General features: G+C 76.1%; 78 protein-coding genes and 1 pseudogene. 41 read left to right on the plus strand and 38 right to left on the minus strand.

All coding sequences use genetic code 11. From position 1 onward, the window contains the following. Positions 1-261 precede the first annotated feature (261 nt). A complete protein-coding gene (locus tag ABT238_RS20195) occupies positions 262-2,403 on the plus strand; it encodes a HelD family protein (RefSeq protein ID WP_350771841.1) in 2,142 nt (713 codons plus the stop codon). 49 nt (positions 2,404-2,452) lie between these two features. Here the strand turns inward: ABT238_RS20195 and ABT238_RS20200 are convergent, their stop codons facing one another. The 3 genes and pseudogenes from ABT238_RS20200 to ABT238_RS20210 form a co-directional block, all read right to left on the minus strand. Beyond that, a complete protein-coding gene (locus tag ABT238_RS20200) occupies positions 2,453-4,018 on the minus strand; it encodes a multicopper oxidase family protein (protein WP_350771852.1) in 1,566 nt (521 codons plus the stop codon). Between the two features lie 112 nt (positions 4,019-4,130). Beyond that, positions 4,131-4,547: a hypothetical protein gene (locus tag ABT238_RS20205; protein WP_350771864.1), complete on the minus strand. Its 417-nt coding sequence runs from the start codon at positions 4,545-4,547 to the stop codon at positions 4,131-4,133. 97 nt (positions 4,548-4,644) lie between these two features. Beyond that, positions 4,645-4,740, minus strand: a pseudogene (locus ABT238_RS20210) (DUF5990 family protein); the annotation flags it as partial. Positions 4,741-4,874: 134 nt separating this feature from the next. Here ABT238_RS20210 and ABT238_RS20215 point away from each other — a divergent pair. Beyond that, positions 4,875-5,147, plus strand: a complete 273-nt coding sequence (locus ABT238_RS20215; protein ID WP_350565607.1) for a hypothetical protein — start codon at positions 4,875-4,877, stop codon at positions 5,145-5,147. Between the two features lie 13 nt (positions 5,148-5,160). Here the strand turns inward: ABT238_RS20215 and ABT238_RS20220 are convergent, their stop codons facing one another. Together ABT238_RS20220 and ABT238_RS20225 are read right to left on the minus strand one after the other, a co-directional pair. Then, positions 5,161-5,826 carry a phosphoribosyltransferase gene (locus ABT238_RS20220; RefSeq protein WP_350565605.1) on the minus strand — a complete coding sequence of 222 codons (666 nt, stop codon included), beginning with the start codon at positions 5,824-5,826 and terminating at the stop codon, positions 5,161-5,163. A 306-nt stretch (positions 5,827-6,132) separates the two neighbouring features. After that, positions 6,133-7,098, minus strand: a complete 966-nt coding sequence (locus ABT238_RS20225; RefSeq protein WP_350771895.1) for an LLM class F420-dependent oxidoreductase — start codon at positions 7,096-7,098, stop codon at positions 6,133-6,135. Between the two features lie 265 nt (positions 7,099-7,363). Between ABT238_RS20225 and ABT238_RS20230 the strand changes: the two genes are divergently transcribed. After that, the gene (locus ABT238_RS20230) at positions 7,364-7,801 is read left to right on the plus strand and encodes an ester cyclase (protein ID WP_350565602.1); all 438 of its coding nucleotides are present in this window, start codon (positions 7,364-7,366) and stop codon (positions 7,799-7,801) included. A gap of 67 nt (positions 7,802-7,868) precedes the next feature. Here ABT238_RS20230 and ABT238_RS20235 read toward each other — a convergent pair whose 3' ends face one another. Together ABT238_RS20235 and ABT238_RS20240 are read right to left on the minus strand one after the other, a co-directional pair. Then, positions 7,869-8,288 (minus strand): DUF2690 domain-containing protein, encoded by a 420-nt coding sequence (locus tag ABT238_RS20235; RefSeq protein WP_350565600.1) that lies wholly within the window; start codon positions 8,286-8,288, stop codon positions 7,869-7,871. 128 nt (positions 8,289-8,416) lie between these two features. Next, on the minus strand, positions 8,417-9,400 hold the full coding sequence (locus ABT238_RS20240; protein WP_350771929.1) for a helix-turn-helix domain-containing protein: 984 nt from the start codon (positions 9,398-9,400) through the stop codon (positions 8,417-8,419). A gap of 188 nt (positions 9,401-9,588) precedes the next feature. Here ABT238_RS20240 and ABT238_RS20245 point away from each other — a divergent pair, with 188 nt between their 5' ends. Continuing rightward, positions 9,589-10,053, plus strand: coding sequence for a helix-turn-helix domain-containing protein (locus ABT238_RS20245; RefSeq protein ID WP_350565596.1), 465 nt, complete (start codon positions 9,589-9,591; stop codon positions 10,051-10,053). Here the strand turns inward: ABT238_RS20245 and ABT238_RS20250 are convergent. Together ABT238_RS20250 and ABT238_RS20255 are read right to left on the minus strand one after the other, a co-directional pair. Beyond that, complete coding sequence (locus ABT238_RS20250) at positions 10,034-10,162, minus strand: hypothetical protein (protein WP_350565594.1); 129 nt, start codon at positions 10,160-10,162, stop codon at positions 10,034-10,036. The genes ABT238_RS20245 and ABT238_RS20250 overlap by 20 nt on opposite strands. A 449-nt stretch (positions 10,163-10,611) precedes the next feature. Continuing rightward, positions 10,612-10,995, minus strand: coding sequence for a hypothetical protein (locus ABT238_RS20255; RefSeq protein ID WP_350771962.1), 384 nt, complete (start codon positions 10,993-10,995; stop codon positions 10,612-10,614). Positions 10,996-11,224: 229 nt separating this feature from the next. Between ABT238_RS20255 and ABT238_RS20260 the strand changes: the two genes are divergently transcribed. Beyond that, positions 11,225-12,172, plus strand: a complete 948-nt coding sequence (locus ABT238_RS20260; RefSeq protein WP_350565591.1) for a molybdopterin-dependent oxidoreductase — start codon at positions 11,225-11,227, stop codon at positions 12,170-12,172. A gap of 11 nt (positions 12,173-12,183) precedes the next feature. On the opposite strand, the gene ABT238_RS20265 is transcribed toward ABT238_RS20260, so the two are convergent. Both ABT238_RS20265 and ABT238_RS20270 read right to left on the minus strand, forming a co-directional pair. Beyond that, on the minus strand, positions 12,184-12,510 hold the full coding sequence (locus ABT238_RS20265) for a DUF6191 domain-containing protein (RefSeq protein ID WP_350771990.1): 327 nt from the start codon (positions 12,508-12,510) through the stop codon (positions 12,184-12,186). 44 nt (positions 12,511-12,554) lie between these two features. Further along, complete coding sequence (locus ABT238_RS20270; protein WP_350772004.1) at positions 12,555-15,014, minus strand: tetratricopeptide repeat protein; 2,460 nt, start codon at positions 15,012-15,014, stop codon at positions 12,555-12,557. Between the two features lie 270 nt (positions 15,015-15,284). On the opposite strand from ABT238_RS20270, the gene ABT238_RS20275 reads away from it, so the two are divergent. Next, the gene (locus ABT238_RS20275) at positions 15,285-16,868 is read left to right on the plus strand and encodes an AMP-binding protein (protein ID WP_350772019.1); all 1,584 of its coding nucleotides are present in this window, start codon (positions 15,285-15,287) and stop codon (positions 16,866-16,868) included. 40 nt (positions 16,869-16,908) lie between these two features. Here the strand turns inward: ABT238_RS20275 and ABT238_RS20280 are convergent, their stop codons facing one another. After that, a complete protein-coding gene (locus tag ABT238_RS20280; RefSeq protein WP_350772040.1) occupies positions 16,909-18,135 on the minus strand; it encodes a Dyp-type peroxidase in 1,227 nt (408 codons plus the stop codon). A gap of 88 nt (positions 18,136-18,223) precedes the next feature. Here ABT238_RS20280 and ABT238_RS20285 point away from each other — a divergent pair, with 88 nt between their 5' ends. After that, entirely contained in the window at positions 18,224-19,513 is a 1,290-nt protein-coding gene (locus ABT238_RS20285; RefSeq protein ID WP_350565582.1) for a right-handed parallel beta-helix repeat-containing protein, read from the plus strand. A gap of 49 nt (positions 19,514-19,562) precedes the next feature. Here the strand turns inward: ABT238_RS20285 and ABT238_RS20290 are convergent, their stop codons facing one another. From ABT238_RS20290 to ABT238_RS20300, 3 genes are all read right to left on the minus strand, one after another. Then, positions 19,563-20,363, minus strand: a complete 801-nt coding sequence (locus tag ABT238_RS20290) for a hypothetical protein (protein WP_350565580.1) — start codon at positions 20,361-20,363, stop codon at positions 19,563-19,565. A gap of 151 nt (positions 20,364-20,514) precedes the next feature. After that, positions 20,515-23,316: an SdrD B-like domain-containing protein gene (locus ABT238_RS20295; protein ID WP_350772069.1), complete on the minus strand. Its 2,802-nt coding sequence runs from the start codon at positions 23,314-23,316 to the stop codon at positions 20,515-20,517. Positions 23,317-23,500: 184 nt separating this feature from the next. Continuing rightward, entirely contained in the window at positions 23,501-23,695 is a 195-nt protein-coding gene (locus ABT238_RS20300) for a hypothetical protein (protein ID WP_350772079.1), read from the minus strand. 230 nt (positions 23,696-23,925) lie between these two features. On the opposite strand from ABT238_RS20300, the gene ABT238_RS20305 reads away from it, so the two are divergent. Together ABT238_RS20305 and ABT238_RS20310 are read left to right on the plus strand one after the other, a co-directional pair. Further along, positions 23,926-24,948, plus strand: a complete 1,023-nt coding sequence (locus ABT238_RS20305) for a LuxR C-terminal-related transcriptional regulator (RefSeq protein ID WP_350565575.1) — start codon at positions 23,926-23,928, stop codon at positions 24,946-24,948. 41 nt (positions 24,949-24,989) lie between these two features. Beyond that, positions 24,990-25,373 carry a VOC family protein gene (locus ABT238_RS20310; protein ID WP_350565573.1) on the plus strand — a complete coding sequence of 128 codons (384 nt, stop codon included), beginning with the start codon at positions 24,990-24,992 and terminating at the stop codon, positions 25,371-25,373. Positions 25,374-25,380: 7 nt separating this feature from the next. Here ABT238_RS20310 and ABT238_RS20315 read toward each other — a convergent pair whose 3' ends face one another. Beyond that, complete coding sequence (locus tag ABT238_RS20315) at positions 25,381-26,001, minus strand: response regulator transcription factor (RefSeq protein ID WP_350565571.1); 621 nt, start codon at positions 25,999-26,001, stop codon at positions 25,381-25,383. Between the two features lie 566 nt (positions 26,002-26,567). Between ABT238_RS20315 and ABT238_RS20320 the strand changes: the two genes are divergently transcribed. From ABT238_RS20320 to ABT238_RS20355, 8 genes are all read left to right on the plus strand, one after another. After that, positions 26,568-32,912 carry an SDR family NAD(P)-dependent oxidoreductase gene (locus ABT238_RS20320; RefSeq protein WP_350772122.1) on the plus strand — a complete coding sequence of 2,115 codons (6,345 nt, stop codon included), beginning with the start codon at positions 26,568-26,570 and terminating at the stop codon, positions 32,910-32,912. Between the two features lie 5 nt (positions 32,913-32,917). Beyond that, positions 32,918-37,576 carry a beta-ketoacyl synthase N-terminal-like domain-containing protein gene (locus ABT238_RS20325; RefSeq protein ID WP_350772139.1) on the plus strand — a complete coding sequence of 1,553 codons (4,659 nt, stop codon included), beginning with the start codon at positions 32,918-32,920 and terminating at the stop codon, positions 37,574-37,576. Further along, complete coding sequence (locus tag ABT238_RS20330; RefSeq protein WP_350772152.1) at positions 37,573-40,953, plus strand: type I polyketide synthase; 3,381 nt, start codon at positions 37,573-37,575, stop codon at positions 40,951-40,953. The genes ABT238_RS20325 and ABT238_RS20330 overlap by 4 nt, the downstream gene beginning before the upstream one ends. Beyond that, complete coding sequence (locus ABT238_RS20335; protein WP_350772165.1) at positions 40,946-44,290, plus strand: non-ribosomal peptide synthetase; 3,345 nt, start codon at positions 40,946-40,948, stop codon at positions 44,288-44,290. Before ABT238_RS20330 ends, ABT238_RS20335 begins: the two co-directional genes overlap by 8 nt. A 67-nt stretch (positions 44,291-44,357) precedes the next feature. Beyond that, positions 44,358-50,117, plus strand: coding sequence for a type I polyketide synthase (locus ABT238_RS20340; RefSeq protein ID WP_350772181.1), 5,760 nt, complete (start codon positions 44,358-44,360; stop codon positions 50,115-50,117). 32 nt (positions 50,118-50,149) lie between these two features. Then, positions 50,150-60,715, plus strand: a complete 10,566-nt coding sequence (locus ABT238_RS20345) for a non-ribosomal peptide synthetase (RefSeq protein ID WP_350772197.1) — start codon at positions 50,150-50,152, stop codon at positions 60,713-60,715. 26 nt (positions 60,716-60,741) lie between these two features. Beyond that, on the plus strand, positions 60,742-61,485 hold the full coding sequence (fabG, locus tag ABT238_RS20350; protein WP_350565558.1) for a 3-oxoacyl-ACP reductase FabG: 744 nt from the start codon (positions 60,742-60,744) through the stop codon (positions 61,483-61,485). 137 nt (positions 61,486-61,622) lie between these two features. Next, complete coding sequence (locus tag ABT238_RS20355) at positions 61,623-62,642, plus strand: hypothetical protein (RefSeq protein ID WP_350565556.1); 1,020 nt, start codon at positions 61,623-61,625, stop codon at positions 62,640-62,642. A 98-nt stretch (positions 62,643-62,740) separates the two neighbouring features. On the opposite strand, the gene ABT238_RS20360 is transcribed toward ABT238_RS20355, so the two are convergent. From ABT238_RS20360 to ABT238_RS20370, 3 genes are all read right to left on the minus strand, one after another. Beyond that, a complete protein-coding gene (locus ABT238_RS20360; RefSeq protein ID WP_350772234.1) occupies positions 62,741-63,493 on the minus strand; it encodes a hypothetical protein in 753 nt (250 codons plus the stop codon). A gap of 462 nt (positions 63,494-63,955) precedes the next feature. Then, a complete protein-coding gene (locus ABT238_RS20365) occupies positions 63,956-67,996 on the minus strand; it encodes a DEAD/DEAH box helicase (RefSeq protein ID WP_350772247.1) in 4,041 nt (1,346 codons plus the stop codon). 139 nt (positions 67,997-68,135) lie between these two features. Further along, entirely contained in the window at positions 68,136-68,810 is a 675-nt protein-coding gene (locus tag ABT238_RS20370) for a GbsR/MarR family transcriptional regulator (RefSeq protein ID WP_502891453.1), read from the minus strand. Between the two features lie 194 nt (positions 68,811-69,004). On the opposite strand from ABT238_RS20370, the gene ABT238_RS20375 reads away from it, so the two are divergent. Next, positions 69,005-70,213: a cytochrome P450 gene (locus ABT238_RS20375; RefSeq protein WP_350565548.1), complete on the plus strand. Its 1,209-nt coding sequence runs from the start codon at positions 69,005-69,007 to the stop codon at positions 70,211-70,213. A gap of 69 nt (positions 70,214-70,282) precedes the next feature. Continuing rightward, positions 70,283-71,080, plus strand: coding sequence for an NAD(P)-binding domain-containing protein (locus ABT238_RS20380; RefSeq protein ID WP_350772284.1), 798 nt, complete (start codon positions 70,283-70,285; stop codon positions 71,078-71,080). Here ABT238_RS20380 and ABT238_RS20385 read toward each other — a convergent pair. After that, a complete protein-coding gene (locus ABT238_RS20385) occupies positions 71,072-71,530 on the minus strand; it encodes a peptidase inhibitor family I36 protein (RefSeq protein ID WP_350565544.1) in 459 nt (152 codons plus the stop codon). The two genes, ABT238_RS20380 and ABT238_RS20385, sit on opposite strands and share 9 nt — an antisense overlap. 163 nt (positions 71,531-71,693) lie before the next feature. On the opposite strand from ABT238_RS20385, the gene ABT238_RS20390 reads away from it, so the two are divergent. Further along, the gene (locus tag ABT238_RS20390) at positions 71,694-72,461 is read left to right on the plus strand and encodes an HAD-IIB family hydrolase (RefSeq protein ID WP_350565543.1); all 768 of its coding nucleotides are present in this window, start codon (positions 71,694-71,696) and stop codon (positions 72,459-72,461) included. 446 nt (positions 72,462-72,907) lie between these two features. Here ABT238_RS20390 and ABT238_RS20395 read toward each other — a convergent pair whose 3' ends face one another. From ABT238_RS20395 to ABT238_RS20415, 5 genes are all read right to left on the minus strand, one after another. Further along, entirely contained in the window at positions 72,908-74,236 is a 1,329-nt protein-coding gene (locus ABT238_RS20395) for a VWA domain-containing protein (protein ID WP_350772314.1), read from the minus strand. Positions 74,237-74,276: 40 nt separating this feature from the next. After that, the gene (locus ABT238_RS20400; RefSeq protein WP_350772326.1) at positions 74,277-74,741 is read right to left on the minus strand and encodes a DUF8821 family protein; all 465 of its coding nucleotides are present in this window, start codon (positions 74,739-74,741) and stop codon (positions 74,277-74,279) included. A gap of 216 nt (positions 74,742-74,957) precedes the next feature. Next, a complete protein-coding gene (locus ABT238_RS20405) occupies positions 74,958-75,584 on the minus strand; it encodes a phosphoribosylanthranilate isomerase (RefSeq protein WP_350772342.1) in 627 nt (208 codons plus the stop codon). A 61-nt stretch (positions 75,585-75,645) separates the two neighbouring features. Beyond that, entirely contained in the window at positions 75,646-79,836 is a 4,191-nt protein-coding gene (locus tag ABT238_RS20410) for an nSTAND1 domain-containing NTPase (RefSeq protein ID WP_350772359.1), read from the minus strand. A gap of 3 nt (positions 79,837-79,839) precedes the next feature. After that, positions 79,840-80,190: a CU044_2847 family protein gene (locus ABT238_RS20415; protein ID WP_350565532.1), complete on the minus strand. Its 351-nt coding sequence runs from the start codon at positions 80,188-80,190 to the stop codon at positions 79,840-79,842. 374 nt (positions 80,191-80,564) lie between these two features. Here ABT238_RS20415 and ABT238_RS20420 point away from each other — a divergent pair, with 374 nt between their 5' ends. Next, the gene (locus ABT238_RS20420) at positions 80,565-81,458 is read left to right on the plus strand and encodes a 2OG-Fe dioxygenase family protein (RefSeq protein WP_350772387.1); all 894 of its coding nucleotides are present in this window, start codon (positions 80,565-80,567) and stop codon (positions 81,456-81,458) included. 462 nt (positions 81,459-81,920) lie between these two features. Here ABT238_RS20420 and ABT238_RS20425 read toward each other — a convergent pair whose 3' ends face one another. Next, entirely contained in the window at positions 81,921-82,367 is a 447-nt protein-coding gene (locus ABT238_RS20425) for a peptidoglycan-binding domain-containing protein (protein WP_350772396.1), read from the minus strand. 314 nt (positions 82,368-82,681) lie between these two features. Here ABT238_RS20425 and ABT238_RS20430 point away from each other — a divergent pair, with 314 nt between their 5' ends. Beyond that, positions 82,682-84,052, plus strand: a complete 1,371-nt coding sequence (locus ABT238_RS20430; protein WP_350772423.1) for a cytochrome P450 — start codon at positions 82,682-82,684, stop codon at positions 84,050-84,052. A gap of 21 nt (positions 84,053-84,073) precedes the next feature. Here the strand turns inward: ABT238_RS20430 and ABT238_RS20435 are convergent, their stop codons facing one another. Beyond that, entirely contained in the window at positions 84,074-84,427 is a 354-nt protein-coding gene (locus ABT238_RS20435) for a glycine-rich domain-containing protein (protein WP_350772433.1), read from the minus strand. Between the two features lie 164 nt (positions 84,428-84,591). On the opposite strand from ABT238_RS20435, the gene ABT238_RS20440 reads away from it, so the two are divergent. Beyond that, the gene (locus tag ABT238_RS20440; protein WP_350565525.1) at positions 84,592-84,954 is read left to right on the plus strand and encodes a hypothetical protein; all 363 of its coding nucleotides are present in this window, start codon (positions 84,592-84,594) and stop codon (positions 84,952-84,954) included. A 91-nt stretch (positions 84,955-85,045) separates the two neighbouring features. Here ABT238_RS20440 and ABT238_RS20445 read toward each other — a convergent pair whose 3' ends face one another. From ABT238_RS20445 to ABT238_RS20460, 4 genes are all read right to left on the minus strand, one after another. Further along, entirely contained in the window at positions 85,046-85,393 is a 348-nt protein-coding gene (locus ABT238_RS20445) for a zinc ribbon domain-containing protein YjdM (protein WP_350565524.1), read from the minus strand. Positions 85,394-85,434: 41 nt separating this feature from the next. Then, positions 85,435-87,153: a SulP family inorganic anion transporter gene (locus tag ABT238_RS20450; RefSeq protein WP_350565522.1), complete on the minus strand. Its 1,719-nt coding sequence runs from the start codon at positions 87,151-87,153 to the stop codon at positions 85,435-85,437. 158 nt (positions 87,154-87,311) lie between these two features. Further along, a complete protein-coding gene (locus ABT238_RS20455) occupies positions 87,312-88,676 on the minus strand; it encodes a threonine/serine exporter family protein (RefSeq protein ID WP_350565520.1) in 1,365 nt (454 codons plus the stop codon). A 514-nt stretch (positions 88,677-89,190) separates the two neighbouring features. Further along, complete coding sequence (locus tag ABT238_RS20460; protein WP_502891454.1) at positions 89,191-90,504, minus strand: amidohydrolase; 1,314 nt, start codon at positions 90,502-90,504, stop codon at positions 89,191-89,193. 70 nt (positions 90,505-90,574) lie between these two features. Here ABT238_RS20460 and ABT238_RS20465 point away from each other — a divergent pair, with 70 nt between their 5' ends. The 5 genes from ABT238_RS20465 to ABT238_RS20485 all read left to right on the plus strand — a co-directional run bounded on the left by ABT238_RS20465 (position 90,575) and on the right by ABT238_RS20485 (position 94,650). After that, the gene (locus ABT238_RS20465; RefSeq protein ID WP_350772503.1) at positions 90,575-91,066 is read left to right on the plus strand and encodes an HPP family protein; all 492 of its coding nucleotides are present in this window, start codon (positions 90,575-90,577) and stop codon (positions 91,064-91,066) included. A gap of 177 nt (positions 91,067-91,243) precedes the next feature. Continuing rightward, positions 91,244-91,861 carry an ankyrin repeat domain-containing protein gene (locus ABT238_RS20470; RefSeq protein ID WP_350772513.1) on the plus strand — a complete coding sequence of 206 codons (618 nt, stop codon included), beginning with the start codon at positions 91,244-91,246 and terminating at the stop codon, positions 91,859-91,861. After that, complete coding sequence (locus tag ABT238_RS20475; protein WP_350772523.1) at positions 91,858-93,054, plus strand: YncE family protein; 1,197 nt, start codon at positions 91,858-91,860, stop codon at positions 93,052-93,054. The genes ABT238_RS20470 and ABT238_RS20475 overlap by 4 nt, the downstream gene beginning before the upstream one ends. Positions 93,055-93,121: 67 nt before the next feature. Then, positions 93,122-93,859, plus strand: a complete 738-nt coding sequence (locus ABT238_RS20480; RefSeq protein ID WP_350565512.1) for a hypothetical protein — start codon at positions 93,122-93,124, stop codon at positions 93,857-93,859. Further along, positions 93,856-94,650: a helix-turn-helix domain-containing protein gene (locus ABT238_RS20485; RefSeq protein WP_350772537.1), complete on the plus strand. Its 795-nt coding sequence runs from the start codon at positions 93,856-93,858 to the stop codon at positions 94,648-94,650. Before ABT238_RS20480 ends, ABT238_RS20485 begins: the two co-directional genes overlap by 4 nt. Positions 94,651-94,705: 55 nt before the next feature. On the opposite strand, the gene ABT238_RS20490 is transcribed toward ABT238_RS20485, so the two are convergent. Next, complete coding sequence (locus tag ABT238_RS20490; RefSeq protein WP_350565508.1) at positions 94,706-95,293, minus strand: hypothetical protein; 588 nt, start codon at positions 95,291-95,293, stop codon at positions 94,706-94,708. Between the two features lie 384 nt (positions 95,294-95,677). Continuing rightward, entirely contained in the window at positions 95,678-97,348 is a 1,671-nt protein-coding gene (locus ABT238_RS20495; protein WP_350772558.1) for an ABC-F family ATP-binding cassette domain-containing protein, read from the minus strand. A gap of 245 nt (positions 97,349-97,593) precedes the next feature. On the opposite strand from ABT238_RS20495, the gene ABT238_RS20500 reads away from it, so the two are divergent. Then, the gene (locus ABT238_RS20500) at positions 97,594-98,229 is read left to right on the plus strand and encodes a TetR/AcrR family transcriptional regulator (protein WP_350565504.1); all 636 of its coding nucleotides are present in this window, start codon (positions 97,594-97,596) and stop codon (positions 98,227-98,229) included. Continuing rightward, positions 98,226-98,990, plus strand: a complete 765-nt coding sequence (locus ABT238_RS20505) for a glucose 1-dehydrogenase (protein ID WP_350565503.1) — start codon at positions 98,226-98,228, stop codon at positions 98,988-98,990. Before ABT238_RS20500 ends, ABT238_RS20505 begins: the two co-directional genes overlap by 4 nt. Before the next feature lie 60 nt (positions 98,991-99,050). Here the strand turns inward: ABT238_RS20505 and ABT238_RS20510 are convergent, their stop codons facing one another. Then, positions 99,051-100,316, minus strand: coding sequence for a cytochrome P450 family protein (locus ABT238_RS20510; protein ID WP_350772588.1), 1,266 nt, complete (start codon positions 100,314-100,316; stop codon positions 99,051-99,053). A 356-nt stretch (positions 100,317-100,672) separates the two neighbouring features. On the opposite strand from ABT238_RS20510, the gene abc-f reads away from it, so the two are divergent. The 3 genes from abc-f (at position 100,673) to ABT238_RS20525 (ending at position 105,328) form a co-directional block, all read left to right on the plus strand. Continuing rightward, positions 100,673-102,307 carry a ribosomal protection-like ABC-F family protein gene (gene abc-f / locus ABT238_RS20515; RefSeq protein WP_350772607.1) on the plus strand — a complete coding sequence of 545 codons (1,635 nt, stop codon included), beginning with the start codon at positions 100,673-100,675 and terminating at the stop codon, positions 102,305-102,307. Between the two features lie 202 nt (positions 102,308-102,509). Further along, complete coding sequence (locus tag ABT238_RS20520; protein ID WP_350772626.1) at positions 102,510-104,768, plus strand: MMPL family transporter; 2,259 nt, start codon at positions 102,510-102,512, stop codon at positions 104,766-104,768. Between the two features lie 20 nt (positions 104,769-104,788). Further along, positions 104,789-105,328, plus strand: a complete 540-nt coding sequence (locus ABT238_RS20525) for a GNAT family N-acetyltransferase (protein WP_350772640.1) — start codon at positions 104,789-104,791, stop codon at positions 105,326-105,328. On the opposite strand, the gene ABT238_RS20530 is transcribed toward ABT238_RS20525, so the two are convergent. Continuing rightward, positions 105,312-105,971: a TetR/AcrR family transcriptional regulator gene (locus ABT238_RS20530; protein WP_350572340.1), complete on the minus strand. Its 660-nt coding sequence runs from the start codon at positions 105,969-105,971 to the stop codon at positions 105,312-105,314. The two genes, ABT238_RS20525 and ABT238_RS20530, sit on opposite strands and share 17 nt — an antisense overlap. A 121-nt stretch (positions 105,972-106,092) precedes the next feature. On the opposite strand from ABT238_RS20530, the gene ABT238_RS20535 reads away from it, so the two are divergent. From ABT238_RS20535 to ABT238_RS20560, 6 genes are all read left to right on the plus strand, one after another. After that, positions 106,093-107,103, plus strand: coding sequence for a glycoside hydrolase family 113 protein (locus tag ABT238_RS20535; RefSeq protein ID WP_350772678.1), 1,011 nt, complete (start codon positions 106,093-106,095; stop codon positions 107,101-107,103). An 80-nt stretch (positions 107,104-107,183) separates the two neighbouring features. Continuing rightward, positions 107,184-107,318 (plus strand): hypothetical protein, encoded by a 135-nt coding sequence (locus ABT238_RS20540; protein ID WP_350572338.1) that lies wholly within the window; start codon positions 107,184-107,186, stop codon positions 107,316-107,318. A 65-nt stretch (positions 107,319-107,383) separates the two neighbouring features. Continuing rightward, positions 107,384-108,487: a carboxylate-amine ligase gene (locus tag ABT238_RS20545; RefSeq protein ID WP_350572337.1), complete on the plus strand. Its 1,104-nt coding sequence runs from the start codon at positions 107,384-107,386 to the stop codon at positions 108,485-108,487. A 223-nt stretch (positions 108,488-108,710) separates the two neighbouring features. Then, positions 108,711-109,466, plus strand: a complete 756-nt coding sequence (locus ABT238_RS20550; protein WP_350772705.1) for a class I SAM-dependent methyltransferase — start codon at positions 108,711-108,713, stop codon at positions 109,464-109,466. After that, a complete protein-coding gene (locus ABT238_RS20555; protein ID WP_350572335.1) occupies positions 109,463-110,056 on the plus strand; it encodes a DedA family protein in 594 nt (197 codons plus the stop codon). The genes ABT238_RS20550 and ABT238_RS20555 overlap by 4 nt, the downstream gene beginning before the upstream one ends. Before the next feature lie 156 nt (positions 110,057-110,212). Beyond that, positions 110,213-111,499 carry a phytase gene (locus ABT238_RS20560; protein WP_350772738.1) on the plus strand — a complete coding sequence of 429 codons (1,287 nt, stop codon included), beginning with the start codon at positions 110,213-110,215 and terminating at the stop codon, positions 111,497-111,499. 58 nt (positions 111,500-111,557) lie between these two features. On the opposite strand, the gene ABT238_RS20565 is transcribed toward ABT238_RS20560, so the two are convergent. Together ABT238_RS20565 and ABT238_RS20570 are read right to left on the minus strand one after the other, a co-directional pair. Continuing rightward, positions 111,558-111,770, minus strand: coding sequence for a hypothetical protein (locus ABT238_RS20565; RefSeq protein ID WP_350772749.1), 213 nt, complete (start codon positions 111,768-111,770; stop codon positions 111,558-111,560). A 64-nt stretch (positions 111,771-111,834) separates the two neighbouring features. Continuing rightward, a complete protein-coding gene (locus tag ABT238_RS20570; RefSeq protein ID WP_350572332.1) occupies positions 111,835-112,113 on the minus strand; it encodes a hypothetical protein in 279 nt (92 codons plus the stop codon). A 95-nt stretch (positions 112,114-112,208) separates the two neighbouring features. Here ABT238_RS20570 and ABT238_RS20575 point away from each other — a divergent pair, with 95 nt between their 5' ends. Continuing rightward, positions 112,209-113,243 carry a YihY/virulence factor BrkB family protein gene (locus tag ABT238_RS20575; RefSeq protein ID WP_350772764.1) on the plus strand — a complete coding sequence of 345 codons (1,035 nt, stop codon included), beginning with the start codon at positions 112,209-112,211 and terminating at the stop codon, positions 113,241-113,243. Between the two features lie 9 nt (positions 113,244-113,252). Here ABT238_RS20575 and ABT238_RS20580 read toward each other — a convergent pair whose 3' ends face one another. Continuing rightward, complete coding sequence (locus tag ABT238_RS20580) at positions 113,253-114,338, minus strand: mechanosensitive ion channel family protein (protein ID WP_350572330.1); 1,086 nt, start codon at positions 114,336-114,338, stop codon at positions 113,253-113,255. Between the two features lie 191 nt (positions 114,339-114,529). Between ABT238_RS20580 and ABT238_RS20585 the strand changes: the two genes are divergently transcribed. After that, positions 114,530-114,898, plus strand: a complete 369-nt coding sequence (locus ABT238_RS20585; RefSeq protein WP_350572329.1) for a PRC-barrel domain-containing protein — start codon at positions 114,530-114,532, stop codon at positions 114,896-114,898. The last annotated feature ends 48 nt before the right edge of the window (positions 114,899-114,946 follow it).

Below are 114,946 nucleotides of genomic sequence, written 5' to 3' on the forward strand. Positions count from 1 at the left end.
TGCGGGCGCATCACCGCGCCGGAGACGGAGATCGCGGCGCGGAACAGTCCCCGGGCCGACGGGGTGGCGAGCAGGGTCTGGACGGCGCCGCCGCCGCGCGGCCCGGTGCCCGGCCGGCCGCGTTCCGGGGCGGGCGGTCCTGCGCGGCGGACCAGGAGGCAACGGCGGATCAGGACACACCTCGGGGCCGGAGGTCAACGTTTACTTTCCCCGCCCGACCTCGCATAGTGGCAGGCCGAAACCGAGAGGGGAGCACTTCCTGTGCCGCAGGCCGAGGAGAACGTGGTACGCCAGGTCGAACTGGAGCGGGCGGAGGTGGCCGCCGTCGTCGCCCTGTTCGACGACCGGCTCGCCGACACCCGGGCGCAGCTCGCCGTGACGCTCGCGACGCGGGCGGAGGGCGCCACCGAGGCGTACGAGCGGCAGTCGGCGGCCGAACGGCTCGCCCGGGAGGTGCGGCGTCTCGAAGGCGCCGAGGGCGGCCTGGTGTTCGGGCGGATCGACCTGGCGGACGGGACGGCGCTGCGGATCGGCCGCCTGGGCCTGCAGCGCGCGGAGGAGGAGCTGCCGGCCCTGGTCGACTGGCGGGCGGACGCGGCGCGCGCGTTCTACGAGGCGACGCCGGTGCACTCGATGGGCCTGCGCCGCCGCCGCCACCTGCGGCTGACCGGGCGCACGGTCACCGGGATCAGCGACGAGCTGCTCGACGGCTCCGAGCCCACCGCCGAGGACGTGGTCGGCGACGGTCCGCTGGCCGCGGCGCTCCAGGAGCGGCGCACCGGGCGGATGGGCAGCGCGGTGGCCACGCTGCAGACGGAGCAGGACGCGATCGTCCGCTCGCCGCACCGCGGGGTCACCGTCGTCCAGGGCGGTCCCGGCACCGGCAAGACGGTGGTCGCGCTGCACCGCGCCGCCTACGTGCTCTACGCCTTCCCGAAGGCCGCCGAGCAGGGCGTCCTGGTGCTGGGGCCGAACGCCCGGTTCCTGGACTACATCGCGCAGGTGCTGCCCTCGCTCGGCGAGAACGACGTCGTGCTGGCGACCTGCGCCGAACTGGCCGTCGGCGCCGAGGCGTCCGGCGCCGCGGAGGCGGTCGCCGAACGGCCCCGGGTGGCCCGGCTCAAGGGCGACGCCGCGTTCGCCGACGCGCTGGCCGCGGTGGTGCGCGGGCGTCAGGCGCCGGACGGGGAGCTGGCGGTGCGCGTCGGGCAGGAGGACGTCCGGCTCGGCACGGCGGAGGTCGCCCGGGTCCGGGAGGCCGCCCGTGCCGGGGGCCTCGCCCACCACCGGGCCCGCCGGCTGTTCAAGGAGCTGCTGGTGGACGCCGTGACCGCCGAGCTGGCCCGGGGCGCCGCCGAGACGCTGGCGCGGATCGACGCCGAGGTCGCCGAGCTGACCGGCGTCGACCTCGACCGGGTCGCGGCGAGGGACCTGCGCAACCTGGGTCTGGAGCCCGGACCGGCCGACGAGGGCCCCGGGTTCGACGTGGACGCGATGCGGGCCGAGCTGCTCGACGACGCCCACATCGAGCGCGCCGTCGAGGAGCTGTGGCCGCGGCTGACGCCCGGTGCGGTGGTGGAGGCCCTGCTGGGCGATCGCGCGGCGCTGGCCGCTCACCTGCCGGCGTTCACGGCCGAGGAGCGCGCGCTGCTGCTGCGCGCCCTGGGCGCGCCGTGGACCGACGCCGACCTGCCGCTGCTCGACGAGGCGGCGAGCCTGCTCGACGGCCCGCCGAAGCGGTCCTTCGGCCACGTCGTGGTGGACGAGGCGCAGGAGTTCACCGCGCTCCAGTGGCGGATGGTGCTGCGGCGCTGCCCCGGCCGGTCGATGACGCTGGTCGGCGACTTCGCCCAGGCCGGTCCGGCGACCACCGCGCGCGGCTGGCACGAGGCGCTGGCCCCGCACCTCGGCGGCCGCTTCGACCTGCGCACGCTGACCGTCAGCTACCGCACCACCGAGGAGATCCTGGCCACCACCCGCGAACTGCTGGCCAGGATCGACCCGGACCAGCCGCCGGTGAGCTCGATCCGGCACGGCGAGCCGCCGCGCACCCTGGAGGCGACGCCCGCCGCGCTCGCCGGTGTCCTGGGCGCGGAGCTGCGCGCGCAGGCGGCCGCGCACCCGGGCGAGCTGATCGGTGTGGTCGGCCCGGACGCCTCGGTCGGCGCGCTGACGGAGGCGCTGGCGACGGTGGCGGCGGAGGCCGGAGCGGCGGAGCTCGTCCGGGTGGTGCCGGCCTCCGAGGCCCGGGGCCTGGAGTTCGACGCCGCCCTCGTCGTCGACCCCGGCGGGATCGCCGGCGCCCGCCCCGGCGGTGAGCGCGACCTGTACGTCGCGCTCACCCGGGCCACCAAGCGGCTGTGCACGATCGCCGTGCGGGAGGACGTCGCGCGGGAGGCCTGAGGCCCCTCCCCGGGGCGGGGGCCGCTCGCCCTCCGCCCCGGGGCCGGCTTCAGGCCCGGTAGGCGAGCAGGCCCATCATCCCGGCCTCGCCGTGGTAGGCGTTGTGGCAGTGCGTCATCCACCGCCCGGGGTTGTCGGCGTCGAAGTCGCAGGTCACCGTGCGGCCGGGCAGCACGATCACGGTGTCCTTGCGCGGCCCCTGCTCGCCGACCTGGAAGGTGTGGCCGTGTAGGTGCATCGGGTGCCACATCTCCGTGCGGTTGACGAACTCCAGGCGCACCCTTTCGCCGCCGCCGACCAGGAACGCGCGGGCGGCCGGGTCGGCCATGTCGAAGGGGCGGCCGTCGAGCGCCCAGTCGTAGCGGGCCATGCCGCCGGTCAGCTCGATCCGGTGGGTGCGGTCGGGCCTGCGGGACGGCAGCCGGACCTCGTCGGCGGCGCGCAGGGCGTCGGCGGCGAGGATCCGGCCGTTCAGCTCGGCGGGGCGGACGCTCTCGGCGGGCGCCTCGCCCGCGCCGGTGCGGACCAGGGCGCGGCCGGCGGCGTTCTTGCCCTCGGCGAGCGCGGTCAGCGGGAAGACGCCGTCCTGGAGGGTGACCAGGGCGTCGTAGCGCTCGCCCATGCCGACGAGCAGGGCGTCCACCTCCTCGTGCCGCACCGGGTAGCCGTCGGTGTGGGTGACGGTCAGCCGGTGCCCGCCCAGGGCGAGGCGGTAGGCGGTGTCGCCGCCCGCGTTGACGATCCGCAGCCGCACGCGCCGGCCCGGGCCGGAGCGGTACACCTCGGGGTCGGCGGCGATCCGGCCGTTCACCAGGTGGTGCGGGTAGCGGACGTCGCCGGCGTCGCCGCCCAGCAGCTCGCTGGTGGCGCCCATGAGCATGAACGACGGGCCCGGGCCGGAGGCGCCGTTCGTCCCGCCCGTGCCGCTCATGTCGTGGCCGCTCATCCCGCTCATGTCGTGGCCGCCGCCGCTGTCGCCGCCCATGCCCTTGCGGAGTTCGGCGAACGCCTGGTCGGGGGTGCCGGTGACGCCGTCCAGCCAGTCGTCCAGGACGACCACCCACTCCTCGTCGTACCCCAGGGGCTCCTGCGGGTCCTCGACGATCAGCGGTGCGTACAGGCCCCGGTCGAGCTGGACGCCGACGTGCGGGTGGAACCAGTAGGTGCCCGGCCGGTCGGTGACGAAGCGGTAGGTGAAGCTCGCGCCGGCCGCGACCGGCCGCATGGTGACCGGCGGGACCCCGTCCATGTCGTTGCGCAGCGCCAGGCCGTGCCAGTGCAGGGAGGTCGGGACGGGCAGGTGGTTGTTCAGCGTGGCGACCAGGGTGTCGCCGGCCGCGGTGCGGACGGCGGTGCCGGGCAGGGCTCCGAAGGTCCAGGTCGGGGCGGTGGTGCCGCCGCCCAGGTCGACGGTGTCGGCCGTCGCGGTGACGGTCACCGGGCGCTCCCGGCCGGTGCCGCGCCGCTTGGCCTCCGCCTCGGCGACGGGGCTGCCGGCGGGGTCGACGAGCGGCGGTGCGCCGGCCGCGTCCGAGCAGGCGGCGAGCAGGCCGGCGCCGGCGGCGCCCAGGCCCGCGAGCAGCAGGGAACGGCGGTTGACGGTGAATTCGGGCATCGAGGTCTCTCGGATGAGTGCGCGTCGGCACCGGCCTGGTCGGCCGTGCCGGTGGACAGGGCTGTCCGGCGGCGGGGGGCGGGAGGTGCCGCTCCCGGCCGCCGTGGGGCGCCTATCTGCGCGAGACCGAGAGGAGGTCGAGGTCGGGCGGCGGTGCGCCCGGCCAGGGGATGCCGCGCGCCGTCACCGGGCGGTGCGGCGCGGGGCCGGCCGGGGCCTCGGTGGCGAGGCGGGCCTGCGGCGGGGCGTCGAGCAGGACGCCGCGCGCGGGCGCCGTCGAGGAGCAGACCCGGTGTTCGGCGCAGGCCTGGGCCGGACGCTCGGCGACGGTCGCCGCCCGGTGGCCGGCCGCGCCGGGGTGGTGGGCGGTGGCCGCCGTGGCCATGGCGGCGTGCGGGGCCGGGTCGAGGCCGGCCGGCAGGCTGTGGTGGCCGATCAGCCCGAGGGCGGTCAGCAGGAGGAGGACGAGTGCCGCTCCCGCCGCACGGCGACGCGGGTCGCGCGAGGCAGGGGCGGCGGCCGGACACATGGCGGCCACTATACCGGGGGGCGGTATGTGGTCCGGGTAAGCCCGGACCACAGCTCCCCGACGCGGCGGGGCCGTTGGCGTCCTCGGCCGACCAGACCACCTGCGGCGGCCGGACGGCCGCGCAGAGCGGGTGCCCCCTGGCGTCGGTGAGCCCGAGCCGGCTCTCCGTCGCGGCCGGGCGCGGCGCCGGCACCCCGCTCGCCCGCGCGACGCCGGACCGTACGCCTCCGGCACCCGCCCGATCGACCGAATTTCCGCCGAAGGACCCCCACGAACTACTACACGCCTGTAGAGTCGGCTCCGACGGCCCGCACAGGAGGAGGAGCGATGACGGACCAGCCCCGGCAGCACACCGCGGTGGCCCGCCCGACCGCCGCGTCCGGATGGCAGCCGCCGGCGCACGAGGTGGAGCCGGCCTACCAGCCGGTCCAGATCAACCGGCCGGACGGCAGCTGGTCGGTCGGCCGGATCAACGCCTGGTGGCGCCCGGCCGGCGCCGAGGCGTGGTGCCGCGTCCGGGCGATGGGGCGCGGCGAGGCCCCGGCCTGGATGCCGTTCGACCCCGAGCGCCTGCTGCTGCTCCCGGCCGGCGGTATCTGACCGGACCTCGGGCTCAAGGGCCCGGGCGGCACGCCGGCTGCCGGCGCAGCAGGACGGCCACCTCGCGGTCGGTGACGTCCCGGAAGTCGTCGTACCAGGGGCCCGCCGCGTGCAGGTAGGTGGCCTCGCGCAGACAGAGCAGGACGTCGACGATCCGGCGCAGTGCCGCCGCCGAGCGCGCGTCGCACACCGGTGTGGCCAGCACCAGCCGCCGCGGCCCCCGGTCGCGCAGTGCGTGCACGGCGGCCGGGGTGACCGGCCCGAACACCACGCCGTCGGTGACCAGCAGCACCGTCCGGCCGTCCACCGGCAGGGGTGGCCTGCGGTCCCGGTACAGCTTCTCCAGCCGGTGCAGCTCCACCCGCTGGTGGGTGACCTCGGCCGCGAGGTCCTCCTCCGCGAGCCCGAGTCCGCGCATCGCCCGCCGGTTCAGCACCGGCGGGCTCTCGTCGGCGAGCGCGCCGAGCGGGGTGCCGTTGCCGGGCGCGTTGAGCGGGCGGGCCACCACGACGTCCAGCGGGGCCGCCAGCTCGCGCGCCACCTCGGCCGCGACCGCGACGCCGCCCGGGGCCAGTCCGACGACCACCGGTTCCTCCCCCGTGCGGGCGCGCAGGTAGTCGCGAGCCCGCCGGGCCAGCCTGTGCCCGGCGTCGCGGCGGTTGGTGAACAGCGCGGTCACGTGCTCCTCCTCGTCCGCGGGCAGCGGCCGGCCCCGGTCGCCGCCGTTGCCGTTGCCGTTGCCGTTGCGCGCCTACCCCGGGGCGCCGTCGGCACACACCGTGGTCGCGGCCGGTGCGACCGATTCCACGGATCGGGAGAAGCGCCTGGTCGGCGGGCGGTTTCGGGCGACGGACGGCGGTGATCGTCGGTGACCACTGCGGGGGTCCGCCGGTCCGCTCCCGCCGGACGGCGAGCGCGACGGCGGCGGCCGCGGCCAGGAGGGACCGGCGGTCGGGGCCCGCCCGGCGTCCGGCCACGGCCGCCGTCACAGCTCGCGGAGGGCCGGGAGCAGCGCGGTTTCGGCCCAGTCCAGGAACGGCCGCTGCGACTGTCCGCCGACCTGCACCAGGGCGACCTCGGTGAACCCCGCCTCCACGTAGGGGCGCACGGCGTCCACGAAGGTCTCGACGTCGTCGCCGCACGGGATCGCGGCGGCCACGTCCTCGGGCCGCACGAACCGGCTCGCGGCCGCGAAGGAGGCCGGTCCGGGGAGTTCGGAGTTGACCTTCCAGCCGCCGCCGAACCAGCGGAACTCGGCGTGCGCGCGGGCCACCGCGGCGTCGCGGTCCCGGTCGTGGCAGACCGGCAACTGGCCCACCCGCGGTTTGCCCGCGCCGCCGTGCCGGTCGAAGGCCTCGACCAGCTCGCGCTCGGGCTCGACGGCGATCACCAGGTCGGCCAGCTCGCCCGCGATCCGGCAGGACTGCGGCCCGGACACCGCGATGCCGATGGGCGGCGGCCGGTCGGGCACGTCCCACAGCCGGGCGGACTCCACCTGGAAGTGCCGGCCGCGGTGGTTGACGTAGCCGCCCGCGAACAGCTCGCGGATGATCTCCACCGCCTCCACCAGCATCGCCTGGCGGACGTCGGCGGGCGGCCAGGCCGCGGTGGCGATGTGCTCGTTGAGGTTCTCCCCGGAGCCGAGGCCCAGCCGGAACCTGCCCTGCGAGAGCAGCTGGACCGTCGCCGCCTTCTGCGCCACCACCGCCGGGTGGTAACGCATCGTCGGGCAGGTGACGTAGGTCATCAGCGGGATCCGGTCGGTCGCCTGCGCGGCGGCGCCGAGGACGCTCCAGACGTACGGCGAGTGGCCCTGCTCGTCGAGCCAGGGGAAGGAGTGGTCGGAGGCGACCGAGAAGTCGAAGCCGGCCTCCTCCGCCCGCACCAGGTCCGTCACCAGCTCGCGCGGTCCGCGCTGCTCGCCCATCATCGTGTAGCCGATCTGCACCATGCTGCGGCGCGTGCCCCGGTCCGGCGCAGCGAAACGCCGCGCCGCGAGGGCTTCACACACTGGTGAGCAGGTGCGGCGACAGCGTCTTGATCACGGTGTTGGTCCAGCGCGGCGGCCGCTGACCCACACCGCCGGCCGGGTCCCTCGACGGGCGCGCTCGCGTCCACCCCGGCCGGGGGCGGCCCGGCGGATCGGCGGGGCGCGGTGTCACAGATCGCGGGCGGCATCCGTCTTCCGCACGGAGGTCCGAACCGAGGAGGAACCCGTGTCCACGTCCCCTTCCCTGGCCAACGTCGCCACGCTGCGCAGGCTGCACGACGCCGTCAACTCCGGCGATCCGGAGCTGATCGCGGCGACGATCGACGAGGTCGCCGCCCCCGGCCTGGAGATCCGCACGCCGCTGCCGCTCGACAGCACGGGAGCGCAGGCGCTGAAGCAGGTCTTCACCACGCTGCTGCGGGCCTTCCCCGACCTGCGCGTCACCGTCGAGGACGTGATCGCGGAGGAGGACAAGGTGGTCAGCCGCAACACCGTCACCGGGACCCACCTCGGCGACTACCTGGGCCGCCCGGCGACGGGCCGTGCGGTGAGGTACGACGAGATCTTCGTCTTCCGCTTCACCGCCGACGGCCGCATCGCCGAGACCTGGGGCGTCGTCGACCTGCTCAGCCAGCTGCGGCAGCTCGGTTTCGCCCCGGCCTGACGGGCGCCGGGAAGCCGCACCGGGGGCGCGTGGACCTCCGGCGCGGCTCCCGTTCAGCGGACGGCGGTCACCGCCAGCCGGTGCAGCCGCTCTCGGTACAGGCACGCGCCGCCACCGTGCCGTCCACCATGGTGGTGTAGGCGGAGGAGTCCGGCCAGCCCACCCGCTCGTCCTGGCGCTCGCCCTTCGCGTTCTCCACCCAGAAGTGCCACCCCAGCGGCGCGGGCTCGATCTTCGCCCAGTTGGCCGCGCAGGCCGGGCTGTAGCGAAGCTGCAGGTACACGGTGCCGATCCAGGCGTCGGCGACCGTCCGCGCGTCCGCGTCGCAGCCCATCGCCTTCGGGTCCTTGCCGGTGCAGCTCGCGCCGTAGCAGCCCGCCTGCACGGCTGCCGGGGCCGCCGCGGCGACGCCGGTTCCCGTGACGCCGGTCAGCGCGCCGGCGAGCAGCAGGCCGGCCGCCGCGAGTGTCTTCCTGCGGTGCCTCATCACTCCACCCTTCGTCGGGTCCTGGTGGGGCGGTGCTCGCCCCGGCACCTGTTGTAGGGCGGCGGATTGTTGACCGCGCGGTCGGCGGGCGGGCCCGCACAAAGCGCGGCCAACGTGGTCAACGCGGCCTACGCCCGCCACCGGGTAAGGCACTTGGTCTCGCCGGTCCCGAAGGCGTCCTGGCCCGCCATCTGCACGCGGGCCCGGGCCGTCACGCAGCCGTGGCCGGTGAGCAGCACATCGGCGAAGGCGGAGTCCACGTGTCCCATCCGCCAGGTCGTCACGGTGTTGTCGATGGCCCGTTCGCCCTCGACGGTGACGATGGCGGCGGCGGTGTCGCCCGGATCCGGATTGAGGCCCGGGGTGGGAAAGAACCGGGGCCAGGCGCCGGCGCAGTGCGACGAATACATGAGCGAGACCGTGCCGAGCACGGTGCCGACCGGCAGGACGCTGCCGTGCAGGCGGGCCTCCGCGCGCAGGGTGACCGGGGCGGAGTCCAGGATGACGGCGTCGGCGGTGCAGCCGGCCAGCTTGGGGTTGGTGCCGTCCTCGATCTCGACCGGTGGGGTGGTCGGCGCGGCCGGTACCGGCCGCAGCAGCCAGCCGGTCGTGCCGGCGCCGAGTACGAGGGCGAGGGCGAGGAGCAGCGCGGCGAGCGCCGTCGCCCGGCGGCCGGGCAGCCGGCGGAAGCGGCGCCTCGGGCTCGCGCCGTCCGGCTCCGACGGCTCCGACGGTTCCGGGTGTTCCGGGTGTTCCGGATGCTCCGGTTCCGCCGACGGGGCGGCGTCCGGTTCCGGCGCCGCGTCAGCGTCAGCGGGGGCCGTCCTGGTGCCGGCGGCGGCCAGCTGCTGGTGCAGGTGCCACCGGGCCTCCCACGCGCCGCGGTCCGCGCCGCACGCCTCGACGAACGCCAGGGTCACGGCCAGCGTGGGCAGGCGTTCGCCACGGGCCGCGTCGGAGACGACGGTGTGCGAGTAGTGCGCGCGGGCGGCGATCCACCGGTAGGACGGACTTCCCGCCTCCCGCCGCAGCGCACGGAGCGCGTGGGCGAACGCCTCGACGGGCCCGGCGTCCGGGTCCAGCGGCCGTTCCGGTCGTCCAGGCCTTCCCATGACGGTTCGCCCCCTTCGGGATTGTCCGGACCGCCGTGGCGTCGCGCCCTGCCACCGCTCCCGCGTGATTGTCCGGGACCCGACGGCATTGCCGGACAACTTCCTGACCAGAGTAGATAGTTGTGCACCCCCTGTCCGCCCCGCCGGCGGCCCGGGTCCGGGTGCGGGACGAGATTTCGGAGGGCGTGATGGGTCGTCACGAGAAACCACTGGATCCGGCGGCCGGCCCCGTCGAAGGCTTCGCCGCCGAGCTGCGGGCCCTGCGCCGGTCGGCCGGCTCCCCCGTCTACCGGGCGATGGCCGCGCGGGTGCACACTTCGGCGAGCGCCCTGTCCGCCGCCGCCTCGGGCGCCCGGCTGCCCACCCTGCCGGTCACCCTCGCCTACGTCCGCGCCTGCGGCGGCGACGAGCGGGAGTGGACCGCACGCTGGCACGCCACGGCCCGGGTGCTCACCCCGGCCCCGGTGCCGGCCCCTGGACGGCCGCCGTTGCCGCCACCGCCCCCACCGGCGCCCTTGCCGGCCCGGAGGCACTGGGCCGCCTGGGCGCTCGCCGCGGGCGCCCTGGGCACCGCGGCCGCGCTCGGCCGCGGCAGCCGGCGGCAGGTGTCACGGCCGGCGCCCGGCGGCGCCGTTACCGCGGCTCGCCGGTGAAGCCGCCGTGGAAGGTGTACGCGGACCTCGGCCGGCGGGCCGCGATCCGGAGCAGGACCCACCGGCCCTGGCTGGTCTTCACGCAGATGCTCTGGTCTGCCCGCAGCACGTCGAAGTCGACCTTGCCCTCGACGAGCCGGGTCCTCGTCGAGCAGTTCGGGACGTCCGCGTCGTCGATGATGCCGAGACCCTGAGCAGGTTGTCGTCGCCCACCGTGATGTCCGCGATGCCCGTCAGGTACCGGTCGTGGTCGTGGACCGCGGGATCCGGAGTCGCCGGGGCCGGGGAGCCCCTGCGGTACGGCTCGGCCCGGACGGGGTACGGGACGCCGCCGGGGCCGCGAGGGCGAGCGCGGCCAGCGGGCAGAGCGCGAACTGGACGACCGGCCGCTGGTACCGGCCGGTCGCCGCGGTCGCCGGGCCTTCCGGGTCCGGCGGACCGCCGGTCCCGCCCGCGCTGCCCGGACCGTCCGGCACCGCTTCCCTCCCGCTCCGGCTGGCCGTCCTCCCTTGAGTGTGGCGAACCGACGGAACCCGGCCACCTGCTCCGGGCGACGAGTCAGCGAAGTCTTCGCGGCGCCGGGGTGACGGGGCGGCCGTGGAAGGCGACGGTGAGGCGGGGGCGGCCGAGGGCCTCCACGCCGGTGGCGGCGAGGGCGGCCCAGCTGGTGCGGCCCGTCGGGGTGGGGGCGTCCTCCGGAAGGTGCCAGCCCGGCGGGAGCGGTTCACCGGCCCGGAGGGCGGCGAGGAGGGGGACGACGCCGTCGGCGGGCCGCGTGTACGGGTCGGCGGACGGTGGCGTGCGGCGGGTCAGCGCGACGGCGGCGAGCAGGACGGCCTCCACCTCGTCGCGGGGAAGCGGCCGGACCACCCGGACCATGCCGTGCCGGTCGATCTCCACCCGCGCGGTGAGGAGCATCCGCACCAGCGCCGTCTCGGCCACCCGCCACGGCCCGCCGCCAGGTAGGCCAGCTCATGGATCGTCAACGCACGGACCCGCAGGTCCCGTCCGTCATCCACGCCGCACCACTCCCCCGCGCACCCGCCCCCGGCCGGTCTTCGCCAGGCTACCGGGGCCGACGGGTGGACACGGATCGTTCGGGGCCGGAATCCTTCCTCTGGTCCCCCGCGGTCCGCCCATCCCGCCCCACCCCACGACGAACGGAGCCCGCGTGCAGGCAACGCCCGCCGATCCGAGCACCCCCGACGGCTTCCTCACCCCCGTCGAGCGGCTCTTCGTCCGCAACCACCTCGGGCCGCCGCCCGAACTCGACGCCTCCTCCTGGACGTTGACCGTCGAGGGCCTGGTGGAGCGACCGCTCTGGCTGGACCTGTCGGCGCTGCGCGGGCTGGCCCGGACGAGCCTGACCGCCTTCCACGAGTGCTTCGGCAGCCCCGCGCGGCCCGACGTCCCGACCCGCGCGGTGGCCAACCTGGAGTGGTCCGGCGTCGCGCTCGCGGACGTCCTGGACCTCGCGGTCCCGCGCCCGCAGGCCCGGCACGTCTGGTTCGAGGGCGCCGACCGCGGCGCCTTCGCGGGCGAGAGCGGGCTGGCGTACCTCAAGGACCTCCCGCTGGAACAGGCCCGGGAGGACGTGCTGCTGGCCGACACCGTCAACGGCGAACCGTTGCCCGTCCGGCACGGCTTCCCGCTGCGCGCGGTGGCGCCCCGGATGTTCGCCACCAGCTCGGTGAAGTGGCTCACCCGCGTGGTGCTCGCCGACCACCGGCCCGAGCACCTGTTCACCACCCGCCTGTACACCCGCGTCCCCCCGGGCGGCGGCGCGCCGCGTCCGGTCCGGGAGGTCGACGTCAACAGCAAGCTGCTCGCCCCGCACGACGGCGGGCAACTCCGCGCCGGGGCGTACGAGGTGACGGGCCGGGCGTGGAGTTTCGATCCGGTCGTCGCGGTGGAGGTCGCCGTGGACGACACCGGCTGGCGGCCGGCGCTCCTGCGGCCGCGCGGCCCGCACCCCGTCTGGCAGCGGTTCACCCTGCCCTGCCGGCTCTCCCCCGGCCCGCACCGCGTCCGCTGCCGCGCCACCGACGCCCGGGGGCGCGTCCAGCCCCCGTCCGGCGCCCGCAACGCCGTCCACACGGTCGAGGTGCTGGCCCTCTGAGCCCGGGGCGGCTAGCGGTGCCGCTCGATGACGGCGGTGCCGAGGTCCAGGTCGAGACGTGTGCCGGGCGGGGCGCCGGTGTGGTCGTCGTCGCGCAGGGCGAGTTGGGTCCGCCGCTGCTCGATCTGCACGCGCTTGGTCGCGTTGAGGAAGGCGTGGAACTCCTCGGTCGCGGTGGCACCGAGGCCGGGGCCGCCGCCGCTCGGCGTTCGGGCCGCCAGCCGGCGGGCCAGCCGTCCCGGCCGGCCCGACCGCACCACGACGTGCCGGGCCGCCGCCAGGGTGAAGGGCACGATCACCAGCGCGGCCATGAGGAGCAGACCCGACATCATCACCATGTCCGCCCAACGCCCGGTGCCGGCGGCTTCGTTCCCGGCCGGGATCAGGCCGGTCGCGCCGGCCCGGGGCCGGTCGTCTCCAGATCGTGGACCAGAGCGAGGCCCCGTAGGGTGACAGCCGTGTCGGGATGGTCGTCGCCGAACCGCTCGCGCTGGATTCCGAGGATCGCCTCGTACGCGGCCCTGGCCGCTTCCCGCTCTCCCAACTCGAGCAGCACCAGGGCGAGAAGACCGCGGGTGGGAAGGCCGGCCAGGTACGCGTCCCCCCACCGCTCGCGCTCAAGGGCGACAACCTCCTCCAACTCGGTCCGGGCCGCCTCCGACTCCCCCATGGTGACGAGCACCACAGCAAGGTTGTGGCGGGTGACGAGCGTCTGAGGGTGCGCCTCGCCCATCCGGACCCGTCGGATGGCGAGAACCGCCTCGTACTGCTCCCGGGCCGCCTCCAGCTCCCCCAGATCACAGAGGAGTTGGGCAATCGCGGCGCGGGTGGCGAGCGCTGCGGGATGATCCTCGTCGAGGCGGCCCCGCCGGGCGGCGAGGATCGCCTCGAACTCGGCCCGGGCCGCCTCCGACTCCCCCAGGTCCCGCAGCACCAGGGCCAGGTGGTGCCGGGTGGCGAGCGTCGCGGGATGGTCCCGGTCGAACTCCTCACCCTTGGTGGCGAGGATCGCCTCGAACTCCGCGCGGGCCGCCTCCAGCTTCCTCTGACCGTAGAGGATCCGCCCGAGTTCGTGCCGGGTGGTGAGGGTGAGGGGGTCGGAGTCGCCCAGGTGGTCCCGCCGGATCACGAGGAGGCTCTCGAACTCGACCCTGGCCGCTTCCAACTCCCCCACACCGGTCAGGACCAGAGCGAGTTCATGACGGGTGTGCAGGGTGATCGGATCGGTGTCGCCGACCCGCTCGCGCTCCACGCCGAGAACCGACTCCAGCTCCGCCCGAGCCGCCTCGAACTCCCCCAGGTCCCGCAGGACCGCAGCGAGATGGTGCCGGATGGCGACCGGAGACGGCTCGGTGTCGCCGACCCGCTCGCGCTCGAAGGCCAGGAGTTCCTCGAACTCCGCCCGGGCCTGGGTCAGGAGGCCTCCGACATGGAGGTACCGGGCCGCCAGGTCGACAGCCTCGGTGAAGTCCGAGAGGTCGGTGAGGCGCCCGGGCTCGACCCGGTGGAAGCTCTCCAGGATGTGCGGGGCGAGGAGTCCCCAGACCTCCCAGGACTCGGGGTCCTCCGGTATCCCGGTCTCGTCCGCGAGCCCCGCCTCCGTCAGGACAGCAGCCGCGATGGCACTCGCCTCGGGTGTCCGCGAGGCGTCGCGGACCAGGGGGTGCAGGCGCAGCACGGGGAGGGTGTCGGGAACAGCGTCCGGGAGATCGATCAGGCCGAGGGTGGCGAGGGCGGTGAGGTGTTGCCACAGGGCCGGGCCGTCCAGTTCGGCGAGCGGCCCGGCGTCGGTGAGGCGGTCGGGGGTGAGGAGGAGGGTGTAGGGCAGGTCGGCGTCGGCGAAGGAGGCGATCAGCTCCAGCAGGCGCCGGGCGTGGGTGTGGCCACGCTGTTCGAGCAGGTCGAGGGACATCGCCCAGGTCCGGGACAGGGCGTGCTCGGGGTCCAGGCCCTGCGGGCGCTCCTCCCACGCCCGCCGGTAGTCGGCGTAGGTGGTCGGGGTGCCGGGTGCCCGGAAGGGCGCCGGGGTGCGGGCCGCCTCGGTGAGGTAGGCGCCGGCCAGGTAGAGGGCGAGCGGCAGGCCGCCGAGGCGGGCGGCGAGGGTCTGGGCCTCGGCCTCGGTACCGGCGGTGTCCGGAGCGTGGTCGCGCAGGACGCGGGCGGCGTCGTCGAGGTGCGCGCCGGTGAGGGGTTGCAGCGGGTGCAGCCGGGCGAGCGGCCCCCAGGTGGCGGGGCTGCTCTCGCGGGTGGTGACCAGGACGGTGCCGCTGCCGGGGGCGGGGCGGATCCAGCCGGTGCCCGCGTTCAGCGCGCCCGGGCCGTCGAGCAGGGCGGGGTCGTCGGCGTTGTCGACGACCAGCAGCCACGGCGTGTCCAGGCGGGCCAGCCGGGACCAGAGGACGTCGGCGGTGTCACCGCGTTCGAGCTCCTCGGACCCCGCCCCGGCCCGGCGGGCGACTGCGCGCAGCGCGGCCTCCAGCGCGGGACCGTTGCGGGCCTCGACCCACCACACCCGGCAGCCCGCCTCGGCGCGGCGGGCGGCGAGTTCCAGCGCCAGGGCGGTCTTGCCGCAGCCGCCCATCCCGCACAGCACCAGCAGCCGGTCCCCGGCCGGCGCGGCCTCCAGCCGGGCCAGCACGTCGGCGCGCCCGCGCAGCGGGCGGCTCGCGTCCCGCCGGCCCAGGGGCGGCGCCACCGTCACCGGGACGGTCTGCTCGACGGGGTCGGACGCCCGGATGACGACGTCCGCGCGCCCGGCCTGGACGACGGTGCCGTGCACCGTGCTGTCCGTCAGCCGGTTGCGCACGCGCGTGGCGCCGTCGTCCCCGTAGTCCCCGTTCACCTGTTGCCCCCCACCGCCCCGTGCGATCCGCCGCCTTCATCTTCGCCCACGGCGGCGCCGCCGCGTGCAGCGGGTGCGGCGCCGCCTGGGTGGCGGTGGTCGACCGCTTCGATCACCGGCGCACCCGACCGCGCGCCACCCGAACGGCGGTCGTGCGAGCGGCGCGCGGGTCCCGTTGCCCCGGCGCGCGTCCGGCGGTGGCTCCAGGTTCACGCCGCGGACTGACCGGACATCCCCGGCGCGGCGGCGGGGCGGGGCTAGCCTGTGCCCATGGTTGCGAACGACACGCAAGAAGTAGCCATCGGCGACGCGGAGTTCGTCAGCGGCCCCGCGCTGATCCTCCGGTCCCTCGCTTCCGGCCCCGACCGGGAGGCCGTCGTCACCGCCGACGGCTCCCGGATCACCTCCGGCGCCTTCGCCGCCGCCACCTACCGCCTCGCCCACGAGCTGATCGCCCGGGGCGCCGCCCGCGGCACCACCGTGACCCTGCTGACCGGCAACACCGCGGAGGCGCTCGCCGCCCGGTACGCGGCCGGCCTCGCGGGCGCCCGGGTGGTGACCCTGTACGACGGCATGAGCGCGCCGGTCCTGGCCGAGATCACGGCGAGCGTCGACACGACCCTCCTGCTCGTCGACGCCGAACGGCATTCCTCGGCGGCCGAGTTGCTCCCGCTGATCGACGTACCCGCCGTCCTCGCCCTCGGCCCGGGGCCGGACTCCGGCTCCGGCACGGCCATCGGCGAGGACGTCGTCGCGGCCTCCGCCCACCGCCCCGCCGAGCCGCCGGACGTCCGGGTCGGGCCCGGGGACGACCTCGGCATCCGCCACACCGGCGGCACCACCGGCATCCCGAAGGGCATCCTCAGCCTGCACGGGCCCTACCGCCGCGCCTTCGACGCCCCGATCGGCAGCGATCCCGCCGACGGACCGCCCCGGCTGCTCGCCGCCACCCCGCTGGCCCACCTCGCCGGCATCCTCGCCGACCTGACCCTCCAGCGCGACGGCACGGTGGTCCTCCAGCGCTCCTTCGACCCCGGCGCGGTCCTGGCGGCCGTCGACCGTGAACGCATCACCGACCTCTGGGTGCTGCCGCCGCTGCTCCACCGGCTGCTCGACCACCCGGCGGTCGGCCGCACCGACCTGTCCAGCCTGCGGCAGGTCCTCTACGGCGGCAGCGCCGCCTCGCCGACCCGGATCCGCGAGGCGCTCACGGTGTTCGGGCCGGTCCTGGCCGGCATCTACGGACTGTCGGAGGCGCAGCTGATCACCGTCTTCCCCCCGCGGGAGCACGAACGGATCCGCCGGGGCGGGCCGATCCCCGTCGGACGGCCCGTACCGGGCGTCGAGGTGGCGATCCGCTCACTCGACGGCACCGACCTTCCCACCGGCGAACAGGGCGAGATCCACCTGCGCTCCGACACCGTCATGGCCGGGTACTGGAAGCGGCCCGACCTCACCGCCGCGGTGCTGCGCGACGGGTGGCTGAACACCGGCGACGTCGGCCGCTTCGACGGGGAGGGCTACCTCTACCTCTCCGACCGGACCAAGGACCTGATCATCGTGGTCGGCGGGCACGTCTACCCCTCCGAGGTGGAGGACCTCCTGCTCACCCACCCGGCGGTCTCCCGCTGCGCGGTCTTCGGGATCCGCGACGACCAGGAGGCGGAGCACGTCCACGTCGCCGTCGTCCCCGCCCCGGGGCAGCGGCCGCGGCTGGACGAACTCCGGGCCTTCGTCACCGCGCGCAAGGGCCGGATCTTCGCGCCGGAGGTGCTCCACCTCGTCGACGAGATCCCGCTGACGCCCGTCGGCAAGCCGGACAAGAAGCGCCTGCGCGCGGCCTGCTCGGTCTGAGAGCACGCCTCGGTCGGCAGGGAGCGGGGCCGGACGCGGGTCAGGCCCAGAGCTGGTCGCCGAGGGCGGTGCCCTCCGGGGCGCCGGGGAGGACGTAGGCGACGGCGGAGGCGGTGTGCTCGACGAAGGGGTTGAGCGCGTCGCGCTCGGCGAGGCGGTTCTGGACGCGGGTGAACTGGCCCGGGTCGCGCACGAAGGCGCAGAACAGCAGGCCCCGGTCGCCGGGGGCGTCGTCGTAGCTGTAGCCGCGGCGCAGCATCCGGGCGCCGCCGTCGAGGCGGGGGCCGGTGAGGCGGACGTGGGCGGTGACCGGGATGACGTAGGCGCCGTCGGGGTGCTTGGCGTAGAGGTCCGGCTCGTCGCGTTCGGCGGTGCCGGTCAGCGGGGCGCCGTCGCCGGCGCGGCGGCCCATGGCGAGGTCCTGCTGTTCGCCGGGGAGGGCGGCGAAGGCGGCGGTGTCCATCCGGATCCGCCGGTAGACCAGGACGGTGGCGTTCTCGTGCCGCCCGGGCGGGCCCCAGACCCACTGCCGGGAGGCGTCCTCGTCGGGGTTGGCGGTGCCGTCCTTGAAGCCGAACAGGTTGCGGGGCGTGGTGCCCGGGGCGGTCCTGGGCAGGAAGCCGGACTGCGCCCAGCGGGGCGTGGCGCCGGCGCTCCGGGCGGCGGTGGTGGCGAGTTCGGCGACGACGGCCAGCGTCCAGGGGTCGTCGGCGCACAGCTGGAGCAGCAGGTCGCCGCCGCCGCGGGCGGCGTCGAGGCGGTCGCCGGGGAAGGCCGGCAGTTCGGCGAACCCGGCGGGGACGGCGAGGGCGAGCCGGGCGGCGAGGGCCGGGCCGAGGCCGACCAGGGAGGTGAGCCGGGGCGGGCCGCCGTCGGCCCGCAGCCGCGGGTCGGGGGACGCGCCGGCGGCCGAGGCCAGGGTGCGGGTCCAGGCGGCGAGCAGGGCGCGCAGGGCCTCGCGGTCCGCGGCGGCGGAGGTCACCGGGAGGTCGAAGGCGAGCAGTCTGGTCGCGGGGAGCTGGGGGGACGTCAGCCCGGCCTGCCGGACGCCGTGGAACGGGATCGGCGCCTCGGGCGGCGGCGCACCGGTGGCGGCGCCGGCCCGGCCCGGCGCGCGGCCGCCGTCCGTCAGTTCGCCGACCGCCGCGCCGACGCCGGCGGCGAGCACCGCACCGGCCGCCAGCAGCGCCCTCCGCCGCCCGACGCCGGAGGCCGCGGCGCCGGCGGAGGGGTTCGAAAGCGACGGGTTTTCCGGTTCGGTGGGCATGCGCCCTATTGGAGACGATAGAACACGTGCCATGCAAATCACGTTTCCTGATCGTCAGTCACCCCGACGGGCAGCCGTCACGACCGCCGTGGCCGTCGCACTCGTCCTGGCGGCCGCCGGCTGCTCCTCCTCCGGCCCCGCCGCGGAGGACGCCAAGCACCCGGACGGGAACGTGGTCCGGGTGCCGGAGGACTTCCCGACCGTCCAGAAGGCGGTGGACGTCGCGCGCGAGGGCGACACGGTGCTGATCGGCCCCGGCACCTACCGGGAGAGCGTGCGGGTCGCCAAGCGCAACGTCGTGGTGCGCGGCACGGACCGCTCCGCGGTGGTGTTCGACGGCGGGCTGAAGCTGCCCAACGGCATCACCGTGACCGGCCCCGGCTCGGTGGTGGAGAACCTCACCGTCCACGGCTACCTGGCCAACGGCGTGCTGTTCACCGGCGTGACCGACGAGAAGCTGCAGCAGCGCGGCGCGGGCGGCTCGGCCTACGACCCGCTGGACACCGCCCGCTTCCCGCCCGTGGAGGGCTTCCGGGCGACCCGGGTGACGGCGTACAACAACGGCCTGTACGGCATCTACGCCTTCGACGCCCGCGCCGGGGTGATCGAGGAGTCCTACGCCTCCGGGCACGCCGACTCCGGGATCTACGTCGGCCAGTGCAAGCCCTGCGACACCCTGGTGCGCGGCAACACGGTGGAGCGCAACGCGGTCGGCATCGAGCTGACCAACGCCTCGGACAACCTGTCGATCCTGGGCAACCGCGCGGCGGGCAACCGGGTGGGCGTCACGGTGAACTCCAACGACCTGGAGGCGCTGGCCCCGCAGCGCGGCGCGGTGATCGCGGGCAACGTCGTCGTCGACAACAACGCCGCCGACTCGCCCCAGCAGGCGGACGGCGGCTTCGGGATCGGCATCGGGATCGGCGGCGGCACGGCGAACCGGGTGGAGCGCAACCTGGTCCGGGGCAACCGCGCGGCGGGCGTCATCGTCACCGACCCGGCGGGCCACCCCGCGAGCGGCAACCGGGTCGAGGGCAACCAGGTGGACGGCAACGGCGCCGACCTGGTGCTCGCCTCCGTCGACCCCGGCAACTGCTTCAGCGGCAACCGGCCGGGCACCCAGCACCCGGACGGGCTGGAGACCGCCGCGGCCTGCGGCACAGCCGCCCGCGGGCCGCTGCCCGCCGGCCGGGCGGCGGCGGTGCAGGCGCCGCCCGGCATGCCGTTCAGCCAGGTGCCGGCGCCGCCCGCGCAGCCGTCGCTGCCCGACCCGGCGGCGCCCGCCCGTCCGGCGACCGGCCTGCCGGGGGCGGTGGACCCGGGCGCCTACCCGCTCCCGGCGGACCCCGGCGCGGTGCCGCCCAAGCCGGCGGGCTGACGGGCCGGCGGGCGGTCCGCCGGGCCGGCCGACCGCCGGTGAACCGGTGTCAGCCGGTGAGCCAGGGGGCCTCCGGGAGCTTGGCGGTGTCGTCGCGCCCGCCGAACCCGACCGTGGCCGGTGTGCCCAGCCCGGGCATCCGCATCGTCAGCTTCCGCAGCCCGCCGTCGCCGTCCACCCAGTAGGTCAGCGGCGAGCGCTCGCCGTCGGGTGCGGACCCCTGGGCGCGGGGGCCGGCGAACCGGTCGTACTCGCGGCCGTCGAGGCGCTCGCGGCCGAGCCAGCGGGCCCCGGACTGGGCGAGCAGCAGCGGGTTGTCGGGCCGGTCGGCGCCGAGCTCGGCGATCAGCTGGAGGCCGGCGTCCAGCGGGTCCGCGGTGTAGGTGCGCGGGGACCAGCCCTGCCGGGGTACGCGCTCGGCCTGCTGCCAGGCCGGACCCTCGGTACCGGCCGGTTCGGGGGCGAGCCCCAGGCCGCCGGTGTCCCAGACCACCAGACCCCGGTCGAGCGGGCCGCTCGGCCCGGTGACCTGGTAGCGGCCGGCGCCCCGGCGGGTGCGGTAGTCCACGACGCCCTCGACGCGGACGTCGACGCCCCCGCCCTCGGCGGCGGTGAGCGTCACCGCGACCGGGCTGGCCTGGAAGAGGTTCAGCCGCGTCAGGGCCAGCCGGGAGGCCTCGTCGACGGTCACCGGACGCTCCCCGGGCTCGTCGGAGGCGGCGCGGTAGGCGACCAGTCCGCCCGCGGCGGCGGCGCACACCGCGAGGGCGACCAGGCTCCGGAGCCAGAAGGTCCGGCGGCCCGGCCCGGGGGGTGTGCTGCGGGGGGCGGCCTTCGGCTTCCGGGCCATGCGTTTGCCTTCTCTCGTCGTTCGGTCACAACACACGGGCGGGTCCGGGGACCTGAGGTCCCCGGACCCGCCCGCTCGGTACCGGCCTCTCGGCGACGGTACCCGTCCGGACCGCTGCGGGCCCGGACGGGGGTGGGCTACCGGAGGCCGGCTACCCCTGCTGGGCCCTGCGGCGGCGCGCCAGCAGCACGAACACCGCACCGAGGACGGTCAGCGTTCCCGCTCCGGCCGCCATCACCGGGATGCCCTCGTTCGCACCGGTGTTGGCCAGGTGCCCGGGGGCGGGAGCCGGCGCGGGCGGCGTCGCGGCCGGGGACGGCAGCGTCGGAGCCTGGGTCGGCGTCGGGGTGGGGGTCGGCGTCGGCGTCGGCGTCTCGGTGGGCGTCGGCGTCGGCGTGGGGGTGGGCGTGGCCGTCGGGGTCGGCGTCGGCTTCAGCCGGTTGACGGCCGTCACCTCGACTCCGGCGGCCAGGTTGTCGGCGGTCAGCGCCAGCGGGCCGAACACCGTGCTCTCCGGCGCGGAGTAGCCCTCGGGCGGGCTCACCTCCTGCCAGTAGTACGACCCGGCCACACCGCTGCCCTTGCAGATGCCGTCGGCCCCGGTGGTGCAGGGCTCGCCGACCTTCGCGTCGGGCTTGTCACCGGTGCTCTGCAGCCCGGTCGTGCCGTTGGTCTCCTTCCAGAGCTGGAACTTCGCGCCCGCCAGCGGCTTGCCGTCCTGGTCGTGCTTGACCAGGCGCAGCGCGCCCTCCTGCTGCCGGAAGCCGAAGTCGTAGGTGTGGTCGTTCTCGCCCGGCCCGCCGGTGGTCAGCGCGCGCTCGGCGTACTGCCCGCCCGCCGGGACGACACCCTTCGAGTCGATGAAGGCGTTGTCGCCGACGTCCGCGTCGGTCGGCACCCACTGGTAGAGGGGACCGCCCTTGGCGTAGTCGGCCGCGTTGTCGAGCCGGACGGTGTACTTCGTGCGCGGCTTGAGGCCGCCCGTGACGTTGGTGTCGTCGAAGTAGTACTCACCGCGATCGGTCGTCCTGGTGGTGCCGACGAGCTTCCCCGTCCCGTCGTAGAGGTTGACGGTCGCACCGGGCACCGGCTTCTGCCCCGGGCGCTGGATACCGCTGCGCTCGGGGTCGTACCAGACCCGGTTGCCGATCTGGAGCGGGGCCTGGTCGCAGAGCACCTCCAGGTCACCCATCGAGGCGCCCTTGCCGAACGGGTCGGGTCCACCGGGCGGGGTGAGCCGGAAACCGAACTTCGGGTCCTGCTTGCCGTCCCGCTGGAGGAACGACGTGCCGTACCCGAGGGCCTGGTGGTTCGGGTCGAACGCGGAGGTCGCGATGGTGCTCTCGACCTTCGAGTCGGCCATGCCCGCGAACGCCGTGTTGCGGTGTCCGCCCCAGCTGGTGTCGAAGAAGCGGGTGCCCCGGGGGGACAGTCCGCAGCCCTCGTTGGTGTCCATCACGTACTTGCCGTTCGCCGGGCAGGCCTTGTTCAGGTCACCACCCGACATGACGGCGGAGTACGGGACCCCGTCCGGCGCGCGGTCGGCGAAGCGGTCGCGGAAGGCCAGCAGCATCGAGCCGTCGGTCTCGAACGCGATCTCGCCCAGCTCGGGTTCGGGCTGGGCGAGCATGGAGGTGCCGCACGCGTTCCCGTTCTGCGAGGTCGGCCAGCTGTCGGTCCACGGGAACCAGGCCGCGCCGTCGCAGGGGCCGCCGCCGACGGTCGTCTGGCGCGGGTAGTCCAGCTTCTCGTTCAGGATCGCCGCCGAGAAGGCGCCGGTGGCGAGGTCGAACGGCAGCACGACCGCCCGCAGGTCGGACGCCTTGCCGGTCGACTGGCCCGAGCAGACACCGCCGAGGAAGCCGGTGCCGTCCTGGAGACCGAGGCCGAACGGACGCCAGTCCCCGGCCGCCGGGCAGCCCGGGTCCGGGATCGGGTAGACGGCCTTCGGCGCGGACGCCGTCGGCACGGTGGCGTTGTAGCGGTAGAGCTTGCGGTCGTTGAGGTTGACGACGAAGAGGTCCTTGCCGTCGTCCGTGACCTTGATGCCGCCGAGGCTCTCCTTGCCCGGCACCCCGATGAACCCGTCGTCGGTGCCGCCGCCGTGGGCGGTGGAACCGGCGTTCGGGACCGTGGTGAACAGCGTGGTCTGCTTCGAGGCCACGTCGGTCACGTAGATCCCGCCCGCGCCGCCGGGACCGTAGTCCGTGGAGCGCTTGGCGACCGCCGAGGAGAACACCCGCCGGTCGGCCTTGTTCCACGCGATGCCGTAGAGCGTGCCGGTCTCGGCGTTGGTGGCGATGTTGGTCGCCCGCGCGTCCTGGCCGTCCTGGCCGCGCGCGTTGTACGGGAAGGAGACCAGCGTGCGCTGGGTCCCGCCCTCACGCGAGGCCGCCTGGCAGGTCGTCACCAGCGTGGCGTTCTTCTGGCAGTAGTCACCGGGGTACCACAGGCCGGTGAGCACCGCCGCGTTCTTGCCGCCCGAGACGTCGACGAACTCCTCGTTGCTGCTGAGCTGGTTGGGCGCTCCGCCGAGACCCTCGCGCGAGGCGAAGGCCGGGTAGAGCGTGCCCGGCTTCGGGTTCACCACCTGGACGCGGTACTTGCCGCCGGTGAGCTTGGTGCCCGGCGTCAGCGTCACCGTGCCGTCCGCCGCCGTGGTGCCCTCGACCCCGGCGCCCGTGTCGTCGGTGAGGGTCACCTTGACGCCGGCCATACCGGGCTCCAGCCCCGGCGTCCAGACTCCGTCGGTGTCCACGGCGCGGATCACGTGGACCGTCACCGTCCCGTCGGCCGCCTGCGGGAACGCGGCCGGGGCGGTCAGCAGCGAGCACGCCCCGATGCCGAGGAGCAGCGCCGCGGCGCCCCCCACGGTACGGCGGCCGGGCAGGCCGGGCCGCCGCCGCTCCGGGCCGCGAGCGGCACCGGATTCCTGATCACGTGTCGTCGTCATCCCTGCTCTCATTGTCAGTTGGGCCTTCCGCCCGGACCCCGCGAGGACGTTCGCGTGTGGCTGAAAGCCGCCATGGTTAATGGGAGCTTAAAGGGACTTCACACAAGTTCGCAGGAAAACCAGGAACTTTGGCAGCAGATCAGACGTTCCGATGGACTGTGCACCCATCGTCGCTGATGGGACGTCAGCTCCCGGATGTCGGGGCGAGATCCTCGGCGAAGCCCGCGAGTGCGCGGCCGTCCCCGGTCGCGGCCGGGGCGGCGACGGGTTCGGGGAGGGCGCGTTCGTCGACCACGGCCGTTTCGCCGGACAGGCCCCGCATCCGCACACGGATCCGGACGGCGAACGGAGCGGCGCGGCCGGCGCCTCGAAGATCCACGGCCGGGACTGCGGCGGCACCCGCCGACGGCGCCGAACGGGGCCGCGCCACGGGCGCTTGTGTGACGCACCGTCAAATCTTCGGGGTGCGGCGGGAGTTCAACCGTCGCACCCTTGACCGGTCGAATCCTTGCAGTAGTCTCGCCACCCGGGCCCGGGGAATCGGTTTCCCCGCTGCTCCCTCACGCGTTCCCGCTCACGATCCGGATCTACGGCTGGGAGTTCACAGCGATGACGGCGGCAACCGGGATCAACGCTCGCTTCGCGTACCGCGTCTACCACGCGCTCCTGCGCGCCGAGGACGGCCGCGCGGATCCGGCGGAGGTCGCCCGGGGGCTCGGCGCCGGGCCGGAGGACGTCCGGGAGGCCGTGGACTGGCTTGCCGGACAGGGCCTCCTCGACCGGGATCCGGACACGCCCGTCGATCCGCCGCAGCGGGTGCTGAGACGGCTGGTCGCTGACCAGCGGGAGCGGCTGGCCGAGTTCGCCCGCGCCCAGGACCTCCTCTCCGACCTGACCGCCGGACTGCTGACCGCCTCGGCCGGCGCCGGCGGGAGCCCGGCCGTCGAGGTGGTCGAGTCGCGCGAGCAGTTGCACCGCCGGCTCGCGGAACTGCACGCCGCCGGCCGCTCCGAGGTGGCCGTGATGCTGCCGGACGCGGCCGAACCGGAGCCGCTGCAGCCGTGCCTCGACGAGGACGTGGAGCTGCTGCGGCGCGGCGTCCACTACCGGCTGGTGGCGCCCGCCTCGGCGCTGGGCAGTCCGGCCGTGGTGGAGTACGTCAACACGCTCCAGGAGGCGGGCGCCGAGATCCGCACCGCCGAGTCGCTGCCGCTGCGCATGGTCATCGTCGACCAGGAGCGGGTGGTCACCCGCTCCCAGCTGGAGGGGCCGCGCCGCAATCTGGTGATCGACGGCGGGCTGCTGGTCCAGCTGTTCACCCGGGTCTTCGAGCACAGCTGGTCGACGGCGGCGCCGTACACCCGGCTGCGGCGCGGCGGCGAGTCGGCGCCGGTGCTCTCCTCCGGTACGCACCGCCTGGTGCTGCGGATGATGGCCGCCGGGGCGACCGACAAGGCGATCGCCCGCCACCTCGGGTACTCCGACCGGACGGTGCGGCGCTTCGTCGCCGAGATCCTGCGGGTGCTGGAGACCGACAACCGGCTCACCGCCATGGTGCGGGCCACCCGGCTGGGGCTGCTGGAGCAGGAGCCCTCGCGGGCACCGGAGGCGGCGGCGCCCCGGGGCGCGTGATCCGCTGGCGTCCGGGGCGGGAATCGGGAAGGCTCGGGCCCATGGTCTCAGTAGTGCAGAACGTGGCGATCGACTGTGCGGACGCCTATGAGCTGGCCCGTTTCTGGAGCGCGGTGACCGGCCGGCCGCTGCATCCGGAGGACCGGCCGGGCGACCCCGAGGTCCAGGTCATGCTGGCGGAGGGTCCGGTCCTCTACTTCAACCAGGTGCCCGAGGCCAAAACGGTCAAGAACCGGCTCCATCTGTGCCTGCGTCCGGAGACCACCCGCGACCGGGAGGTGGAGCGGCTGCTGGGCCTCGGCGCCACGCTCGTCGCCGACCGCCGCAACCCCGACGGAACCGGCTGGGCCGTCCTCGCCGATCCCGAGGGCAACGAGTTCTGCGTGCTGCGCAGCGCGTCCGACCGGGCCGCCGGGGCGTCCTGACGGCCCCCTACAGCAGGCCGCGCTCGGAGGCGATCCGGGCGGCGTCGAAGCGGTTGCGCCCGTCGAGCTTGCGCATCGCGCCGGAGGTGAGATTGCGGACGGTGCCCGCCGCGAGGTAGAGCTCGCGGGCCACCTCCTTGACCGAGGCGCCGGTCGCGGTGAGCCGCAGGATCTCCCGTTCGCGCTCGCTGAGGACCTGCTCGGCGACGGCCGCCGGGGCGGCCGGACGCACCGCCGTGCCCACGCCCCGGCCGGCCGATCCGCCGCCGGCGGCGGCGTCCCGGATGGCGTCGACCAGGCGCGGGATCTTCGTCTGCTTGGGCACGACGCCGAGCACGCCCGCCGACACGGCGCGGTCCACCAGCGTCCGGGTGGGCCGCGCCGTCATGATGACGACCCGGCAGTCGGGCAGCCGGCGGCCCAGTTCCCGCACCAGGCGGAAGCCGCCCAGCGCGGTGCCCATCCCGAGGACCGCCACGTCCGGGCGCCGGCGCACCGCGACCGGGACGATCATCGAACTGCGGCTCACCGCGCCGACGACCTCGAAGTCCTGCACGGAGGCGAGCACTTCGGCGATCGCGTCCAGCGGCAGCAGCTGCTCGTCGGCTACCAGCACACGAATGGTCATCACTAGGTCTCCCCCGGGGTTCCCGTGCACGGAACTCGTGGTGATGAACGGAACTCATGGTGATCGTCTCGGCCGCGGGCCCAGTGTGCGACGGGCCGCGCCGTCCCGTCGACAGTCCGGGGCGTCCGGGTGCGGACATGTCCGCGCCAGGACCGCCGGGGCCGGCGGAACCGATGGGTCTACGCGTGTCATTCGGTGACCCCTCAACTTATCCCGGCTCCGGCGGCCGACCCGGCGCCCCGGGACAGGGACGTGACAAGTGTCAGTAAAAGCAGGTCAAAGCCTTGTCGCCGGTGACCGGGCAGGACCACGATGCGCACTGGTGATCGAATGCCGCGCGGGGCCCGTCCGCCCCGGCCGGCCCCCACGCACCCCTCCGTCCCCGTACCCGTCCGCCGCCCCGACAGCCGCCTGGCCGACACCTCCACCGCCCGTGCGCCGCCCGTAGGCCCCGACCCCTGCCCGCGCCGGCCGTCCCCGTCCGTCCGCGCGCCCCGACGCGCCCCCCGGCCGGGCGGCGGACCACGACCGAATCCGGCTCACCACGGATGCCCGAGGAAGAGGACATGCACACAGACCCTGTGGCCCAGGACCCGACCCAGGCCCTGGCCGTCGTCGGCATGGCGGGACGGTTCCCCGACGCCCCCGACGTCGAGAGCTTCTGGCGGCTGATGACGGAGCGGCGCGACGCCGTCCGGCCCGTGCCCGCGACCCGGTGGGACACCACCGCCCAGCTCGACCCGGAGCGCGAGATCCAGGCCGTCGGCGGGTTCCTCGACGACGTCGACCGGTTCGACGCCGCCTTCTTCGGCATCTCCCCGCGCGAGGCCGAGATGCTCGACCCGCAGCAGCGGCTGATGCTGGAGGCCGCCTGGCGCGCCCTGGAGGACGCCGGGACGCCCGCCCGGGCGCTGGCCGGCACCCGCACCGGCGTCTTCGTCGGGGCCGGCTGGCACGACTACGAGCACGTCGGACGCAAGAGCGGCAGCGGCGTCACCCAGCACACCGCGCCCGGCTACGCGCTGGACATGATCGCCGCCCGGGTCTCCTACTTCCTCGGCCTCACCGGCCCCAGCCTGGTCGTCGAGACCGGCTGCTCCTCCGCGCTGGTCGCGGCCCACCTCGCCGCCCAGGCGCTGCGCGCCGGGGAGGTCGACGCGGCGATCGTCGGCGGGGTCGCGCTGATGCTCGACCCGACCGCCTCGATCGGCCTCACCCACTTCGGCGGCCTGTCACCCGACGGCCGCTGCAAGGCCTTCGGCGCCGGCGCGAACGGCTTCGTGCGCGGCGAGGGCGTCGGCGCCCTGTACGTGAAGACGCTGGCCCGGGCGCTCGCGGACGGCGACCGGATCCACGGGGTCATCGCCGGCACGGCGGTGAACAACGACGGCGGCGGGCAGAGCGTGGTCGCACCCAGCCCGCTGGGCCAGGAGCGGCTGCTGCGCGACTCCTACCGGCGCTGGGGCATCCCGGCCGACCGGGTCGCCTACCTGGAGGCGCACGGCACCGGCACCTCGGTCGGCGACCCGATCGAGGCCGGCGCGGTCGGCAGAGTCCTCGGGCAGGCCCGCAGCGCGCAGGCGGGCCCGCTGCCGATCGGCTCGGTGAAGACCAACATCGGCCACCTGGAGGCCGCCGCCGGCATCCCCGGGCTGTTCAAGGCGCTCCTGTCGCTGCGCCACGGGGTCGTGCCGCCGAGCCTGCACTCCGCCGAGCTCAACCCGGACATCGCCTTCGACGAGCTGAACCTGACGGTGGTCCGCGAGCCGCTGGCCCTGCCGGCCGACCGGCAGGTCTTCCTCGGGGTGAGCAGCTTCGGCTGGGGCGGCACCAACGCGCACGTGGTGCTGACCGGGGCGCCGCGCGCCGACGCCCCGGCACCGTCCGCCCCGGCCACCGCCCCGGCGCCCGCCGGGGCGGACCGCGCGGTGCTGCTGCCGGTCTCCGCGCACACCGAGCAGGCGCTCGCCCAGCGCGCCCGCGAGCTGGCCGAGGTGCTGGACGCCGGCGCGGCCCCGCTCCCGGCGCTGGCCGGCACCCTGGCCTGGCGGCGCGACCACTTCCCGCTCCGGGCGGCCGTCACCGCCGCCGACGCCACCGGGGCGGCCGCGGGCCTGGAGCGGCTGGCCGCCGACCCGTCCGCCGCCGGCGCCGGGGTGCTGACCGGACGCGCCGCGCCGCGCGGCCGCACCGCCTTCGTCTTCCCCGGCCAGGGCTCCCAGTGGCACGCCATGGGCCGCGAACTCCTCGCCGCCGACCCGGTGTTCGCCGCCGTGATCGACCGCTGCGCCGAGGCCCTGGAGCCGTACACCGGCTGGGACCTGGTGGAGGTCGTCTCCGGCGCGGCCGGCGAGGAGTGGCTCACCCGGATCGACATGCTCCAGCCCGCCCTGTGGGCGGTCACACTGGGCCTGTGCGAGGTGTGGCGGGCGGCCGGCGTGGAGCCGGACGTGGTCGTCGGCCACAGCCAGGGCGAGGTCACCGCGGCCACCGCGGCGGGCATCCTCTCCTACCGGGACGGCGCGATGGTGGTCGCCCGGCGCAGCGCGATCGCCCGCCGCACCTCGGGCCGGGGCCGGATGCTGGCGGTGGACCTCTCGCTGGACGCGGCCAAGGCGGCGCTCTCCGGTTTCGAGGAGGGCGTCTCGCTCGCGGTGAACAACGGGCCGAACAGCTGCGTGCTCTCCGGGGACACCGAACTGGTGCTGGCGCTCAAGGAGTTGCTGGAGGCCGAGGGCACCTTCTGCCGGCTGGTCAACGTCGACTACGCCTCGCACAGCCCGCAGATGGACGCGCTGGAGGACGACCTGCTGGCCGCCCTGGGGACGGTGCGCCCGGGCCGGGGCGCCGTCGAGCTGATGTCGACGGTGCGGGTGGCCCCGCTGGAGGGGCCGGAGCTGGACGCCCGGTACTGGGTGGACAACCTGCGCCGTCCGGTGATGTTCGCCGACGCGATGGAGCGGCTGTTCGACACCGGGGTCACCCATGTGGTGGAGATCAGCCCGCACCCGGTGCTCACCCCGGCGCTGGAGCAGCTGGCCGCGCAGCGGCCCGTCCCGCCCCGGGTGCTGTCGACGCTGCGGCGCGACCAGGGCTCGCCGGACATGGTGCGCGAGTCGATGGCGCGGGCGTACGTGAGCGGCCTGGAGCCGTTCGGCGCGCTCCCCCGGGACGCCTGGGCGCCGGTGCCGCCGTACCCGTGGCAGCGCACCGCGCACTGGGTGGAGCCGGCCCGACGGCGCACCGCGGGCGGTGCCGGGGAGGCGCTGCGGCTGGTGCCGTCGGTGACCGAGCAGGGCGCCTGGACGGCCGCGCTGGAGCTGGCCCCGGCGGACATCCCCTGGGTGCGCGACCACCGGGTGTACGACGCGGTGGTGCTGCCCGGCACGGCGATGCTGGAGCTGGCGCTGCGCACGGCGCTGGCCCGCACCGGCGGGGCGCACCGCACGCTCGCCGACGTCGCCCTGGAGCGCCACCTGACGCTCACCGACGAGCCGGTGACGGTGGCGCTGGGCTGGCGGGACGACGTGACGGGCGGCGGCAGCTTCACCCTCTCCTCGCTGGAGCCGGGCGCGCCGGGCTGGGTGCGGCACGCCTCGGCGCGGGTGCTGGCGGAGGACACCGCGCCCGGGGTCCCGGCCTTCCCGGAGCGGCTGCTCCGTCTGGACGCCGCCCCGGGCGCCGCGTTCTACGCGGACTGCGCGGCGCGCGGGCTGAACTACGGTCCGGCGTTCCGGGGCGTGCTGGGCCTGCGCGCGGACGCCTCCCAGTGCCTGGCCGAGGTGCGGGCGGCGGACGGCCTGCTGGTCGGCGGCCACCCGCACCGGCTGCACCCGGCGGTGTGGGACGCGGCGCTCCAGGCGTCGGTCCCGCTGTTCCCCGGCGAGGAGGCGGCGGTGCCGGTCGGGGTCCGGCAGGTCCACCTGCACCAGGACCTCGCGCGCCCGGTCACCGCGCTGTGGTCGCACGCGGTGCGCCGCGGCGGCGGCGAGGAGGTCGACCTGTTCCTGTTCGACGCGCAGCGGCGGCCGCTGCTGAGCCTGCTCGGGCTGCGGATGCGGCCGCTGGCGGCCTCGGCCGACCCCGGCGCGGCGGACGCGGAGCGGATCCACCGGCTGGAGTGGCTCCCGCAGGACCGCCCGGAGGCCGCCGGGGACGCGGCGTCCGGCCGCTGGGCGGTGTGCGCGGCGGACGCGGTCGGCGGCCCGGCGGCCTGGGCGCGGGCCGGTGAGCTGGCCGAGGCGCTGGAGGCGCTCGGCGGCGCCTCGCTCGCCCAGGTGGCGGACGGCGCGGCGGCGGAGCGCGAGGAGGTGTGGGCGGAGCGGCTGGCCCCGGTCGACGGGCTGACCGGGGTGGTGTTCGTGGCGCCGCGCGCGGACGCCGGCCCGGCCGCCCAGCGCGCCGGCCTGCTCGCGCTGGCCGCGCTGGTGCGGGCCTGCGCCGCGCGCCCGCTCGTGCCGCGGCTGGCCGTGCTGACCGCCGACGCGCAACTGCCGCCCTCGGCGCCCGGGGAGGGCGATCCGGGCGCGGCCCTCTACTGGGGCTTCGGGCGGGTGCTGCGCCGTGAGCACCCGGAGCTGCGGCCGGTGCTGGTGGACGTGGACGGCGCGGACGCCGGCTGGGCGGCGCGGTGCGCCGCCGAGCTGGCCGCCGGGGACGGCGCCGACCAGGTGGTGCTGCGCGGCGGCGGGCGGCTGGTCGGCCGGCTGGTGCGCGGTGCGGCGACGGCGGACGCCCCCGCGGAGCCGGCCCGGCCGGCCTGGCGGGCGGGCCCGGCGCAGCCGTTCCGGCTCGCGCCGGACCGTCAGGGCGTCTGGGACAGCCTGGCGTTCCGCCCGCTGGAGCGGCGCGCGCCGGGCGCCGGGGAGATCGAGATCGCGGTCTCCTCGGCGGCGCTGAACTTCATCGACGTGATGAAGGTGACGGGCACCTACCCCGACCCGTCGGCCGACGCCCGGCTGCTCGGCCTGGACGGGGTCGGCGTGGTGACCAGGACCGGCGAGGGCGTCTCCCGCTTCGCCCCCGGCGACCGGGTGGTCGCCTGCGCCGGCGGCGGCGCGCTGGCCACCCACTGGACGGTGCTCGCCGACCACGCGCAGCCCGTCCCGGCGGGGCTGGGCGACGAGGACGCGGCGGCGTTCCCGGCGGTGACCGTCACCGCCTGGTACGGGCTGCGGCACCTGGCCGCGCTCGCGCCCGGCGAGACGGTGCTCGTCCACTCGGCGGCCGGCGGCCTGGGCCTGGCGGCGATCGAGGTGGCGCGGCTGCTCGGCGCCGAGGTGCTGGCGACGGCGGGCACCGAGGAGAAGCGCGCCCACCTGCGCGGGCTGGGCATCCGGCACGTCTTCGACTCCCGGGACCTCTCCTGGGCGGAACGGGTGCGCGAGGCCACCGGCGGGCGCGGGGTGGACGTCGTCCTCAACTCGCTGACCGGCGCGGCGATCCCGCTGGGTCTGGAGGTCCTGGCCGAGGGCGGGCGGTTCGTCGAGGTCGGCAAGGCCGACATCCACGGCGGGCGCACCCTGGGCCTGGAGGCGTTCCGCAAGGGCATCAGCCTCTCCTCGCTGGACCTCGCGGGCGTGATCGCCCGCCGGCCGGCGCTGTTCACCCGGCTGTTCGCCGAGGTGTGGGAGCGGGTGCGGGCGGGCGAGCTGCGGCCGCTGCCGGTGCTGCGCCGCCCGTTCGCGCAGGCCGCCGGGGCGCTGCGGGAGATGGCGCGCGGCCGGCACATCGGCAAGTTCGTGCTGTCCGACCCGGCGACGGTCGCCTCGGTGGCGCCGGAGCCGCTGCGCGACGGCCGGTTCCGCGGCGACGGCACGTACCTGATCACCGGTGGCCTGGGCGCGCTCGGCCTGTCGCTGGCGGAGTTCCTGGCCGAGCGGGGCGCGGGCCGGCTGGCGCTGGTCGGCCGGTCGGCGCCGAACGGGGACGCGGCGGCCCGGATCGCGGCACTGCGGGCGCGCGGCGTTCCGGTGGAGACCTTCGCGGCGGACGTCGCCGACCCGGCGGCGGTGCGCCGGGTGCGCGCGCAGCTGCCGCCGCTGCGCGGCGTGGTGCACGCGGCCGGCCTGCTGGACGACGCGACCGTCCTCAACCTGACGGCGGAGCGGCTGCACCGGGTGCTGGCTCCCAAGGTGGACGGCGCGGTCAACCTGGACGCGGTGACCGGGGACGACCCGCTGGACTTCTTCCTGCTGTTCTCCTCGGCGGCGGCGCTGTTCGGCAACGCCGGGCAGGCGGCCTACGCGGCGGGCAACGCCTTCCTGGACGCGCTGGCGGTGGCCCGGCGGCGGCGCGGACGCCCGGCGCTGAGCGTGCAGTGGGGGCCGTTCGACGACGTCGGCCTGGCCGCCGCGGCGGACAACCGCGGCGCCCGGCTGGCGGAGCGCGGCATGGCCGGGTTCTCCACCGCGGAGGCGTGGCGGGCCCTGGAGGGCTTCCTGGGCGGTGACGAGCCGGTGGTCGGCTACGTCCCGATCGACCTGCGGCAGTACCTGGAGGCGTACCCGGACACGGTGACGCTGGAGAGCTGGAGCGGGCTGCGCGAGCTGGCCAGGGACGGTGGCGCCGGCAGCAGCGCGGGCGCGGCCCTGCTCGCCGAGCTGCGCGCCGCGCCCGCCGAGCACTGGCCCGGGCTGCTGGAGGCCACCGTGCGGGAGCTGGCGGGCCGGGTGCTGCGGCTGGACAGCGGGACGATCGACCGGGACACGCCGTTCAAGGCGCTCGGACTGGACTCGCTGATGGGCCTGGAGCTGCGCAACCGGCTGGAGGCGGCGTTCGGGCTGCGGCTGTCGCCCACCCTGCTGTGGACGTACGGCACGCCCCGGGCGCTCTCCGCGGTGCTGGCGGAGCGGCTGCTCGGCGGGCAACCCGGCGAGGGCGCCGACACGGCGACGGACGGCGAGGGCTGAGGACGATGACCGAGCAGCGCGACACCACCGCCCCCGCGCCCACCCCGCTGACCAGGGCGCTGGACACCGTCCGCAGGCTGCGGGCGCAGCTGGACGCCGCGAGCGGCACCGGCCCGCTGGCCGTGGTCGGCATCGGCCTGCGGCTGCCGGGCGGCATCGCCGACCTGGACGGCTACTGGGCGGCGCTGGCCGGGGGCCGCGACCTGGTCGGGCCGCTGCCCGCCGGGCGGCGCGGGCCGTTCGCCGCCGAGTGGGAGCGGCTGCCGCACACCGGCGGCTTCCTGGAGGAGGTGATGGACTTCGACGCCGAATTCTTCGGCATGAGCGCCGAGGAGGCGCGCGGCACCGACCCGCAGCAGCGGCTGCTGCTGGAGGTCGCCTGGGAGGCCCTGGAGAACGCGGCGCTCCCGCCGGACCGGCTGGACGCGGCCCGCACCGGCCTGTTCGTCGGGGTCACCGGGCAGGAGTACTGGGACTGGCAGCGGGGTGCGGCGGACACCCACTGGGCGGCCGGCAACGGCCACTGCTTCACGGTCGGCCGGGTCGCGTACGCGCTGGGGCTGGCCGGCCCGGCGATCACGGTGGACACCGCCTGCTCCTCCTCGCTGGTGTCGGTGCACCTGGCGCGCCAGGCGCTGGCCCGCCGGGAGTGCGACGTGGCGCTGGCCGGCGGGGTGAACCTGGTGCTGTCGCCGCGGGCGACCCGGCTGCACCAGCTGGCGGGCACGCTCTCGCCGGACGGGCGGTGCGGCCCGTTCGACGCCCGGGCGAACGGCTTCACCCGGGGCGAGGGCTGCGGGGTGCTGGTGCTCAAGCGGCTGGAGGACGCGCGGCGCGACGGCGACCGGGTGCACGCGGTGCTGCACGGCTCGGCGGTGAACCAGACCGGCCGCTCGACCGGCTTCACGGCGCCCAACGTGCTGTCGGAGGTCGCGCTCACCGAGGCGGTGCTGGCGGACGCCGGGCTCTCCCCCGCCGACATCGGCCTGGTCGAGGCGCACGGCACGGGCACCCCGCTCGGGGACGCCGTCGAGATGGAGGCGATCGCGGCCGCGCTGGGCCGCCGCAACGCCGGGGCCGAACTGGTGGTCGGCTCGGTCAAGGGCAACCTCGGGCACCCGGAGTCGGCGGCCGGGGTGATCGCGCTGGTCAAGGCGGTGCTCTGCGTCGCGCGGCGCGCGGTGCCGCCGCTGGTCAACTTCGGCACCCTCAACCCGCTGATCGACCTGGACGGCACCGGGATCACCCTGCCGACGGCGCTGCGGCCCTGGCCGGAGCACGCCGGGCGGCACGCGGTGGTGAGCGCCTTCGGCATGGGCGGCACCAACGCCCAGGTGGTGATCGGCCCCGCCGGGGAGGAGGGCGCGGGCGCCGCCCCGGCGGAGCCGGTCGAGGGCTTCGACCTGTCCGCCCGCACACCGGAGGCGCTGCGCGCGCTGGCGTCCGCCCTGCACGACCGGCTGGCCGGCCTGCCGGAGGAGCGGTACCCGGCGTTCGCGTACACGGCGGGTGCCGGGCGGGCCCGGCACCGCCTGCGGGCCCGGATCACCGCCGGCGACCGGGCCGCCGCGCTGCGCGCCCTCCACGGGCTCGCCGAGGGCGCCCCGCCGTCCGAACCGGCGGACGACGCCCCTGCGGTACCGCCCCGGGCCGTCCTGGACCTGCCGGCCTACCCGTGGCAGCGCCGCCGCTACGCCCCCGAGGCGCCCGAGACCCCGGCAGCCGCGCCGCCCGCGCCCGCCCCCGCGCCCGCCCCCGCCCGCGCCGAGGCAGCCGCCGAAGCCCGGCCCGCCCTGTTCGCGCTGGAGTGGGCCGCCGCCGAGGACGGCCCCGGCGCCCCGCCGTCGGGCGCCCCCGGCCGGTGGCTGCTGTTCGCCGACCGCACGGGCGTCACCGGGGCGCTGGGCGCCGAACTGGTCGCCCGGCGCGGCAGCTGGGTGACCGTCACCCCCGGCGACCGGTCCCGGCGGCTGGACCCGCTGCGGTACGAACTCGACCCGCGCCGCCCGGAGGACCTCACCGCCCTGCTCAAGGAGCTGCGGGCGGCGGGCGACGAGCCGTGGGCCGGGGTCGTCCACGCCTGGGGCCTGGACGCCGCCGCCGTCCCCCGGCCGGACGGCGCCGCGCCGTTCCCGCTCGGAAAGGAGCGCGGGCAGGCCGTGCGCTCGGCGCTGCGGCTGGCCCGCGAACTGGCCGAGGAGGGCCTGCCCGGGGCGCCGCGGCTCGCCCTGCTCACCCGGGGCGCGCAGCGGGTGAGCGAGCGCGACCCGGCGCCCGACCCGGCCCAGGCGCTGCTGCGCGACCCGGCCGCGGACGGGCCCGGCGCGCCCCGCCCGCTGGTCGTCGACCTCGACCCCGACCCGGCCCGGGACGACCCCGCCCGGCTGCTGGACGTACTGCTGCGCCCGGCCGGGGAGCCCGCCGCCGCGCTGCGCGGCCCGGTCCGGTACGTCCCGGTCCGGGTGCCCCAGGACTCCGCGGACGGCACCGAACCCGGCTGGCAGCGGCGGCCGTTCGATCCTGAGCTGGACACCAACCACCGGATCCTGGCGGTCCGGCCCGGCCTGTTGGAGAGCCTGACGCCGACCCGCTGGGAGCGGACCGCGCCCGGGCCCGGCCAGGTCGAGATCGAGATCGCCGCGGCCGGGCTGAACTTCAGCGACGTGCTCAAGGCGATGGGCGCCTACCCGGGCGCCGCCGGCAGCGTCCCGCTGGGCGCCGAGTGCGCGGGCCGGGTCAGCGCGGTCGGCGCCGGCGTCGAGCGCTTCCGCGTCGGGGACCGGGTGATGGCCGTGGTGCCGTCCGCGCTGGCCGCGTACGCGACCACCGAGGCGCACCTGGTGGCGCCGCGGCCGGCGGGGCTGGACGACGAGCGGGCGGCGGCCGTTCCGATCGCCTTCCTGACCGCCGTCTACGGCCTGGACCACCTGGCCCGGCTGGGGACGGGCGAGACGGTGCTGGTCCACTCGGCGAGCGGCGGGGTGGGCCTGGCCGCGCTGGCGGTGGCCCGGCGCCGCGGGGCGCGGGTCCTCGCCACCGCCGGGACGCCGGAGAAGCGCCGCTTCCTGCGCGAACTGGGCGGCGTCGAGCGGGTGATGGACTCCCGCTCGACGGCCTTCGCCGACGAGGTCGCCGAGGCCACCGGCGGGCGCGGGGTGGACGTGGTGCTCAACTCGCTGACCGGCGAGGCGCTGCGGCGCGGGCTGGCGCTGCTGGCGCCGGGCGGGCGGTTCGTCGAGCTGGGCAAGCGCGACATCTTCGACGACAGCCCGGTCGGGCTCGGCCACCTCAAGGGGAACCGCACGCTGTTCGCGGTCGACCTCGACCACGTCTTCCACGCCCGGCCGGCGCTGCTCGCCGAGCTCTTCGCCGAGGTGGTCCGGGGCTTCGGGGACGGGGAGTTCGGTCCGCTGCCGGTCACCGCCCGGCCGTTCGGCGAGGCGCGGGAGGCGTTCGCCGCCATGGCGCAGGCCCGGCACCTCGGCAAGCTGGTGCTGCGGCCCGAGCCGGCGCCGGAGATCGCGGTGCCGCCGAGCCCGGCGGTGGTCCGGGCGGCGCGGGCCGGCTACCTGGTGACCGGCGGCACGGCGCCCGCCGCACTGGCGGCGGCCGAACGGCTGGCGGAGCTGGGCGCGCGCCGGATCGCCCTGCTCCGCGCCCCGGGAACGGACGCCTCGGCGGCGGCGGCCGGGGCGGTGGCCGGGCTGCGCGCCCGGGGCGTGGAGGTGGCACTGCCGGTCGCGGACCCGGCGCGGCCCGAGGAGACGGCCGCGCTGCTGGACACGCTGGAGGTGGCCGGGGTGGTGCACCTCGCGAGCACGCCGCAGGCCGCCGCCGAGGAGGAGGAACCCGCGGCCGCCGCGGCCGAACGGGCCGCCGAGGCCTGGCAGCTCCATCTGGCCACGGCCGGGCGGGCACTGGACTTCCTGGTGCTGTGCGACCCGGCCTCCGGGGCGGGCCGGGAGACGGTGCTCGGCGCCTGCCTGGACGCGCTCGCCGTCCACCGCCGGGCGCTCGGGCTGCCCGCGCTGAGCGTCGACGGCGCGGGCCTGGACTCGCTCGCCCGGCTGCTGGGCAGCCCGGCGGCGGTCGTCCGGGCCGCCGCGGCGCCCGGCGGGAGCACGCCCGACGCGCCGGAGGCGCCGAACGCGGAGTCCGACGGCGGACAGGCGCTGCGCCGCCGGCTGCTGGCGGTCGAGCCGGGCCGGCGCCGCCGGGCCCTGCTGGTGCGGCACTGCCGGGAGCTGGCCGCCCTGGTGCTGGACGGGCCCGGCGCGGACGCCGACGCCGTCGACAGCGCCGCGCCGCTGGCGGGCCTGGGCTTCGACTCGATGCGCACCCTGGAGCTGCGCTCGCGGCTGGAGCTGTCGCTCGGGGTGCCGCTGCCCGCCACGCTCGGCTGGCAGTACCCGACGCTGGACGCCCTGGTGCCCTTCCTCGCCGAGCGGCTGGGGATCCCGCTGGAGCACGGACCGGCCGCCCCGTCCACCCCGTCGACCCCGTCCACCCCGGCCGGGCCGCCCGTCGCCGGGCCCCCGGCCCCCGAGCGGGCCCCCGCCGACCTCGACGGGCTCTCCGAACGCGACCTGGAGGCCCTCCTCCTCGCCAAGACCGAGCAGTTCGACGCCGATGCCGATCCGACCGACCGGGGACAGGGACGATGACCACGCGCGACGACAGCACCCGGACCGACACCGACCGGACCGGCGCGGACCGGACCGACGCCGACACCGACACCGACCGGACCGCACCGTCCGAGGACCGCTCCGCGTCCGTCACGGCGATGAAGCGCGCCTATCTGACGATGGAGCGGATGCAGCAGCGGATCGACGCCTACGAGCGCGCCCGCTCCGAGCCGATCGCCGTCATCGGCGTCGGCTGCCGCTTCCCCGGCGGCGTGGGCGACCCGGAGGCGTACTGGGAACTGCTGGCCTCCGGCACCGACGCGGTAGGCGAGATCCCGCCCGACCGCTGGGACGTCGACGGCCTCTACGACGAGCGGCCCCGCACCCCCGGCCGGTACAGCAGCCGCTGGGGCGGCTTCCTGGACCGGATCGACCGCTTCGACCACGAGTTCTTCGGCATCTCCCGCCGCGAGGCCGTCGCCATGGACCCGCAGCAGCGCCTGGTGCTGGAGGTCGCCTGGGAGGCCCTGGAGGACGCCGGGCAGGCCCCGCACGCGCTGGCCGGCAGCAGCACCGGGGTGTTCATCGGCATCTGCAGCAACGACTACGCGGGGCTGCTGTTCCGCGAGCCGGCCGACATCACGGCCCACGCCGGCACCGGCGCGGCCCACAGCATCGCCAGCGGCCGGCTCTCCTACCTGCTGGACCTGCGCGGTCCGAGCGTCTCGGTGGACACCGCCTGCTCCTCCTCGCTGGTCGCCGTCCACCAGGCGTGCCAGAACCTGCGCCTGGGCGAGTGCGACCTGGCGATGGCCGGCGGGGTCAACGCGGTGGTCTCCCCCGACGCGGCGATCTCCTTCTCGCAGTTCCCGGAGATGCTCGCCGACGACGGCCGCTGCAAGACGTTCGACGCGGCGGCCAACGGCTTCGTGCGCAGCGAGGGCTGCGGCGTGGTGGTGCTCAAGCGGCTCTCCGACGCGCGGCGCGACGGCGACCGGGTGCTCGCGGTGATCCGCGGCTCGGCGGTCAACCAGGACGGGCGCAGCTCGGGGCTGACCGCGCCGAACGGCGCCGCCCAGCGCGAGGTGTTCCGCCGGGCGCTGGCCGCCGCCGGCATCGGCCCGGACCGGGTCGGCTACATCGAGACGCACGGCGCCGGCACCAAGCTGGGCGACCCCATCGAGGTGGCGTCGCTGGCCGAGGTCTACGGCCGCGAGGAGGGCCCGCCGCTCCTCCTGGGCGCGGTGAAGACCAACCTCGGCCATCTGGAGGCGGCGGCCGGGATCGCCGGGCTGATCAAGGCCGCGCTGTGCGTCGAGCGGGGGATGGTCCCGCCGAACCTGCACTTCGGCACGCTCAATCCGCACATCTCCTTCGAGGGGACCACCTTCGCCGTGCCGACCGGCCTCACCCCCTGGCCGGCCGGGGAGGGACCACGGGTGGCGGGGGTGAGCAGCTTCGGCTTCAGCGGCACCAACGCGCACCTGATCGTGGAGCAGGCGCCGCCGCGCCCGGCGGCGGAGGCGGAGCCGGACGGCGGACGCCCGCTCTCCGTGCTGGCCCTGTCGGCGAAGAGCGGCGGCGCGCTGCTCAAGCTCGCCCGCCGCTACCAGGACCGGCTGGCGGCGGCCGGCCCGCACGCCGCGCCCGACCTGTGCTTCTCCGCCGGTACCGGGCGCTCGCACTTCCCGCACCGGCTCGCCGCGGTGGGCGCCACCGCCGGGGAGCTCGCGGACCGGCTGGCGGACTTCGTGCGGGACGACCCCGGCGAGGGGCTGCTGCTGGGCCAAGCGCGGGGCGCGGCTGCCGAGCCGGTCTTCCTGTTCACCGGCCAGGGACCGCAACGCGCGGGCATGGCCCGGCAGTTGTACGAGACCCAGCCGTCCTTCCGGCGCACCCTGGAGCACTGCGACGACGTCCTGCGCGACGTGCTGCCGGCGCCGCTGCTCTCCGCGCTGTACCCGGCCTCGGCGGCGGACGCCGGGCTGATCGACACCATGGAGTTCGCGCAGCCGGGCCTGTTCGCGGTGGAGTACGCGCTGGCCGGGCTGTGGCGCTCGTGGGGCGTGGAGCCGGCCGCCGTGCTCGGTCACAGCCTCGGCGAGTACACCGCTGCCTGCTTCGCGGGCGCGATGCCGCTGGAGGACGGACTGCGGCTGGTCGCCGAGCGCGGCCGGCTGCTCCAGCGGCTCGCCGAGTCCGGCGCGATGGCCGCGATCCCGGCCCCGGTGGAGCAGGTCGCCGCCGAACTCGCCCGTCACGACCCGGCCCTGGCCGCGGTGGCCGCCGTGAACGGCCCGGCGAACACCACCGTCTCCGGGGTGCGGGAGGTGGTCGACGAGGTCTGCGCGGCGTTCACCGCGCGCGGCGCCGAGGTGCGCCGGCTGCGGATCTCCACCTCCTCGCACTCCCCGCTGGTCGAGCCGGTGCTGGAGCCGCTGCGGACGGCCCTGGAGAAGGTCGCCTTCGGCGCGCCGGAGCTGCCGCTGGTGTCCAACCTGACCGGCGGGCTCTGGCCGTGGGACCGGCCGCTGGACAGCGCCTACTGGCTGGGCCACGCCCGGCAGCCGGTGCTCTTTGCCGACGGGGTGCGGGCGCTGTACGAGCTGGGCTACCGCACCTTCCTGGAGGTGGGCCCGGCGCCGACGCTGCTGGGCCTGGTCCGCGAGGTGCTGACCGGTGACGACGTGCTGATGCTGCCGAGCCTGCGGCCGAAGTACGACGACTGGGAGATCCTGCTGGGCAGCCTCGGCCGGCTGTACGTCGAGGGGGCCGAGGTGGACTGGGCCGGGTTCGACCGCGACCGGCCGCGCGCCCGCACCGCGCTGCCGCACTACCCGTTCGCCGCCACCCGCTGCTGGCACGATCCGGGCGGCGACGGCGCCACCACGCCCGCCGCGCGCCGGACCCCGGCCCGACCCGCCGGGCCCGGGCGCACCGCCGGGCCGACGGGGCGGCCGAGGCCCGCCCGGGTGCCCGGCGCGCCCGGCAGGGCCGCCGCGAGCGCGCTGCCCACCGCCGCGGAACTGCTGGGCGCCCCCGCCGACCAGCGGGTCGCCGCCCTGGTGGCCGGGCTCACAGCCGGGGTGCGCACCGCGCTGGGCTCGCGCGCGGCCACCGTGGACGCCGACGCGCCGCTGTCCGGCCTCGGGCTGGACTCGCTGATGGCCGTGGAACTGCGCAACGAGATCCAGGGCCGGCTGGGTGTCAAGGTCACGGTGGCCGACTTCCTCAAGGGCGCGACCGTGCGCGGCCTGGCCGAACAGGTGGTCGGCGAGCTGGCCGCCGACTCGCGGCCGGAGCGGGGCGAGGACACCGCGCCGATCCGCCGGGTCGCCCGCGCGGCGGACCGCGACGCCGAACTGCTCGCCCTGCTGGACCAGGTGACCGGGGAGACGGAGCGGTCCGATGGCTGAGCTCGAACAGCGCCTGGCCGCCCTGACCCCGGAGCAGCGGGCCCGCCTTGAGGAGCTGCTCGCCGAGAAGCGGTCCACGGCCGCCGAGGACGTCTTCCCGCTCTCGGTCTTCCAGCAGGGCATGTGGTTCCTGGAGCAGCTGCGCCCCGGCAACCCGGCGTACGTGGTGCCGGGCGCGGTGCGGGTGCGCGGCCCGGTGGACGCCGGGCTGCTGCGCGCGGCCTTCGCCGAGGTGGTCCGCCGGCACGAGGCGCTGCGCACCGCCTTCGGGCTGCGCGGGGGCCGCCCGGTCCAGGTGGTGCGGGCATTCGTGGCACCGGAGCTGCCCGAGGTCGACCTGCGGGGCGCCGGGCTGACGGCGGCCGGGCTGGAGGAGCGGATCACCGCCGAGGCGACCGGCGATCCCTTCGACCTGGCGGCCGGACCGCCGGTGCGCCTGACGCTGCTGCGCACCGCCGAGGACGAGTCGGTGCTCGTCCTGGCGCTGCACCACCTGGTCTCCGACCGCTGGTCGTTCTGGGTGCTGCTGTCCGAACTCGCCGCCCTGTACGCCGCGTTCGCCGAGGGCCGGCCCTCGCCGCTGCCCGAACCCCCGGTGCAGTACGCCGACTTCGCCCTCTGGCAGCGCGAGCGGCGGGAACAGGGGCGCTGGGACGTCCCGCTGGCGTACTGGCGGGAGCGGCTGGCCGGGGCGCCGCCCGCCCTGGAGCTGCCGACCGACCGGCCGAGGCCCGCCGTGCAGGGCTTTCGCGGCGGCGCCCTGCCGTTCGAGCTGCCCGAGCCGCTGATGCGCGAGCTGGCCGCCCTCGCCCACCGGCGCGGCGCGACCACCTACATGGCGCTGCTGGCCGTCTTCACCGTGCTGCTCGCCCGGTACGGCCGGCAGCGGGACGTGGTGGTGGGCGTGCCCACGGCCGTCCGCGACCGGCCCGAACTGGAGCCGCTGATCGGCTACTTCGTCAACACCCTGCCGATCCGCACCGAGCTGGACGGCGAGCCCTCGTTCACCGAGGTGCTGGCGCGGGTGCGCAGCGCCTGCCTGGGCGCCTACGAGCACCAGGAGGTGCCGTTCGAGCTGGTGGTCGGCGCGCTGAACACGGCCCGCGACCTCAGCCGCCCGCCGGTGTACCAGGTGAGCTTCGCCTACGGCCGGGAGGCGGTGCCGGACCTCACCCTGGGCGGCGCGCGGCTGGAGCCGGTGGCGGTGCGCAGCGGTGGCGCCCGTTTCGACCTGGAGCTGCAGGCCTTCGACCGCGACGGCGGGCTGAGCGGCTGGTTCGAGTACGACCGCGATCTGTTCGACGAGTCCACCGTCGCCCGCCTCGCCGGCCACTTCCGCCGGCTGGCCGAGCAGGCGGTGGCGGACCCGGAGCGCCCGGTGGACGCGCTGGAGCTGCTGACGGAGGGCGAACGGCGGCGCGTCGTCGAGGAGTTCAACGCCACCGCGCGCCGGTGGCCGGCCGGGGCGGGCTGGATCCACCAGGCCTTCGAGGAGCGGGCGCGGCTGACCCCGCGGGCGCCGGCGCTGCGCTTCGAGGGGCGCTCCGTCGGCTACCGGGAGCTGGACCGGCGGGCCAACCGGCTGGCGCACCGGCTGCGCGGGCTCGGGGTGGGCCGGGACGTCGTGGTGGGCGTGGGCCTGGAGCGCTCGCCCGAGCTGGTGGTGGCGCTGCTGGCGGTGCTCAAGGCGGGCGGCGCCTACCTGCCGCTGGACCCGGAGCTGCCGCCCGCCCGGCTGGAGCACATGGTGCGCGACGCCCGGGTGCCGGTGCTGCTCACCCGTCGCGCGCTGCTCGGGCGCCTGCCGGTGGTGGCCGCCGAGGCGCTGTGCGTGGAGGAGTTCGAGGCCGCGCCGGGCGGGGAGCCCGACACCGCCCCGGACGTCGAGGTCGGCGGCGAGGACCTCGCCTACGTCATCTACACCTCCGGTTCCACCGGTGCGCCCAAGGGCGTGATGAACGTGCACGCGGCGATCCGCAACCGGCTGCTGTGGATGCAGGACGCCTACCGGCTGGACGCCGAGGACCGGGTGCTGCAGAAGACGCCGTTCTCCTTCGACGTGTCGGTGTGGGAGTTCTTCTGGCCGCTGGCCACCGGCGCCACCCTCGTCCTGGCCCGCCCCGGGGGCCACCGGGACCCGGGCTACCTGGCCCGGACGATCCGGGAGGAGCGGGTGACGACGGTGCACTTCGTGCCGTCCATGCTCCAGGCCTTCCTGCGGGAGGAGGTGGAGGAGTGCACCAGCCTGCGCCGGGTGGTGTGCAGCGGCGAGGCGCTGCCGCGCGACCTCCAGGACCGTTTCCTGGCCCGCTGCGGCGCCCGGCTGTACAACCTCTACGGCCCCACCGAGGCGGCCGTCGACGTCACCCACTGGACCTGCCGCCCGGAGGCCGATCCGCGCCGCCCGGTGCCGATCGGCCGGCCGATCGCCAACACCCGGATCCACGTACTGGACGGGGCGCTGCAACCGGTGCCGGTCGGGGTGCCCGGGGAGCTGCACATCGGCGGCCGGGGCCTGGCGCGCGGCTATCTGAACCGGCCGGAGCTGACGGCCGAGCGCTTCGTGCCGGACCCGTTCGACCCGGACCCGGCGGCGCGGCTGTACCGGACCGGGGACCTCGCGCGGTACCGGGAGGACGGCGCGCTGGAGTTCCTGGGCCGGCTGGACCACCAGGTGAAGCTGCGCGGCCAGCGGATCGAGCCCGGTGAGATCGAGGCCGCGCTGACCGCGCACCCCGCGGTGCGCGAGGCGGTGGTGACGGCCCGCGAGCGCCGGGCCGGGGACGTGCGGCTGGTCGCCCATTTGACGGCGGCCGAGGGCGCCGGGGTGCCCGGGCCCGCCGAGCTGGCCGCGCACCTGCGCGAGCGGCTGCCCGCCTCGATGGTGCCGGCCGCGTTCGCGGTGCTGGACGCCCTGCCGCTCACGCCGAGCGGCAAGGTGGACCGCGCCGCGCTGCCCGAGCCGGACGGCGGCCGGCCCGCGGCGGGGGCGCCGTTCACCGCGCCCGGGGCCGGCCTGGAGGACACCCTCGCCGGGCTCTGGCGCACGGTGCTGGGGGTCGAGCGGGTCGGCGCCCACGACAACTTCTTCGACCTCGGCGGGCACTCGCTGCTGTTGGCCGAGCTGCGCTCGCTGCTCGCCGCGCGGACCGGGCATCAGGTCTCGATGGTCGAGCTGTTCCAGCACCCGACGGTGGCCTCGCTGGCCGCCCGTCTGAGCCGGTCCGAGGGGGAGCCGTCGGCGGCCCCGGGGCCGGAGGCGCGCGAACGCGCGGAGCACCGGCGCCGGGCCGGTGCCCGGCGGCACCAGGCGGCCGCGCGCCGCGCCCGGTCCTGAGGCAGCGACGGGCCCGCGTCAGCGACGGGCCCGAGGTAGCGACATGAGAGGGCGACAGGAGACCCCGATGCCGGAGATGTCCGAAGAACTCGACCAGATCGCCATCGTCGGGATGGCCGGCCGCTTCCCCGGCGCCCCCGACGTCGACACCTTCTGGAGGAACCTGGAGGAGGGCCGGGAGTCGGTCTCCGTCCTCTCCGAGGAGCAGCTGCGGGCGTCCGGGGTGGATCCCGCGGTGTCCGGCCGGGACGGCTACGTGCGGGCCAAGGGCGTGCTGGAGGGCGCGGACCGCTTCGACGCGGCGTTCTTCGGCTACAGCCCGCGCGAGGCCGAGATCATGGACCCCCAGCACCGGGTGTTCCTGGAGTGCGCCTGGGAGGCCCTGGAGTCCGCCGGGTGCGTGCCGGAGGCGTTCGCGGGCCGGATCGGGGTGTTCGCCGGCGCCGGCATGAACACCTACCTGCTGCACAACGTGACGGCCAACCGGCGGGTCTACGACGCGGCGGGGCCGTACCAGACGCTGCTCGCCTCCGACAAGGACTTCCTGGCCACCCGGGTCGCCTACAAGCTCGGCCTGACCGGCCCGGCGCTGACCGTGCAGACCGCCTGCTCGACCTCGCTGGCCGCCGTCCACCTGGCCTGCCAGAGCCTGCTCGACGGCGAGTGCGACCTCGCGCTGGCCGGCGGGGTGTCGATCGGCTCGCCCCTCGCGCAGGGCTACGCCTACGAGCCGGGCGGCATCCTCTCCCCCGACGGACACTGCCGGCCGTTCGACGCGGCGGCGGCCGGGACGGTGCCCGGCAACGGCGCCGGCGTCGTGGTGCTGCGCCGGCTGGCCGACGCCCGCCGCGACGGCGACACCGTGGACGCCGTGGTGCTCGGCTCGGCGGTCAACAACGACGGCTCGCTGAAGGCCGGGTACACCGCGCCGAGCGTCGACGGCCAGGCCGCGGTGGTCGCCGAGGCGCTGGCGGTGGCCGGGGTGGACGCCGGCTCCATCGGCTACCTGGAGGCCCACGGCACCGGCACCGCGCTCGGCGACCCGATCGAACTCGCCGCGCTCACCCGCGCCTTCCGGGAGACCACCGGGGCCACCGGCTTCTGCGCGATCGGCTCGGTGAAGGGCAACATCGGCCATCTGGACGCCGCCGCCGGGGTCGCGGCGCTGATCAAGACGGTGCTGGCGCTGCGCCGCGAGGCGATCCCGCCGACGCCGCACTTCACCAAGCCCCACCCCGAACTCGACCTGGAGACGGGCCCGTTCTTCGTCAACGACCGGCTGCGGCCGTGGCCCCGGGGCGGCTCGCCGCGCCGGGCGGGGGTCAGCTCCTTCGGCATCGGCGGCACCAATGTGCACCTGGTGCTGGAGGAGGGACCGCCGCCCGAGCCGCTGCCACCGGCGGCGACCGACGGGGACACCCCGGTCCTGCTGCCGCTGTCCGGGCGGACGGGCGAGGCCGTCGCCGAGAGCGCCCGGCGGCTGGCCGACCACCTGGAGGCCCACCCCGCAACGGAGTTGGCCGACCTCGCGCACACCCTGGCGCACCGCCGGCGCGCCTTCGCCCGGCGCCGCGCGGTGGTCGGCCGCGACCGCGCCGAGGTGCTCGCCGCGCTGCGCGCCGTGAGCGCCGCCGGCACCGCCGAGGCCGCCGAGCGGGCCCGGACCGCCTTCCTGTTCCCCGGCCAGGGCACCCAGTACACCGGCATGGCCCGCGGCCTGTACCGCCGCGAGCCGGTGTTCACCGCCGAACTCGACCGCGGCGCCGAGCTGTTCGCCGCCGAGCTGGGCGAGGACCTGCGCGCCCTGCTGTTCCCCGGCCCGGCCGGCGCCGAGGCCGCCGAGGAGCGGCTGACCCGCACCGAGTTCGCCCAGCCGGCCCTGTTCCTGGTCGAGTACGCGCTGGCCCGGCAGTGGGAGGCGCTCGGCGTGCGGCCCGGCGCCATGGCCGGGCACAGCGTCGGCGAGTACGTCGCGGCCTGCCTGGCGGGCGTGTTCCCCCTGGAGGACGCGGTGCGCCTGGTGGCGGCCCGGGGCCGACTGGTCCAGGCGATGCCCGCCGGGTCGATGCTCACCGTCTTCCTGGCCGAGCGGGACCTCGCGCCCTGGCTCGGCGAGGCCCCGGAGCTCGCCGTGGCGGCGGTCAACTCCAGCGAGCTGAGCGTGGTCTCCGGCCCGACCGGGGCGGTGGACGGCCTGGAGCGGCGGCTCAAGGCGGCGGGCCTCCCCTGCCGCCGGCTGCACACCTCGCACGCCTTCCACTCCGCCGCCGTGGACGGCGCCGTCGGCCCGCTGGTGGAGGCGGTCCGCGGGGTGCGGCTGAGCCCGCCGCGGATCCCGTTCTGCTCCGGCGTCACCGGCAGCTGGATCACCGACGAGGAGGCGACCGACCCGGAGTACTGGGGCCGCCACCTGCGCGCGCCCGTCCGGTTCGCCGACGCGGCCGCCCTGCTGCTGGCCGACCCGTCCTGGGTGCTGCTGGAGGTCGGCCCCGGGCACACCCTCGGCGACTTCGTCCGCCGCCACCACGCCTGGCGGGAGGGCCGCACGGTGGTCGGCTCGCTGCGCCACCCGCACGAGCGGGCGGACGACCGGGTCCGGCTGGCGCAGGCCGTGGGGGCGCTGTGGAGCGCCGGGGCGCCCGTCGACCCGGCCGCCCTCGGGCCCGCCGCCGGGCGGGTGCTGCGGCTGCCCGGCCAGGCCTTCCAGCGCGAGCGCTTCTGGGTCGACCCCGACCCGGGCGCCACCGCCGCCGGGCCCGGGCGCCCGGCCGGCCCGGTGCCGGTCGAGGACTGGTTCCGCACGCCCGGCTGGCGGCGCCTGGCACCGGCCGCCGGCCGGCCGGGCCCCGACGGCGCGGCGCTGTGGGTGGTGCTCGGCGCGGACACCGGCCTCGGCGCCGCCCTCGCCGACCGGCTCGCCGGGCAGGGCGCCTCCGTCGTGCGGGTCGCCGCCGACGACGGCCCCGCGCGCACCGACGGGCTGCGCGTCCCCGGCCCGCGGGCCCTCGGCGAGCGCTCCTGGGCGCTGGAGCCGGCCGACCGCGCCCAGCTCGCCGGCCTGCTCGGCGCCCTGGACCTCCAGGACACGGCCGCCCTGCGGCTGGTGCACGCGTTCACCCTGGCCGAGGAGCCGTCCGGCGCCCCCGCGCCGGACGAAGCCCGGCTGGCGGCGGCCCGCCGGCTCGGCCTGGACAGCCTGAGCGCCCTCGCCCAGGCCCTCGGGGACACCCGCCCCGCCGTCCCGGTCACCGTCGACGTGCTGTGCCGGGGCGTGCACGCCGTCACCGGCGACGAGCCGCTGCGCCCCGAGCAGGCCCTGCTGGCCGGCCCCTGCACCGTGCTTCCGCAGGAGCTGCCGGACGTCACCTGCCGCCTGCTGGACGTCACCGGCACCGACCCGCAGGCCCCGGCCGGGGAGTCGGTGCGCGCCGTGCACGCGCTGCTGCTGCGCGGGCCCGGCGAGCGCGACCTCGCGCTGCGCGGCCGGCACTGGTGGGTCCGCGACTTCGACGCCCTGCCGCTGCCCGCCGAGGACGCGCCGACGGACGGCCCGGTGGGCCCGCGCGACGGCGGCGTCTACCTGGTCACCGGCGGTCTCGGCGGCGTCGGCCTGGCCCTCGCCGAGCAGCTGGCGCAGGGAGCCGAGGCCCCCGCCCTCGGCCTGCTCGCCCGCTCCGACTTCCCCGCCGAGGAGGACTGGCCCGGCTGGCTCGCCGCGCACGGCGAGCACGACCCGACCGGCGTCCGGATCCGCCGGCTGATCCGGCTGCGCGAGCGCGGCGCCCGGATCGCGGTGCTGCGCGCCGACGTCACCGACGAGCCGCGACTGGCCGCCCGGATCGCCGAACTGCGCGCGCGGTTCGGCCCGTTGAACGGCGTCGTGCACGCCGCCGGGGCGCCGTCGGCCGGGATGCTGGCGCGCCGCACCCCGGCGGAGGCGGACGGCGTGCTGGCGGCGAAGACCCTGGGCACCCTGCTGCTGGAGCGGCTCACCGCGCACGATCCGCTGGACTTCCTCCTGCTCTGCTCCTCGGTCAGCGCCGTGCTCGGCGGGCCCGGCCAGAGCGACTACGCCGCCGCCAACGCCTTCCTGGACGCCTTCGCCCAGGAGCGGCGCCGGCGGGGCCGGCCGGTCACCTCGCTCGGCTGGGGCACCTGGGAGGGCGTCGGCATGGCCGCCGGGCTCACCGCCCGGCCCGGCGCCGCCGAGGGGGGCGGGCACCCGCTGCTGCGGCCGGTCCGCTCCGAGGGCACCACCCGCGTCTGGGCGACCGAGCTGTCCACCGCGGACAGCTGGATCGTCGACGACCACCGGCTGATGGGCCACGGCCTGGTGCCGGGCACCGCCTATCTGGAACTCGTCCGCGCCGCGCTGGCCGGGCAGGCGGGCGAGCGCGAGATCGAGCTGCACGACGTGCTGTTCATGACGCCGGTGATCGTCCCGGACGGGCAGCGCCGCACGGTGTACACCACGATCGAGGAACGCGACGGCCGGCCGCACTTCACGGTCCGCAGCCGCCCCGCCGAGGACGCGCCGTGGCGCGAGCACGCCGTCGGCTCGGCCTCGTTCCACGAGCGCGGCCCGGACACCGTGCGCGACCTCGCCGAGGTGGAGGCCCGCTGCGAGGTGACCGAGGTCCTGGAGACCGAGGAGGAGATCCGCCGCCGGCTCGGGGTGGAGCGCTTCGAGGAGGGCGGCGGGCCGCTGCGGTTCTGGTTCGGCCCGCGCTGGCAGGTGCTCAGGACCATCCGCACCGGCGGCCGGCGGATGCTCGCCACCCTCCGGCTGGACGACGCCTTCCTCGCCGACCTGGACGCCTACCCGCTGCACCCGGCGCTGCTCGACATGGCCGGCGGGGTCTTCCGGCTGCACGCCGAGGACCCGTACTACCTGCCGCTCACCTACCGGAGCCTGCGGATCCACCACCCGCTGACCGGCACCGTGCACGTGGCGGTGGAGATCGGGCACCCCGCCGGGTCGAGCGGCGAGACGCTCAGCTGCGACCTCGAACTCCTCGGCCCCGACGGCCGGCTGCTGGTCCGGGTGAGCGACTTCACGGTCAAGCGGATCAACGACGTCGACGCGCTGCTGGAACAGATCGGGCGGACCGTCGCGGAGGCCGAGTCGGCGGGCGGCGGCACCGGTGCGGGCGCGGCGCCCGCCGCCACCGGCGCCCTGGCGGCGCTCGTCCGGGGCTTCGGCGAGGCGGACGGCCGGGCCGCCTTCGCCCGGGTGCTGGCGCAGCCCGAACTTCCCGCCCATCTGGTGGTCACCCCGCAGGACTTCGGTGCGCAGCGCCGGCTGGCCCGCTCGATCACCCCCGCCCTGCTGGCCCGGGAGCTGGACCGGCCGGCGCCGGCCGGCGGCAGCCACCCGCGCCCCGCGCTGGCGACCCCGTTCGTGGCGCCGGCCACCGAGCAGGAGGAGGCCGTCGCGGCGCTGTGGCGGGAGGTGCTGGGCGTCGAGGAGGTGGGCGTCGACGACGACTTCTTCGCGCTGGGCGGTCACTCGCTGGCCGCCGTGCGGCTCAACACCCGGATCCAGGGCCGTTTCGGCACCGAACTCGACCTGCGCGACTTCTTCCACTCCCCGACCGTCGCGCACACCGTCCGGCTGCTGGCCGGGGCCGGCGGCGGCGACACCGGGGAGGCCATCGAGGCGCTGAGCCGGGACGCGTCCGCCGAACTCCACGGCCCCGACGACCTCGGCGCCCTGTCCGATCTCGTCGGCCCGGACGACCTCGACGGCCTGTCCGACGCCGAGGTGGAGGCCCGGCTCCGGGCCCTGCTCGCCGAGGAGTCCACCGACCGGGGTGACCAGGAATGAGCGCCCGCGACACAGCCGAGGACGGACCCGCGATGACCACCCCCGACCCCGCCGCCCTGTCCGCCGCCGAGAGGCGCGCCCTGCTCGCCGAACGGCTGCGCCGCAGGCAGGCCGCCGGCCGGCCCCGCCGGCACCGGTTCCCGGCCTCCTTCCCGCAGCAGCGGATGTGGTTCCTGGACCAGTTGACGCCCGGTGACACCGCCTACAACGTCTGCGGCGCCACCCGGATCCACGGCCCGCTCGACCTGGAGCTGTGGCGCCGCGCCGTCTCCGCCATCGCCCGGCGCCACGAGGCGCTGCGCACCACCTTCCGCGAGGTGGACGGCGAACCGGTGCAGGTGGTCACCGAGGGCACCGAGCCGGAGTTCGCCGTCACCGCCTGCGAGCACCTGGCCGGCCCGGACGGCGAGGCGGGCGTACGGGCGCTGGCCCGCGAGGAGTTCGCCCGCCCCTTCGACCTGGCCACCGGCCCGCTGGTGCGGATGCGCTTCCTGCGGCTGGCCGCCGACGAGCACGTCCTGCTGCTGACCATCCACCACATCGCGGGCGACCTCTGGTCCACCTCGGTCTTCCTGGACGAGCTGGTGGCGCTCTACGGCGGCTACGCCACCGGCACCGACGCCGTGCTGCCCGAGCTGCCGATCCAGTACGCCGACTACGCGGTCTGGCAGCGCAAGCGGCTGGAGGGCGACGGCGCGGCGGCCGACCTCGCGTACTGGACGCGGACGCTCGCCGGGGCCCCGGCCGCCCTGGAGCTGCCCGCCGACCGGCCCCGGCCCGCCGTACGGACCACCCGGGGCGGTTCGCGCCCCTTCGCACTCCCCGCCGAACTGATGGAGCACGTCCGGGAGTTCAGCCGCGCCGAGGGCGTCACCCCGTTCATGACGCTGCTCGCGGCCTTCCAGGTGCTGCTGCACCGCTACACCCGGGAGGAGGACGTGGTGGTCGGCGTGCCGGTCGCCAACCGGGGCCGCCCCGAGGTCGAGCGGCTGATCGGCTACTTCGCCAACATGCTGGCGCTGCGCACCGACCTGTCCGGCGCGCCGTCCTTCCGGGAGCTGCTGGCCCGGGTGCGGCCGGTCTGCCTGGGCGCCTTCGCCCACCAGGAGCTGCCGTTCGAGCGGCTGGTGGAGGAGCTGCACCCGCGGCGCGACCTCTCCCGCACCCCGGTGTTCCAGGTCTCCTTCGTCTTCCAGAACATCGCGATGCCCTCCTTCGACGTGGCGGGGCTGCGGCTGGAGCCGATGGAGGTGGAGAGCGGCACCGCCCGCTTCGACCTGGAACTCCAGGTCTTCGACCGTCCCGAGGGCCTGAGCGGCCGCTTCGAGTACAACACCGACCTGTTCGACGCGGCCACCGTCGACCAGCTCGCCGGCCATCTGCGGCTGCTGGTGGAGCGGCTGCTCGCCGAGCCGGACCGCCCGGTCGGCGAGCTGCCGCTGCTCTCGGCCGAGGAGCAGCGGCGGCTGCGCGGGCAGGGGAACGACACCCGCCGCCCGTGGCCCGACCCGGGACTGGTCCACCACCGCTTCGCCGAGCAGGCCGCCCGCACCCCCGGCGCGGAGGCGGTGCGCTACGGCGCCGAGGCGCTGACCTACGCCGAACTGGACGGCCGCGCCGAACGGTTGGCCCGCCGGCTGCGGCGCCGCGGCGTCGGCCGGGACGTCCTGGTCGGCGTCTGCACCGAGCGCTCGGTCGACCTGGTGGTGGCGCTGCTGGCGGTGCTGAAGGCGGGCGGCGCGTTCGTCCCGCTGGACCCGCACTTCCCGCCGGAGCGGATCGCCTTCATGCTGGCCGACTCCGGGCTGCCGGTGCTGCTCACCCAGCGGGCGGTGGCCGGGCGGCTGCCGGCGTCCGGCGCGGAGGTGATCTGCCTGGACGAGCCGGACGCGGAGCCCGCCGCCGGACCGGCCGAGCCCGGACCGGCCGGCGGCCCCGGCGCGCCGGTGGACCCGGCGGACCTCGCGTACGTCATCTACACCTCGGGCTCGACCGGACGGCCGAAGGGCGTGCAGGTCCCGCACCGGGCGCTGGCCAACTTCCTGCGGGCGATGGGCGAGCGGCCGGGCCTGCGGGCGGACGACACCCTGCTGGCGGTCACCACGCACTCCTTCGACATCTCGCTGCTGGAGCTGCTGCTGCCGCTGGTGACGGGCGCCCGGGTGGTGGTCGCCGAGCGCGCCGCGGCGGCCGACGGCGAGCGGCTGGCACGGCTGCTGACCGCCTGCGGGGCGAGCGTCATGCAGGCCACCCCGTCCACCTGGCGGATGCTGCTGGACGCGGGCTGGCGCGGCGCGCCGGGCCTGCGGGCGCTGGCCGGCGGCGAGGCGCTGCCCGCCGGGCTGGCGCGGCGGCTGCGGGCGGGCGGCGTGGAGCTGTGGAACATGTACGGGCCGACCGAGACCACCATCTGGTCGGCGGTGGCCGAGGTGGGCGACGGCCCGATCTCGATCGGCGCGCCGATCGCCAACACCGAGCTGCACGTGCTCGACGAGCGGGGCCGGCTGGTACCGGCCGGGGTGCCCGGGGAGCTGGTGATCGGCGGCGCCGGGCTGGCCCGCGGCTACCTGGGCCGGCCGGAGCTGACGGCCGAGCGGTTCGTCCCGCACCCGTTCGACCCGGACCCGGCGGCCCGCCTCTACCGCACCGGGGACCTGGTGCGCCGGCGCCGGGACGGCGGCATCGAGTTCCTGGGGCGCCTGGACCACCAGGTGAAGCTGCGCGGCTTCCGGATCGAGCCGGGCGAGATCGAGAGCGAGCTGGCCGCCCGCCCGGAGGTCGGCCACGCGGTGGTGACGGTCCGCGAGGACGTCCCCGGTGACCAGCGGCTGGTGGCCTACGTGGTGCCGGCGGCCGAGGGCGGCGCGGGCCCGGCGCAGGAGTGGCCGGACCAGGTCGACGAGTGGCGCCGGATCTGGGACAGCGCCTACGACGGGCCGGACGACGGGCCCGGCGCTCCGGGGGCGGCGCCGGTCCCCGGCGAGGACCTGCGCGGCTGGAACAGCAGCTACACCGGGGAGCCGATCCCGGCCGCCGAGATGCGCGCCTGGGCCGACCGCACCGCCGAGCGGATCCTGGAGCTGCGCCCGCGCTCGGTCCTGGAGATCGGCTGCGGCACCGGCCTGATCCTCCGGCGGGTCGCCCCGCACACGAAGCGGTACTGGGGCACCGACATCTCCGAGGTCGCCCTCGACGGCCTGCGCACGGTGGTCGACGCCGCCGCCGGCGCCCTCGGCGAGGTCGCCCTGCACGCCTGCCCGGCCGACCGGCCGGAGCTCCTGCCCGAGCAGCTGTTCGACGTCGTCGTGCTCAACTCGGTGGTCCAGTACTTCCCCGACGAGCGCTACCTGCTGCGGGTCGTCGAGGGCGCGCTGGCCCGGCTGGCCCCGGGCGGCTCGCTGTTCCTCGGCGACATCCGCAGCCTGCCGCTGCTGACGGCGTTCCACCTCTCGGTCCAGCAGGCGCACGCCGAACCGGGGCTGCCCGCCGCCCAGCTGCTCGCCCGGGCGCGCCGCCGGGCGGAGGAGGACGAGGAACTGGTCCTCGACCCCGCCCTGTTCACCGCCCTGCCACGGCGCTTCCCGGCGATCGGCGAGGTCCGGGTGCTGCCCAAACGGGCCTCCGGCGCCGACGAGCTGACCCGCTTCCGCTACGACGTCCTGCTCACCACCGGCCGCCCCGCCGCCGCACCGGCCGGGGCCGCGTGGCTGGACTGGACGGCCGAGGGCCTGACCGTGGACGCCCTGCGCGAGCGGCTGACCACCGGGCGGCCCGACCTGCTGGCCGTCCGCGCGGTGCCCAACGCCCGGGTCCGGGAACTCGCCGACGCGCTCGGGCGGCCGGAGGAGAGCGGCCCGCCGCCCGCCGCCCGCCCCGGGGCGGTGGACCCCGAGGAGCTGTGGGCCCTCGCCGCCGCCACCGGCTACCGGATCGACCTCGACTGGTCCGGCCACGGCCCCGACGGCGCGCTCACCCTGGTGGCCCGCCGCCGCGGCGCCGACGGCACGCCCGTCCTCGGCCTGCCGCGCCCCGCCGAGCCGCCGCGACAGGAGCCGGACTGGGGCCGCCTGGTCAGCGGCACCCGCCGCCGGCTGGCCCGCCGCCTCGTCCCGGTGCTGCGCGCCGCGCTGGCCGAACGCCTGCCCGGCTACATGGTGCCCTCCGCCTACGTGCTGCTCGACGCCCTGCCGCTGACCCCCAACGGCAAGACCGACCGCGCCGCGCTGCCCGCCCCCGACGGCGGGCGCCGCGACCTCGCCTCGGCCTACCTCGCCCCGCGCGACGAGCGCGAGGAGGCGCTCTGCGCGCTGTTCGCCAAGGTGCTCGGGGTGCCCGCGGTCGGCGTCCACGACAGCTTCTTCGACCTGGGCGGCCACTCCCTGCTCGCCACCCGGCTGGTGTCCCGGATCCGGGCGGCGCTGGGCGCCGAGGTGCAGGTCCGGGCGCTGTTCGAGACCCCGACGGTGGCCGGCCTCGCCGAGCGGCTGGCCGGCCGGGGGCCCGACGGCGCCGGGGCCGCGCCGCCGCGCCCCGCCCTCGGGCCGGAGCCACGGCCCGCCGAACTGCCGCTCTCCTTCGCCCAGCGCCGGCTCTGGTTCCTGGACCGGCTGCACGGCCCCTCCGCCACCGACAACATCCCGATGGCCGTGCGCCTGGACGGCCCGCTGGACGCCGAGGCGCTGCGCGCCGCGCTCGCCGACGTCGTGCGGCGGCACGAGGCGCTGCGCACCGTCTTCCCCGACACCGCCGGCGTCCCGCGCCAGCACGTGCTGCGCCCCGACGCCGGGCGCACCGCGCTGACCGTCACCGAGGTGCCCGAGGCCGACGCCGCGCCCGCCGTCGAGGCCGCCGCCCGCCACCGCTTCGACCTGGCCGGCGAACCGCCGGTGCGCGCCGAGCTGCTGGTGCACGGCCCGCGGCGGCACACCCTGGTCCTGGTGGTGCACCACATCGCCGCCGACGGCTGGTCCGTCGCCCTGCTCGGGCGCGACCTGGCCACCGCCTACACCGCCCGCGCGCAGGGCCGCCCGCCGCGCTGGGCACCGCTGCCGGTCCAGTACGCCGACTACACCCTGTGGCAGCGGCGGCTGCTCGGCGACCAGGACGACCCGGACAGCTCCTGGACCCGCGAACTCGCCCACTGGCGCCAGGCGCTGGACGGCCTGCCGGAACGGATCGCGCTGCCCACCGACCGGCCGCACCCGGCCGCGGCGTCCCGGCGCGGCGGCACCGTCGCCCTGCGGTGGGACGCCGGGCTGCACGCCGCCGTCGCCGGCCTCGCCCGGCGGCACGACGCCAGCGAGTTCATGGTCGTCCAGGCCGCGCTGGCCGCGCTGCTGCACCGGCTGGGCGCCGGGGACGACATCCCGGTCGGGGCGACCGTCGCCGGGCGCACCGACACCGCCACCGAGGAGCTGGTCGGCTTCTTCGTCAACACCCTGGTGCTGCGGGTCTCCACCGCCGGCCGGCCGACCTTCCGGCAGCTGCTGGCGCGGGTCCGCGAGCGCGCCCTGGACGCGTACGCCCACCAGGAGGTCCCGTTCGAGTTCCTGGTGGACGCGCTGCGCCCGGCCCGCTCCACCGCCCACCACCCGCTGTTCCAGGTGATGCTCGCCTGGCAGAACGTCCCGGACGCGGTGCTCGGCCTGCCGGGCCTGACCGAGGAGGTCGTGCCGGCGCACACCGGCGGCGCCCGGATGGACCTGGTGTTCTCGCTGACCGGCCGGCGCACCCCCGGTGACGGCGCGCCGGCCGGGGTGGACGGCGTCGTCGAGTACAACGCCGACGTCTTCGACGCGGCCACCGTGGAGCAGCTGGCCGCGCGGCTGGGCCGGCTGCTGGAGGCCGGCTGCGCCGCGCCGGACCGCCCCGTCGGCGAGGTCGACCTGCTGGCGCCCGAGGAGCGGCACCGGCTGCTGACCGTCTGGAACGCCCCGGCCCCGGCACCGCCGGCCGCCACCCTGCCGCAGCTGTTCGAGGCCCAGGCGGCCCGCACCCCCGACCGGCCCGCCGTGCTGGACGCCGCGCGGGAGCTGACGTACGCGCGGCTGGAGGAGGAGGCGAACCGGCTGGCCCGGCTGCTGATCGACCGAGGGGCGGGCCCCGAACGCCCGGTGGCGGTGGCGCTGGCCCGCACCGCCGCCTCGGTGGTGGCGATGCTGGCCGTGCTGAAGGCGGGCGCCGTCCACCTGCCCGTCGACCCGGACTACCCGGCGCAGCGGATCGGCCTGCTGCTCCGGGACGCCCGGCCGGTGCTGCTGCTGACCGACGCGGAGTCGGCCGGCGCGCTGCCGCCGACCGGCGTGCCGGTGCTGCGCCTGGACGACCCCGGCGTCGCGGCCGAGCTCGCCGCCCGCCCCGCCACCGCGCCGACGGACGCCGACCGCACCGGGCCGCTGACCCCGGCGAACGCGGCGTACGTCATCTACACCTCGGGGTCCACCGGTACGCCCAAGGGCGTGGTGGTCACCCACCGCGGCATCCCCGGCCTGGTCGCCGCGCAGGCCGGGGCCTTCGGCCTGGACGGCGACAGCCGGGTGCTGCAGTTCGCCTCGCCGGGCTTCGACGCCTCGGTGGCCGAGCGCTGCGACGCGCTGCTGACCGGGGCCGCGCTGGTCGTCGTCCCCAAGGAGGAGCTGCTCCCGGGCGAGCCGCTGGCCCGCACCTGCGAGCGGTTCGGGGTGACCAATGTGACGCTGCCGCCCAGCGTGCTGGCCGCCGTGCCGGAGGGCGGGCTGCCCGCCGGCCTGTCCCTGGTGGTCGCGGGCGAGGCCTGCCCGGCGGCGCTGGTCGACCGCTGGTCGGCCGGACGGCGGATGGTCAACGCCTACGGGCCGACCGAGACCACGGTGTGCGCCACCCTGACCGGGCCGCTGTCGCCCGGCGGCGGCGCCCCGCCGATCGGCCGGCCGGTCCCGGGCGCGCGGGTGTACGTGCTGGACGAGGGCCTGCGGCCGGTGCCGCCCGGGGTGCCGGGCGAGCTGTACGTGGCGGGAGCCGGGCTGGCCCGGGGCTACCTGGGACGCCCGGCCCTGACGGCGCGCCGCTTCCCGGCGGACCCGTTCGGCCCGCCCGGTGCGCGCATGTACCGCACCGGGGACCGGGTGCGGTGGCGCCCGGACGGGCAGCTGGAGTTCCTCGGCCGCACCGACCACCAGGTGAAGGTCCGGGGCTTCCGGATCGAGCTGGGCGAGGTCGAGTCGGCGCTGGCCGCGCTGCCGGAGGTGGCGCAGGCGGTGGCGGCGGTCCGGGAGGACCGGCCGGGCCGGCGGGCGCTGGCCGGCTACGTGGTCCCCCGGCCGGGGGCGGCGCCGGACCCGGCGGCGCTGCGGGCCGCGCTGGCCGCGCAGCTGCCGCCGTACCTGGTCCCGGCCGCGGTGGTGGTGCTGGGCGAGCTGCCGCTCACCGCCCACGGCAAGGTGGACCGGGAGCGGCTGCCCGCGCCCGAGTTCGCCGCAGCGGTGGGCTCCGGGCGCCCGCGCACCCCGGCCGAGGAGGCGCTGTGCGCGATCTACGCCGAGGTGCTGGGGCTGGCGGAGGTCGGCACCGGGGACGGCTTCTTCGACCTGGGCGGCGACAGCATCCAGGCGATCCAGGTGGTCTCCCAGGCCCGGGCGGCCGGGCTGGTGATCGGCGCGCGCGACGTCCTCGCCCACCAGTCGGTGGCCGCGCTCGCGGCCGTCGCCGTGCGCGCCGGGTCCGCGGCGGGCGCCGGGTCCCCGGGAACCGGCGAGATCGCGCCCACCCCGATCACCGAGTGGCTGCGCGAACTGGACCTTCCGGACGGCGAGTTCGGTCGGTTCGCCCAGGAGGCGGCGGTCGCCGTCCCGCCGGCCGGGGAGCTGGACCTGCCGCGGCTGGCCGCCGTGCTGCAGGCCCTGGTCGACCACCACGACGTGCTGCGCTCCCGGCCGGCCGTCCGGGCGGACGGGCGCTGGGTGCTGCACGCCGCTCCGGCCGGCGCGGTGCGGGCCGCCGACCACCTGCGGCGGGTGGACGCCGCCGGCCTGGACGCGGACGGGCTGCGGGCGCTGACCGCCGCCGAGGCCGCCGCCGCCCGGCGCCGCCTGGACCCGTGGGCCGGGGTGGTGCTCCAGGCGGTCTGGCTGGACGCCGGGCCGCGCGCGGCCGGACGGCTGCTGCTGGTGCTGCACCACCTGGTGGTGGACGGGGTGTCCTGGCGGATCCTGCTGCCCGACCTGCGGGCCGCCGGTGAGGCGGTGCTCGCGGACCGGCCGGTGCCGCTCGCCCCGGTGGGCACCTCCGTACGGCACTGGGCCGAGCTGCTGACCGAGGAGGCCACCGACCCCCGCCGGCTCGCCGAACTCCCCGCCTGGCAGCAACTGTTGAACGGCACACCACCGCTGCTCCCGCACGGCCCCGAGCCCGACCCGGTCGGGGGAACCGGCCGGCTGCTCCTCACCCTGCCGCCCGGGGCCACCGCCCCGCTGCTCGCCACCGCCCCCGCCGCCTTCCACACCGGCGTGCAGGACGTGCTGCTCGCCGCCTTCGGCATCGCCCTGGAGGAGTGGCGCCGCCGCCGCGCCCCGCACCGGGCGCCGGCCGGCGGGGTGCTGGTCGCCGTGGAGAACCACGGCCGCCAGGAGGAACTCGCCGAGGGGATCGACCTGTCCCGCACCGTGGGCTGGTTCACCGCCGTCCAGCCGGTGCGTCTGGCGGCCGGCCCGCTGGACTGGCCGCAGGTCAAGGCCGCCGGACCGGAGCTGGCCGCCGCCGTGGTCCGGATCAGGGAGCAGCTGGCCGCCCTGCCCGGGGACGGCCTGGGCCACGGCCTGCTGCGCCGGCTCAACCCGCGGACCGCCCCGGCGCTGGCCGAACTGCCCGCCCCGCAGGTGGCGTTCAACTACCTGGGACGCTTCGCCGACGCCGGCCCGGACACCCCCTGGGCGCCGGTCGCGGCCGACGCGGCGCTCGCCCTCGGCGACGCCGACGCCCCGGCCGGACCGCGCACCCACCCGGTGGAGCTCGACGCCGTCACCTACGACGGCCCCGACGGCCCGCGACTGGCGGCCGGCTGGACGTGGGCGCGCGGGCAACTGGACGAGGCCGCGGTGCGCGAGCTGGCCGAGACGTGGTTCGCCGCCCTGCGGGCCGTCGCCGTCTGCGCCGCCCTGCCCGGCGCCGGCGGTCCCCCGCCCGTCCGCCACCCGGCCCGCCCCGCTCGCCGTGCCCGCCCCGCGCGTCCCGGCGGCGCCGTGCCGCGGGCCGACCGCAGCGCGGGCGTGCCGCTCTCCTTCTCCCAGCTGGACATCATGCACCAGCCGGTCGACCCGGAGGCCGCCCACCACAACGTCATCACCGCGACGGTGCTGACCGGCCCGCTCGACCCCGAGGCGCTGCGGGAGAGCCTGGACGCGGTCGTGCGCCGCCACGAGGCCCTGCGGACCCGGATCGTCGAGGACGGCCCCGGCTCCTGGCGCCAGCTGGCCGACCCGGCCGGCCGCTGGCCGCTGGCCACCGTGGACCTGCGCGGCGAGCCCGCGGCCACCCGGCAGCAGGCGCTGCGCCGGCTGGTCGAGGCCGAGGTGGACCGCCCGTTCCGGCTCGCCGAGGGCCCGCTGGTGCGGGGCACCCTGGTCGCCACCGGCCCGGACGCCTGGGTGCTGGTGCTGGTGCTGCACCACATCGTGGTCGACCTGTGGTCCTACGCGCTGCTCGGCCGCGAGCTGCGCGAGCTGTACGCCGCCCGGGTGCTGGGCCGCGAGCCCCGGCTGCCCGAACCGGCGGTCCAGTACCAGGACTGGGCGGCCTGGCAGCGGCGCCGGCTGGCCGACGGCGAGCTCGCCCCGCACATCGCCCACTGGGAGCGGCTGCTGGCGGACCTCCCGGCACTGCCCCGGTTCGAGGCGCCCGAGCACCAGAAGACCGGCGCCGTCGAGGGCTTCACCAGCGGCTTCGTCCTGGCACCGGAGGTCACCGCCGCACTGAAGGAGGCCGCGCACCGCGAGGGCGTGACCCTGTTCATGCTGCTGCTGTCCGCCTTCCACCTGCTGCTGCAGAGCTACGCGGACGGCGGCGCCGACCTCGCGGTGGGCTTCCCGCTGGCCGGGCGGGAGCACCCGCAGACCGAGCAGCTGATCGGCTTCTTCATCAACCCGGTGGTGGTCCGCCCCCGCCCCGCCGACGGCGCCACCGTCCGCGAGCTGCTCGCCGCCGTGCGCGCGGGCGTCCTGGACGCCCACTTGCACCAGGAGGTCCCGCTGCGGTGGCTGCGCCGCGACGCCGGGGAGGACCGCAACCCGCTGCGGCTGCTGTTCAACCTGCTCAACGTCGCCGGCGAGCCGCTGGACCTGCACGGCGTGAGCGCGGCGCCGCTGAACCTGAACATCGGCGACGCCGAGGTGATCCCGGAGCTGATCACCGGGATGCGCCCGCACAACGCCGACCTCTACCTGATGATGCACGAGTCCGGCGCCGGGCTGCGCGGCCTGTGGCTCCACTCCCCGGAGCGGATCGACCCGCACTCGATGGCCGCCATGATGCGCCGGTGGCCGTTCGTGCTGGAGCAGCTGACCCGCCACCCGGACCTGCCGCTCGCCGAGCTGCGCCGCCGCGTGCGCCAGCACCCGGCGTCCTGACCCCTCCCCCTCCCGGAAGGCACGCCATGAACCGCACGACCACCCCCGTCGCGCTGATCACCGGCGGCACCCGCGGCATCGGCCGCGCCACCGCCCTGCGGCTGGCCGAGGACGGCTACGACGTCGCCCTGTGCTACAGCAACGACGCCGAGTCCGCCCGCACCCTGGAGAAGGAACTGCGCGACCTCGGCCGCGCCGCCTACGTGCGCCGCACCGACGTCGCCGACCCCGCCGCCGTCCGCGAGCTGGTCGACGGCGCCGAGGACGCCCTCGGCCCGGTCACCGCCCTGGTCGCCTCCGCGGCGATCCTGCGCGACACCCCGCTGCTGCTGATGGAGGACCAGGACTGGCAGGACGTCGTGCAGGTCAACCTGAGCGGCGTCTACCACGCCTGCCGGGCCGTCATCGACGGCATGGCGCTGCGCCGCCACGGCGCCATCGTCACCCTGTCCTCCGTCGCCGGGATCTGCGGCAACCCCGGCCAGACCAACTACGCGGCGACCAAGGCCGGCATCATCGGCTTCACCCGCTCGCTCGCCCAGGAGGTCGGCCGCCACGGCATCCGCGCCAACGTGGTCGCGCCCGGCTACATCGACACCGGCCTGGTCGCCGAGCTGCCGGAGGAGGCCGTCGAACGCTCCCTCGACCAGGTCGCCCTGCGCCGCCTCGGCCGCCCCGAGGAGGTCGCCGACCTGGTCGCCTTCCTGCTCTCCGACCGGGCCTCCTACCTCACCGGCGAGGTCGTCCGCATCGACGGCGGCTTCCGCTGACCCGCCCTCGCGACACCCGCCGGATGTCAAGCGGGCGCTCGCCGTCTCCGAGGGGTTCGGCGCGCGACCCGCTCGCTCGGCCGACGAGTGAGCGGTGATCGGCGGTAGAGTCCGGCTTCGAGGCCGGGGAGGAACGCATGACAGCCGAGGACGGGGACGGCAGCTCGGAGCAGGAGTCCCAGGACTTCCTCGCCGACCGGCGGGGGCGGTTCCTTCCCCGGCACCTCATCGCCAACTCCGACAGCTCCGACAACTCCGCGACGTGGGCGACGTACCCACGGCCCCTACCAGGACACGCTCCGGCGGTGCGCGAACCTCCGCCCGGACCGGGCGCGGACGCTCCCGGGCGCGAAGACCGCGTCCGGGACTCGGTGACCCTCTGGGACAGGCCGCTGGTCGACCCCCGGCACGTCTGGTGGAACCACAGGCTCGTGCTGGAGTGCCGACCGGACCTGCCGTCGCCGTCCCCGCTCGAACTCGTCTCCAGACGGTTCGAGCCCGGCCTGTGGAGGCTGGCGCGCCGCTACTGGGGGCTCTACTTCCTGCCCCGCACTCTCCCCGGGAAGTACCAGGAGCTCCTACGCCGCGCCCGGGCCGCGGCCCGGGCCGTCGAGGACGCACCCGCCGAGATCCGGGACGAACTCCTCTACCGACCGGAGCCGCTCTCCAGCAGCGAACTGCTCCTCAGGGAACGCCTGCTGCTGCTCGCCCACACGCTGGCCTCCGGGGACGAGGACCCGGAGTTCGACGCGGAGGAGCATTCCCGGTCGCTCATCACCCCCCTCGAAGCACGCGCCGGGGAGGCCTTCGCCCTGGCACTGCGTCAGGCCCGGGCGGTCGACGTGATGATCACGGAGGGCTTGCACCTCCAAGGGGAGATGTACACCGTCGGGCGCCGGAACACCCGGGTCGTCTCGTGCGTGCCGACGGTGGAACGCGTCGTCTGCGACTGCGGCAAGGGCCGCTGGCTGCTGATCCTCATCGACCGGTACGGGGCGATCGGCTGTTCCTGCGGCCGGTTGCGCTGGGAGAGGCGCCTCACGCACGAGGTGATCGAGCGCATGGCCCCCGGCAAGCCGACGCGGTTCCGGCCACCCTTCGACCTCGACAGGATCGCCGCCGAGGCCGGGTTCGGGCCTTTCCGCCGCAGGTGGTGACCATCCCGTGGCCGGCCCGTTCCTCTCCACGACCCGTAGCGACCCCTAGGGACCCGTAACGGCCCGTAGCGGGCGGCAACCGCGCCGACCGCCCGGAGTCAGGCAGGAAGCCGTCCGTCCCCGAACCCGAGCGGTCCTCCCCGGAACCTCCCGGTGTCCCGGTGCCGGCGCCGCACCGCCTCTGCCGCGATCAGCGCCGTCGGGACGGCTGCGGCCGGTACCGTCCACCACGACAGGTCGGCCCAGAACGCGAGCACCGCGGGCGCGCCGCACGCGAGCAGCGTCCGGACGAAGAGCGTCCGGGCCAGGGCGACGGTGCTGGGCCGACCGGTGAGCCGCAGCACGCCCAGGACGACGGCGAGCACCGCGAGCAGCGCGGCGAAGGTGCCCATCCCCGCGGTCAACTGTTCATCGTCGCTGGGCTCGTCGTAGGAGGCCTGCGCGTGGCCGGCGCGCTCCAGGCGCGTCACCCGGCCGCGCCACACCGTGCCTTCCACCCGGTCGCCGGGCTTCAGGCTCCTCAGCACCGGCCCGGCGTCGGCGAACCGCACCTCACCGCTCCAGAACGGCGCGCCGTCCAGTGTCGCCCGGAACTCGGAACTCTTGCCCGCTTCCCGGACGACCGTGCCGGCGACGGTGAACGCGACGGTGCGCACGCACTCCTCGCTCGCCGCGCCCGGGCCGCCGGGCGGGCAGGCGGTGGCGGCCGTGTAGGAGCGGTGCTGTTCGGCGCGGTCCGGCAGCGCGACGCCGAACAGGTACCAGGCGCCCGCCGCCGGGACGAGTGCCGCCGCGGCGAGCAGCGCGCCGCCGGCGCGGGTCAGGGGTGTTGGTGCGGGACGGTGGGTCATGACGGTACTCCCCCCGGTCCGGTGTGCGGCCGGGTACCGTCGCCGGGGCGTGCCGCCCCGTCCCTTCCGGGGTCGGACGGCACAGGGCGGCCGGAGCACCGGTCGGTGTCGTGGTTCTCGGAATTCCGTCCGGCGTGGGCCGAGGCCCTGCGGACGGTGTGCGGAGCCCGGGCGGGCCGGCGTGAAGGGTCGGCGGATCCGCGGTCGCGGCCGGGCCGGGGGCGTGCCGGCGGGCCTTGTGTCGAGTGCACGTACACCACCCCCGGACCGGCCCGCGGACACAGCTGTCCCTTGTTCGCCGACCAGGCTTCCCGGCACTCCTTCGTACACGGTACCGAACTCCCGCCCGGGTCCGCACGCGGATCTTCGAGGGCCCGTCGTGCGGCCGGACAGGTCACGCTTGACGCCGCGTCACCGCCGCACGGAGGACCTGACGCGTGCTCGCCGAACTCCGCGGAGGAGCTACGTGGCGGTCCGCCCCGGGCCGGGTCCGTCGAGGGGCCAGGCGTCGCGGTCGCGGAGGTGGTCGTAGACCGGCAACTCGGCGGCGAGGACGTCGAAGTGCGGCAGCGGCGCCCACAGCGCGCGGTCGCCGATGACGTACAGCCGCCGCTTCGCCCGGCTGGCGGCCACGTTGAGGAGGTGCGGGCTGCCGGCCGCCCAGGCGCGGGCACCGGGGCGGTTGCTGCCGAGGAGGAGGAGCACGACGTCGGCCTCCTTGCCCTGGGCCCGGTGGACGGTGGCGCAGCGTTCGTCCAGCTGCTCGGCGGTCCATCCGGCCTCGGCGCAGGTCTCGCGGGCCTCGCGGACGAGGGCGCGGAAGGGGGCGATGATGCGCAGGCGTTCGGGCGCGACGCCGTGACGGTCGAGCAGGCGCAGGACGAACTCCAGGGCGCGGCGGTCGCGTTCGCCCCAGGGGGCATCGCCGTCGCGGGCGGGGTCGGGGGTGTCGAGCCAGCGGCTGGGGAGGAGGCCGTCGCAGTCTTGGTCGGGGAAGGGCTGCGGATGGGTGCCGTACACCATCAGCCCGCCGTAGGCGACGTCGTTGCTGACGGTGAACATGGGTTCCTCGCAGCGGCGGTGGACGCGCAGGGGCGAGCCGACCCAGACCGTGGACCCGTCGGCGCCGGTGGGGTCGGGCAGGTAGGTGCCGTGGCGGTTGACGCGGTCGGCGACGGCCTGGGCGGAGGTGGCGGAGGGCAGCCACTCCTCGTCGACGCCGTGGGCGAGCAGCAGGCGGCGCTGGAGGGCGCCGGGCATGGTGACGACGGGTTCGAGTTGCAGGGGGTCGCCGACGAGGACGGCCCGGCGGGCGCGCCACAGGGCGCCGACGGCGGCCTGGGGGGTGGCCTGTCCGGCCTCGTCGACGAGGACCCATCCGATGGCGCCCCTGCCGAGGCGGGCGAACATGCTGCCGATGGAGGAGAAGGTCGTGGAGATGACGGGGACGAGGAGGAAGAGGGTCTGCCAGGCGCGCAGGACCTCCTCGTCGGGGACGGGGCCGTTGGTGCCCGTCATGAGTTCCGTCAGGACGAGGAGGTTGCCGCGGACCCGCTTGGCGTTGGCGGCGACGAAGGCGCGGTGCAGGTCCAGGGCGCGCATGAACAGGTCGCTGCGGGCGGTGCACCAGGCCTCGTCGGACCAGGGCGAGCCGAGCTCCTGTTCCCGGTCGTCGAGATGGACCCAGTCCACGGGCAGGGAGGGAAGATCGGTGGCGGCCCGGCGCAGGGCGCGGTGGGCGGTGTCCAGGGCGGCGGTCTCGGCGTCCAGGTCGCTCCGGGCGGCCGCGGCGTCGTGCCGGGCCTGCCGCACGGCCTCCAGCGCGGCGGCCTCTGCCCTCCGGGCGGCGGTCTCGTCCGCACGGGCCCGGTCGGCGGCCGCGGCGGCCGCGTCGAGTGCGGCGGTGGAGCGGGTGTGCAGGTCGGTGGCCGCGAGATCCTCGGCACGGACGCAGCGGGCGAGGTGCTCCTGGGCGTCCTCCAGGGCGGAGCGCTGCCGCACCAGCAGGTCGAGGATCTCGGCCTGGGTGCGTTCGCGCTGCGCCTCGTCGGCCTGGCGTTCGGCGGCGGTCCGGAGCAGGCGGCGCAGCCCGGAGCGCAGGCCCGGTTCGGCGGCGGACGGCGCTTCGTGCCGGGCCGTCAGGGCCTCGACGTACTCGCGGTGGTGGGACGCCCGTTCGCGGGCGGCGGCCAGGTCCGCGCGGGCCTCGGCGAGGGTGGCTCGGGCCCGGGGGACGTCACGGGCCGCGGCGTCGTGCGCGGCTTCGGCGGCGAGGGAGGCGGTGCGGGCGCCGGCGGCGGCCGTGGTGGCGGCGGCGTGCCGGGCAGCGGCCTCCGCCGCACGCCGGTCTGCGTCGGCGAGGCCGGCGTGCAGGGCGTCGAGGCGCCGCGGGCCCCGGTCCTGCGCGGTGTCCGCCAGGGTGGCGGCGAGGCGGATCCGTTCGGCGCGCAGGCGTTCGACCTCGGCCCGGGCGGCCTCGAAGGCGGCGACGGCCTGCGGCCAGGAGGGCACCGGCTGGGCGGTGCCGGTGCCGGCGCCGGTGGTCGCGTCCGCGGTGCGCGCGGTTCGGGTCTTCGGGGTGCTCGGCGCCACCCAGTCCCCCAGGACGGCGTTCATGCCGCGCAGCGGGGGCAGCCCCCGGGCGGTGCGCGCGTCGGCTTCCCGCTCGGGGAGGCGGCCCCACCAGAAGCGCTGGGCGAACTTCGTCCGGTTCGACTTGTTGCCGAGCACGGCGGCCACCAGGCCCCAGGCGGGCGCACCGTCGAGCAGGGCGGATGCCAGGTCGGAGAAGTGGTCGGGGCCGTCGTGCCAGTACTCGTCGAGGGCGGCGGCGCCGGGCAGTTCGGCCGTCACGTTCTCCACGGCGCCGTTGTTGGAGGAGGTGACCACGATCTCGTGGCCGGTGAGCCTGGGGTCGAGCGCCGCGACGAAGCGGGCGTGGCGCCCCTGTCGGTCCTTGCCGCGCCAGGCCCGGCCGACGAAGGCGTCCTCGGGCCGCTCGAAGGAGGCCATCACGGTGGCCCGTTCGACGACGAGGGCGGCGACCAGGTCGCGCAGCATGGTGGTCTTGCCCGTGCCGGGCGGGCCGTTGACGGAGAAGAGGCCTCCGTCGGTCCCCTCCCGGTCGGCCAGCATCCGGTTGACGGCGAACTGCTGGCTGAGCGCGAGCGGGTACTTCGCCTTGGCCGGCCAGCGTCCTGCGGGGACGAGGGCCGGGTCGAGGACGTCCAGGACGGCCCGGCGGTCCTCCCGCAGGTCGGTGCGGGCGTGGACGGCGATGTCGGCGCGGGAGGTCAGGTACGCGTCCAGGGCGGGGCCGAGGCCTCCCCCGCTGTCCGCGCCGTCCTCCAGCGCGGCGCGGACCCGGGTGAGGTCGGGCGGCAGGAGGCTGTTGAGGAACGGCTGCGCGGCGGTGGGCTTCGCGTCGGGATCGCGCGGCAGGCGGACGAGCCGGCTGCAGACGCGGACCGTGCGCGGGTCCAGGCGCTCCTGGACCCCGCAGAGGTGGGCGATCTGGGCGGTCAGGGCGACGAGGTCGGCGAACGCGACGGTCCGCAGGTCGGGGCGGGGCCCGTCGGCGGGTGAGGTTCCGTCGGCGGGTGCGCTTCCTTCGGGCTCCCCCGGTCCCGTCGGCACGGCCGGTCCCGCGGTCCCGACGACGGTCCCGGCGGTCCCGGCGGTCCCGGCGGCTCCGGCCGGCACGGGACGGCGCGCCGCCACCCAGTCCGACACCCTGCGCACCAAGGGATCGGCCGCCCCCTGGATCACGGCCCCGGCCACTTCGCCCAGCAGCATCCCCACCGCCGCCACCGCGGCGCCGCCCAGCACCTCGGCCAGCGCCTGCCGCCAGCCCCGGACCGCCGCGTCGTCCGTGGCCGGTCCCGGCTGGAGTCCGCGCGGACCCTCCGGCAGGGTCCCGCCGGCGGCGTACGCGATCGGCGCGGCGGCCAACCGACCCACCGCCACCTCGAACGCCTCGCCCAGTTCCTCGAAGCCGTCCAGCCACCCGGGCGCCGACGGCCCCGGATCGAACAGCCGGCCCGTCGCCCAGGCGCACGCCGACACCACCGACGTCCCGTCGACCGGCCGCCCGTGCTCGTCCAGGACCAGCGCGAACATCGCGCTCCGCCCCGACAGCACCAGTTCCTCCTGCGGCACCCCCGGATCCGGCTCGGTCCCCGCCGGCAGTGCCGCGATCATCGCCTGACGCAGCAGTTCCAGGTCGAACAGCCCGCCGTACACCTCGTGCCGCCACACCATCCCGCGCGGTGCCCGCCACGGCGCCGTGTCCGGATGCTCCGCCGACCACGGCAGCACCGGCGCGGCCTGCCCCGCCCCCGGCACGAGGTCCACGACGAACGTGTCGGAAGCCCGCGGCCTGCCCGCACGCCGCTTGCGCGGCAGGTCCGGAATGCCCGGCGGGCTGAACAGCTCGATCGCCCGCCAGCACTCCAGCAGGTCGGCCGCCCGCCGCCCCCGCTCCCGCCGCCGCCCCGTCCGCATGCCGCTCCCCCGTGTCGAACCCGCAGCTCACAGCCGCTTCGCGTGCCGATCAACCGTCCGCAGAATCTACCCGACACCGGTCGGCCGGGCCGAGGTCCCCCCGGGGTCGTCCCGAGGAGCACCGGTCCGGGAGCGTGCGTCAGGACAGCAGGCCGCGCCAGCGTTCGGCCGAATCGAGCATGTCCTGGATGACCCGCTCCAGAAACGCGCCCCCCTTGGCCAGCCGCAGCGCCACCGGGCTGTCCGCGCCCCAGGCCTCCACGAGGTCCGTCGCGGCGTGCGCCGTCTCCAGCGTCTGCCGGGAGCTGATCACGATGGACCGGTACCAGGCATCGTCGTCGACCACGTAGACGTCACGGCGCCGTTGAGGATCGCGCTCACGGCGGATGTAGCCGCTCTCGACGAGGGAGTTGACGGCCACCGAGACGGAGGCAGGGCTGACCCCCAGCCTGCGGGCCAGCTCGGCGGCGGTGCGCCTGCCGTCCTCGGACAGCAGCAGGTCGACGTGCACGCGCGCCGTCATCCTCGGCATCCCCGATCTGACCGCCCCCGCCACGATCAGCTCCGCCACCGCGTCGACCACCGGTCCGGGCGCGGGCGGAGCCGGCGGCGTGCCGCGCCGCGCCCGGCGGGCCGCCGCCTGCTGCGCCGCCTGGGGCCGGTAGCCGCTGGCTCCGCCGTTGCGTGCGACCTCCCGGCTGATGGTCGAGGTCGGCCGGTCGAGCCGTCTGGCGATCTCGGCGTAGGAAAGCCCGCCGGCGAGTCCGGCCGAGATGCGCTGGCGCTCCTGCGGGGTCAAGCGTCCTCCTGGCATGCCGGAAGTATTGCCTTCGACGGCATTCATTGCAACGGCGCATTGCATTCGACCGCAGCCTCATTGCATCAATTTATGGGCTTTCACCTGGGAAAATGAGATTTCGACAATTGACGACAGCTTGAACGCAACGTAGCTTTCGAGATATTCCGAACATACTTCGGAAACACCTCCGCACGAGCCGAGGAACGACCATGGGTGAATCCCCGCACACCGTCACGACGTCGCCGACGACCCGCGAATCCGGATGTCCCTTCGCCCCGTCCGCCGAGCTGCTCGAAGCCCGCCGGCACGGCCCCATCAGCCGGTTCACCCACGCCGGCGGACAGCCCGGCTGGCTGATCACCGGCTACGACCTCGTCCGGTCGGTCCTGGCCGACCCGCGCTTCAGCTCCCGCAAGGACCTCATGAACGTCGTCGACTACGCCCTTCCGCCCGCCCCGCCCGGCGAGTTCCTGCTCACCGACGACCCGGAGCACGGGCGCTACCGCAAGCCACTGGTGGGCAAGTTCACCGCCCGGCGGATGCGGCAGCTCACCGAGCGCATCGAGCAGGTCACCGCCGACTGCCTGGACGCCATGGAACAGGCCGGCCCCTCGGCCGACCTGGTGACCGCCTTCGCCAAGCCCGTCCCCGCCATCATCATCTGCGAGCTGCTGGGCGTCCCCTACGAGGACCGGGATTCCTTCCAGAGCCAGATCGAGACCTTCCTCAACGGGGAGAGCGACCCGGACCAACTGATCGCGGCCTACACCTCCACCCAGCGGTACCTCGCCCAGCTGGTCGCCGCCAAACGCGCCCACCCCACCGACGACGTGCTCAGCGACCTCACCGACAGTGACCTCACCGACGAGGAACTGCAGGGCATCGCGCTCATCCTGCTCTCCGCGGGATTCGACACCACCGCCAACACCCTGGCCCTCGGCACCTTCGCCCTCCTCCGCAACCCCGCCCAACTGGCCGCCCTGCGCGCCGACCCCGCCCTCACCGACCAGGCCGTGGAAGAACTGCTGCGCTACCTGACCGTCGCCAAGTCCTTCATGCGCACGGCCCTGGAGGACGTCGAACTCGCCGGCGTGACCGTCGAGGCCGGCACCACCGTCCTCCTGTCCTACAACACCGCCAACCGCGACCCCGACCGTTTCCCCGACCCCCACACCCTCGACCTCCGCCGACAGGACGGCAGCCACCTCGCCTTCGGCCACGGCGTCCACCAGTGCCTGGGCCAGCAACTCGCCCGCGTCGAACTGCGCGTCGCCCTGCGCGCCCTCCTCGACCGCTTCCCCGCCCTCCGCCTCGCCGTCCCCGCCGAGGACGTCCCCCTGCGCCCCGAAGCCGCCGACGTCCACGGCGTCTCGGCCCTCCCCGTCACCTGGACCCCTCTGACGGCCGGCAGCCGGTAGTCTCGGCTGCCGTCGCGTCAATTCCGAACCACCACCGGCCATGACCACCGTTCCCCGCGGGAGGACACCGTGCAGCGCATCGGCATCATCGGCGTGGGCGAGATCGGCCGGGCGATCGTCGAAGGCCTGCGCTCCGGCGACGGCGGTGCGTCGCCGGAGGTCTTCCTCTCCCCCCGAGGTGCCCGCACCGCCGCCGAACTGGCCGGGCGCTTCGAGGGCATCCGGGTCTGCGCCGACAACCAGGAGGTGGTGGACCGCTCCGAGGTGGTGGTCATCGCGGTACGCCGCCAGGACCACCACGAGGCGCTCGCCGGCCTGACGGTCGACGACGACAGGACCGTGGTCAACGTGATGGCCGGCGTCTCCACCCACGACCTGCGCCGGGCCCTGGCCACCGGCGCCCCGATCGTCCGCGCCATCCCGCTGCCCGCCGTGCGCGAGCGCGGCGCCGTCACCGTGACCCATCCCTCGCACCCGGTGGTGGACGCACTCTTCGAGCGCCTGGGCGGAGCACTGCCCGTCGCGGACGAGGAGGCCTTCAACGTGTTCTCCGCCCTGACCTCGACCCTCACCACCCACTACGCCTACCTCACCACGCTCACCTCCTGGGCCGCCGGCCACGGCATCGCCCCCGACGCCGCCGACGCCTACGTGCGCGGCCTCTTCCAGGCCGCCGGCCGCTCCCTCTCCGACCGGACCCGCCCCCTCCACCGGCTCGCCGCCGACCACGAGACACCCGGCGGAAGCAACGAACGCCTCCGCACCACCTGGTTCGACCCGGCCAACGCCGCCGCCCTCACGAAGGCCCTGGAAGGCCTCCTCGCCGGCCTGAACCAGGAGCCGGAGTCCGGTTCTCCGTCACGGTGACGAAGAACCGAACGCCTTTCCCGCCCCGGCCTCGCCGGGCCCTGCCGGATCGGACCGGCAGCAGCGGACGTCCACGGCGTCGGTCCGCTTGCCGACGTTGGTGTCGTAGGCCTTGGCGTAGTCGCCGCTGTTGACCGCGCGGCGCTCGACGGGGTCCCAGTCGATGAAGCAGGCGCGGGCGTTGGCGTAGAAGGAGTACACGTGGTCGTGCAGGTTGGCCGGCAGGTCTCGGTAGCCGTTCGGCGGCGACCACCGCCACGGGGTTCCCGAGTGGTTCCGGTCGCGCCGGAAGCAGATCTGTCCTGCGCCGCACTGCTCGGCCGCGCGCTGCGGGGCCGCGGCCTCCGCCTGCCCCGTCGAGGCGGTGACGGCCCGGGAGGGGCTCGCCGCGCCGGTCGAGGCGAGGCAGGCGGCAGCCGCGACGGCGGCCAGGCCCAGACGAACGCGCATGTGCACCCGGCACGCTGACGAGCTGCGTGCACCCCTCTGCCCACCGCCTCGCCGACCGGGCCGACCACCCCACCGGCGAGGTCGACCGCATCGAGGCTTCCACCGACCCCCGCACCCGAGGTGAGCACTTCACCACGGCCGGTGAGCGTGCTAGCTTCCTGCGATGTCGAGGATTCTGGTCACCGATCTGGACGGCACCCTGCTCGGCGGCAGCCCGGAACAGCGGCGGCGGCTACGGGACGCACTGCACCGCCACCCCGAGGTGACCCCGGTCTTCGCCACCGGCCGGGGCCTGGCCTCGGTCCGCCAGGTGCTGCGCGACCCGCTCGTCCCGCGCCCCCGGTGGATCATCTCCGACGTCGGCGCCGGTGTCGCCGACGGCACGGACTTCACCCCCGTGGAGTGCCTCCAGGACCAGCTGCGGGCCGGCTGGCCGGGCACGGAGCACGTGCGCGCCGCACTGGGCCGCTTCCCGGCCCTCGCCTACCAGCACGACACCGTCCAGGACGGCCGCTGCTCCTACCACCTGACACCGGGCCACCTCACCGGCGAGCTCACCGCCGCCGTCGAGGCGCTCGGCTGCGCCTGGGTGTACTCCGGGGAGCGCTACTTCGACGTCCTGCCGCCGCGCGCCTCCAAGGGCAACGCCGTACGCGCCCTGGCCGGGAAGCACGGCTGGCGGCCGGAGGAGGTCCTGGTCGCCGGCGACTCCCTGAACGACCTCTCGCTGTACCACCTGGACGCCCACGCGGTGGTGGTCGGCGGCGCCGAACCCGCTCTGCTCGCCGCCCTCGCCGGCGACCGGCGGGTGCACCGCCCCGGCCTGCCCGGCGCGGCCGCCATCCACGCGGCACTGGAGACGCTCGGCTGGCTCGCCCCGGACCCCGCCCCCGAGCAGCCGCCCTCCCCCGCGGGCGCGGCGTCCGGGTGAAGCCCGCGCAGCGGCCGCTCGGCGGAGCGTCAGGTCGTACGCGATCTGCCACCCTGGGGGCCCCCGGCCCTTCGAGCCGGCCGGTTCCCGTTCCCGAGGAGACCCCGCATGACCACCCCCGACGTGCACGCCAAGCCCGACGAGGCCGGCGCCGAACCATGGCACGGCCACCGCTTCCTCCTCATCGGCACGACGACGGTCTTCGCCTACCACCTTCCGCTCTACTTCGTCGCCGTCCACGCCTTCCAGATGATCAACAGGTTCGCCCGACCTCGACCACGCCGCCGCCGTCACCGTCCCGGCCGTCAAGGACCCCAAGGGCGTCGTCGCCAAGAGCCCCCTGACGAAGGGCCGGTCGTACGAGGGCACCCTCGGCAGCCGCACGGTCACCTTCACGGCCGGCCGCCAGGGCTGGTGGAACCACACCAGCCTCAACAGCCACTGAGCTACGCCAGGATGCCGGCCTGGCGGGCGGCGGTGACCCAGCGGGGGAACTGGGACAGCAGCCGGTCGTACAGGTCGGCGTCGGGCAGGCTGCCGATGTCGTCCACCGCGAAGAAGCCGACGTTGTCGACGCGCCGTCCGGGCAGTTCGTCGAACCGCTGCAGCACGCCGTAGTCGGAGCGCCCGAGCCCCACGAACTGCCAGAAGAGCGGCTCCTCCACGGCCGCGCGCAGCTCGCGCTCGATGTCGGTGTTGCGGTAGACACCGCCGTCGGAGAAGAACAGCACCAGCGTCGGCACCGCCGCCGGGTTCCGGCGCACGTACTCCCGGACCTCGGCGATGACCTTCTGCTCCTCGTTGCCGATCCCGACCGCCTTCATGTCCACCTCGCCGCCGGGCAGCGGCTCCCGGCGCCTGCGGCGTCCGAACAGGCCGCCCAGCTGCCCGACCCGCACGTGCCGCAGCCACTGCGGCAGCTCCCCCACCCGCAGGTCGGGCAGCCGCGCCGGGTTCGAGGCGAACGTCCAGGCCTGCATGGCCCCGTCGTCGTCCAGCTGGGTCGCCACCGCGACCATCCGCTCGACCACGTCGGCCACCACGCCCCGGGCGTAGAGTCCCGTCATCGAGCCGGAGGCGTCCAGCACCAGGACGACCCGCGCGACGAGCCCCGCGGCGCCGTGCTTCTCCAGACTGACCGCCACCTGCCGCTTGCGCAGCGACAGCCGCTCCCGCATCTCGGGCGGCAGCCGCTCCTCCTCCTTCTCCATGCTCGGCACCGGCACCGGCACCGGCCGCGGCGGCGCCTCCTCCTCCACGGTGACCCCGAAGTCCGCGGCCAGCCCGGCCAGCCCCGAGGCGTACCCCTGCCCGACGGCCCGGAACTTCCACTGCCCGCCCCGCCGGTACAACTCCCCGCCTATCAGCACCGTCTCCGGCCCGGCCGCCACGTCGAACCGCGCCAGCCCCGCCTGCGTCCCGGCGTCCACCAGCCGCAGCGACAACCCCCGCACCTGCCCGAAGACCCCGCCGTCCACCGACGCGGCGAGCACGATCCGCTCCACCCCGGGCTCCACCGCCCGGAGGTCCACCTCGACCCGCTCCGTCACCACCCCGGCCCCGTCACCCGTCCTCCCCCGGTGCGTCACCGCCCCCGAGGCGTGCCGCGGCTGGTTGTAGAACACGAAGTCCCCGTCGCCCCGGACCTTCCCGTCCCCCGCCACCAGCACCGCCGACACGTCGACGTCCGGCCCCTCCGCCCAGGACACGTCCACCCGGACGCCACCGGCCTCGACCGGAACGTTGCCACCCGCGCTCAGCACTCGCTCGTTCATCCCCCCAGTCTGCCCGGGCACCGGGGCGGAGCAGGCCGGCTCAGTACGCGTTCTTGATGACGAAGAACGATCCGCGGATGGTCCCGGCGAGCTTCGACCTCTGCCGCGCGAACCTGAACCGCGAGGCGAGCTCCTCCGGGACCTCCATCCCCTCCGCGAGCTTGAACCCGACGGCCCGCTTCCCGGCGTCGTCGAGGGAGTACATCACGTTGACCGACAGGCCGCTCCGGTAGAAGACGTACGCCATCCGGATGCCCTCGACCTGGAAGGCCGTCGCCTCCAGCGGCCTGGAGGCGATGACGATCCCGCGCTCCTCCCGGAGGATCAGGTGCACCCAGTCGACGACCTCCGGGGCGTCCGCCGCGGCCTCCACCGTGAAGACGTGGTCGTACTTGTTCCTGAAGTACCGCGCCTCGTTCGCCCGCAGGCCCGCGAGCGCGTCCGCGACGGGTGACGACTCCAGACCGACGGTCGACACGGCGTCGAAGGCCACGGTGTAGGTCATGGCGGATTCCTTCTCGTGCGCCCCCGGCCCCCCGGCTCCCAGGGGCGTCAACCGTAGCAATCCGGGCTCCCCCGCCCCGGCAACGATCGGCCGGCGTGTCGACCGCGGGTCCGCGGCCCGCCGCCCGGGCTGCCACGCGACCGCCCCTGACAGCCCGTGACGGCCCTCGGTCCGCGCCCTCCTCCCCGGTTCCCCCTCCGGGCCGGGGTCCTCGGATCAGGCGGACTCGGCGGACTCGGCGGACTCGGCGGACTTGGCGGCGCGCAGGAAGGCGGCGATGAGGGCCGGGTCCTTGACGCCGCGGCGGACCTCGACGCCGCTGGAGACGTCGACGCCCCAGGGGGCGGCGGCCGCGATGGCGGCGGCGACGTTGGCGGGGTTCAGGCCGCCGGCGAGCACCCACTTGCCGGCCGGGGGCTTGCTGCCCAGCTCGGACCAGTCCCACGGCTCGCCGGCGCCCGCGACCGGGGCGTCGAGCAGCAGCAGGTCCTCGCCGAAGTCCCCGGAGTCGGCGCCGGCCGCCGCCGCGGCCGAGGTGGCCCGGATCAGCGGCACGTTCAGGTCGGACAGCTCCGCGAAGGCGGACGCCGGGTGGTTGCCGTGCAGCTGCACCGCCCGCAGGCCGGTGGCACGCACCGCCTCCCGCACGTACGCGGCGGGCTCCTCGCGGAAGACGGCGACCGTCAGCACCTCCTCGGGCACCGCGGCGGCCAGTTCGCGTGCCAGCTCGGGCTCCACCCGGCGCGGACTCTCGGTGAGTACGAACCCCACCGCGTCGGCACCGGCTTCGACCGCGGCGGCGACGTCCGCGGCGGTGCTCAGACCACAGATCTTCACGAACACGTTCCGGGATCTCCCTACTGGACGGCGGCTGCCAGGTTACAGGCGAAGGGCCCCGCCGGTCTCAGGGACAGACCGGCCGGTTCCAGTCCCCGTGCAGGTAGACCGACCGCTCCTGCGGGGTCAGGTCCCGGCCGACCGCGCGGCAGACCATGGCGACGGCCTCGTCGGGGGCGGGGTAGGACATGCTCCACACGCGGACCGTGCGGTCGTCGCTGCCGGTGGCCAGGCTCCGCCCGTCGGGACGGAAGGCCAGACCCATCACGTACCCGGTGTGACCGTTCAGGGTGGTGAGGCCGGTGCCGGTGGCCACGTTCCACAGCCGCACCGTGCGGTCGAAGCTGCCGGTGGCCAGGGTCCGCCCGTCGGGGCTGAACGCCAGCGTGCGCACACCGCCGATGTGGCCGGTGAGCCGGGTCCGGACGGCGCCGGCGGCGACGTCCCACAGCACCACCGTGCCGTTCAGGCTGCCGACGGCCAGGGTCCGCCCGTCGGGGCTGAACTCCACCCCGACCACGTGTCCGGGATAGCCGTGCTGGTTGGCGAGGACCGTGCGGCTGACGCCGGTGACCCAGTCCCACACCCGCGCCGTGCCGTCGCGGCTCCCGGTGGCGAGGATCCGCCCGTCGGGGCTGAACGCCACCGCGTACACCTCATCGGTGCGGCGGTCGAACAGGGTGCGGTTGGCGCCGTCGGGCAGGTCCCACAGCCGCAGTGTACCGTCGCCGCCGCCGCTGGCCAGCATCCGCCCGCCCGGGCCGAACGCGACCGACCAGACGGGGCCGGTATGGCCGGGGAGGGCGCGCTTGGTCCCGGTGGGCACGTCCCAGAGCAGCACCGTGCCGTCGTCGCTTCCGCCGGCGATCGTCCTGCCGTCCGGGCTGAAGGCGACCGACCAGACGGCCCTGGGGTGGCCTTCGAGGGCGCGGCTGGTGCCGGTGGCCACGTCCCACAGCAGCAGCGTGGTGCCTTCGGGGTCGAGGATGGCGGTGGCGAGGGTGCTCCCGTCGCCGCTGAAGGCCAGCGTGGTCATCAGGCCGCTGCGGCCGGTGAGGGTGAGGCGGCCGGTCGCGACGGCCTCGTCCCACAGCCGGACCGTGCCGTCCTGGCTGCCCGTGGCGATGGTCCGCCCGTCGGGGCTGAACAGCGCGGCCGTCACGGTGTCGGTGTGGCCGCTGAGCACCGTGCGGCTGCCGCCGGTCACCACGTCCCACAGCCGCACCCTGCGGTCGAAGCCGCCGGTGGCGAGCGTCCGCCCGTCGGGGCTGAACGCCAGGGTGCGCACGCCGCCGATGTGGCCGGTGAGCGTGGCCCGGGCCGCGCCGGTGTCCGCGTCCCACAGCCGCACCGTGCCGTCGTCGCCGCCCGTGGCCAGGATCCGCCCGTCCGGGCTGAACGCCGCCGCGGCGGCGGTCTCGGGGAGGGTGGCGCGGCTGCCGCCGGTGGGCACGTCCCACAACGTCACCGGGTTCTCGGGGCCACCGGTGGCCAGGGTCCGCCCGTCGGGGCTGAACACCTTGGTGCTCACGACTCCGCGGTGCTCGGGGCCGATCGTACGGCTGTCGCCGCTGACGACGTCCCGCACCTGCGCCGTACTCCGGAGGCCGCCTCCGGCCAGGAAGCGTCCGCCGGGCGCCAGGGCCACCTCCTCGGTGCCGGTGTTCTCCCACACGAGCACGATCTGGTCGGCGCCGGTGGCCGGGTCCCACGCCTGGACCGTGCCCGAAGCGCCGGCCGTCATCAGGGTCCGTCCGTCGGCGCCGAACGCCAGCGACCCCACGGTGGTGGCAGCGTTGAGGACCCTTCCGGTCGCGGCCGTCTCCGTGTCCCACAGGCGTACCGTCCGGCCGTTCTCGCCGACGACCAGGGTCCGCCCGTCGGGGCTGAACGCCAGCGTCCGCACGCCCTCGGTGTGGCCGGTGAGGCGGCGGCGCAGGGGAAGGCCCGCAGCGGCGTCGAGGCCGGCGGTGGCCTCGTCGGTGCCGCGGATCCGGTACGCGGCGACCGCCAGGAGCGAGGCGAGGTCGGGGTCGATGCCGAGGAGGATGTTCGATTCGGCGGTCAGTTCCCGGGAGGAGGCCGTGCGCTGCGCGTCGGCCGCCTTCCGCTGTTGCTGCCAGGCCGAGACACCGGCGGCCGCCGCGATGACCAGGGCGATGGAGAGGGTGATCGTGGCGATCACCATGCGCCGGCGCCGTCCCTGGTGGTGGCGGTGGCTGGTCCGCAGGAACGCCGCGACGTCGGGCGGCAGGGTGCGATGGGCCGACCAGCGCACCCCTTCGGCCACCAGGGCCTCGTCCAGGACGTCCGCCCGGGAGCGGCTCTCCCGCCAGTGGGCGTACTTGGCGCGGGCGCGCCGGAGCCAGTCGAAGAACCGCGCGCCCTCCTCGACCCACCCGCGCAGCGTGGCCCAGTCGCGGATGAGCGCGTCGTGGATCAGTTCGGCCACCGCGGCCCCGGGGGTGCCGTCGTCCGCGGCGGCGCCGCCGGCGCGCCCCGTGTCGGGCAGCAGGGCGGTGGAGACGATGCGGTGGCGGGTGAGCGCGGCCAGGACGTCGTCGACGGCCCGCGGCAGGTCCGGCGTGCGCGGCTCGGCGACCAGCTCGCGCAGTTCGTCGAGGGCCAGTTGCTGGCGCACGGCCGGGATGTTGAGGGTCTCGTCGGCCGGGTGGACGAGTGCCGTCAGGATCCGCTGGGCGATGGGCCGCTGGTGCTCGTCGAGCTCCGCGAGCGCGGCGTCGCACCAGTCGGTGAGGGCGCCGGTGACGCCGCCGATGCGGCGGTAGGCCTGGTGGGTGAGGTGGCCGCCCTGCTCGGTCCGGCGTTCCCACAGGCGGCTGAGGGTGACCTCCAGCAGGGGCAGCACCGTCACCGGGGCCCGGAGGTCGGCGGCGGTGCGGAAGTTGGTGTTCATGACGTCGGCGATGATCTGGTCGGCGAGTCCCGGCTGGAAGCGCACGCCCAGGTCGTGGGCGGGACCGGTGACGATCGCCTCCAGCTCGGCGCGGCTCAGCGTGGCGGGGACGTTGAGCAGCCCGGGCAGCGCCGCGTCCAGCAGCCGGGGGGCGGCCGCGGACAGCCGGGAGTAGAAGTCGTCCCGCATCACCAGGAGCACGCTGAGCGCGGCGTCGGAGCCGATCGCCGCGGTGATCCGCTCCAGGGCGTCCAGGGAGCCGTCCTCCGGTTCGGCCCCGGCTCCCCGCTGGGTGAGCAGTTCCTCGAACTGGTCGACGACCAGCACGACGCGGTCGTGGGCGGGGTCGCCGGCGAGCAGCCGGGCGACGGCCGCCGCGATCCCCGCCGTGCCGGTGTCGGCGAGTCCGGCCCGGTCGAGCGCGGCCGCGAGGTCGCGGCCCGGCCGTACCACGACGGGGCGCCAGCGGTCGCTGCCCGGCAGCCGGCCGGCCGCGAGCGCCGACAGGACGCCCGCCTGGACCAGGGACGACTTGCCCGCCCCGGACGGGCCGAGCAGCAGCACCGCCCGTCGCCCGCCGGCCAGGCCCGCCAGCACCTGGTCCACCGCCTCCTCCCGGCCGCGGAACCAGCGGGCGTGCTCGGCGGTGAACGGCTCCAGCGCCCGGTAGGGCGAGACGTCGTCCTGGTCCAGCGCGGGCCAGACCTCGCGCAGCACCGTGCTGGGGGTGGCGTAGGCGATGCCCTGCCCGCGGGCGTGGGCGTCGAGCCCGGTGATGGCGGTGACCATGCCGACCACCAGTCCGGTGACCTCGTCCAGGACCGGTCCGCCGCTGAAGCCGGTGGTCAGGTCGTTGGCGCCGGTGAGCTGCAGCAGGTCGCCGCTGTCGTCGGCGGCGGGCAGCAGGTCGCCCGCCGTGGCGAAGCCGTAGTGCCCGCCCGGCGGGGCCTGCCGGGGGAAGCCGAGCGAGCGCACCCGGTGCCCGCGGATGCCGGCCACCGGTCCGAGCGCCAGCGGGGCGGTACCCGGCACGGCGCGCTCCAGGCGCACCAGGGCGACGTCCCGTTCCCGCGGCCCGCACCAGGCCTCGGCCAGCACCCGGCCGGTGACAGTCGGGGCGCCGGGCGCGCGGGGGAAGTCCGGTGCCACCTGGTCACCGGGTCCGTAGCCGCCGTCCACCAGGACGTGGGCGCAGGTGACGAGCAGGTCGTCGGCGACCAGGAAGGCCGATCCCGCCGGATCGCCGTCCCTGCCGACGATCCGGGCGACCGCCGTGGGCAGGGCCGGGGCGGGCAGGCTAGGTGCGGTTCCGCTGCCGGGGGCGGTGTGCCGGCCGTCCACGGCTCACTCCTCCGGGGCGCCGGCCGCCGCGGGGTCGTGGTCGCCCTTGCGCCACACCAGGCGTACGGTGAGGTGGCAGGCCGTCTCCGTTCTGGAGACCACGACTCCGGCCTCGGCGGCGAGATCGACGCCGAACTCGACCTCCACCTCCGCCGGTCCCGCCTCGCGCAGGTGGGACAGCACGGTGCGCGCCATGGAGGTGACCGGGGCCAGCGCGGCGGACAGCGCCACCGGAAGGTCACGGACCGCGTCACCGATCCGGCCGGCCTTCACCGGGCCCGCGGCCTCGTCCGAGGCCTCGAAGAGTATCGAGCCGCCGCCTTCCAGAGCGACCCGGGCAAGCTGCCGACCCATGATCTCCCCTCCCAGCCGTTGCGCCCTCGGCGACGGCCGGGCCACCCTATCGACGCACCCCTGCGGATATCTGACGAATTGTCAAATCCCTTCGGCGGTCCACAGGATTCACACACGGCGGGCACCGCCCGGGCGCAGCGACCGGGCCGCGGCAGCCGGGAGCGGGCGGCGCCCCGGTCGGCTTGCCGGCCTCCGCGCCCGGGCCGGATCGGGACGGCGGGCACCGGCCCGGGCCCGGCCTTTTGGACCGGAGGTTTCTGGGCAGGCGCGGGGCGCGGGGCGTCCCCCGGGGGGTGCCGTCGCGACGGCTGCCCGCCCCGCGCCCCACCGCACCCGACCGAACCGGGGAGATCCCCGGAGAACCGGAGAGACCGATGGACGACGCTCCGTATCCGCTGCCCGGCCCGGCGGCCGCCACCGTGTCCGGCCCCGTCCTGCCGGCGTCCGACTCCCCGCCCCGGGACGGGAGCGTGCGGCGCGACGGCTACGCCCGGCTGAGCGCCGCCGACCTGGGCGTCGACGCCGGGGCGATGGCCGAGGACTTCGCCCGGCTCGCCGACGCCTACGGCGACCTGCCCGCGGACCCGTACGCGCGGCACACCAACCGGTTCCGCCGCTACTCGCACGCCGTCCACCTGCCGTGGACCGGTCTGCTGTCCTACACTCCGGGCGCCCCGGACGAGGAGTTCGGCACCGTCACGGAGTACTGGCAGGACGAGCACAACCCCGAGTACCCCCGGGTGCGCCGCCGGCTGCCCGATCTTCCGCCCGCCCTGCGCGAGAACCGGCTGCTCGACGCGCTGATCCGGGCCGATCTCGGCCACGCCCTGTGGCTGGAGGAACTGCAGCGCGTCCCCGTCTACGTCGGCGTCCACCTGATCGCGCTCGGTGTGCGGGACCGGGCGCAGGTGGCGGTGTCCTCGCCGAACTGCCTGCACCAGGACGGTGGTTCACCGGCCACCTTCACCTTCGCGCACCTGGTCGGGCGGCGGAACATCGAGGGCGGCGAGAACGTCATCGCCACGGCCGGGAGCGCCGGCCGGCAGCCCGAGGAACTGCCTCCCGGCGCCCTGCACGCCCGTTTCGTGCTGACCGAACCGCTGGACGGCTACGGCGTGCACGACCACCGCGTCAGCCACTACGTCGGCCCGGTCCGCCTCGGGGCCGACGGGGCCGGGGAGACCGACGGGGACGGCCCGGGCGGCACGCTCCGCGGCCGTCGCGACATCCTCATCATCGGCATCGCCCCCTACGCCCCCGGTCTGTAGCCTCCGGCGCCGCCGGAGCGTCCGCGAGAGCCGCCTCGGGGACCCGGTCGGCCGACGGCGCCGCCCGCCCGGACCGGGGGCGGTCACCGCCGTCCCGGGCCTCCGCCCGGTCGCCGAACGTCACATGGTCGAGGCCCGGGCACTGCGGCACCCTTCCCGCCGTGACCGGAAGTTGCGCCGGCCCGCCGCGTCCCCAGATCATCCCGCCGCCACCGCCCGGCCGGTCCACCGCTGATCGTTGGTCATGACGACGATCCTGCCCGGATCGGGCGCCGTCCGCCTGAGTAGCGGTACTCAACTCCGCGTCACCGTACGGCGACAACGACGCGGGCCCGCCTCAGGAGGTTCCTGAGGCGGGCCCGGGCCGCTCTGTCCGATGGTCTTCCGCCGGTACGCGGGGCCGGAGGGGCGGACAGGTCCCCCGCCGGGTGCTGGCGTCCTACCGGTGGAGCGAGCAGGCGGTCAGCACCAGCCGAGCTGGGCGAACGCCTTCCAGGCGGCCTTGGTCTTCGACCCGGCGATGCCGTCGATGCCGCCGGTGTCGTAGCCGAGTTCGGTGAGGAAGCGCTGGAGGGCGCGGATGGTGTTGGGGCCGACCGCGCCGTCGACGGTCCCGGCGTCGTAGCCCTGGTCGTTGAGGTAACTCTGCCAGGCCCTCCAGCTGTTGGCGCCGAGCTGGCCGTCGATCGTGCCCGGGTCGTAGCCGGAGTCACGGACGAAGCACTGGACGCTCTTGCCCTCGGCGGTGTTGAGGCCGAGGTTGTTGACGGCCCGGACGCCGGCGGTGTGGGCGGGGGCCTGCCGGACGGGCGCGGCGGTGGCCGCGGTGGCGCCGGCGAGGGTGCCGACGCCGAGGGCGGCCGCGGTGAGAAGGCCCACCAGCGCCTTCATGAGGCTGTTCGATGCCATGGGTTTCCACTCCCTGGTGCGGAAATCGGGGCGAGAGGGACGCTAGCACCGGTCGCGTGCGAAGAACCATGCCCGTTCCGAATTCCCCGAACGATCCCCGGAAAGATCCACGCGGCAGGGAAGCGCACCGGGAAATCCCCCGTCGCAGCAGCTCGGAACCGGTGGAGCCACTTCCATGGAAAGCCCCGGTCCGATCCGCGAACGGAGCGGTGATTCGATATCCGACCCCCGACAATCCCCCGACCGGCCGAGCGTGCGGGCCGGTGAATGCGCGCCTGTTGTCCGCCGCTCGCCGGTGCGCCTACCCTGCTGCCGTGTCCTCGTCAGCGCGCGGTACCGCCACCACGACCTACGCCCACGGGAGGCCGCCCGGGGCGGTGCCGCTGCTCGGGCACCTGCCCGCGCTGGCCCGGGACCCGGCCCGGTTCCTCGGACGACTGCACCGCCACGGCGACCTGGTGGAGATCCGGCTCGGGACGCACCGGATGGTCGTCCCCTGCCACCCGGAGCTGCTGCGGCAGGTGTACGCCGACGACCGCACCTTCGACAAGGGCGGGCCGATCTACCGGCGCTTCCGCGAAGTCCTCGGCAACGGGCTGCCGACCTGCGCCCACGCCGACCACCGGCGCCAACGCCGGATGCTGCAACCGGAGTTCCGCCCCGACCGGCTGGCCGCGTACGCCGCCGTGATGAGCCGCGAGGCGGAGCTGCTGGCCGGCTCCTGGCGGCACGGCGAGGTGGTGGACGTCTTCCCCGCCTGCTACCGGTTCACCCTGCGGGTGGTGACGCGCACCCTGCTCGGCACCGAGGTGCCGGACGCGCTGGCCGAGCGCCTCCAGCACGCCTTCGAGACCGCCTTCGCCGGTGCGCTGCGGCGGCTCTGGATGCTGCCGGCCGGCCCCGGCTACCGGACGGCGGTCCGCACCCTGCGGCAGACCGTCACCGACCTGGTGCGCGACCACCGGGCGCACGGCCCGGGCCGCACCGACCTGCTGGCCGGTCTGGTCGCCGCCCGCGACGAGGACGGCTCGACGCTCTCCGACGCCGAACTGCACGACCAGGTCGTGGCCATGCTGCTGGCCGGCACCGAGACCACCGCCTCCCAGCTCTCCTGGACGCTGCGCCTGCTGACGGCCCACCCCGAGACGCTGGCCGCCGTGCAGGCGGAGGCCGACACGGTGCTGCCGGACGGCCGGCCCGCCGGGTGGGGCGATCTGCCGCGGCTCTCCCTCACCGGCCGGGTGCTGACCGAGGCCCTGCGGCTCCACCCGCCCGGCTGGGTGCTGCTGCGCACCTGCTCCCGCGCGACCGAGCTCGGCGGCCGCCCGCTGCCGCGCGGCGGCCAGGTGCTGCTCAGCCCGTACGTCGCCCACCACAACCCGCGGATCTTCGCCGACCCGGCCCGTTTCGACCCCGACCGCTGGCTGCCCGAGCGGGCCGCCGCCCTGCCGCGCTGGGGCTTCGCCGGGTTCGCCAACGGCCCCCGGCAGTGCCTCGGCGCCGACTACGCCCGCGCCGAGGCGGTGATCGCGCTGGCCACCGTCCTGGCCCGCTGGCACCCCGCCCGGGTACCGGGCCGCCGCGCCGACGACCGCCCGGTCCGGCTGACCACGGTCCTGCGGCCGCGGCGCCTGGAGCTGCGGATGCTCGACCGGAAGCGGCCCCGGGCGGCGGCCGACAGCTGACAGGCCCGGCCCCTTTCGCCGTCAGTACGTGATGGTCACACAGCCGTTGCCGCCGGGCTCCCCACCGGCGCCCGGAACACCCAGGGGGACCGTGCCACCGCGGCCACCGGCTCCGTCGCGAGGTCCCCCGCCGCCACCGCCGTTGCCGGCGCCGACGAGGGTGATCGTCACGGTCGTGACGCCCTCGGGCACGGTGAAGGTGTACTGCCCCGGGGTGGCGTAGGTCTTCGTGGTGGTGACGGCCTGCGCCGGGGCCGCCCCGGTCAGCGGGCTCGCCAGGGCCCCGAAGCACAGCGCCGCGGCGGCGGCGACCCGGGCCGGCCGCGAGGCCGTCCCCCTCCGCGCCGGCGACCCGACGCCCGGTCCGTCCGACATGCCGGCCGCTCCTTCCGTCCCGTGACCCGGGCGTCCACCCGGACACCGGCCCCAACGACGGCCCGCCCCGGCGGGCTCGCGCCCTTCGCCCTTTCGGACCGCACGGGACCGCAACTGACGCGGCACCAGGCCATTGTCGGAGGTCTCCCCTAGCGTCCCTGGGCATGACTCCAGTGAGCGCAACACCGCCGGCCGCGACCACCCTGCTCCCCCACCGGGACGGCAGCGGGCACCCGGCCCTCGACGGGGCGCCCGTCGCCCGTCTCACCCTGCCCCTGCGCGAGGCGCTGCTCGGGCTGGCCACCCGGCTCGATCCGGCCGGTGCGGCGGCCGACGCCGACTGGGCGGTGTGCACGGCGCTGCGCCTGGTGGTGGCCGGGGCGTACGACACCGCCGAGCCGGACGAGGCGCCCGGTCTGCTCTACGTCACCCCGCCGGTCTCGGAGCTGGCCGGCCGGCCGGTGTGGCTGGAGCGCCCGTACCGGGGCGGGCCGATCACGGCCAGGTTCCCGGCCGACCGCTGCTGACCGGCCGTCACCGCCGGTGCCGGGGCGCGCCGCCCGCCGGAACCGCGCGAGGGCGGCCCATCCGGAGGTGGACCGCCCTCCTACGGCCGGGTCAGGCCTTCTTCACCACGGAGGACTTGAGCTGCATGGCGCCGAAGCCCTCGATGCGGCAGTCGATGTCGTGGCCGTCGACGCCGTCGACCAGCCGGATGTTGCGGACCTTGGTGCCCGCCTTGATGCCGGAGGCGCTGCCCTTGACCTTGAGCGCCTTGACGACGGTCACGGTGTCGCCGTCGCTCAGGACGTTGCCGACGGCGTCCTTGACCACCCGCTCGCCGGACGCGGCCTCACCGGCGGCGGGCTGCCACTCGTGGCCGCACTCCGGGCAGACCATGAGGGCGTCCATCTCGTAGGTGTACTCGCCGGAGCACTTCGGGCAGGCGGGGAGGTTGTCGCTCATGTGATCAGACTATCCAGTCGTTCGAAGGGTGATGACCGAGGTCAAGGCCGGGGTCGGGGGAGGCGGGCGGGGGCGGAGGAGGGCTCTCCGGGGGCGGCGCCGCGGGCCCGCAGGTGGGTGCGGGCGTGGGCGATGGCCTCGGGCGTGGTGGTGAAGACGTGGCCCTCGGCGCGCAGAGCGTCCAGGGTGCCGAGGGCGTCGAGCGGGCGGTGGTGCTCGTCGCGGACGCCGGAGACCAGGACGAGCGTGCCGCGGCGCCGCAGCCGGCCTATCGCGTCGCCGAGCACGACGGCGCCGCTGGCGTCGATCGCGCTGACCCGGGACATCCGCAGGACGACCACGTCGACCTCGGCGGTCTCGGTGAGCTCCAGCAGGAAGCGGTGGGCGGCGGCGAACAGCAGCGGACCGTCGATCCGGTAGGCGACGATGTGCTCGGCGAGCAGCGCCTGCTCCTCGGCGTGGTGGTCGGCCGGGGGCAGGTCCGCGTGCAGCGGGACCTGCTCCACCCTGGCCGCCCGCGCGACCGCGGCCAGGGCCAGCGCGCCGGAGACCAGCAGGCCGACCACCACGGCGGTGACCAGGTCGAAGGCCAGCGTGGCGGCGGCGGTGAGCAGCAGGACGGCGGCCTCGCCGCGTCCGCTCCGGGCGAGCGCCCGCAGCGAGCCGACCTCGACCATCCGCACGGCGGTGGCCAGCAGCACGCCGGCGAGCGCGGCGAGCGGGATGCCCGCGACCAGCGGCGCGGCGGCGAAGACGATCACCGCCAGCACGGCGGCGTGCACCAGGGCGGCGAGGCGCGAGACGGCGCCGGAGCGCACGTTGACGGCGGTCCGGGCGATCGCCCCGGTCGCGGCGACGCCCCCGAACAGCGGCGCGGCCAGGTTGGCCAGGCCCTGGCCGAGGAGTTCGCGGTCGCTGTCGTGCCGTTCCGAGACGCTCATGGCGTCCGCGGCGGTCGCGGACATCAGCGACTCCAGCGCGGCGAGCGCGGCCACGGCGAGGGCGGAGGGCAGCAGGGCGGGGACGGCCGAGAGGTCGAGGAAGGCGAGCGAGGGGGCGGGCAGCCCGGCGGGCAGGTGGCCGATGGTGGCGACCGGCAGGCCGACGGCCGCCACGGTCACCGTCGCACCGACGACGGCGAGCAGCGAGAACGGCAGGCCGGGCCGCAGCCGGGCGCCGACCAGCATCACCGCCGCCACGGCGAGGGCCACGCCGAGCGCGGCCCAGTGCGGCGTGGCGGCGAACGCCCGCACCGCCTCGGCGGCGACGACGGCGGGCTTGTCGCCGTCCGGCTTGGGCACCCCGAGCGCCCCGGGCACCTGCTGGAGGGCGATGACGCCGGCGATCCCGAGGGTGAAGCCCTCCACCACCGGGACGGGGACGTAGGCCATCCACCGGCCGGCCCGGCCGAGCGCGAGTGCGACGAGGATCACTCCGGCGAGCAGCCCGACGGTCAGCACCCCGCCGGCCCCGTAGCGGGCGACGATCGGCACCAGGACGACGGTCATCGCGCCGGTCGGTCCGGAGACCTGGAGGTTGGAGCCTCCGAAGAGCGCGGCGACGGCCCCGGCGACGACGGCGGTGGCGAGGCCCGCCTGCGCGCCGGCGCCCGAGGAGATCCCGAATCCGAGGGCGAGCGGCAGGGCGACGATCGCCACCGTGAGGCCGGCGAGCAGGTCCTTGCGGGGCGAGCGGCCCATGGTGGCGAGGATGTCGCGGGTGGGCAGGATCGCGCGCACGCGGTCGAGAACTGCGGCCATGGGCTCGGCTCTCTCCTGGTTCTCCCCCGGCGGCGTACGGGGCGCGGGCCCCGATCCAACGGCACGCCAGCATGTATGAACATGAAGAATTTTTCAAGTCGCTGATTGCGGGGGCTCCGGATCCGGACAGTAGCGGCCACGGCGGACCGGCGCGCCGCTCAGCGGCGGTGGCGCCCGCGCCGGCCCCGGCGGCGCGGTGGCGGGGTCGGGGTCGGCAGGAAGAGCCGGGCGGCCTCCCGCCCGAGATTGACGCCGATGGCGAGCGCCATCGCCATGACGCAGGCGTGCGCCACACCGCGCAGGCCGGCCTCGGCGTCGCCGCGCACGAAGGCGAGCAGGGCGAAGTAGAGCACCGAGCCGGGCAGCAGCGGCCCGAGCGCCGCGGTCACGTGCGGCAGCGCGGAGGTGCCGCGGTGGCGGGCCATCACCTGGCCGGACAGGCCGACCAGGCCGGCGGCCAGGGCGGTGGCCGCGACCGGCTGCTGTCCGGCGCCGACCAGCACGCCGTACGTCGTCCAGCCGGCCGTGCTGTTCAGCATGACCGCGGGCAGCGCGCCCGGCTCGGTGTTCAGCATCACCGCGAAGGCCAGGGTGACCAGGACGGCCGCCACGAGCTGGAGCGGCGGGTTCGACACGCCGACCGGGAGCTCCCGGGCCGCGAGGTCCGCGCCGTTGTTGATGCCGACGTAGAGCACCGCCGTCACCCCGATCACCACGCCGCTCACCAGGTACAGCGCCTCGAGCATCCGGGCGGCGGCGGTGAGGTAGCAGCCCGCGAGCCCCTCCTGGGCGGCGGCGACCAGCCGCCAGCCCGGCAGCAGCGCGTACAGCCCGCCGGTGATCACCGCCGAGCCGCGCAGCTGCAGACCGTTGAAGGACAGCAGGATGCCGATCAGCGCGGCCGGTGTCGCGGCCACCGCGAACTGGTAGAACTCCGGGAGGTCGTGGCGCGCCACCAGCACGGCGAGCCGGTCGCCCACCAGGGCGGCGACGAAGGCGCTGGCGAACACCAGCCCGGCCCGGACGTCGGTGCGCCCGCCGACCAGCACCGTCGCCGCCCCGGCGAGCAGCCCGCAGGAGAGCGCGACCAGCCAGCCCGGGTAGCGGTGGCCGTTGCGGAGCGCGGCCGCCAGCCGGCGGTGGGCCTGCTCGACGTCGATCCCGCCCGCCGAGACCGCGGTGACCAGCCGGAAGAGCACGGCGAGGCGCGCGTAGTCACCGGACGGGCGCCGCACCGAGCGCTCGGCCGTCATCGGCGGCTCGGCCGGGCCCGACCGGTAGGACACGGCGACCCGGGTGAAGGTGACCTGCGGGTCGCACGGGTGGACGCCGTAGGCGCGCGCCACGGCGAGCATCGCCGCCTCGACGTCCTCCGCCGCCTCGCCGCTGGCCAGCAGCAACTCCCCCACCAGCAGGGCGAGGTCCAGCACGGCCGCCACCTCGGCCGGTTCCGGCCAGTCGGCGGCGGGGGGCTCGGAGAGCAGCGGGCGGTCGGCGGTGGGGGTGCGGAGCAGCGGCAGCATCCGGTCGGGCCAAGAGGTCGCGGCGGCGCCCGCGGCGGGGCGGCCCAGGGACCCGCGGGTCTGCAGCGGGACTTTGTCGGGCCGCGCCGAGGGCGCGGCGGGTGCGGAAGCCCCGGCGGGTCCGGCGGGCTCGGGCGGTGCGGCGGGCCCGGGCAGCGCGGGCGGCCCCGATGCCCCGGGCGGTCCGGACGGTCCGGCAGGTCGCGAAGGTCCGACAGATCCGCCGGGCTCGGCGCGTGGGCCCAGCTGTTCGTGTTCCGGCATCGCCGCTCCCTGGCCAGCGCCCCCCTTTCGAGTCGCCCAGTGTATGCGAACGACTACCCGCTGCGACCGCCCGGTGAACGCGCCACGCGCACGCAGGCGCACCGGGGTGGAGTGAGGGCGAACCGTTCACGCCGGTCGCGTCCGGACGCGCCGTGAACCCCGGGCCCGCCCCGTTCCGCATCCGACGCCGCTCCCCAGGCCGGGAGCACGCCGCGAACGAGCCGGGTGCGCGCCGGGAGCCGGCGGGCCGTCAGCCGAGGAGGCGGCCGTCCCGGGCGACCACCCGGCCGGCCCGGACCACCAGGTCGCGCGGCGGCAGATCGACGACGACCTGCGGGAGGCACTCCCCGGCCAGCAGCATGAGGTCGGCCGGGGAGCCGGGCCGCAGGGTGACCCGCGGCAGGTCGAGCAGGTCGGCGCCGCCGTCGGCGGCGAGCGCGAAGCAGTCCGCCAGCTCCTGGTCGGTGCGGGCGTCGGTGGTCCAGCCGAGCAGATGGGCCCGGTGCAGCATGTCGGCGTTGCCGAAGGGGCTCCAGGAGTCGCGCACGCCGTCCGAGCCGAGCCCGACCCGAACGCCGCGCGCCCGCAGTTCACGGAACGGCAGCACCTGGTGCGCCGAGGGGGCGACGGTGGTGAGGCCGACGCCGGCCCCGGCCAGCAGGTCGGCGAGTTCGGCCAGCCGCCCGCCGGGCAGCTCCGGGACGCAGAAGGCGTGGCTGACCACGACCCGGCCGGCCAGGCCCGCCGCCCTGGTCCGCGCGGCGATGTCGCGCAGCGGGTCCATGCCGCGTTCGCCCCGGTCGTGCAGGTGGACGTCGAGCCGCAGGCCGTGGCGCTCGGCCAGCTCGAAGACCAGGTCCAGCTGGGCGGGGCCCTCGCCGTCGGGCCCGCCGTCGAAGCCGGCCGGGTCGATGCCGCCGACGGCGTCGATCAGCCCGCTCGCCGCGGCCTCGGCCAGCAGGCCGCCCGCGCCGGGCGTCCGGCGGACCCCGTGCTGGGGGAAGGCGACCAGCTGGACGTCCAGCACCCCGGCCAGCCGCTCGCGGGCCTCGGCCAGTCCGGCCACCCCGGCCAGGCCGTAGGCGGGGGCGACGTCGACGTGCGCCCGCACGGCCCGGGTGCCGCTCGCGACGGCGTGGGCCAGCAGCCGGTGGGCGCGCTCGGCGAGCGGGGTGCGCTGGTGGCGGAAGAGGTCGACGTCGCCCCGCACGTACTCGGGCAGCGAGCCGGCCGGGCGCCGGCTGTACCAGGGCTCGCCCCAGGCGGTCTTGTCCGGGTGGATGTGCGCGTCCACCAGCGTGGGCAGCGCGATCCGGCCCCCGCCCTCCACGACGAGCGGCTCGGCGCCGTCCGGCAGGCCCTCGGCCAGCACGCCGTCGACGGCGACCAGGTCGACGGGCCGCTCGGCGCCGTACGGGCGGACGTTGCGGAAGACGGTGGCGGCGGGTGCGGCCATGGTGGGGTCAACCCTTCCTGCGGGCACGGGCGGTGGGGCGGTTCGGCCGCCGCCGCGGACACCGGTCCGTCCACGGAGTGTCCGACGACTGTCCAACTGATGAAACATCCCACCTTTTCTTGCAACAGTCTGTTTATCATCCCCGGGTCCCCCGTTTCCCACCCGGAGCCGTCCGCGCATGCCCACGCCGCCCACCGCCAAGCCCTCCCGGCCTCATCCGCTGCACGCCCTGCGGGCGTCCGCCTTCGCCATCGGGGCGCTGCTCCTGCTGGCCGGCATCGGCGTGGTGGTCCACCAACCGCTGCTGATACCGCCGGTCGCCGCCAGCGCGGCCCTGGTGCACGGCGCGCCCGGGCTGCCGATCTCCCAGCCGCGCAACGTGATCGGCGGTCAGCTGCTCTCCGCCCTCATCGGCTACGCCACCCTCGCCGTCACCGGCAGCACCGCCTGGGGCGCGGCGATCGCCGCCGGACTCGCGCTCGGCGCGATGATGCTCTGCCACCTCTCGCACTCCCCGGCCGTCGCCAGCGCCGTGGTCGTGGTCCTCCAGGCACCGGACGCCTGGCCGTTCCTGCCCCTGCTCGCGCTCTCCACCGTCCTGCTCGTGGCGATCGGCCTGCTCCCGGGCCGGATCGGCGGCCACCCGGTGCGCTACCCGCTCTCCTGGTGAGAACGGGCCCCGGTGGACCCCGGGGTCGTCCGATCGGATGACCCCCGGGTCCACCGGACGGCTGCGCCGGACGGGCCGAGCCACCGATTCCGCGGCGCGGTCCGATGGCGCAGGCTGGGAGCCGGCCGAGGCGCCCCCGCCCGGCCGCCGGACCGCCGCCCAGTGGAGGAGCCCCTGATGACCGATCGCGCCCCGTCCCCGGCCGACCACGCCCTGACGGCCGCCGCGCGCGAGGGCGACCCCGACGCCGCCCGCGCGGCGCTGGCGGCGGGCGCCGACGTGGGGGCGCGCGACGCCGACGGCCGCACCGCGCTGCTGCACGCCGCCCTCGCCGACGAGGTCGCCGTCGCCCGGCTGCTGGTCGCCGCCGGGGCCGACGTCAACGCCCAGGACGCCCGGCTGGACAGCCCGTGGCCGGTCACCGGGGTCACCGGCAGCATGGCGATGATGCGGGCCCTGCTCCCCGGCGGTCCGGACCTCGCCCGCCGCAACCGCTACGGCGGGGTGGCGCTCATCCCCGCCGCCGAACGCGGCCACGCCGGGTACGTGCGCGCCGTGCTCGCCGAGACCGCCATCGACGTCGACCACGTCAACGACCTCGGCTGGACCGCCCTGTTGGAGGCGGTCGTCCTCGGCGACGGCGGCGCCGCCCACCAGGAGGCGGTGGACGCCCTGCTCGCCCACGGCGCCGATCCGCTCCTGCCGGACTCCGACGGCGTCACGGCCCGCGCCCACGCCGAACGCCGCGGCTTCCGCGAACTCGCCGCCACCCTGCTCGCGGCGGAGCAGCGGTGAGCGCCCGCAGCGCCGCCGCCCGCAGCGCCCTCGGGCGGGCCGCCGCCGGCGCCGCCACGGCCCTGGTGCTGCTGGCCGCCTGCGGGGAGACCGCGCCGACGCCGCCGGCCGCGACCACGGCCGCCGTTCCCGGACCCGCCACCCCCACCACCACCGGACCCGCCACCGCGCCCACGTCGGCGCCGACCGCGCCCTCCCCCGCCCTCCTCGTCACCGACTTCGGCGCGGACACCGTCACCTTCGTCGACCCCACCGCCACCGGCCGCGCCGCCGGCCTCGGCTCCGTCCGCGTCGGCACCGCCCCGTACGGACTGGCCGTCGGCCCCGACGGCACCGCGTGGGTGGCCACCGCCGAGGGCGTCGCCGTCGTCGACACCGCCACCCGCACCCGCACCGCGCTGATCCCCCACACCACCCGCACCGGCCCCGTGACCACCGGCGAGTACCGGGGCGGCGGCATGGGCCTCGCCCTCTCCCCGGACGGCAGCCGGATCTACGTCGGCGTCAACGTGCCCGGCGGCAACGGCACCCTGGAGGTCGTCGACACCGCCACCCGCACGGTCACCCAGGTCGTGCCGGTCGGCCGCCGCCCCTTCGACGTGGACGTCTCCGCCGACGGCCGCTCCGTCTACGTCACCGACCACGACTCCTTCGACGTCACCGTGGTCGCCACCGACACCTGGCGGGCCCGCCGCGTCGAGGTCGCCCCGTACGGCACCGAGGGCGGCCTGGGCTCCTGGCTCAAGCCCCACTACACGGCCGTGCGCCCGTCCGACGGCGCGCTGCTGCTGCCCTTCGAGGGCGAGCGCCTGGCCGTCGTCGACCCGGCCACCGGCCGGGTCACCGTCGAGCCGATGACCGCCAACACCCACCAGCACGGCGTCACCGCCGCCCCCGACGGCACCCTCCACGTGGTGGGCACCGGGCCGATCGATCCCGCGACCGACGCCGGCCCCTCCCTCACCATCCGCTCCCCCGACGGCACCGAGCGCCTCGTCCCGCTCGACGGCCCGCACGAGACCGTCACCCTCTCCCCCGACGCCCGCACGGCCTACGTCTCCGGCGGCTTCACCCGCGAGGGCGGCTGGGACGGCCTCACCGTCGTCGACACCGCCACCGGCCGCACCACCCGCCTGCCCGTCGGCCACCTCCCGCTGGCCGTCGCCGTCCTCCCGGCCCCTCCCGGCGGCTGAGGCCACTGGCACCCACCGGACCGGTGGGCTTGGATGTCGCCAACGGCAACAGGGAGGCGGCACAGGCATGGAGTCCGAGCGCGAACTGGTGCGGCGGGCGCGGGAGGTGGCCGCCGCGAACGGGGGATCCCCCCTGGAGACCGCACGGTGGCTGGGGGCCGAGCTGGGACTGCCCCGGGGCGCCGGGGAGGAGCCCCACGCCCTGCGCGCGGCCCTGAGATCCATCGTCTGGCAGGCGTTCCGGATCACCTACGGCCAGGCGCAGCTCGTCCTCGCCTGGTCCGGCCTGGACCGGGGCGGACGGGTCGACGAGGCCGGGCTGGACCTGCAGGTCGGGCGGCTGCTGCCGCGCACCGAGGAACTGGACGCCGGTGTCGTCGACCGGGCGCGGTCCTCGGCCCGCCGACCCCGGCGCATGGTGCTGAAGGCCACCCAGGACGACCTGCCCGTCCGCCTGCCCGGGGAGTTCCGGCTCCTGCGGTACGGGCTCCACCGGCTCCTCGTCCTGCGCGGCCGGCCGGCGGGCCCGGGCGGTGACGGTTCGTTCCTGGACGTCGAGTTCGAGTCGATCCTCGGGATGCGGGTCCGCCCGGAGTACCGGGACCTCGTCGTCGATCACGCCCCCGCCGCGGGGACCGCCGACGGGGCGGACGCCGAGGCGGTGGCCGCGATGGACGCGCTCGTGCCCCCGACACCCGGCGGATCGTCCCGGCGGCTGCTGCTCAGGGACGGGGACGTGCGCGACTTCGTGGTCTGCCGCTCCGTCGGGGTGTACCGCTTCGACCCCCGGGAGGCCGCGGCATGACGCGGGACGGGAACACCCCGCTGCCGCCCGCCCGCCAGCGCAGGCCGACCCTCGACGAGCTCGCCGAGGAGGACAGGCGGAGGGAGCACGCCGAGACCCTGGCGCTGCGGGAGTACGCCGCGCGGCACGGTGGTTCGGTCCACGAGACGCTGCGGTGGCTGGCCGCCCGGCACGACTGCGCGTGCGGCCCGGTGGAGCGGGCGCACGAGATCGCGGTCCGGCTGGGCATCGCCTTCGACCTGGACCCGGTCGCCGCCGTCCGCGCCGCCGAGTGGAGCGGCCTCGGACCGGGCGGCACCGTCTCGGACGCGCTCCTGGCCGAGGCGGTCGGCCCCCGGTTCGTCGCACGGCCGGAGAACGTCGGGTTCGGCCCCTCGGACTTCGCCAGGATGGCCTTCCGGCAGGCCCGGAGCAGGACGCCGCTCGGCGGCGCGGAGGGCCTGACCGGAGCGGTGGGCGAACCGCTCATCGTGCTGGAGCACACCGCCGTCCTGCACACCTACGCGCCCGAGGACGGCCGGCTGGTCCTGCGGAGCCGGGACGGCCGGCCCGGGTTCGGCATGCTGGAGGTCGAGTTCCGGGGCGTGCGGGAGATGACGGTCGTGCCGCACTACGACGACGCCCTCACGATCACCGAGGCGCCGGAGCCCGGACCGCTCCGGCGGCTGCTCCTCGCGGACGGCCGGGGAGCGCGGGGCAGCGTCCGCTGCTCCTCCGTGCACCTCTACCGCTCCGAGCCCGCCGGCGCGGGCCGCGACGGGGACGAGCCGCCGGACCCCTGCGGGACCTGAGCGCCGCACCCGCGGGCGGCCGGGGCCGTTGCTCCCGGCCCGCCCGCGGGGCCGGTCAGCTGTGCGGCAGGGCGAAGTTGTAACCCTGCGCGCTGTGGGCGCCGCCCGCCGGACAGACGCCGTCGGTCGGGTAGCCCCAGAAGTACATCGAGTAGCACTTCTGGCAGAAACGCCAGTTCCGCTGCTGGGTCGGGGTCTCCGGGACGTCGTGCGGCAGGACGAAGTTGAATCCCTGCGCGCTGTGGGCGCCACCGGCCGGACAGACGCCGTCGGACGGATAACCCCAGAAGAACATCGAGTAGCACTTCTGGCAGAAACGCCAGTTGCGCTGTGCGGTGGCGGTTTCCGGGACGTCGTAGGGCAGGATGAAGTTGTAGCCCTGGGCGCTGTGGGCGCCGCCCGCCGGACAGACGCCGTCGGACGGATAACCCCAGAAGAACATGACGAAACACTTCTGACAGAAGCGCCAGTTGTTCTGCGTGGCGTTCAGCCGCGCCTGGCCGGGCGCCGGGGCGGCCTCGGCCCGGACGGCCCCTGCGGCCCCCACCAGGCCCAGCGCGGTGACGCCGACGGCGCCGCGCAGGAAGGTCCGCCGGCCGGAACCGGTGGCCGAGCGCATCGCGGACGTGTCCGACTGCTCCATTGTTCGTCCTCCGTTGAACGTGCCGTGGGAGGTGCACCGCGACTCGGGCGCGGCCCGGGAAATAATCCCGTCGGGGATTGGGGGCGTCAAGGAGGATTTCCACGGGTTTACGGTGGGGGGAATTCCACTGACCGCCGCACGACGGGCTGCGGTGGCGTACGTGGCGGATGGGGAAGGAGTTTCCGCTGAGCCGCGTGAAATCCGCGCGGAAAAGGCCCGATCACACCTTCCTTCCCGTCACGCGCGGGCGCGGAAAACCAATTCCGGGCGCACGGAAAAGGGTTCGCCTTCATCGCTTCACCGACTCGCGCCCGCGCTCCCTCCTGCCCCAGGGTCCGCCGCCCGTCCGGGAGTCGGACGGGCGGCGGCGCGGGCCAGGAGCGTTCACTCCTGCCCCGGTCCGGACAGGTCCAGGCGGGGCCAGCCGGCCAGGTCGGCGAGCATCCGCCGGTCGTGGGTGGCGACCACGACCGCACAGGCGGTGGTGGTCAGAGCCCGGGTCAGCTCGTCGACCAGGGAGGCGGACAGGTGGTTGGCGGGCTCGTCGAGCATGAGCAGGTCGGGCTGCTCGGCCAGGCACATCGCCAGGTGCAGGCGCCGCTGCTGGCCCTGGGACATGCGCCCCACCGGGGTGCGCAGCGCGATCGCGTCCAGCAGGCCCAGCCCGCTGAGCGAGGGCGCCCGCCCCGCCAGGCCGCGCGAGCGGAGCCGGTCCACGTGCGCCTCGTAGGTGCGGTGGGCGGTGTGCTCCGGGTTCCAGGCGGGCACCTCCTGGGACAGCAGGGCCACCCGCGCGCCGGGGTGCACGTGCAGGCTGCCGCCGGTGGGGCGCACCTGCCCGGCCAGCACGCCCAGGAGGGTGGACTTGCCCGCGCCGTTCGGGCCGGTCAGCAGCAGCCGGTCGCCACCACCGACCGTCACCCCGACCGGCCGGCGCAGCCGTCCGGCGACCGTGAGGTCCCGCCCGTGCAGCACCTCGCGTCCGGCCGGGGTGCGCAGGTCGGGCCAGGACAGGCTCCGGGGCGGCTCGGGCACGGTGATGCGGTGCCGCTCCAGGTCGTCCACCCGCCGGTTGAAGGCCTGCACGACCCCGGCGGCACGGGTGGCGCGCTGGTGCTTCCCGGTGCCCTTGCCCGGGTGCCACCCGGTCTGCAGGCGCCCGCGGGCCTCCTCCGCGGCCCGGGTCAGCTGGGCGTGCTCGGCCTGCTGGGCGGCGTGCTCCTGCTCCCACCGCTCCCGCTCACGGCGGCGGCCCTCGACCCAGCCGTCGTAGCCGCCGGCGTACAGGCGGGGCAGACCGTCCCGGCTCGGGTCCAGGTCCAGGAAGCCCGTGGCGACCTCGCGCAGCAGCGCCCGGTCGTGGCTGACCACGGCCACGCCCCCGGGGCGCTCGCGGAGCCGGCGTGCCAGGAAATCCAGCGCGGCGGCGTCCAGGTGGTTGGTGGGCTCGTCCAGCAGCAGCAGATCGGTGGCCGAACCCAGCACGACCGCCAGGCGCACCCGGTAGCGCTGCCCGACCGACAGGGTCGCCAGGCGCCGGTCGCGGTCGGTGCAGGCGCCCAGGCCCTCCAGGGCGACGTCGACGCGCCGTTCGGCGTCCCAGGCGTCCAGCGCGGTGGCGGCCTCCAGGGCCTGGGCGTAGGCGTCCTCCGCGCCGGGCTCGCCCTGCGCGAGGGCCCCGGTCGCGCGCTCCAGCAGGTCCAGGGCGGTCAGGGAGTCCCCGACCGCCTCCCCGACCAGGTCGCCGACGGTGCGCCCGTCCTCGGCGGGCAGGGTCTGCTCCACCAGCGCCAGGGTCCCGGTACGCGAAAGCGTGCCCTCGTCGGGCGTCAGAGCGCCGGCCAGCACGTGCAGCAGGGTGGTCTTGCCCCGCCCGTTCTCGCCGACGACGGCCAGACGGGAACCGGCCGAGACCGTCACGTCGACGCCGGACAGCACCGTGCGCTCCCCGAGCCGGACCACGATCCCCTCGGCGCGCACGTGCGCGGCGGCGCCGGCCGGAAGGGCCCGGAGCAGGGCGGGAAGAGGGGAAGAGGAAGAAGTCGTGCGAAGCATGCGTGTTCTCTCAGCTCGTCATGGAGCCGGGCAGCACGCGGGGCCGCCCGGCACAGGGCCAGGACGGCGGGCGAGAAATCCGTCGGGTTCCGCCGCCGTCAGCGGCAGAACCAGGGCTTCATGCAGAAAGAGGACACGCCCCGCAGTCTACGGCCCGCCCCCGAGCGGGAGCGAGCGATCGAGCGGGCGGACCGGAGGGCCCGACTCCGTTGCGTTTAATAATGGGCAGTATTAATCTTGCGGGCATGGCAAGGACGTCGGCGGGACACGAGACCCGCGAGAGGCTGCTGCGGGCGGCGGAGGAGCTCTTCGCCACCCGGGGCGTGGAGGCCTCGCTGACCAAGGACATCGTCCGGCTGGCCGGGCAGAGCAACCCGTCCGCCGTGCAGTACCACTTCGGCTCCCGCGAGGGCCTGCTCGACGCGATCATGGCCGCCCGGCAGGAGCGCACCGAGCGGGCGCTCGCGCCGCGCCTGGCCGGGCTCGCGGACGCGGACCCGGCGGGGCTGCTCCACGCGCTCGTCGCCGCCGAGGCCACCGAGCTGCGCACCGAGCAGGGTCGGCGCTGCCTGCGGATCTCCGCGCAGGTCAGCCACCGCAGCGGCGTCCGCACCCGCACGCCCCACCCCACCCTGGCCGGCGGCGGCTACTGGCGGCTGATCGAGCTGACCGAGGAGCGGATCTCCGCCCTGCCGGAGCCGATCCGGCTGGAGCGGCTCGACCTGGTCCTCACCCTGATCGGCGCGGCGCTCGCCGACCGCGCGCAGCAGTACCTCACCGGGGCCGAACCGCTGACGGACGAGGAGACCTTCCTCGCCGACCTGGTGGCGGTCTCCACCGCCATGCTCTTGGCCCCCGCACCCCGAAGGAGCACGTCATGAACGACCTGACCGGCAAGACCGTCATCATCACCGGAGGCGCCCGCGGCCTGGGCGCCGAGGCCGCCCGGCTGGCCGTCGCGGCCGGCGGCAACGTGGTGATCACCGACGTCCTGGAGGACGACGGCAAGGCCACCGCCGCCGAACTCGGCGAGCGGGCGCGGTTCGTGCGGCACGACGTGACCTCCGAGGAGGACTGGCAGCGCGTGGTGGACTTCGCGGTGGCGGAGTTCGGCGCCGTGCACGGCCTGGTCAACAACGCGGGCATCTCCACCGGCACCCCGCTGGTGGAGGAGAGCGTCGAGCACTTCCGCAAGGTGCTGGACGTCAATCTGACCGGTGTGTTCATCGGCATCAAGACGGTCGTCCCGGCGCTGCGCGCGGCCGGCGGCGGCTCGATCGTCAACATCTCCTCGGCGGCCGGCCTGATGGGCCTGGCGCTGACGGCCGGGTACGGCGCCTCCAAGTGGGGCGTGCGCGGCCTCAGCAAGGTCGGCGCGGTCGAGCTGGGCACCGAGCGGATCCGGGTCAACTCGGTGCACCCGGGCATGACCTACACCCCGATGACGGCCTCGGTCGGCATCCGGCGCGGCGAGGGCAACTACCCCAACACTCCGATGGGCCGCGTCGGCGAGGCCCCCGAGATCGCCACCGCGGTGGTCTTCCTGCTCTCCGACGACGCCTCCTACGTCACCGGCGCCGAGCTGGCGGTGGACGGCGGCTGGACCACCGGACCGACCGTCAAGTACGTCATGGGCCAGTGAGCCCCGCGCGCCCGCGCCGTCCCGGAGCCGTTCCGGGGCGGCGCGGGCGCGTTCCGGCCGTCAGGGGCGCGGTCCGTGCAGCAGCACGGGGAGCGTGCGGTGGCCGTTGGAGATCAGCGACTCGACGGGCCGCAGGTCGGCGCCCGGCGCGAGGACGAGGTCGGGGAAGCGCTCGAAGAGCCTGCTCAGCGCGGTGCGGCCCTCCAGGCGGGCGAGCGGGGCACCGAGGCAGAAGTGCACGCCGTGGCCGAAGGCCAGGTGGTCCTTGTCCACCCGGGTCACGTCGAAGGCGTCGCCGTCCTGGTGCCGGGAGGGGTGGCGGCCGGCCGCGGCGTAGGAGGCGAGGATCGCCTCGCCGCGGCGCACGGTCACCCCGCCCGGCAGCGCGATGTCCTCCACCGCGTAGCGCAGCGGCAGGTGGGCGACGGGCGCGTCGCGGCGCAGCGCCTCCTCGACCACGTCGTCCCAGCCGGCCTTGCCCCCGCGCACCAGGGCGAGCTGGTCGGGGTGGGTGAGCAGGTCGGCGATGCCGTTGTCGATCAGGTTCACGGTCGTCTCGTAGCCGGCCGAGACCACCAGCAGCAGGGTGTCGAGCAGTTCCTGTTCGCTCAGCCCGGCCTCGCCGCTGCCGGCCTCAGCGCTGCCGGCGCCGTCGCTCCCGGCCTCGCTCCCGGCCGCGCCGTCGCAGGCGTCGATCAGCGCGGAGGTCAGGTCGTCGCCGGGCTCACGGCGCTTGGCCGCGATCAGCTCGCCGAGCATCCCGTAGAAGGCCACCGCATTGGCCTCCGACTCCTCGGTGGTGAGCGTGGTGTCGAACGCGCCGTCCACATGGGCCCGGAAGCGGTCCACCAACTCACCGGGAAGGCCGAGGAGTTGGGCGATGACCCGGATCGGCAGCGGGTAGGCCAGGCGCTCGCGCAGGTCCACCGGCGCGCCGGGCGGCGTGGCGGCGAGCTCGTCCAGCAGGGCGTCCGTCAGCTCCTCGACGCGCCCGGCGAGCGCGTTGATGCGGCGGGCGGTGAACGCGGTGCCGACCAGCCGGCGCAGCCGCCGGTGGTCCGCGCCGTAGGCGGTGAACATGCTGCGCACGTTCACCCACAGGGCCAGCGGCCAGGCGGAGACGACCTCGGGGAACCCCGCCCAGTGCCGATGGGGGTCCTTCGACACCCGGGGGTCCTTGAGCAGCTCCTCCAGCAGGTCCGGGTCGGCCACCGCCCAGGCCTTCACCCCCAGGATGTCCACGGGCGTCGCCGGTCCGCGGGCGTGCAGTTCGGCGGTCTCGGCGTCACGGTCACGGCCGGTCGGGTCCAGCACGAGACGGTCCACGGGGCTCCTTCGGTCGGACGGCGGAGGCGTGCGGCGGCCACCGGCCGCGCACGGGAACCGAGCATGCCGCGCACGGCCCACCGCGTCGAGAGGGCCTCCCCGGCGGCGGAAAACCAACGGCGCCCGGCGGGCCGTGCTGTTATGCTGGCAAGAACGTTGATCTTCAGTCGAGGAGACCGGACATGGTGGTGGACGACGACATCTCCGGGTGATACCCGGACCGACAGGCCGCTCGCCGGTGCGTGGAAGCACCGTTGCCGCGGCCCGGTTGTCGTCCCCTCCTCCCCCTTGTCCGCCCAGGGGACAGGTGTGTCCTTCCCTGCCCCTGGAAGCCTTCACTCCGCGAGGTCGTTCCCATGTCCGGCGCTTCCGTCGTCTGCTCCAGCCTGTCCTTCTCCTGGCCCGACGACACCCCCGTCTTCCAGGACCTCTCCTTCGCCGTCGGCTCCGGCCGCACCGGCCTGGTCGCCCCCAACGGCAGCGGCAAGAGCACGCTGCTGCGGCTGATCGCCCGCGACCTCAAGCCCACCGCCGGGTCGATCACCGTGGACGGCACCCTCGGGTACCTGCCGCAGACCCTTCCGCTGACCGCCGAGCTGACCGTCGCCGAGGTGCTGGGCGTCGCCGGGATCATCCGGGCCATCGACGCGGTGGAGTCCGGGGACGTCGACGAACGGCACTTCACCACCATCGGCGACGACTGGGACATCGAGGAGCGCACCCGCGCCCAGCTGGACCGCCTGGGCCTGGCCGACCTCACCCTCGACCGCACGCTGCGCACCCTCAGCGGCGGCCAGGTCGTCTCGCTGGGCCTGGCGGGCCAGCTGCTGAAGCGGCCCGACGTGCTGCTGCTCGACGAACCCACCAACAACCTCGACCTGGACGCCCGGCACCGGCTGTACGACACCCTGGAGGACTTCCACGGCTGTCTGCTGCTGGTCAGCCACGACCGCGCGCTGCTCGACCGGATGGAGCGCATCGCCGAACTCGACCGGGGCGAACTGCGCCTGTTCGGCGGCGACTTCACCGCCTACGAGGAGGCCGTGCGGGCCGAGCAGGAGGTCGCCGAGAAGAACGTCCGCAACGCCGAGCAGGAACTCAAGCGGGAGAAGCGGGAGATGCAGCTGGCCCGCGAGCGCGCCGACCGCCGGCAGAGCAACGCCGCCCGCAACCTGAAGAACGCGGGCCTGCCGAAGATCTTCGCCGGGAACATGAAGCGCGGCGCGCAGGAGGCCGCCGGACGGGCCGGCCAGGTGCACGCCGGCCGGGTCGGCGACGCCAAGGCCCGGCTCGACGAGGCCGGGCGCGCGCTGCGCGAGGAGCAGCGGATCGTGCTGGACCTGCCGGACACCCAGGTGCCCGCCGGGCGCACCCTGTTCGTCGGCGAGGGGCTGCGGGTGCGGCTCGGCGAGAAGGAGGTCTTCACCGGTCCCGGCGTCGACCTGACCGTCCGGGGCCCCGAGCGGATCGCGCTGACCGGCCCCAACGGCAGCGGCAAGAGCACGCTGCTGCGGCTGCTCACCGGGGACCTCGTCCCCGAGGGCGGCGAGCTGCGGCGGGCCGACGGGCGCATCGCCCACCTGTCGCAGCGCCTCGACCTGCTCGACCCGCAGCGCACCGTCGCCGAGAACTTCGCCGCCTACGCGCCGGAGCGCCCGGAGGCCGAGCGGATGAACCTGCTCGCCCGCTTCCTGTTCCGCGGCGCCCGCGCCCACCTGCCGGTCGGGGTGCTGTCGGGCGGCGAGCGACTGCGCGCCACGCTGGCCTGCGTGCTGTGCGCGGAGCCGGCCCCGCACCTGCTGCTCCTGGACGAGCCGACCAACAACCTCGACCTGGTCAGCGCCGGGCAGCTGGAGAACGCCCTGAACGCCTACCGCGGCGCCTTCGTGGTGGTCAGCCACGACGAACGCTTCCTGGACGGGATCGGCATCACCCGCCGGCTGCGGCTCGCCGAGGGCGAGCTGCGGGAGACCGCGGCCCCGGCGCACTGACGGTCCGTCCGCCGGGGAGGGTACCGCCCCTCCCCGGCGGCCGCCGCGCACCGGGGGCGCCGGGTACCCGGGGCACCGCGCACCTGGGCACCGCGCACCGCCGACGGGGCGACTACCCGCCGGTACCGGTGCGCGGGGCGGCCCGCGGGGAACGCTGCGCCGGATCGGCGCACAGCCGCGCCAGGAGACCCGGGAGCCGTCCATGCCGCCGTCCGACCGCCGCTCCTCGCCGGCCGCCGCGCCGACGGCCAGACGCGCGGGCCTTCGCCGGCTGGGCGAGTGGTGCGCGCGCCACTCGCTGCTGGTGATCGTGCTGTGGATCGTGGCGCTGGCCGCCGTCCAGGCCGCCAACAAGACGGTCGGCGGCACCTACTCGGACGACTTCTCACTCCCCGGCACCCAGGCCCAGCAGGGCAAGGACGTGCTGCAGGCGCACGAGCCGGCCGCCGCGGGCACCAGCTCCCAGGTGGTGCTGCACGACGCCCAGCCGCTGACCGGCTTCCAGCCACAGATCAGCCAGGCCGTCTCCGCGCTGGGGCAACTGCCGCACGTACTGGGCGCGCAGAGCCCGCTGCCGCCGCCGGGGCAGCCCGCGCCGCCCGGCGGACCGCTCGCCGCCGACGGGCTGACCGGCTACATCACCGTCCGCTTCGACACCAACCCCACCCTGCTCGGCGAGGACTACCTGGCGGGCGTGGACGCCGCCGTCGCCCCGCTGCGGTCCGCCGGGGTGCAGGTGGAGTACGGCGGGCCGCTGGGCGAGCTGGCCAGGCCGGCGCCGGACGACCGGTCCAGCGAGGCGATCGGCTTCGCGGTGGCGATCGTGGTGCTGCTGGTGGGCTTCGGCAGCCTGGTGGCGGCCGGACTGCCGCTGCTGACCGCGCTGTTCGCGGCGGTGGTCGGCCTCGGCGTGCTCGGGCTGATCGCGGCCCTGTCCACCTTCGCGACGGTCGCGCCGACGCTGGCGACCATGATCGGCATCGGCGTCGGCATCGACTACGCGCTGTTCCTGCTCACCCGGCACCGCCAGAACCTCATGGACGGCGTGGACCCGGTCGCCTCCGCCGGGCAGGCGGTGGCCACCAGCGGCCGCGCGGTGCTGGTCTCCGGCTGCACCGTGATCATCGCGCTGTCCGGGCTGTCGGTCTCCGGAATCTCCTTCATCGCCAAGCTCGGGGCCGCCGCCGGCGTCACCGTGGTGTCGGCGGTGCTGGGCGCGCTCACCCTGCTGCCCGCCCTGATGGGCATGATGGGCCGCCACATGGACCGCGTCTCGGTCCGCCACCCGATCGCCGAGACCGGCGGCGCCGGGGGCGAGGAGACCACCGGTGCCTGGCACCGCTACGCCCGGCGGGTCGAGGCGCACCCCTGGCGCTTCCTGGTCGCGGGCGTGGTGGTGCTCGGGGTGCTGGCGATCCCGCTGTTCTCCATCCAGCTCGGCCACATCGACGACGGCGCCGACTCCACCGACTTCACCGACCGCCGCGCCTACGACCTGATGTCACAGGCCTTCGGCCCCGGGTCCAACGGGCCGCTCACCCTGGTCGTCGACCAGAGCGCCGTGGCCGCCGGCGAGCGCCCCGCCGTCCAGGCCTCCGTGCAGCAGGCCCTCACCGGCCTGCCCGGCGCGGCGAGCGTCAGCCCGCTGCAGACCAGCCCGGACGGCGTGGTGCTCTTCGACACCGTCGTCCCGACCACCGCGCCCCAGGACCGCGCCACCACCGACCTGGTGAACCGGCTGTCGGACACCGTGCTGCCGGACGCGGTGGCCGGCACCGGCGCCGAAACCTACGTGACCGGCAACACCGCGGCCCAGGTGGACTTCCTGAACATCGTCTCCAGCCGGCTGGTGCTGATCATCGCGGTGGTGGTCGGGCTCGCCTTCCTGATCATCCTCGCCGTCTTCCGCGGCCTGCTGGTCGCCGTCAAGGCCGCCGTGCTGAACCTGCTGTCGATCGCGGCCTCGTACGGGGTCGTGGTGGCGGTCTTCCAGTGGGGCTGGGGCGGCCCGGCGCTCGGGGTGGCCGGGAAGGTGCCGATCGAGAGCTACGTGCCGATGATGATGTTCGCCATCGTCTTCGGGCTGAGCATGGACTACGAGATCTTCCTGCTCTCACGCGTCCACGAGGCGTGGCTGCGCACCGGCCGCCCGCACGACGCCGTCGCGCACGCCCTGGAGATCACCGCCCGGGTGATCTCCTGCGCCGCGCTGATCATGGTCAGCGTGTTCGCCGCGTTCATCGTCAGCGACAACATCGTCATCAAGATGATGGGCCTCGGCCTCGCCGTCAGCGTGCTCGTCGACGCCACGGTCGTGCGCCTGCTGCTGGTGCCCGCCGTGATGACCCTGCTCGGCGCCGCCGCCTGGTGGACCCCGCGCTTCCTCGACCGGATCCTCCCCCACATCGACACCGAGGGCGAGGGCGAGAAGGTCCAGGAGCGGCCGTCCCAACGGATCTGACCGCCTGTTAGCCTGGCCGGATGGACGATCTTGGATCCGTGCCGTGGCCGCCCGAGCCGATCAGGACCGAGCGACTGGTGCTCCGCCGGCCCGAGGCCCGGGACCGGGCGGCGTTCGTCGAGCTGCTCGCCTCGCCGCAGGTGCACACCTACCTCGGCGGTCCGCGGCCACGCGACGAGGTGGAGCGTGAGCTGTCCGGGGCGCCCGAGCAGTGGCCCGGGAGCTTCGCCGTCGAGCTCGACGGGTCGATGATCGGCCACGTCCTGCTCAGGAGGGCGACGGGGCACCGCCGGCCGGCCGCCGCGGGCAAGGCCGATCTCGGCTATCTGTTCCTGCCGCGGGCCTGGGGGCGCGGATACGCCGCCGAGGCGTGCGCGGCGGCGCTCGGCTGGCTCGCCGGCGTCCTTCCCGGCGAGCCGGTGGTGCTCACCACCCAGAGCGCCAACGCCGCCTCGATGCGCCTCGCGGCGAAGCTGGGCTTCACCGAGGTGGAACGCTTCGAGGCCTGGGGCTCCGAGCAGTGGCTCGGCATGCGGTCCCCGGTCACGCCGTCCGGCTGAGCCGCTCGGCGGCGTCGAACGCGGGCGCGAGCGGGGAGAGCGCCGCGCGGAGCCGCTCGGCCAATGAGCCGGCCGGGACGACGAATCCCGCGGCGCCGAGGCTCCCGGCAGCCTCGGCGCTCCCGGCCGGCCGCAGCCAGCCCTCCAGCGCGATGCGGACCGCGGCGGCCGCGCTCGCCGCGAGAACGCGGGCCGTGGGCGCTCCGGTGTCTCCCAGGCGCTCGGCGAGCACGGCCGCGAGCGGGGGCTCGATGCCGGCGGTGGCGTCCAGGAACGCCTCGCGCAGCGCGGTCCGGGTGATGATCAGCAGCAGCGCCCGGGGGTCGTGCTCACCGGCGTGCGCGTACTGCTCGACCACGGCGTCGGTGACGGCGTCGGCCAGCCGCACGTCCGCGGGCCGGGCCGCGACCGCCGCCGCGATCCGCGCCTCCCGGTCCGCGGTGACGGCCGAGACGATCGCCTGCTCGCGGCTGGCGAAGTAGTTGTTGTAGGTGCGCGGCGAGACCCCGGCCGCCTCGGCGATGTCCTCGACCCGCACCTGGTCCGGGCCGCGCTCCACGGCCAGGCGCAGCGCCGCCTCGCGCAGCGCCACGCGCGTGGCCCGCTTCTTCCGTTCCCGCAGCCCCGGTGGTGGTGTCGTCACGGCGCCAGCCTCCCATGCCGCGATGCGCGCACGCAAACTTGCGTGCGCGCATTTTTCCTGTCAGCCTCGACCGGGACCGAGCGAGAACGACTGGGAGGGCGTCCGCATGAGGGCCAGGGGAATGACCTACGACACCGGATTCGTCGTGCACGGCCGGACATCCCGCGAGGACTTCGATCCCGCGGTGGTCCGGCGCGAGCTCGCCGTCATCCGCGACGACCTGCACTGCAACGCGGTCCAGATCATCGGCGGCGACCCGGAACGGCTGGAGCTGGCCGCCGCTGCCGCCGCCGGGCTCGGCCTGGAGGTCTGGTTCTCGCCCTATCCGCTGGAGCTGGATCCGGAGCGGATCCTCACACTCTTCCGCGACTGCGCCGAGCGGGCGGAACGGATCCGGCGGCAGGGGGCCGAGGTCGTGTTCGTCGCGGGGGTCGAGCTGAGCGTGATGAACCACGGATTCCTGCCCGGAGCGAGCCCCGAGGAGCGGGTCGAGCGGCTGCTGGGCCGCCCCGAGCGGCGGGCCGGGGCGATGCGCGAGCTCGGTGTGCGCCTCAACGCCTTCCTCGGCGAGGCCGCGGCGGCGGTGCGCGAACGCTTCCGGGGCAGGCTCACCTACGCGTCCATCCAGTTCGAGCAGGTCGACTGGACCCCCTTCGACATCACGACGTTCGAGCTGCTCCGCTCCGCCGAGGTCGCCGACCGGTTCCGGGAAGCGGTGCGGACCCTGGCCCGGGGACCGAAGCCGCTCGCCATCACCGGGTTCGGCACCGCGGCCTACCGCGGCGCGGGAGACCGCGGCGGCCGGGTGCTGGACGTGGTCGAGTACGACCCGCACACCAGGGCCCCCGTCCGGCTGAACGGCGTGTACGAGCGCGACGAGGCCGGCCAGGCCGCCTACCTGACCGAACTGCTGGAGATCTTCGAGACCGAGGGCGTGGACAGCGCGTTCGTGTTCCTGTTCGCCCTGCCCGGCTACCCGCACCGTCCGGACGGCGACCCCAGGGACGACCTGGACCGGGCCGGCCTGGGCATCGTCAAACTCCTCGAAGGACGCCGGGGGCGGACCTACCCCGACATGGACTGGGAGCCCAAGGCGGCCTTCGCGGCCGTGGCGCAGCGGTACCGGCGGTGAGGCGCCCCGTGCGCGGATGACAGGTGGTCAGGACCACCGGGGCCGGCGCCGGCCCCGGTGGTCCTGACGACGGCGGTCCCATGTCCCGGGCACACGGCTGGCTGCCGCTGGGCGCGTTCTTCGCGGCCCGGGCGGAGCGCACCCGCCGTCCGGACCACGACCCGGCGGCGGGCCGGGCCCGCTCCGCCGAGGCCCCGCTTCCCGACGCCGTGTGACGCCGCTCGCCGGGGGCGTGCAGCGGGTGGGGCGTGGAACGCGCGGTTCCGGGTAACGGCGGTTCATGCTGACACTCGGAGTCGAGGAAGAGTACCTGCTGATCGATCCTCGGGACGGCACCCCGCTCCCCCGGGCCGCCGAGGTGCTGGCGGCGGCCGACCTCGCGCCGGCGCTGCGGCCGGAGGAGGCCCAGCACGAGCTGCTCCAGGTCCAGGTGGAGACGGCCACCCCGGTCTGCGAGGACCTCCCGGCGGTGGTCCGGCACCTGTCACGGGTGCGCGCCGGGCTGACCTCGGCCGCCGCGCAGCACGGGTGCCGGGTCGTCCCGGTCGGTGCGGCGCCGTTCGGACTGGACGACCCGGTGCCCGTGACCGACGGCACCCGCTACCGCCGGGCCCGCCGGCAGGCGCCCGCGCTGGTCGACGACCTGATGCTCAACGGCATGCACGTGCACGTCGGCATCGAGGACGAGGAGGAGCGCGTGGGCGCCCTGGTGCGGCTGCGCCCCTGGCTGCCGGTGCTGATCGCGCTCTCCGCCAACTCGCCCTACTTCCGGGGCCGGGACACCCGTTTCGCCAGCTGGCGGACGGTCCACTTCGACCAGTGGGCGGTCAGCGGCCCGCCGCCCGCCTTCGCCGACGCCGCCGACCACCGGCGGCGGGTGGCCGCCCTGCTGGCGGCGGGCGCGGTCGCCGACGAGGGCCAGCTCTACTGGCACGCCCGGCTGTCCGCCCGCTACCCGACGGTGGAGGTGCGCGCCGCCGACGTCCAGCTGACGGTCTCCGACGCCGAGCTGTTCGCCGGTCTGGTCCGCGCCCTGGTGGTACGGGCCGTGCTGGACGAGCGGGCCGGGCATCCGCGCCCGGCCGTCCCCGACGAACTGCTGCGCGCCGCCACCTGGCACGCCGCCCGGACCGGCCCGCGCGGCAGGCTGGTCTCCCCGCTCGACGGGACGGCCCGGCCGGCCGCCGAGGTGGTCGGGGAGTTCCGCGCCCACCTCGCCCCGGGGCTGGAGGCCACCGGGGACACGGAACGGATCGCGGAACTGTGGCGGGCCTTCGAGCGCGAGGGCAGCGGCGCGGACCGCCAGCGCCGCTGGTACCAGGAGGGCGGCCGGGAACGGCTGGCCGAGCAGCTGGTCGCCTCCACCGTCCGGCCGGAGCGGTGAGGCGACCGCCACCGGCTCCCCCGGCCCCGGTGACGCCGTCGGTGCGAAGCAGCGGCCGGTCGCCCGGCCGGGCGCTGATCGTGTCCTCACCCTGCCGATCGTGGGGACGCGCGGCACCGTGGGCCCGCGACGACCGGCTATGGCGTGCCCCCGACTTTCGTAGGGGGTGAGCGTCGCACAACGGCCGAACCGGTGAGGTCCGCCGGTTCCTACCGTCGAATCCATGACCCACACCCCCGCCCGCACCGCCCCCGCCTCCGCAGCCGGGCCGGTCCGCACCGACGGCTGGGCGTTCCTGCGCGAAGCCGTCCGCGACCTGCGCACCACCGGCGCGGTCGCCCCCTCCGGCCAGGCCCTGGCCCGCAGCCTGACCGACCCCGTCCGCGCGCGGTCCCCGCGCCCGCTCGCCGTGCTGGAGGCCGGGGCCGGCACCGGCGCCGTCACCCGCGCCCTGCTGTCCCGGCTTCCCCGCGGCAGCCGTCTGGACGTCGTCGAGGCCAACCCCCGCTTCACCGCCCGCCTCGACCACCTCGTCGACACCGCCCCCGCCGCCCGGCACACCCGGGTCACCGTCCACCAGGCCCTGGTCGAGGACCTGGCCACCGACCGGCGCTACGACGTCGTCGTCTCCGGCCTGCCGCTGACCAACTTCACCCCCGAGCAGGTGGAGCGGATCATGGCCCGCTACCTGGACCTCCTGCACCCCGGCGGCACCCTCTCCTACTTCGCCTACCTCGGCACCCGCCGCGCCCGCACGCTGTTCGCCTCCCGCGCCGAGGCCCGCCGCCACGCCGCCGTCGACGAGATCATGACCGCCTACCAGCACCGCTACGCCACCGGCCGCTGGACGGTGCTCGCCAACCTGCCCCCCGCCCACGTGTGGGAACTGCGGCGCCCCGAGACCCCCGCCGACCGCGTGCGTCCGCTCGCCACCCCGCTCGGCGTGCCCCGCGCCCAGGGGGATGGTGTGCTGTGGTGAACTTCCTGACCGACGCCCTCGCCCACCTGCCGCCGCCCGCCGTGTACGCACTGCTGGCCGCGGTGGTCTGCGCCGAATCGGTTCTGCTGCTGGGCGCGTTCACCCCCACCCTCGCCCTGCTGCTGACCTCCGGCGCCATGGCCCGGGCCGGTTCCGTCAGCCTGCCCCTCGTCATCGCGGCCGCCGCCGCGGCAGCGGTCGCGGGCGACTACCTCGCCCACCGCACCGGAGGCGTCCTGGGCGGCCGTCTGCGCGCCGGCGGCGTCGGCCGCCGCGTCCCGGCCGCGGCCTGGCAGCGCGCCGAGACCCTCATGGCCCGCCATGCCGGCCGGGCCGTCTTCCTCAGCCGCTTCGTGCCCGTCGTCCGCACCCTCACCCCGCACCTCGCGGGCGCCACCCGCCTGCCCTACCGCGCCATCGCCCCCTACAGCGCGAGCGCCGCCGGCCTGTGGGCCGCCGCCGAGGCCGGCATCGGCTACGCCGCGGCGACCTCCCTCGAACGCCTGCTCACCCTCGGCGGCCCGGCCCTGGCAGTCGTCGCCGTCACGGCCGTCGCGGGCGCGGTGCTGTGGGCGGGACGGCGCGGCTGACACCGCCGGGCACGAGCATCCCGCCGGGCCGGCCCGGCTCAGCTCCACGGGCTTTCGCGACGTGTTCACCTACCGGCCACCACTTCGTCGCGGACATGACCGTTGGCACCGTGATCGTTTTCCCTGCCAGGGCAAATCCCTCATGAAGGAAGAAACATGACGATCCGTCTGGCCGCTCGCGCGTCCATGCTCGTGCTCTGTACGGCACTCGCGGCCTCCGTCGCCCTTCCGGCGCAGGCCTCCTCGGTCGCCGGCGTCCGGCCGAAGGCCGAGACCGCGCCGCTGTACGACGACGAGGCCGGTGGCAACGCCAACGCGGACGACCCGGCGATCTGGCGCAACGCCGCCGACCCGGGCCGCAGCCTGGTGATCGCCACCGCCAAGCAGGGCGGCCTGCGGGTCTACGACCTGGACGCCCACCAGGTCCAGTCGGTCCCCGCCCCGGCCGGACCGGGCACCGACGACAAGCCCGGGCGCTTCAACAACGTCGACCTGGTGCAGGGCCTGCGGCTGGCCGGCGCCCGCGCGGACGTGGCGGTGGTCAGCGACCGCGGCAACGACCGGCTGCGGATCTACCGCATCGACCGGGACAAGCCCGGCGGCCCGCTCACCGACGTGACGGACGCGGGTGTGCGGCCCGTGTTCTCCGCCGACCAGGCCGAGATCAACGACCAGAAGACCGCCTACGGCCTGGCCACCTGGACCGACCGCAGGACCGGCCGCTCCTACGCCCTGGTCAGCCAGCGCAACAGGACCCGGATCGCCCTGCTGGAACTGGTCGCCACCCCCGCCGGCACGGTCGACTACCGCCAGGTCCGCACGATCGACCTGCCGTCCTCCTTCCGCCTGCCCAACGGCGCCACCTGGACGCCCTGCGCCGAACCGGGCGAACTGCCCCAGGTCGAGGGCATGGTCGTCGACCCCGCCGACGGCACCCTGTACGCGGGGCAGGAGGACGTCGGCATCTGGCGCATCGACGCCGGACTGACCGGCACGCCGACCCTGATCGACAAGGTGCGCGAGTACGGCGTCCCCGGCACCTACGACGAGCAGACCGAGGAGTGCACCCCCGGCGCCGACCCCGGCTACGGCGGCAAGCGCCTGAGCGCCGACGTCGAAGGGCTCACCCTGGTCACCGAGCCGGACGGCGACGGCTACCTGCTCGCCTCCAGCCAGGGCGACGACACCTTCGTCGCCTACGACCGCGAGCGCGACGACGACAACGAATTCGAAGGCGCCTTCCGCATCACCGCCGCCTCCACCACCCTCGACGGCTCCGAGGTCTGCGACGGCGCCGCCGCCCTCAACGCCCCCCTCGGCAACCGCTACCCGAACGGCCTGCTCGTCGTCCAGGACGGCAAGGAAACCCCCGCCGACGGCGACCGCGAGGCCACCGGCTTCAAGTTCGTCGACCTCGGCGAAGTCCTCGACGCCATCGACTGACCCACCCCGGCGGGCGCACGGTGCCGCACCGTGCGCCCGCCGCACTCCCTCGGGCCGGTCAGGGCCGGTCGTCCGGGTCACCGCCGTCGGGATCGCCGTCCGGGTCGTCCACGTCGGACTCGTCGGACTCGTCGGACTCGTCGGGATCCAGCCGCCGGGCCCGGCCGGGTTCGACGGTGGTCGCGTCGCCCTCCGGCCCGTCGGTGCCTTCGTCGCCGGTGTCATGGTGCAGCGGCACGCCACCCGCGCCGCCCTGCGGGATGTCCTCCACCGTCGTCTCCTCGCCTCGTCGCGGATTCCTCCGGTCGCTTCGCGCGTGCCCGGGGCTCGCCGGGTCAATCCGCCCGGCGGCAACCGCGCAGCAGGCCGAAGGCCGCCCCGATGAGCCCGGCCCAGCCGGCCAGCGCCGTCCAGAACACCTCCGGGGCGCAACCGCGCAGTCCGGCCGTCAGCAGGGCCAGCGACAGCAGGCCCAGGGTCAGCACACTGCGGGGCCGCCCGCCGCACAGCGCCTCCCAGGCGCGGCCGCGCAGCCACAGGGCGACGCCGTGCGGCGTCACCGGTCCGGCGCGGCCCCGCCGCCGCCCGTCCGCCGTCCGTTCCGGCCGGTCCACCGTGTCCGCCTCCTCGCGGTCGCCGTGTTCGCCGGCGCTCGGCTTCCCCGGTTCCGGCGGGGCTAACGTCCCGATCCGGGGGCAGACGCGCCCGCGTGAACCCGATCGAACGCGCCCTGCGCGCGCTGGACGGCCTCCAGCAGCGCCACCGTCCGCCCGCCGTCGTCGTCGGTGTCGTCAAGAAGTACGGGGACGACCGCGGCGGCCTGCTCTGCGCGCTGCTCACCTACTACGGCTTCGTCGCGCTCGTCCCGCTGCTGCTCCTGCTCAGCACCGTCCTCGGCTTCGTCCTGCACGGCCACCCGGAGGCGCAGCAGGCCGTGGTGGACTCCGCGCTCGCCGACTTCCCGATCATCGGCGACCAGCTGCGCCAGAGCACCCACTCGCTCCAGGGCAGCGGCCCGGCGCTGGTGATCGGCGTGCTCGGCCTGCTCTACGGCGCGCTCGGCGTCACCCAGGTGCTCCAGCACGCGATGGCCGAGATCTGGAACGTGCCGGGCGTGCGGCGGCCCGGGTACTTCCCCCGGCTGGCGCGCGGGCTGCTGCTGTTCGCCGTCCTGGGCGGCGGGCTGGTGCTGACCACGGCCGGCGCCGCGCTGGTCGGCACCACGCTGGGCGGGCTGCCCGCGCGGATCGGGGCCCTGGTCGTCTCGGCGCTGCTGAACTCCGCCCTGTGCCTGGCGTGCTTCCGGGTGCTCACCCCGAAGGACGTGCCGACCCGGGCGCTGTGGCCGGGCTGCCTGCTGGCCGGACCGCTGTTCACCGCGCTGCAGGCCTTCGGCTCGCTGCTGGTCGCGCACCAGCTGCGGCACGCCGGGCAGGTGTACGGCTTCTTCGCGACCGTGATCGGCCTGCTCTCCTGGCTCTACCTGACCGCGCAGATCACCGTGTACGCCGCGGAGACCGACGTGGTGCTCGCGCGCCGGCTGTGGCCGCGCAGCCTGCTCCAGCCGCCGCTGACCGAGGCCGACGAGCAGGTGCTCGCCTCGGTCGCCCGGCAGGAGGAACGGCGGCCCGAGCAGCGGGTCGACGTCTCCTTCCACGACCCGGACGACGGGGAGCCGGACGACGGGGATCGGAACGGCGGGGATCGGGACGGCGGGGCCGCCGCTCCCGGTCGGGGCCGGTGAGCGGGCCGCCTACGGCCCGGTGGAGGCCGGGCCCGCGGTGCCCGGGCGGGCCGCGTCCGGGCGGGCGCCGGGGGCCTCCGTCACCGAGACGCGCGGCAGGGCGTACGGGTGGTGGTCGCGCAGGTAGCCGATCAGGTGCTCGCGCAGCTGGCAGCGCAGTTCGTAGGCGTGGTCGGCGTTCGCGGCGGTGGCCAGTGCCCGCACCACGATGGTGGTGGGCGTGGTGTCGACGACCTGGAGGGCGCTGCCCTCGCCGTCCCAGAGCGGGTGGCCGGCCAGGAAGGCGTCGAACTCCTCGCGCAGCTTGCCGACCGGGGCGTGGTGGTCGAGGTGGAGCAGCGCCGTGCCGGTGATCCGGCTGGACCGGCGCGACCAGTTCTCGAACGGGCGGCCGACGAAGTACGACATCGGCATCACGATCCGCCGCTGGTCCCAGGTCGCGATCACCACCGCGGTGAGGGTGATCTCCTCGACCGTGCCCCACTCCCCCGCGACCACCACGACGTCCCCGATCCTGGCGAGGTCGCCGAAGGCCATCTGGACGCCGGCGAAGACGTTGGCGAGGGTGCTCTGCGCCGCCACGCCCGCCACCACGCCGACCAGGCCGGCCGAGGCGAGCAGGCTGGTGCCGATGCCGCGCACCGCCGGAAAGGTCATCAGGACGGCGCCCAGCGTCACCAGCCCGATCACCGCCTGGCAGATCCGGCCCAGCAGGTCCGCCTGGGTCCGGGCCCGGCCCGCCCACGCCGGGTCACGGCGGTGCACGGCGAGGCGCACCGTGCCGTTCACGAGCAGCACCACCACCCGGGCGCCCAGCCAGCCGCCGCTGACGATGGCGGCGATCAGCACCAGGTGGCGCAGGTCGTCGCGGGCGGCGAGCGGCGCGTCGATCCACGGCAGCGCGCCGAGCACCAGCAGGCAGGCCGTCAGCGCCAGCAGCGGCCGGCGGCAACGGGCCAGGACGCGCGGCACGCCGGTGGTGCGGCCGCGGGCGGCCGGCCGCCGGGACAGCGCCAGCGCGGCCCGGTCCGCGCCGTACGCGAGGACGACCGCCGCCAGGCCCGCGAGCGCCAGCCGCACCAGACTCCACCCCATGTCCCGCTCCCCTCTCGCGTCTCTCCTCGTGGACGCCGGGGCGCGAGCGCCCGGCCCGCGGCCCGTCTTTCCCGGCTCGCCGCGCCCACACCTGCCGCGGGTGGCATGGTCCGCGCGGTCCGGGGCATCCGAGCACCGCGCACCCGCGGCGGCGGGGCGCAGCGGACCCACGACGGAAGGGAGCAGGACACATGGGCGAGGACGTCAACCTCTGGCAGTTCCGGGACACGGCCGGCCACACCGCCGGCACCGACCTCATCGGGTTCCACGTGGAGGCCGTCGACGGCTCCGTCGGCAAGGTGGACAAGCTGTCCGAGGAGGTGGGATCGCAGTACCTGGTCGTCGACACCGGGCCGTGGATCTTCGGCCGGCTGGTGCTGCTCCCGGCCGGAACGGTCATCCGCGTCGAGATCGGCGAGAAGACCGTGTACATCGACCGGACCAAGGACGAGATCAAGGAGAGCCCCACCATGGGCGCGGCCGAGAGCGACCTGGGGCCCGACTTCCGCGACCGCTACGCGCTCTACTACGCGCCGTTCTACGGCGGCCGGTTCTACTGACGGCCCGGGCGAACGGCCGGTTCCGCCCCTGCCCAGGGGCGGAACAGG

Origin of the sequence: Kitasatospora sp. NPDC001527, assembly GCF_040298605.1 — a bacterium.
Lineage (GTDB): Bacteria > Actinomycetota > Actinomycetes > Streptomycetales > Streptomycetaceae > Kitasatospora.

What these genes read in the sequence shown, in the direction of transcription:
- ABT238_RS20330 (WP_350772152.1), top strand. Translation starts at nt 37,573, where the DNA reads ATGACCACGCGCGACGACAGCACCCGGACCGACACCGACCGGACCGGC.
- ABT238_RS20355 (WP_350565556.1), top strand. Translation starts at nt 61,623, where the DNA reads ATGACAGCCGAGGACGGGGACGGCAGCTCGGAGCAGGAGTCCCAGGAC.
- ABT238_RS20460 (WP_502891454.1), bottom strand. Translation starts at nt 90,504, where the DNA reads ATGTTTCATCAGTTGGACAGTCGTCGGACACTCCGTGGACGGACCGGT.
- ABT238_RS20425 (WP_350772396.1), bottom strand. Translation starts at nt 82,367, where the DNA reads ATGGCATCGAACAGCCTCATGAAGGCGCTGGTGGGCCTTCTCACCGCG.
- ABT238_RS20465 (WP_350772503.1), top strand. Translation starts at nt 90,575, where the DNA reads ATGCCCACGCCGCCCACCGCCAAGCCCTCCCGGCCTCATCCGCTGCAC.
- ABT238_RS20215 (WP_350565607.1), top strand. Translation starts at nt 4,875, where the DNA reads ATGACGGACCAGCCCCGGCAGCACACCGCGGTGGCCCGCCCGACCGCC.
- ABT238_RS20550 (WP_350772705.1), top strand. Translation starts at nt 108,711, where the DNA reads ATGACCCACACCCCCGCCCGCACCGCCCCCGCCTCCGCAGCCGGGCCG.
- ABT238_RS20495 (WP_350772558.1), bottom strand. Translation starts at nt 97,348, where the DNA reads ATGCTTCGCACGACTTCTTCCTCTTCCCCTCTTCCCGCCCTGCTCCGG.
- ABT238_RS20310 (WP_350565573.1), top strand. Translation starts at nt 24,990, where the DNA reads ATGGTCTCAGTAGTGCAGAACGTGGCGATCGACTGTGCGGACGCCTAT.
- ABT238_RS20435 (WP_350772433.1), bottom strand. Translation starts at nt 84,427, where the DNA reads ATGTCGGACGGACCGGGCGTCGGGTCGCCGGCGCGGAGGGGGACGGCC.
- ABT238_RS20340 (WP_350772181.1), top strand. Translation starts at nt 44,358, where the DNA reads ATGCCGGAGATGTCCGAAGAACTCGACCAGATCGCCATCGTCGGGATG.
- ABT238_RS20235 (WP_350565600.1), bottom strand. Translation starts at nt 8,288, where the DNA reads ATGAGGCACCGCAGGAAGACACTCGCGGCGGCCGGCCTGCTGCTCGCC.
- ABT238_RS20360 (WP_350772234.1), bottom strand. Translation starts at nt 63,493, where the DNA reads ATGACCCACCGTCCCGCACCAACACCCCTGACCCGCGCCGGCGGCGCG.
- ABT238_RS20280 (WP_350772040.1), bottom strand. Translation starts at nt 18,135, where the DNA reads ATGCCCACCGAACCGGAAAACCCGTCGCTTTCGAACCCCTCCGCCGGC.
- ABT238_RS20455 (WP_350565520.1), bottom strand. Translation starts at nt 88,676, where the DNA reads ATGCTGCCGCTGCTCCGCACCCCCACCGCCGACCGCCCGCTGCTCTCC.
- ABT238_RS20580 (WP_350572330.1), bottom strand. Translation starts at nt 114,338, where the DNA reads ATGGGGTGGAGTCTGGTGCGGCTGGCGCTCGCGGGCCTGGCGGCGGTC.
- ABT238_RS20305 (WP_350565575.1), top strand. Translation starts at nt 23,926, where the DNA reads ATGACGGCGGCAACCGGGATCAACGCTCGCTTCGCGTACCGCGTCTAC.
- ABT238_RS20540 (WP_350572338.1), top strand. Translation starts at nt 107,184, where the DNA reads ATGTCCCGGGCACACGGCTGGCTGCCGCTGGGCGCGTTCTTCGCGGCC.
- ABT238_RS20295 (WP_350772069.1), bottom strand. Translation starts at nt 23,316, where the DNA reads ATGACGACGACACGTGATCAGGAATCCGGTGCCGCTCGCGGCCCGGAG.
- abc-f (WP_350772607.1), top strand. Translation starts at nt 100,673, where the DNA reads ATGTCCGGCGCTTCCGTCGTCTGCTCCAGCCTGTCCTTCTCCTGGCCC.
- ABT238_RS20200 (WP_350771852.1), bottom strand. Translation starts at nt 4,018, where the DNA reads ATGCCCGAATTCACCGTCAACCGCCGTTCCCTGCTGCTCGCGGGCCTG.
- ABT238_RS20585 (WP_350572329.1), top strand. Translation starts at nt 114,530, where the DNA reads ATGGGCGAGGACGTCAACCTCTGGCAGTTCCGGGACACGGCCGGCCAC.
- ABT238_RS20245 (WP_350565596.1), top strand. Translation starts at nt 9,589, where the DNA reads ATGGGTCGTCACGAGAAACCACTGGATCCGGCGGCCGGCCCCGTCGAA.
- ABT238_RS20445 (WP_350565524.1), bottom strand. Translation starts at nt 85,393, where the DNA reads ATGAGCGACAACCTCCCCGCCTGCCCGAAGTGCTCCGGCGAGTACACC.
- ABT238_RS20500 (WP_350565504.1), top strand. Translation starts at nt 97,594, where the DNA reads ATGGCAAGGACGTCGGCGGGACACGAGACCCGCGAGAGGCTGCTGCGG.
- ABT238_RS20485 (WP_350772537.1), top strand. Translation starts at nt 93,856, where the DNA reads ATGACGCGGGACGGGAACACCCCGCTGCCGCCCGCCCGCCAGCGCAGG.
- ABT238_RS20545 (WP_350572337.1), top strand. Translation starts at nt 107,384, where the DNA reads ATGCTGACACTCGGAGTCGAGGAAGAGTACCTGCTGATCGATCCTCGG.
- ABT238_RS20440 (WP_350565525.1), top strand. Translation starts at nt 84,592, where the DNA reads ATGACTCCAGTGAGCGCAACACCGCCGGCCGCGACCACCCTGCTCCCC.
- ABT238_RS20415 (WP_350565532.1), bottom strand. Translation starts at nt 80,190, where the DNA reads ATGGGTCGGCAGCTTGCCCGGGTCGCTCTGGAAGGCGGCGGCTCGATA.
- ABT238_RS20505 (WP_350565503.1), top strand. Translation starts at nt 98,226, where the DNA reads ATGAACGACCTGACCGGCAAGACCGTCATCATCACCGGAGGCGCCCGC.
- ABT238_RS20290 (WP_350565580.1), bottom strand. Translation starts at nt 20,363, where the DNA reads ATGGCCCGGAAGCCGAAGGCCGCCCCCCGCAGCACACCCCCCGGGCCG.
- ABT238_RS20520 (WP_350772626.1), top strand. Translation starts at nt 102,510, where the DNA reads ATGCCGCCGTCCGACCGCCGCTCCTCGCCGGCCGCCGCGCCGACGGCC.
- ABT238_RS20370 (WP_502891453.1), bottom strand. Translation starts at nt 68,810, where the DNA reads ATGCCAGGAGGACGCTTGACCCCGCAGGAGCGCCAGCGCATCTCGGCC.
- ABT238_RS20535 (WP_350772678.1), top strand. Translation starts at nt 106,093, where the DNA reads ATGACCTACGACACCGGATTCGTCGTGCACGGCCGGACATCCCGCGAG.
- ABT238_RS20420 (WP_350772387.1), top strand. Translation starts at nt 80,565, where the DNA reads ATGGACGACGCTCCGTATCCGCTGCCCGGCCCGGCGGCCGCCACCGTG.
- ABT238_RS20225 (WP_350771895.1), bottom strand. Translation starts at nt 7,098, where the DNA reads ATGGTGCAGATCGGCTACACGATGATGGGCGAGCAGCGCGGACCGCGC.
- ABT238_RS20275 (WP_350772019.1), top strand. Translation starts at nt 15,285, where the DNA reads ATGGTTGCGAACGACACGCAAGAAGTAGCCATCGGCGACGCGGAGTTC.
- ABT238_RS20325 (WP_350772139.1), top strand. Translation starts at nt 32,918, where the DNA reads ATGACCGAGCAGCGCGACACCACCGCCCCCGCGCCCACCCCGCTGACC.
- ABT238_RS20490 (WP_350565508.1), bottom strand. Translation starts at nt 95,293, where the DNA reads ATGGAGCAGTCGGACACGTCCGCGATGCGCTCGGCCACCGGTTCCGGC.
- ABT238_RS20345 (WP_350772197.1), top strand. Translation starts at nt 50,150, where the DNA reads ATGACCACCCCCGACCCCGCCGCCCTGTCCGCCGCCGAGAGGCGCGCC.
- ABT238_RS20375 (WP_350565548.1), top strand. Translation starts at nt 69,005, where the DNA reads ATGGGTGAATCCCCGCACACCGTCACGACGTCGCCGACGACCCGCGAA.
- ABT238_RS20390 (WP_350565543.1), top strand. Translation starts at nt 71,694, where the DNA reads ATGTCGAGGATTCTGGTCACCGATCTGGACGGCACCCTGCTCGGCGGC.
- ABT238_RS20560 (WP_350772738.1), top strand. Translation starts at nt 110,213, where the DNA reads ATGACGATCCGTCTGGCCGCTCGCGCGTCCATGCTCGTGCTCTGTACG.
- ABT238_RS20400 (WP_350772326.1), bottom strand. Translation starts at nt 74,741, where the DNA reads ATGACCTACACCGTGGCCTTCGACGCCGTGTCGACCGTCGGTCTGGAG.
- ABT238_RS20205 (WP_350771864.1), bottom strand. Translation starts at nt 4,547, where the DNA reads ATGTGTCCGGCCGCCGCCCCTGCCTCGCGCGACCCGCGTCGCCGTGCG.
- ABT238_RS20395 (WP_350772314.1), bottom strand. Translation starts at nt 74,236, where the DNA reads ATGAACGAGCGAGTGCTGAGCGCGGGTGGCAACGTTCCGGTCGAGGCC.
- ABT238_RS20320 (WP_350772122.1), top strand. Translation starts at nt 26,568, where the DNA reads ATGCACACAGACCCTGTGGCCCAGGACCCGACCCAGGCCCTGGCCGTC.
- ABT238_RS20450 (WP_350565522.1), bottom strand. Translation starts at nt 87,153, where the DNA reads ATGGCCGCAGTTCTCGACCGCGTGCGCGCGATCCTGCCCACCCGCGAC.
- ABT238_RS20480 (WP_350565512.1), top strand. Translation starts at nt 93,122, where the DNA reads ATGGAGTCCGAGCGCGAACTGGTGCGGCGGGCGCGGGAGGTGGCCGCC.
- ABT238_RS20265 (WP_350771990.1), bottom strand. Translation starts at nt 12,510, where the DNA reads ATGGTGATGATGTCGGGTCTGCTCCTCATGGCCGCGCTGGTGATCGTG.
- ABT238_RS20365 (WP_350772247.1), bottom strand. Translation starts at nt 67,996, where the DNA reads ATGCGGACGGGGCGGCGGCGGGAGCGGGGGCGGCGGGCGGCCGACCTG.
- ABT238_RS20335 (WP_350772165.1), top strand. Translation starts at nt 40,946, where the DNA reads ATGGCTGAGCTCGAACAGCGCCTGGCCGCCCTGACCCCGGAGCAGCGG.
- ABT238_RS20240 (WP_350771929.1), bottom strand. Translation starts at nt 9,400, where the DNA reads ATGGGAAGGCCTGGACGACCGGAACGGCCGCTGGACCCGGACGCCGGG.
- ABT238_RS20315 (WP_350565571.1), bottom strand. Translation starts at nt 26,001, where the DNA reads ATGACCATTCGTGTGCTGGTAGCCGACGAGCAGCTGCTGCCGCTGGAC.
- fabG (WP_350565558.1), top strand. Translation starts at nt 60,742, where the DNA reads ATGAACCGCACGACCACCCCCGTCGCGCTGATCACCGGCGGCACCCGC.
- ABT238_RS20525 (WP_350772640.1), top strand. Translation starts at nt 104,789, where the DNA reads ATGGACGATCTTGGATCCGTGCCGTGGCCGCCCGAGCCGATCAGGACC.
- ABT238_RS20385 (WP_350565544.1), bottom strand. Translation starts at nt 71,530, where the DNA reads ATGCGCGTTCGTCTGGGCCTGGCCGCCGTCGCGGCTGCCGCCTGCCTC.
- ABT238_RS20470 (WP_350772513.1), top strand. Translation starts at nt 91,244, where the DNA reads ATGACCGATCGCGCCCCGTCCCCGGCCGACCACGCCCTGACGGCCGCC.